General features: G+C 66.2%; 113 protein-coding genes, 3 tRNA genes and 1 pseudogene (1 of these 117 cut by a window edge). 33 read left to right on the top strand and 84 right to left on the bottom strand.

Annotated features, from left to right (window positions below; translation table 11 throughout):
- The 27 genes from rpsM to rpsJ form a co-directional block, all read right to left on the bottom strand.
- Positions 1 to 253, bottom strand: partial view of a 30S ribosomal protein S13 gene (rpsM, locus tag AC1D2F_RS02935; RefSeq protein ID WP_229992794.1) — the 5' portion only. The gene continues 122 nt to the left of window position 1, outside the view; the window shows 253 of its 375 coding nt (coding positions 1–253); the start codon lies at positions 251 to 253; its stop codon lies off the left edge, out of view.
- A 174-nt stretch (positions 254 to 427) separates the two neighbouring features.
- Positions 428 to 541 carry a 50S ribosomal protein L36 gene (gene rpmJ, locus AC1D2F_RS02940; RefSeq protein ID WP_009358722.1) on the bottom strand — a complete coding sequence of 38 codons (114 nt, stop codon included), beginning with the start codon at positions 539 to 541 and terminating at the stop codon, positions 428 to 430.
- 69 nt (positions 542 to 610) lie between these two features.
- Positions 611 to 832: a translation initiation factor IF-1 gene (gene infA, locus AC1D2F_RS02945; RefSeq protein ID WP_009358723.1), complete on the bottom strand. Its 222-nt coding sequence runs from the start codon at positions 830 to 832 to the stop codon at positions 611 to 613.
- Between the two features lie 188 nt (positions 833 to 1020).
- Positions 1021 to 1986, bottom strand: a complete 966-nt coding sequence (locus AC1D2F_RS02950) for a P1 family peptidase (protein ID WP_476966145.1) — start codon at positions 1984 to 1986, stop codon at positions 1021 to 1023.
- 187 nt (positions 1987 to 2173) lie between these two features.
- A complete protein-coding gene (gene map / locus AC1D2F_RS02955; protein ID WP_229992792.1) occupies positions 2174 to 3001 on the bottom strand; it encodes a type I methionyl aminopeptidase in 828 nt (275 codons plus the stop codon).
- Positions 3002 to 3221: 220 nt separating this feature from the next.
- Complete coding sequence (locus AC1D2F_RS02960) at positions 3222 to 3791, bottom strand: adenylate kinase (RefSeq protein ID WP_476966274.1); 570 nt, start codon at positions 3789 to 3791, stop codon at positions 3222 to 3224.
- Between the two features lie 5 nt (positions 3792 to 3796).
- Positions 3797 to 5107, bottom strand: coding sequence for a preprotein translocase subunit SecY (gene secY / locus AC1D2F_RS02965; protein ID WP_229992790.1), 1311 nt, complete (start codon positions 5105 to 5107; stop codon positions 3797 to 3799).
- 188 nt (positions 5108 to 5295) lie between these two features.
- On the bottom strand, positions 5296 to 5787 hold the full coding sequence (rplO, locus tag AC1D2F_RS02970; RefSeq protein WP_091563112.1) for a 50S ribosomal protein L15: 492 nt from the start codon (positions 5785 to 5787) through the stop codon (positions 5296 to 5298).
- Positions 5788 to 5994, bottom strand: a complete 207-nt coding sequence (gene rpmD, locus AC1D2F_RS02975; protein ID WP_018773676.1) for a 50S ribosomal protein L30 — start codon at positions 5992 to 5994, stop codon at positions 5788 to 5790.
- A 3-nt stretch (positions 5995 to 5997) separates the two neighbouring features.
- Positions 5998 to 6678 (bottom strand): 30S ribosomal protein S5, encoded by a 681-nt coding sequence (rpsE, locus tag AC1D2F_RS02980; protein ID WP_476966146.1) that lies wholly within the window; start codon positions 6676 to 6678, stop codon positions 5998 to 6000.
- 26 nt (positions 6679 to 6704) lie between these two features.
- Entirely contained in the window at positions 6705 to 7088 is a 384-nt protein-coding gene (gene rplR / locus AC1D2F_RS02985; protein ID WP_018773674.1) for a 50S ribosomal protein L18, read from the bottom strand.
- 2 nt (positions 7089 to 7090) lie between these two features.
- The gene (gene rplF, locus AC1D2F_RS02990; protein ID WP_011692797.1) at positions 7091 to 7627 is read right to left on the bottom strand and encodes a 50S ribosomal protein L6; all 537 of its coding nucleotides are present in this window, start codon (positions 7625 to 7627) and stop codon (positions 7091 to 7093) included.
- An 18-nt stretch (positions 7628 to 7645) separates the two neighbouring features.
- Positions 7646 to 8044 (bottom strand): 30S ribosomal protein S8, encoded by a 399-nt coding sequence (gene rpsH, locus AC1D2F_RS02995; RefSeq protein WP_018773673.1) that lies wholly within the window; start codon positions 8042 to 8044, stop codon positions 7646 to 7648.
- 93 nt (positions 8045 to 8137) lie between these two features.
- Complete coding sequence (gene rplE, locus AC1D2F_RS03000) at positions 8138 to 8719, bottom strand: 50S ribosomal protein L5 (RefSeq protein ID WP_091563108.1); 582 nt, start codon at positions 8717 to 8719, stop codon at positions 8138 to 8140.
- On the bottom strand, positions 8719 to 9078 hold the full coding sequence (rplX, locus tag AC1D2F_RS03005) for a 50S ribosomal protein L24 (RefSeq protein WP_024366125.1): 360 nt from the start codon (positions 9076 to 9078) through the stop codon (positions 8719 to 8721). Before rplX ends, rplE begins: the two co-directional genes overlap by 1 nt.
- A 3-nt stretch (positions 9079 to 9081) precedes the next feature.
- Positions 9082 to 9450, bottom strand: coding sequence for a 50S ribosomal protein L14 (gene rplN, locus AC1D2F_RS03010; RefSeq protein WP_003803789.1), 369 nt, complete (start codon positions 9448 to 9450; stop codon positions 9082 to 9084).
- 570 nt (positions 9451 to 10020) lie between these two features.
- Positions 10021 to 10329: a 30S ribosomal protein S17 gene (gene rpsQ, locus AC1D2F_RS03015; protein WP_051628707.1), complete on the bottom strand. Its 309-nt coding sequence runs from the start codon at positions 10327 to 10329 to the stop codon at positions 10021 to 10023.
- Entirely contained in the window at positions 10326 to 10655 is a 330-nt protein-coding gene (gene rpmC / locus AC1D2F_RS03020; RefSeq protein ID WP_066436863.1) for a 50S ribosomal protein L29, read from the bottom strand. The genes rpsQ and rpmC overlap by 4 nt, the downstream gene beginning before the upstream one ends.
- A gap of 2 nt (positions 10656 to 10657) precedes the next feature.
- Positions 10658 to 11074 carry a 50S ribosomal protein L16 gene (gene rplP / locus AC1D2F_RS03025; RefSeq protein WP_018773668.1) on the bottom strand — a complete coding sequence of 139 codons (417 nt, stop codon included), beginning with the start codon at positions 11072 to 11074 and terminating at the stop codon, positions 10658 to 10660.
- On the bottom strand, positions 11075 to 11908 hold the full coding sequence (gene rpsC / locus AC1D2F_RS03030) for a 30S ribosomal protein S3 (protein WP_476966147.1): 834 nt from the start codon (positions 11906 to 11908) through the stop codon (positions 11075 to 11077).
- On the bottom strand, positions 11909 to 12274 hold the full coding sequence (rplV, locus tag AC1D2F_RS03035; RefSeq protein ID WP_003803798.1) for a 50S ribosomal protein L22: 366 nt from the start codon (positions 12272 to 12274) through the stop codon (positions 11909 to 11911).
- 38 nt (positions 12275 to 12312) lie between these two features.
- On the bottom strand, positions 12313 to 12594 hold the full coding sequence (gene rpsS / locus AC1D2F_RS03040; RefSeq protein ID WP_018773666.1) for a 30S ribosomal protein S19: 282 nt from the start codon (positions 12592 to 12594) through the stop codon (positions 12313 to 12315).
- A 12-nt stretch (positions 12595 to 12606) separates the two neighbouring features.
- Complete coding sequence (gene rplB, locus AC1D2F_RS03045) at positions 12607 to 13446, bottom strand: 50S ribosomal protein L2 (protein ID WP_026266473.1); 840 nt, start codon at positions 13444 to 13446, stop codon at positions 12607 to 12609.
- A gap of 30 nt (positions 13447 to 13476) precedes the next feature.
- Positions 13477 to 13782 (bottom strand): 50S ribosomal protein L23, encoded by a 306-nt coding sequence (gene rplW, locus AC1D2F_RS03050; protein WP_018773664.1) that lies wholly within the window; start codon positions 13780 to 13782, stop codon positions 13477 to 13479.
- Entirely contained in the window at positions 13779 to 14399 is a 621-nt protein-coding gene (gene rplD / locus AC1D2F_RS03055) for a 50S ribosomal protein L4 (RefSeq protein ID WP_090575302.1), read from the bottom strand. The genes rplW and rplD overlap by 4 nt, the downstream gene beginning before the upstream one ends.
- 4 nt (positions 14400 to 14403) lie before the next feature.
- On the bottom strand, positions 14404 to 15054 hold the full coding sequence (rplC, locus tag AC1D2F_RS03060) for a 50S ribosomal protein L3 (protein ID WP_003803812.1): 651 nt from the start codon (positions 15052 to 15054) through the stop codon (positions 14404 to 14406).
- A 17-nt stretch (positions 15055 to 15071) separates the two neighbouring features.
- Positions 15072 to 15380, bottom strand: a complete 309-nt coding sequence (gene rpsJ, locus AC1D2F_RS03065; protein WP_003803825.1) for a 30S ribosomal protein S10 — start codon at positions 15378 to 15380, stop codon at positions 15072 to 15074.
- A 397-nt stretch (positions 15381 to 15777) separates the two neighbouring features.
- On the opposite strand from rpsJ, the gene AC1D2F_RS03070 reads away from it, so the two are divergent.
- Complete coding sequence (locus tag AC1D2F_RS03070) at positions 15778 to 17202, top strand: GH1 family beta-glucosidase (protein ID WP_476966148.1); 1425 nt, start codon at positions 15778 to 15780, stop codon at positions 17200 to 17202.
- A gap of 18 nt (positions 17203 to 17220) precedes the next feature.
- Here the strand turns inward: AC1D2F_RS03070 and AC1D2F_RS03075 are convergent, their stop codons facing one another.
- The 7 genes from AC1D2F_RS03075 to rpoB all read right to left on the bottom strand — a co-directional run bounded on the left by AC1D2F_RS03075 (position 17221) and on the right by rpoB (position 29878).
- Positions 17221 to 17346, bottom strand: coding sequence for a hypothetical protein (locus tag AC1D2F_RS03075; RefSeq protein WP_290369328.1), 126 nt, complete (start codon positions 17344 to 17346; stop codon positions 17221 to 17223).
- 144 nt (positions 17347 to 17490) lie between these two features.
- Positions 17491 to 18681, bottom strand: a complete 1191-nt coding sequence (gene tuf / locus AC1D2F_RS03080) for an elongation factor Tu (RefSeq protein WP_090575294.1) — start codon at positions 18679 to 18681, stop codon at positions 17491 to 17493.
- 251 nt (positions 18682 to 18932) lie between these two features.
- Positions 18933 to 21047 (bottom strand): elongation factor G, encoded by a 2115-nt coding sequence (gene fusA / locus AC1D2F_RS03085; protein ID WP_364745505.1) that lies wholly within the window; start codon positions 21045 to 21047, stop codon positions 18933 to 18935.
- Positions 21048 to 21116: 69 nt separating this feature from the next.
- On the bottom strand, positions 21117 to 21587 hold the full coding sequence (gene rpsG / locus AC1D2F_RS03090) for a 30S ribosomal protein S7 (RefSeq protein ID WP_011692813.1): 471 nt from the start codon (positions 21585 to 21587) through the stop codon (positions 21117 to 21119).
- 1 nt (position 21588) lies between these two features.
- Positions 21589 to 21963: a 30S ribosomal protein S12 gene (rpsL, locus tag AC1D2F_RS03095; RefSeq protein ID WP_018773658.1), complete on the bottom strand. Its 375-nt coding sequence runs from the start codon at positions 21961 to 21963 to the stop codon at positions 21589 to 21591.
- Between the two features lie 383 nt (positions 21964 to 22346).
- Positions 22347 to 26246, bottom strand: a complete 3900-nt coding sequence (locus AC1D2F_RS03100) for a DNA-directed RNA polymerase subunit beta' (protein ID WP_476966149.1) — start codon at positions 26244 to 26246, stop codon at positions 22347 to 22349.
- Between the two features lie 116 nt (positions 26247 to 26362).
- Positions 26363 to 29878 (bottom strand): DNA-directed RNA polymerase subunit beta, encoded by a 3516-nt coding sequence (rpoB, locus tag AC1D2F_RS03105; protein WP_090575285.1) that lies wholly within the window; start codon positions 29876 to 29878, stop codon positions 26363 to 26365.
- A gap of 464 nt (positions 29879 to 30342) precedes the next feature.
- Between rpoB and AC1D2F_RS03110 the strand changes: the two genes are divergently transcribed.
- Positions 30343 to 31542, top strand: coding sequence for an acetyl-CoA C-acetyltransferase (locus AC1D2F_RS03110; RefSeq protein WP_476966150.1), 1200 nt, complete (start codon positions 30343 to 30345; stop codon positions 31540 to 31542).
- A gap of 117 nt (positions 31543 to 31659) precedes the next feature.
- The gene (locus AC1D2F_RS03115) at positions 31660 to 32148 is read left to right on the top strand and encodes an aminoacyl-tRNA deacylase (RefSeq protein ID WP_229992783.1); all 489 of its coding nucleotides are present in this window, start codon (positions 31660 to 31662) and stop codon (positions 32146 to 32148) included.
- Positions 32149 to 32259: 111 nt separating this feature from the next.
- On the opposite strand, the gene AC1D2F_RS03120 is transcribed toward AC1D2F_RS03115, so the two are convergent.
- From AC1D2F_RS03120 to AC1D2F_RS03165, 10 genes are all read right to left on the bottom strand, one after another.
- Complete coding sequence (locus AC1D2F_RS03120) at positions 32260 to 34110, bottom strand: bifunctional metallophosphatase/5'-nucleotidase (RefSeq protein WP_476966151.1); 1851 nt, start codon at positions 34108 to 34110, stop codon at positions 32260 to 32262.
- A 246-nt stretch (positions 34111 to 34356) separates the two neighbouring features.
- The gene (rplL, locus tag AC1D2F_RS03125; RefSeq protein ID WP_028276543.1) at positions 34357 to 34728 is read right to left on the bottom strand and encodes a 50S ribosomal protein L7/L12; all 372 of its coding nucleotides are present in this window, start codon (positions 34726 to 34728) and stop codon (positions 34357 to 34359) included.
- A gap of 77 nt (positions 34729 to 34805) precedes the next feature.
- The gene (rplJ, locus tag AC1D2F_RS03130; protein ID WP_028276542.1) at positions 34806 to 35399 is read right to left on the bottom strand and encodes a 50S ribosomal protein L10; all 594 of its coding nucleotides are present in this window, start codon (positions 35397 to 35399) and stop codon (positions 34806 to 34808) included.
- A gap of 326 nt (positions 35400 to 35725) precedes the next feature.
- On the bottom strand, positions 35726 to 36835 hold the full coding sequence (locus AC1D2F_RS03135; RefSeq protein ID WP_229992781.1) for a GNAT family N-acetyltransferase: 1110 nt from the start codon (positions 36833 to 36835) through the stop codon (positions 35726 to 35728).
- A gap of 216 nt (positions 36836 to 37051) precedes the next feature.
- A complete protein-coding gene (locus tag AC1D2F_RS03140; protein WP_476966152.1) occupies positions 37052 to 38170 on the bottom strand; it encodes a GNAT family N-acetyltransferase in 1119 nt (372 codons plus the stop codon).
- Positions 38171 to 38403: 233 nt separating this feature from the next.
- Complete coding sequence (gene rplA / locus AC1D2F_RS03145; RefSeq protein ID WP_476966153.1) at positions 38404 to 39111, bottom strand: 50S ribosomal protein L1; 708 nt, start codon at positions 39109 to 39111, stop codon at positions 38404 to 38406.
- A gap of 141 nt (positions 39112 to 39252) precedes the next feature.
- Positions 39253 to 39684: a 50S ribosomal protein L11 gene (gene rplK, locus AC1D2F_RS03150; protein ID WP_018773647.1), complete on the bottom strand. Its 432-nt coding sequence runs from the start codon at positions 39682 to 39684 to the stop codon at positions 39253 to 39255.
- 129 nt (positions 39685 to 39813) lie between these two features.
- A complete protein-coding gene (nusG, locus tag AC1D2F_RS03155) occupies positions 39814 to 40677 on the bottom strand; it encodes a transcription termination/antitermination protein NusG (RefSeq protein ID WP_476966154.1) in 864 nt (287 codons plus the stop codon).
- A gap of 113 nt (positions 40678 to 40790) precedes the next feature.
- Positions 40791 to 41075, bottom strand: coding sequence for a preprotein translocase subunit SecE (gene secE / locus AC1D2F_RS03160; protein ID WP_229996004.1), 285 nt, complete (start codon positions 41073 to 41075; stop codon positions 40791 to 40793).
- Between the two features lie 79 nt (positions 41076 to 41154).
- A tRNA-Trp gene (locus AC1D2F_RS03165) sits at positions 41155 to 41227 on the bottom strand.
- Between the two features lie 276 nt (positions 41228 to 41503).
- On the opposite strand from AC1D2F_RS03165, the gene AC1D2F_RS03170 reads away from it, so the two are divergent.
- Complete coding sequence (locus AC1D2F_RS03170) at positions 41504 to 42721, top strand: pyridoxal phosphate-dependent aminotransferase (RefSeq protein ID WP_364745491.1); 1218 nt, start codon at positions 41504 to 41506, stop codon at positions 42719 to 42721.
- A gap of 81 nt (positions 42722 to 42802) precedes the next feature.
- Here AC1D2F_RS03170 and AC1D2F_RS03175 read toward each other — a convergent pair whose 3' ends face one another.
- Together AC1D2F_RS03175 and AC1D2F_RS03180 are read right to left on the bottom strand one after the other, a co-directional pair.
- Positions 42803 to 43435, bottom strand: a complete 633-nt coding sequence (locus AC1D2F_RS03175; RefSeq protein ID WP_229996008.1) for a LuxR C-terminal-related transcriptional regulator — start codon at positions 43433 to 43435, stop codon at positions 42803 to 42805.
- 65 nt (positions 43436 to 43500) lie between these two features.
- Positions 43501 to 44880 carry an ATP-binding protein gene (locus AC1D2F_RS03180; RefSeq protein ID WP_229996006.1) on the bottom strand — a complete coding sequence of 460 codons (1380 nt, stop codon included), beginning with the start codon at positions 44878 to 44880 and terminating at the stop codon, positions 43501 to 43503.
- A 124-nt stretch (positions 44881 to 45004) separates the two neighbouring features.
- Between AC1D2F_RS03180 and AC1D2F_RS03185 the strand changes: the two genes are divergently transcribed.
- From AC1D2F_RS03185 to AC1D2F_RS03205, 5 genes are all read left to right on the top strand, one after another.
- Positions 45005 to 46624 carry a PspC domain-containing protein gene (locus AC1D2F_RS03185; RefSeq protein WP_476966155.1) on the top strand — a complete coding sequence of 540 codons (1620 nt, stop codon included), beginning with the start codon at positions 45005 to 45007 and terminating at the stop codon, positions 46622 to 46624.
- A gap of 1 nt (position 46625) precedes the next feature.
- Positions 46626 to 46889: a hypothetical protein gene (locus tag AC1D2F_RS03190; protein WP_229995656.1), complete on the top strand. Its 264-nt coding sequence runs from the start codon at positions 46626 to 46628 to the stop codon at positions 46887 to 46889.
- 3 nt (positions 46890 to 46892) lie between these two features.
- A complete protein-coding gene (locus AC1D2F_RS03195; RefSeq protein ID WP_364745484.1) occupies positions 46893 to 47147 on the top strand; it encodes a PspC domain-containing protein in 255 nt (84 codons plus the stop codon).
- 217 nt (positions 47148 to 47364) lie between these two features.
- A complete protein-coding gene (locus AC1D2F_RS03200) occupies positions 47365 to 48390 on the top strand; it encodes a 6-phosphofructokinase (protein ID WP_229995658.1) in 1026 nt (341 codons plus the stop codon).
- A gap of 70 nt (positions 48391 to 48460) precedes the next feature.
- Entirely contained in the window at positions 48461 to 49171 is a 711-nt protein-coding gene (locus AC1D2F_RS03205; RefSeq protein WP_229995659.1) for a GNAT family N-acetyltransferase, read from the top strand.
- A gap of 17 nt (positions 49172 to 49188) precedes the next feature.
- Here AC1D2F_RS03205 and AC1D2F_RS03210 read toward each other — a convergent pair whose 3' ends face one another.
- The 7 genes from AC1D2F_RS03210 to AC1D2F_RS03240 form a co-directional block, all read right to left on the bottom strand.
- Positions 49189 to 50715 (bottom strand): MFS transporter, encoded by a 1527-nt coding sequence (locus AC1D2F_RS03210; protein ID WP_229995660.1) that lies wholly within the window; start codon positions 50713 to 50715, stop codon positions 49189 to 49191.
- A gap of 79 nt (positions 50716 to 50794) precedes the next feature.
- Positions 50795 to 51358, bottom strand: coding sequence for a PadR family transcriptional regulator (locus tag AC1D2F_RS03215; RefSeq protein WP_476966156.1), 564 nt, complete (start codon positions 51356 to 51358; stop codon positions 50795 to 50797).
- 144 nt (positions 51359 to 51502) lie between these two features.
- Positions 51503 to 51928, bottom strand: coding sequence for an ankyrin repeat domain-containing protein (locus tag AC1D2F_RS03220; protein ID WP_476966157.1), 426 nt, complete (start codon positions 51926 to 51928; stop codon positions 51503 to 51505).
- Positions 51925 to 53007, bottom strand: a complete 1083-nt coding sequence (gene ygfZ, locus AC1D2F_RS03225) for a CAF17-like 4Fe-4S cluster assembly/insertion protein YgfZ (protein WP_476966158.1) — start codon at positions 53005 to 53007, stop codon at positions 51925 to 51927. The genes AC1D2F_RS03220 and ygfZ overlap by 4 nt, the downstream gene beginning before the upstream one ends.
- An 89-nt stretch (positions 53008 to 53096) precedes the next feature.
- Positions 53097 to 53774, bottom strand: coding sequence for a flavodoxin family protein (locus AC1D2F_RS03230; RefSeq protein ID WP_476966275.1), 678 nt, complete (start codon positions 53772 to 53774; stop codon positions 53097 to 53099).
- A gap of 137 nt (positions 53775 to 53911) precedes the next feature.
- Complete coding sequence (locus AC1D2F_RS03235; protein ID WP_229995665.1) at positions 53912 to 54526, bottom strand: nitrobindin family protein; 615 nt, start codon at positions 54524 to 54526, stop codon at positions 53912 to 53914.
- Positions 54527 to 54693: 167 nt separating this feature from the next.
- Positions 54694 to 55428 carry a permease gene (locus tag AC1D2F_RS03240; protein ID WP_229995666.1) on the bottom strand — a complete coding sequence of 245 codons (735 nt, stop codon included), beginning with the start codon at positions 55426 to 55428 and terminating at the stop codon, positions 54694 to 54696.
- Positions 55429 to 55671: 243 nt separating this feature from the next.
- Here AC1D2F_RS03240 and AC1D2F_RS03245 point away from each other — a divergent pair, with 243 nt between their 5' ends.
- The 10 genes from AC1D2F_RS03245 to asd all read left to right on the top strand — a co-directional run bounded on the left by AC1D2F_RS03245 (position 55672) and on the right by asd (position 65993).
- Positions 55672 to 56370, top strand: coding sequence for a winged helix-turn-helix transcriptional regulator (locus AC1D2F_RS03245; RefSeq protein ID WP_028276526.1), 699 nt, complete (start codon positions 55672 to 55674; stop codon positions 56368 to 56370).
- Between the two features lie 287 nt (positions 56371 to 56657).
- Complete coding sequence (mshD, locus tag AC1D2F_RS03250; protein ID WP_229995667.1) at positions 56658 to 57680, top strand: mycothiol synthase; 1023 nt, start codon at positions 56658 to 56660, stop codon at positions 57678 to 57680.
- Positions 57681 to 57768: 88 nt separating this feature from the next.
- Positions 57769 to 60033, top strand: a complete 2265-nt coding sequence (locus AC1D2F_RS03255) for an RNA degradosome polyphosphate kinase (protein WP_229995668.1) — start codon at positions 57769 to 57771, stop codon at positions 60031 to 60033.
- Positions 60034 to 60044: 11 nt separating this feature from the next.
- On the top strand, positions 60045 to 61022 hold the full coding sequence (locus tag AC1D2F_RS03260) for an NUDIX hydrolase (RefSeq protein ID WP_364745476.1): 978 nt from the start codon (positions 60045 to 60047) through the stop codon (positions 61020 to 61022).
- Between the two features lie 78 nt (positions 61023 to 61100).
- Positions 61101 to 62756 (top strand): hypothetical protein, encoded by a 1656-nt coding sequence (locus AC1D2F_RS03265; protein ID WP_476966159.1) that lies wholly within the window; start codon positions 61101 to 61103, stop codon positions 62754 to 62756.
- Positions 62753 to 63157 carry a GntR family transcriptional regulator gene (locus AC1D2F_RS03270; protein WP_476966160.1) on the top strand — a complete coding sequence of 135 codons (405 nt, stop codon included), beginning with the start codon at positions 62753 to 62755 and terminating at the stop codon, positions 63155 to 63157. Before AC1D2F_RS03265 ends, AC1D2F_RS03270 begins: the two co-directional genes overlap by 4 nt.
- 33 nt (positions 63158 to 63190) lie before the next feature.
- Positions 63191 to 63994 (top strand): thymidylate synthase, encoded by an 804-nt coding sequence (locus AC1D2F_RS03275; protein WP_476966161.1) that lies wholly within the window; start codon positions 63191 to 63193, stop codon positions 63992 to 63994.
- Positions 63991 to 64584 carry a dihydrofolate reductase gene (locus AC1D2F_RS03280; protein ID WP_229996029.1) on the top strand — a complete coding sequence of 198 codons (594 nt, stop codon included), beginning with the start codon at positions 63991 to 63993 and terminating at the stop codon, positions 64582 to 64584. The genes AC1D2F_RS03275 and AC1D2F_RS03280 overlap by 4 nt, the downstream gene beginning before the upstream one ends.
- Positions 64584 to 64802 carry an NF038396 family protein gene (locus tag AC1D2F_RS03285; protein ID WP_090575192.1) on the top strand — a complete coding sequence of 73 codons (219 nt, stop codon included), beginning with the start codon at positions 64584 to 64586 and terminating at the stop codon, positions 64800 to 64802. Before AC1D2F_RS03280 ends, AC1D2F_RS03285 begins: the two co-directional genes overlap by 1 nt.
- Positions 64803 to 64856: 54 nt before the next feature.
- The gene (asd, locus tag AC1D2F_RS03290) at positions 64857 to 65993 is read left to right on the top strand and encodes an aspartate-semialdehyde dehydrogenase (protein WP_229996031.1); all 1137 of its coding nucleotides are present in this window, start codon (positions 64857 to 64859) and stop codon (positions 65991 to 65993) included.
- 17 nt (positions 65994 to 66010) lie between these two features.
- On the opposite strand, the gene AC1D2F_RS03295 is transcribed toward asd, so the two are convergent.
- Complete coding sequence (locus tag AC1D2F_RS03295; protein ID WP_476966162.1) at positions 66011 to 67117, bottom strand: winged helix DNA-binding domain-containing protein; 1107 nt, start codon at positions 67115 to 67117, stop codon at positions 66011 to 66013.
- Positions 67118 to 67206: 89 nt separating this feature from the next.
- On the opposite strand from AC1D2F_RS03295, the gene AC1D2F_RS03300 reads away from it, so the two are divergent.
- Positions 67207 to 67725, top strand: a complete 519-nt coding sequence (locus AC1D2F_RS03300) for a hypothetical protein (protein WP_476966163.1) — start codon at positions 67207 to 67209, stop codon at positions 67723 to 67725.
- Between the two features lie 27 nt (positions 67726 to 67752).
- On the opposite strand, the gene AC1D2F_RS03305 is transcribed toward AC1D2F_RS03300, so the two are convergent.
- The 4 genes from AC1D2F_RS03305 to AC1D2F_RS03320 are packed head-to-tail and all read right to left on the bottom strand — an operon-like array spanning position 67753 to position 71126.
- On the bottom strand, positions 67753 to 68820 hold the full coding sequence (locus tag AC1D2F_RS03305; protein WP_476966164.1) for a UDP-N-acetylmuramate dehydrogenase: 1068 nt from the start codon (positions 68818 to 68820) through the stop codon (positions 67753 to 67755).
- A gap of 58 nt (positions 68821 to 68878) precedes the next feature.
- The gene (locus tag AC1D2F_RS03310; protein WP_476966165.1) at positions 68879 to 70192 is read right to left on the bottom strand and encodes an MFS transporter; all 1314 of its coding nucleotides are present in this window, start codon (positions 70190 to 70192) and stop codon (positions 68879 to 68881) included.
- A gap of 14 nt (positions 70193 to 70206) precedes the next feature.
- The gene (locus AC1D2F_RS03315) at positions 70207 to 70644 is read right to left on the bottom strand and encodes a MaoC family dehydratase (protein WP_229992501.1); all 438 of its coding nucleotides are present in this window, start codon (positions 70642 to 70644) and stop codon (positions 70207 to 70209) included.
- A gap of 2 nt (positions 70645 to 70646) precedes the next feature.
- Positions 70647 to 71126, bottom strand: a complete 480-nt coding sequence (locus AC1D2F_RS03320; protein ID WP_229992500.1) for an FAS1-like dehydratase domain-containing protein — start codon at positions 71124 to 71126, stop codon at positions 70647 to 70649.
- A 188-nt stretch (positions 71127 to 71314) separates the two neighbouring features.
- On the opposite strand from AC1D2F_RS03320, the gene AC1D2F_RS03325 reads away from it, so the two are divergent.
- Both AC1D2F_RS03325 and AC1D2F_RS03330 read left to right on the top strand, forming a co-directional pair.
- Positions 71315 to 71710, top strand: coding sequence for an ArsR/SmtB family transcription factor (locus AC1D2F_RS03325; protein ID WP_476966166.1), 396 nt, complete (start codon positions 71315 to 71317; stop codon positions 71708 to 71710).
- 65 nt (positions 71711 to 71775) lie between these two features.
- On the top strand, positions 71776 to 73404 hold the full coding sequence (locus AC1D2F_RS03330) for a SulP family inorganic anion transporter (RefSeq protein ID WP_229992495.1): 1629 nt from the start codon (positions 71776 to 71778) through the stop codon (positions 73402 to 73404).
- Here AC1D2F_RS03330 and AC1D2F_RS03335 read toward each other — a convergent pair.
- The 5 genes from AC1D2F_RS03335 to AC1D2F_RS03355 form a co-directional block, all read right to left on the bottom strand.
- Entirely contained in the window at positions 73394 to 73618 is a 225-nt protein-coding gene (locus tag AC1D2F_RS03335) for a DUF3188 domain-containing protein (RefSeq protein WP_229992494.1), read from the bottom strand. The genes AC1D2F_RS03330 and AC1D2F_RS03335 overlap by 11 nt on opposite strands.
- A 128-nt stretch (positions 73619 to 73746) precedes the next feature.
- A complete protein-coding gene (locus AC1D2F_RS03340; protein ID WP_476966167.1) occupies positions 73747 to 74700 on the bottom strand; it encodes a DUF2797 domain-containing protein in 954 nt (317 codons plus the stop codon).
- 24 nt (positions 74701 to 74724) lie between these two features.
- The gene (locus AC1D2F_RS03345; protein ID WP_229992492.1) at positions 74725 to 75588 is read right to left on the bottom strand and encodes an HpcH/HpaI aldolase/citrate lyase family protein; all 864 of its coding nucleotides are present in this window, start codon (positions 75586 to 75588) and stop codon (positions 74725 to 74727) included.
- A 171-nt stretch (positions 75589 to 75759) separates the two neighbouring features.
- Positions 75760 to 76755 (bottom strand): aldo/keto reductase, encoded by a 996-nt coding sequence (locus AC1D2F_RS03350; RefSeq protein ID WP_290369318.1) that lies wholly within the window; start codon positions 76753 to 76755, stop codon positions 75760 to 75762.
- Positions 76752 to 78458, bottom strand: coding sequence for a glycoside hydrolase family 13 protein (locus AC1D2F_RS03355; protein WP_476966168.1), 1707 nt, complete (start codon positions 78456 to 78458; stop codon positions 76752 to 76754). The genes AC1D2F_RS03350 and AC1D2F_RS03355 overlap by 4 nt, the downstream gene beginning before the upstream one ends.
- A gap of 103 nt (positions 78459 to 78561) precedes the next feature.
- Here AC1D2F_RS03355 and AC1D2F_RS03360 point away from each other — a divergent pair, with 103 nt between their 5' ends.
- A complete protein-coding gene (locus tag AC1D2F_RS03360) occupies positions 78562 to 79764 on the top strand; it encodes an ROK family protein (RefSeq protein ID WP_476966169.1) in 1203 nt (400 codons plus the stop codon).
- Positions 79765 to 79767: 3 nt separating this feature from the next.
- Here the strand turns inward: AC1D2F_RS03360 and AC1D2F_RS03365 are convergent, their stop codons facing one another.
- The 3 genes and pseudogenes from AC1D2F_RS03365 to yidC all read right to left on the bottom strand — a co-directional run.
- Entirely contained in the window at positions 79768 to 81339 is a 1572-nt protein-coding gene (locus AC1D2F_RS03365; RefSeq protein WP_476966170.1) for a Na+/H+ antiporter, read from the bottom strand.
- Between the two features lie 104 nt (positions 81340 to 81443).
- The gene (locus AC1D2F_RS03370; RefSeq protein WP_229992488.1) at positions 81444 to 82097 is read right to left on the bottom strand and encodes an NAD(P)H-binding protein; all 654 of its coding nucleotides are present in this window, start codon (positions 82095 to 82097) and stop codon (positions 81444 to 81446) included.
- 20 nt (positions 82098 to 82117) lie between these two features.
- Positions 82118 to 82894 (bottom strand): annotated as a pseudogene (gene yidC, locus AC1D2F_RS03375) (membrane protein insertase YidC); the annotation flags it as partial.
- Positions 82895 to 83027: 133 nt separating this feature from the next.
- Between yidC and AC1D2F_RS03380 the strand changes: the two are divergent.
- Positions 83028 to 83618 carry a dihydrofolate reductase family protein gene (locus AC1D2F_RS03380; RefSeq protein ID WP_476966171.1) on the top strand — a complete coding sequence of 197 codons (591 nt, stop codon included), beginning with the start codon at positions 83028 to 83030 and terminating at the stop codon, positions 83616 to 83618.
- A gap of 135 nt (positions 83619 to 83753) precedes the next feature.
- Here AC1D2F_RS03380 and AC1D2F_RS03385 read toward each other — a convergent pair whose 3' ends face one another.
- Both AC1D2F_RS03385 and AC1D2F_RS03390 read right to left on the bottom strand, forming a co-directional pair.
- Positions 83754 to 85577, bottom strand: a complete 1824-nt coding sequence (locus tag AC1D2F_RS03385; protein ID WP_476966172.1) for a hypothetical protein — start codon at positions 85575 to 85577, stop codon at positions 83754 to 83756.
- A 245-nt stretch (positions 85578 to 85822) separates the two neighbouring features.
- Positions 85823 to 86101, bottom strand: a complete 279-nt coding sequence (locus AC1D2F_RS03390) for a hypothetical protein (protein WP_476966173.1) — start codon at positions 86099 to 86101, stop codon at positions 85823 to 85825.
- A gap of 147 nt (positions 86102 to 86248) precedes the next feature.
- Between AC1D2F_RS03390 and AC1D2F_RS03395 the strand changes: the two genes are divergently transcribed.
- Positions 86249 to 86338, top strand: coding sequence for a helix-turn-helix domain-containing protein (locus AC1D2F_RS03395; protein WP_476966276.1), 90 nt, complete (start codon positions 86249 to 86251; stop codon positions 86336 to 86338).
- A 171-nt stretch (positions 86339 to 86509) separates the two neighbouring features.
- Here AC1D2F_RS03395 and AC1D2F_RS03400 read toward each other — a convergent pair whose 3' ends face one another.
- The 5 genes from AC1D2F_RS03400 to AC1D2F_RS03420 form a co-directional block, all read right to left on the bottom strand.
- Positions 86510 to 87874, bottom strand: a complete 1365-nt coding sequence (locus AC1D2F_RS03400; protein WP_476966174.1) for a lipocalin-like domain-containing protein — start codon at positions 87872 to 87874, stop codon at positions 86510 to 86512.
- 1000 nt (positions 87875 to 88874) lie between these two features.
- Positions 88875 to 88948 (bottom strand) — tRNA-Met (locus AC1D2F_RS03405).
- Between the two features lie 62 nt (positions 88949 to 89010).
- Positions 89011 to 89082 (bottom strand) — tRNA-Thr (locus AC1D2F_RS03410).
- A 233-nt stretch (positions 89083 to 89315) separates the two neighbouring features.
- The gene (locus tag AC1D2F_RS03415; RefSeq protein ID WP_476966175.1) at positions 89316 to 91433 is read right to left on the bottom strand and encodes a DEAD/DEAH box helicase; all 2118 of its coding nucleotides are present in this window, start codon (positions 91431 to 91433) and stop codon (positions 89316 to 89318) included.
- A gap of 389 nt (positions 91434 to 91822) precedes the next feature.
- A complete protein-coding gene (locus AC1D2F_RS03420) occupies positions 91823 to 92476 on the bottom strand; it encodes an MOSC domain-containing protein (RefSeq protein WP_229992482.1) in 654 nt (217 codons plus the stop codon).
- A gap of 190 nt (positions 92477 to 92666) precedes the next feature.
- Between AC1D2F_RS03420 and AC1D2F_RS03425 the strand changes: the two genes are divergently transcribed.
- The 5 genes from AC1D2F_RS03425 to AC1D2F_RS03445 all read left to right on the top strand — a co-directional run bounded on the left by AC1D2F_RS03425 (position 92667) and on the right by AC1D2F_RS03445 (position 98178).
- Complete coding sequence (locus AC1D2F_RS03425) at positions 92667 to 93278, top strand: Tat pathway signal protein (protein ID WP_476966176.1); 612 nt, start codon at positions 92667 to 92669, stop codon at positions 93276 to 93278.
- Between the two features lie 2 nt (positions 93279 to 93280).
- Positions 93281 to 94501 (top strand): glutathionylspermidine synthase family protein, encoded by a 1221-nt coding sequence (locus tag AC1D2F_RS03430; RefSeq protein ID WP_476966177.1) that lies wholly within the window; start codon positions 93281 to 93283, stop codon positions 94499 to 94501.
- Complete coding sequence (locus AC1D2F_RS03435; RefSeq protein ID WP_476966178.1) at positions 94498 to 96039, top strand: APC family permease; 1542 nt, start codon at positions 94498 to 94500, stop codon at positions 96037 to 96039. The genes AC1D2F_RS03430 and AC1D2F_RS03435 overlap by 4 nt, the downstream gene beginning before the upstream one ends.
- 9 nt (positions 96040 to 96048) lie before the next feature.
- Positions 96049 to 97248: an acyl-CoA dehydrogenase family protein gene (locus AC1D2F_RS03440; RefSeq protein WP_476966179.1), complete on the top strand. Its 1200-nt coding sequence runs from the start codon at positions 96049 to 96051 to the stop codon at positions 97246 to 97248.
- Positions 97249 to 97695: 447 nt separating this feature from the next.
- Entirely contained in the window at positions 97696 to 98178 is a 483-nt protein-coding gene (locus AC1D2F_RS03445) for an Hpt domain-containing protein (protein ID WP_229992477.1), read from the top strand.
- A 69-nt stretch (positions 98179 to 98247) separates the two neighbouring features.
- Here the strand turns inward: AC1D2F_RS03445 and AC1D2F_RS03450 are convergent, their stop codons facing one another.
- The 6 genes from AC1D2F_RS03450 to AC1D2F_RS03475 all read right to left on the bottom strand — a co-directional run bounded on the left by AC1D2F_RS03450 (position 98248) and on the right by AC1D2F_RS03475 (position 105130).
- Positions 98248 to 99009, bottom strand: coding sequence for an SDR family oxidoreductase (locus AC1D2F_RS03450; protein ID WP_229992476.1), 762 nt, complete (start codon positions 99007 to 99009; stop codon positions 98248 to 98250).
- Between the two features lie 73 nt (positions 99010 to 99082).
- Positions 99083 to 100435, bottom strand: coding sequence for a glycosyltransferase 87 family protein (locus AC1D2F_RS03455; protein WP_364745419.1), 1353 nt, complete (start codon positions 100433 to 100435; stop codon positions 99083 to 99085).
- Between the two features lie 103 nt (positions 100436 to 100538).
- Complete coding sequence (locus AC1D2F_RS03460) at positions 100539 to 101906, bottom strand: MFS transporter (RefSeq protein WP_364745416.1); 1368 nt, start codon at positions 101904 to 101906, stop codon at positions 100539 to 100541.
- A complete protein-coding gene (locus tag AC1D2F_RS03465; RefSeq protein WP_364745413.1) occupies positions 101903 to 102424 on the bottom strand; it encodes a winged helix-turn-helix transcriptional regulator in 522 nt (173 codons plus the stop codon). Before AC1D2F_RS03465 ends, AC1D2F_RS03460 begins: the two co-directional genes overlap by 4 nt.
- A gap of 94 nt (positions 102425 to 102518) precedes the next feature.
- Positions 102519 to 103727 carry a cystathionine gamma-synthase gene (locus tag AC1D2F_RS03470; protein ID WP_229992472.1) on the bottom strand — a complete coding sequence of 403 codons (1209 nt, stop codon included), beginning with the start codon at positions 103725 to 103727 and terminating at the stop codon, positions 102519 to 102521.
- Between the two features lie 17 nt (positions 103728 to 103744).
- Positions 103745 to 105130: a cystathionine beta-synthase gene (locus tag AC1D2F_RS03475; RefSeq protein ID WP_476966180.1), complete on the bottom strand. Its 1386-nt coding sequence runs from the start codon at positions 105128 to 105130 to the stop codon at positions 103745 to 103747.
- 69 nt (positions 105131 to 105199) lie between these two features.
- Here AC1D2F_RS03475 and AC1D2F_RS03480 point away from each other — a divergent pair, with 69 nt between their 5' ends.
- Positions 105200 to 106393 (top strand): SLC13 family permease, encoded by a 1194-nt coding sequence (locus AC1D2F_RS03480; protein WP_229992470.1) that lies wholly within the window; start codon positions 105200 to 105202, stop codon positions 106391 to 106393.
- Between the two features lie 39 nt (positions 106394 to 106432).
- Here AC1D2F_RS03480 and AC1D2F_RS03485 read toward each other — a convergent pair whose 3' ends face one another.
- A complete protein-coding gene (locus AC1D2F_RS03485) occupies positions 106433 to 106855 on the bottom strand; it encodes a VOC family protein (protein WP_229992469.1) in 423 nt (140 codons plus the stop codon).
- Positions 106856 to 107018: 163 nt separating this feature from the next.
- Between AC1D2F_RS03485 and AC1D2F_RS03490 the strand changes: the two genes are divergently transcribed.
- Complete coding sequence (locus AC1D2F_RS03490) at positions 107019 to 107999, top strand: DNA-3-methyladenine glycosylase family protein (RefSeq protein WP_364745403.1); 981 nt, start codon at positions 107019 to 107021, stop codon at positions 107997 to 107999.
- A gap of 20 nt (positions 108000 to 108019) precedes the next feature.
- On the opposite strand, the gene AC1D2F_RS03495 is transcribed toward AC1D2F_RS03490, so the two are convergent.
- Entirely contained in the window at positions 108020 to 109696 is a 1677-nt protein-coding gene (locus AC1D2F_RS03495) for an AMP-binding protein (protein ID WP_476966181.1), read from the bottom strand.
- 111 nt (positions 109697 to 109807) lie between these two features.
- Between AC1D2F_RS03495 and AC1D2F_RS03500 the strand changes: the two genes are divergently transcribed.
- Positions 109808 to 110086, top strand: coding sequence for a putative quinol monooxygenase (locus AC1D2F_RS03500; RefSeq protein WP_364745399.1), 279 nt, complete (start codon positions 109808 to 109810; stop codon positions 110084 to 110086).
- Between the two features lie 113 nt (positions 110087 to 110199).
- Here AC1D2F_RS03500 and trxA read toward each other — a convergent pair whose 3' ends face one another.
- The 3 genes from trxA to AC1D2F_RS03515 all read right to left on the bottom strand — a co-directional run bounded on the left by trxA (position 110200) and on the right by AC1D2F_RS03515 (position 112017).
- Complete coding sequence (gene trxA / locus AC1D2F_RS03505; protein WP_229992465.1) at positions 110200 to 110613, bottom strand: thioredoxin; 414 nt, start codon at positions 110611 to 110613, stop codon at positions 110200 to 110202.
- 78 nt (positions 110614 to 110691) lie between these two features.
- Positions 110692 to 111237, bottom strand: coding sequence for an acyl-CoA thioesterase (locus tag AC1D2F_RS03510; protein ID WP_476966182.1), 546 nt, complete (start codon positions 111235 to 111237; stop codon positions 110692 to 110694).
- 51 nt (positions 111238 to 111288) lie between these two features.
- On the bottom strand, positions 111289 to 112017 hold the full coding sequence (locus tag AC1D2F_RS03515; protein ID WP_476966183.1) for a Type 1 glutamine amidotransferase-like domain-containing protein: 729 nt from the start codon (positions 112015 to 112017) through the stop codon (positions 111289 to 111291).
- Positions 112018 to 112266 lie beyond the last annotated feature (249 nt).

Genomic DNA, 112266 nt, shown 5'->3' on the forward strand with positions numbered 1-112266 from the left:
CGATTTCAACCTTGCGGCGGATATCAGCGGCCACTTCGCGGCGAAGGTCACCCTCAACCTTGTAGTTGCCTTCAATGTAGTCACGCAGCTCAACCAGCTGTGCGTCGGTCAGGTCCTTGACCCGAACGTCAGCACTGATGCCGGTGGCAGTCAGGGTTTCGTGTGCACGGGTCTTGCCCACGCCGTAGATGTAAGTAAGCGCAATTTCCAACCGCTTTTCGCGGGGAATGTCTACGCCAGCGAGACGAGCCATATTGGCAGTACTCCTTGTATAAACCGGAGGTCGTAGGCAGTACACCCGCAGTTTCACTGCGGCCCCAGCCTCCGACCGGGGGTTAGCTGTCCGGGCTCAATACGTCCCAGTTCAGCTTGTGCTGCCTTTATTTACTTGCGTGGGTTAGCAACCCAGGGTTTCCCGTGAGGGAAATTAGCCCTGGCGCTGCTTGTGGCGCGGGTTCTCGCAGATCACCATGACCCGGCCATTACGGCGGATCACTTTGCACTTTTCGCAGATCTGCTTGACGCTCGGCTTGACCTTCATGGCGTTCCTTTGCGTGTTGCAGTTGGTCAGCTGGACCGGCCCTCGGCTGTTGCTCTGGCCGCCCAGTGTTTATTTGTAGCGGTAGACGATACGACCACGTGTCAGGTCGTAAGGGCTCAGCTCCACCACTACGCGGTCCTCGGGGAGGATCCTGATGTAGTGCTGGCGCATCTTTCCAGAGATGTGTGCCAGAACGATGTGCTTGTTGGTGAGCTCAACGCGAAACATCGCGTTAGGCAGCGCCTCGGTCACAACGCCCTCGATCTCAATGACCCCGTCCTTCTTGGCCATACCCTCCGCTAACTGTTGTTGCCGCAGCCTCCCGGTTTGCACCGGTCATGACCGCGGACGTTTTTGATTGGTTGGTTGGTGCCACCCGACCACAAAAGGGCACAACGGGGCAGACAACCAACAGACAACACTACGCCATTGCGGTCCGATTGTTAAATCCAGAGTTAAATCCGCCTATCGTAGCGCACTCAGCGCCCGTACGCACCTAACGTCCCGGCCGCCGTCGTCACTGCCTCCGCCCGCGAGATCCCGTCAAGGATGGCCAGCCGGACGACGTCGGCGGCCGCGCTCTGCAGTGTAATGAGGCTGATCTGCCGGGCCGTCTGGGTGCTGCGGTCCAGCGCGACGCCGCCCGTCGCCAGGGCGAACACGGTGTCGCCGTCGGCGAGGGTGTGGCTCGGGGCCAGTGCCCGGGCCAGTCCGGCATGGGCCGCCGAGGCCGTCCGCTTGCAGTCCGCCTTGTCCAGGACGGCATCGGTGGCGACGACGACGAGGGTGGTGTTGAGCGGGGGCGGTGCTTGCGACGGCGCCGGCTCGGAGACTTGCGCGGCTTTCGCCGCAGCAGGCGAAGTGCCAAACGGGAGCCCCAGCGCATTGACTACCGCAATGGCACCAACGGTCACCCCGTTCTCCAGGGTGATGGCTGCGGTGCCTACTCCCCCTTTGTAGGTTCCCCGGCCGATTGCTGCTCCCGTGCCGGCGCCTACATTGCCGCGTTCGACGTCGTGCCCTTCCGGCTGCGCGGCGGCGGCGGCGGTCGCCGCGTAGCCCATCGCCTCGTCGGGGCGGGCGGAGAAATCACCGCCGCGGCCCAGATCGAAAATTGCGGCCGCCGGCACGATCGGAACGAGCCCGCCGGGGACGGGAAAGCCGCGGCCGTTCTCCTCGCACCAGCGCTGGGCACCGTGCGCCGCGGCGAGGCCAAAGGCGCTGCCCCCGGTGAGGACCACGGCGTCCACTCTCGAGGACAGCGTGGTGGGATCCAGCGCGTCTGTCTCATGCGTCGCGGGCCCGCCGCCCCGGACGTCGACCGAGCCCACCGTGCCCGGCGGCGGGAGGACCACCGTCACGCCGCTCAGCCAGCCGTCGCCGGATTTCTGGACATGTCCTATCCGGATCCCGGCGACGTCGGTGATCGCTCCTGTTGCTCCCATGGCTCTATTGTGCGCCCCGGTGCGGGCCACTGCCTGCATCCTTGTCAGCAAGGAAGTCCAGCTCGCAGCCGCCACGTTCCTGAGCTTTGCTGGCGACGCGCAAAATCCCTGGCGCTACCGGTATTCCGGTGTCGCCAGGGATTTTTCGTGTCTCCAGAAAACTTGCGAGTCGCCGTGTGCAACGGGCCTAGGGGATCGGGACGGGCACGACGCCGAGGGGCGCCAGTTTCGCCGCTCCCCCGTCCGGCGCCGAGAGGACCCAGATCCCCTTCTCGTGCACGGCGACGGAGTGCTCCCACTGGCAGGAGCGCTTGCCGTCAGTGGTGACAACGGTCCAGTCGTCGTCAAGGACGGCGGTGTCGATGCTCCCGCGGACCAGCATGGGCTCGATTGCGAGGCACAGCCCCGGGCGGATTTTCGGTCCGCGGTGGCTGGTGCGGTAGTTCAGCACGTCCGGGGCCATGTGCATCTCGGAGCCAATGCCGTGGCCCACGTAGTCCTCCAGGATGCCCAGCGGCTTGCCGGGAACGGAGGAGACGTAGTCGTCCACCGCGTTGCCGACGTCGCCCACGAATTTTCCGGTGGCCAGGGCTGCGATGCCTCGCCACATGGCTTCCTCGGTGACCTCGGACAGGCGCACGTCCTCGGGATCGGCGGTGCCGACAATCACGGTCCGCGCAGAATCGGAGTGCCAGCCGTCCACGATCGCGCCGCCGTCGATCGAGATGATGTCGCCGTCCTGCAGCACCCGGCCGCCGGGGATGCCGTGGACCACTTCTTCATTCACCGAGGTGCAGATCGTGGCCGGGAATCCGTGGTAGCCGAGGAAGTTGGACTTGGCGCCGGCGTCCTGGAGCACGGCGGCGAAGACCTCGTCCAGCCGGGCCGTGGTGACGCCCGGGGCCGCGGCGGCCACCGCTGCGTCCAGTGCCCGGCTCAGGACAAGCCCGGCCTCGTGCATCGTGCGCATCTGGGCGTTGGTCTTGTATTCAATGCGTGCCTGGCCGAATGCCATCTGTACCTCAATGTTTTCTCTCGCGGTCCGGTGGCGCTTCAACCCGGGCCTCCACCATGGGTCATCAACCCAAGTCTTCAAGCTCTATTCTCCCGCACCGGCACAGTGGCCAGGAACGGGCTGTTGGGCGGGCCCGCCCAACAGCGAAGGGCGCGTCCCGTACACGATGGTACGGAACACGCCCTTCTGTACTGCTTCAGTTGCAGTGCACAAGCGTGGTTCAGGCGGCCTGGGCCGACTTGATCGCTTCCATGACACGCTCGGTGACTTCGTCGATGCCGCCGATGCCGTCCACCTGGGTCAGGATGCCGCGCTCGGCATACTTGGCCACGACGGGTTCGGTCTGCTCGTGGTACAGGTCCAGCCGGTGACGGATAACGCCTTCGTTGTCGTCGCTGCGCCCGGTTTCCTTGGCACGGCCCAGGAGGCGGGTGACCAGTTCCTCGTCGTCCGCGGTGAGCTGAAGCACGACGTCGAGCTTCTGGTCGGCGACGGCGAGGATCTCATCGAGGTAATCCACCTGTGCGGTAGTGCGGGGGTAGCCGTCCAGCAGGAAGCCTGCCTCGACGTCGTCTTCGCTGAGCCGGTCGCGCACCATCTTGTTGGTGACGCTGTCCGGGACGAAGTCGCCCGCGTCCATGTACTTCTTGGCTTCGACGCCGAGCGGAGTCTCACCCTTGACGTTGGCGCGGAAGATATCTCCGGTGGAGATCGCAACGACGCCGAGGCGTTCCGAAATGCGTTCCGCCTGCGTTCCCTTGCCGGAGCCGGGAGGTCCGATAATCAACATTCTCGTCATCGCAAAAGCCCTTCGTAGTGACGTTGCTGTAGTTGCGCATCAATCTGCTTCACGGTCTCCAGACCGACGCCCACCATGATCAGGATCGAGGTGCCGCCGAACGGGAAGTTCTGGTTCGCGTTGATCAGGACAAGTGCAACCAGCGGGATCAATGCCACGAAGCCGAGGTAGAAGGCTCCGGGCAGGGTGATCCGGGATAGGACGTACTGAAGATAATCCGCGGTCGGCTTGCCGGCGCGGATGCCCGGAATGAAGCCGCCGTACTTCTTCATGTTGTCCGAGACCTCTTCGGGGTTGAATGTAATCGCAACATAGAAGTAGGTGAAAAACACAATCATGGCGAAATACAGTGCCATATAGATCGGGTGGTCGCCCTTGGTCAGGTTGTTGTTGATCCACTCAACCCAGGGCTGCATCGGCTCGCCGGCCTTCGGCTGGTTGAACTGAGAGATCAGCCCCGGCAGGTACAGCATGGATGAGGCAAAGATGACGGGCACGACGCCGGCCATGTTCACCTTGATCGGGATGTACGTGCTGGTCCCGCCGACTGTGCGGCGGCCGATCATGCGCTTGGCGTACTGCACCGGGATACGGCGCTGGGACTGCTCCACGAAGACCACGAGGGCCACGGTGAGCAGGCCGATAACCAGGACCAGGAAGAAGGTGCCGGGGCCCTGGGCCTTCCAGATCGCACCGAGCGAGCCCGGGAAGCCTGCCGCGATGGACGTGAAGATGAGCAGGGACATGCCGTTGCCGACGCCCTTCTCCGTCACGAGCTCGCCCATCCACATGATCAGGCCGGTACCGGCCGTGAGCGTGATGATGATCAGGACCGTGGTGACGATGGAGGTGTCCGGGATGATCGGCAGCTGGCAGTTAGGCAGCAGCTGGCCGGACCGTGCCAGCGACACCAGTGTCGTGGCGTTGAGAAGGCCGAGCGCGATCGTGAGGTACCGGGTGTACTGGGTCAGCTTCGACTGCCCGGATGCGCCCTCCTCATACAGCTGCTGGAAGCGGGGAATGACCACCCGGAGCAGCTGGACGATGATGCTGGCGGTGATGTAGGGCATGATGCCCAGGGCAAAGATGGATACCTGCAGCAATGCACCGCCGCTGAACAGGTTGACGAGCTGGTAGATCCCGCCCGAGGTCTGACCGTTCTGCAAGCATTGCTGGACATTCTGGTAGCTCACACCAGGCGAGGGGATGAAGGCACCCAAGCGGAAGATTGTGATGATTCCCAGCGTGAACAACAACTTGCGTCGCAGATCAGGCGTGCGAAAGGCCCGGCCAAATGCGCTAAGCAAGCGTCCTCCTGAGTAATAAGTAAAGTCGTGTGAGACAGGTCAAATAAACCCAACAACCGAGTCTAACGGGTGGATGCGCCCGGCGAACAATCGGCAGGGCCAGGAAAATGAAAAAAACTCCCGGCACCGGGGGCCTGGGCCCCTGGTGCCGGGAGTTTTCAACAACAGGCAACTGCCCCGCCGCCTCGTTAGAGGGCGGTGGTGCTTCCGCCTGCTGCGGCAATCTTTTCAGCGGCACTGGCCGAGAATGCGTGGACGGTGACGTCAACCTTGACGGTGATGTCGCCGGTGCCCAGCACCTTGACGGGCTGGTTCTTGCGAACGGCACCCTTTTCGACCAGGTTCTCCACGGTAACTGCGCCACCTTCCGGGAACAGCTCGTTGAGCTTGTCCAGGTTTACAACCTGGTACTCAACCCGGAACGGGTTCTTGAAGCCGCGCAGCTTCGGCAGGCGCATGTGCAGCGGCAGCTGGCCGCCGGCAAAGCCAGCCTTGATCTGGTAGCGGGCCTTCGTACCCTTGGTACCGCGGCCAGCGGTCTTACCCTTGGAACCTTCACCACGACCAACACGGGTCTTGGCGGTCTTGGCACCCGGGGCGGGACGCAGGTGGTGAACCTTCAGTGCGTTCTGCTTTTCAGCGGCGCCCTGTGCCTTTTCGGCGGTGTTCTTCTCTGCCATTTACTTCGCCTCCTCTACCTTTACCAGGTGCGGAACCGTGTTGAGCATCCCGACGGTCACGGCGTCGGCGGTGCGGACAACGGTGTGTCCAATCCGCTTCAGGCCGAGGGACCGCAGGGTGTCGCGCTGGTTCTGCTTGCCGCCAATGGCGGACTTGATCTGAGTGATCTCCAACTTTGCATCGGAGACAAGCACGTTCTTAGCCATGACTCAGACACCTGCCTTCTGGTTCAGGAGAGCCTTCACCATTGCCGGCGGAGCGATCTCATCGAGCGGGAGGCCGCGGCGTGCTGCCACTGCTGCCGGCTCTTCGAGGCGCTTCAGGGCATCAACGGTCGCGTGAACGATGTTGATGGCGTTGGAGGAACCGAGCGACTTGGAGAGGATGTCGTGGATGCCCACGCACTCAAGTACTGCACGGACCGGGCCGCCGGCGATAACACCGGTACCGGCGGAAGCCGGACGCAGCATGACGACGCCTGCGGCGGCCTCACCCTGAACGCGGTGCGGGATGGTGCTGCCGATGYGGGGAACGCGGAAGAAGGACTTCTTGGCCTCTTCAACGCCCTTCGCGATGGCGGCGGGAACTTCCTTGGCCTTGCCGTAGCCGACGCCGACCATGCCGTTGCCGTCACCGACGACGACGAGGGCGGTGAAGCTGAAGCGACGACCACCCTTGACGACCTTGGAAACACGGTTGATGGTTACAACGCGCTCTACGAACTGGCTCTTCTCGGCTTCGCGGCCGCCGTCACGGCCACCACGGCCGCCACGGTCGCCACGGCCCTGGCCGCGGTCGCCACGCTCGCCACGACGGGCGCCACCACGGCGGTCGTCAGTGGTAGCAGGCGCAGCGGTCTCAGTTGCCGGAGCAGCTACAGCTTCAGTCACCTGAATGTCCTTTTCGTTATTTTCGGTCACAGTGCCAGCCCACCTTCACGTGCGCCGTCAGCGACGGCGGCGATCCGGCCGTGGTACTTGTTACCACCGCGGTCGAAGACAACTGCTTCGATACCGGCAGCCTTGGCACGCTCGGCGACCAGTTCGCCAACGCGCTTGGCCTTGGCGGTCTTGTCACCGTCGAATGCACGAAGGTCGGCTTCCAGTGTGGAGGCGCTTGCCACGGTCAGGCCCTTGGTGTCATCGACAACCTGGACGAATACGTGACGTGCGGAGCGGTTGACGACCAGACGCGGGCGTACAGCCGTACCGGAGATGCGCTTGCGGATACGAAGCTGGCGGCGGCTGCGCTGGGCAGACTTGCTCTTGTTCGTACGCTTCTTGTTGATTGCGATCGCCATGGTTACTTACCAGCCTTTCCGACCTTGCGGCGGATGACTTCGCCTGCGTAACGGATGCCCTTGCCCTTGTAGGGGTCCGGCTTCCGCAGCTTGCGAATGTTGGCAGCAACCTCGCCGACCTGCTGCTTGGAGATACCTGAAACAGAGAGCTTGGTCGGGGTCTCAACTGCAAAGGTGATGCCGTTCGGTGCCGAGACGTTGACCGGGTGGCTGTAGCCCAGAGCGAACTCCAGGTCAGATCCCTTGGCCTGGACGCGGTAACCAGTACCGACAATCTCAAGCTTCTTCTCGTAGCCTGCGGTGACACCCTGGATCATGTTGGCGATCAGGGTGCGGGTCAGGCCGTGCAGCGAACGTGAGGCGCGCTCGTCGTTCGGGCGGGCGACAGTCAGGGTGCCATCTTCCAGGGAAACCTCGATCGGGCTGGCCACAGTGTGGCTCAGCTCGCCTTTGGATCCCTTGACGCTGACGACAGAGCCGTCAACCTTGACCTCAACGCCGGCAGGAACGGTGATGGGGAGACGTCCAATACGTGACATTATTCTCTTCCTTTCCCGTTACCAGACGTAAGCGAGGACTTCGCCGCCCACGCCCTTCTTGCCGGCCTGCTTGTCAGTCAAGAGGCCGGAAGAGGTGGACAGGATTGCGACACCCAGGCCACCGAGCACGTGCGGCAGGTTGGTGGACTTTGCGTAAACGCGCAGTCCCGGCTTGGAAATACGACGAACGCCAGCGATTGAACGCTCGCGGTTCGGACCGAACTTGAGCTCGAGGGTCAGCTTCTTGCCAACCTCAGCGTCTTCTTCTTTCCAGGAGGCGATGTAACCTTCAGCCTTCAGGATGTCGGCAACGCGTGCCTTGAGCTTGCTGTACGGCATGGTCACGGAGTCGTGGTATGCCGAGTTAGCGTTGCGCAGACGCGTAAGCATGTCTGCGACGGGATCTGTCATTGTCATGTGGGCTCTTGCCCTTCCTCATAACGGTTTCCGCCGTGCCGGTTGTCCCGAACAGAATTCGGATCCAGCGGGCGGACCTTTTACGTAGCTAGATTAGTCTTCGGTCTTGAACGGGAAGCCAAGCGCCTTGAGCAGCGCACGGCCTTCGTCGTCGGTCTTGGCAGTGGTCACGACGGTGATGTCCATACCGCGAACGCGGTCGATGGAATCCTGGTCGATCTCGTGGAACATAACCTGCTCGGTCAGACCGAAGGTGTAGTTGCCGTTGCCGTCGAACTGCTTGCCGCTGAGGCCACGGAAGTCACGGATACGCGGCAGAGCCAGCGTGACCAGACGGTCCAGGAATTCCCACATGCGGTCCCCACGCAGAGTTGCGTGTGCACCGATCGGCATGCCTTCGCGCAGCTTGAACTGTGCGATCGACTTGCGGGCCTTGGTTACCTGCGGCTTCTGGCCGGTGATCAGGGTCAGATCGCGGACAGCGCCGTCGATCAGCTTGGAGTCCTTGGCGGCATCTCCAACACCCATGTTCACAACGACCTTGACCAGGCGGGGAACCTGGTTGACGTTCTGGTACTTGAATTCCTCAGTCAGCGAGTTCTTGATGGAATCGGCGTACTTGGTCTTCAGACGAGGAACGATCTTGCTTGCCGGAGTCTCGAGAGTCTCAGTCATTAGATGTCCTTCCCTGAGCTCTTGGCCACGCGGACGCGCACTTCACGCTTCACGCCATCGCGCTCAACGGTCTCGGTGCGGAAACCGACGCGGGTGGGCTTCTTGGTGGACGGGTCAACCAGAGCCACGTTGGAGATGTGGATCGAAGCCTCGACGACCTCGATGCCACCGGTCTTGGTGCCGCGCTGCGACTGACCGACCTTGGTGTGCTTGGTTACGCGGTTAATGCCTTCAACCAACACGCGGTTGGTCTCCGGGAATACGCGCAGAACCTTGCCCTGCTTGCCTTTGTCGCCGCCGCGCTCAGCCTTGGCGCCAGTGATGACCTGAACGAGGTCACCCTTTTTGATCTTAGCCATGGACTAGAGCACCTCCGGAGCCAGAGAAACGATCTTCATGAACTTCTTGTCACGAAGTTCACGACCAACCGGTCCGAAGATACGGGTACCGCGGGGGTCACCGTCGTTCTTCAGGATGACGGCTGCGTTCTCGTCAAACTTGATGTAGGAACCATCCGCACGGCGGCGTTCCTTCTTGGTACGGACGATGACAGCCTTGACGACGTCGCCCTTCTTTACGTTGCCGCCCGGAATTGCGTCCTTGACGGTAGCGACGATTACGTCGCCAATGCCTGCGTAGCGACGGCCAGATCCACCGAGAACGCGAATGGTAAGGATTTCCTTAGCACCCGTGTTGTCGGCGACCTTGAGTCGCGACTCCTGCTGAATCACTATTTACTCCTTGCGTCGCGCTGGTTCTCAGACCGAAAATCTTCCTACGGAATGAGCCTTGCGGAACGGTTGATCGGGGTGTCTCTTGACCTGCCTGGATTTTGCCAGACCAGGCCTAAACGCCCGTGCCAAAAACATTTGCTTCCCAGGCGGTTCCCGACGGGTCGGGGCGCAAGGGGGCACTATGCCGTGGCACGATTGTTTACGAGGTTGATGACGGCGCGCTAAAGGCGCCATACAAACTCAAAATCTTAGCACGTTTTGGGCGTATCCCCATATCACAGCCCTGGCGCCAGCACACGTCAGCCCGCGCCCGCGGTGGCATCACACGGCGGCGCCGCGCACCACTGCACTGCATCTCCCGGCGGCGGCGTCACTCAGGACAGGCTGTGGGCCCGCCTGCCGCCGGGCACCTGCGGAAACCCGGCCGGCCGCCGTCGAAGGACTCCCCAAAGCCTGCTCCGCGTGACGGGCGACGCCGCTGGTACGACCGCCGGCAACGCGGAAGCCCCCGCTCCCCCAAAGGGGAACGAGGGCTTCTGCTGTATCACCAGGCAACAAGTGCAGGCGTTACTTGGCCTTCTCGAGGATCTCGACCAGACGCCACCGCTTGGTAGCGGAGAGCGGGCGGGTCTCGGCGAGGAGCACGAGGTCGCCGATGCCGGCGCTGTTCTCTTCGTCGTGAGCCTTGATCTTGGCGTTGCGGCGGATGACCTTGCCGTAGAGGGCGTGCTTCACGCGGTCTTCGACCTGGACAACGATGGTCTTTTCCATCTTGTCCGAGACGACGTAGCCGCGCTTCGTCTTACGGTAACCGCGCTCGTCAGCCTTGGCTGCGTCGGAAACAGTTTCCGTCACGTTCTCGTCCTTTTCACTCACTTGGCATCCTCCTCGGTTTCAACCGTTTCAGCCTTCTCGGCCTTCTTGGTTGCAGCCTTCTTGGACTTCTTCTCTTCCTTGGCTTCCACAACCGGTGCGGCAACCTCGGCACGAATGCCCAGCTCGCGCTCACGGAGAACGGTGTAGATGCGGGCGATGTCCTTCTTTACCGCGCGCAGACGACCGTGGTTCTCCAGCTGACCGGTGGCGGACTGGAAACGCAGGTTGAACAGCTCTTCCTTGGCCTTGCGGAGTTCTTCAACGAGACGCTCGTTGTCGAAACCGTCCAGCTGTGCGGATGCAAGTTCCTTGGATCCTACTGCCATTTCTACTCACCACCTTCGCGACGCACAATGCGTGCCTTCAACGGCAGCTTGTGGATTGCCAGGCGCAGGGCCTCGCGAGCTACCTCTTCACTGACACCGGAGAGTTCGAAGAGAACCCGACCCGGCTTGACGTTTGAGACCCACCATTCCGGAGAACCCTTACCGGAACCCATGCGGGTTTCGGCCGGCTTCTTCGTCAGCGGACGGTCCGGGTAAATGTTGATCCAGACCTTTCCGCCACGCTTGATGTGGCGGGTCATCGCGATACGGGCAGATTCGATCTGACGGTTCGTGACGTAGGCCGGGCTCAGAGCCTGGATGCCCCACTCACCGAAGGAGACCTGGGTGCCGCCCGTAGCAGCGCCGGAACGACCCGGGTGGTGCTGCTTACGGTGCTTGACTCGACGTGGGATAAGCATTTAAGCCTGTCCTCCTTCTACTGCCGGTGCAGCTGCTTCGACAGCCGGAGCTTCGGCGGCAGCAGGTGCTGCCTCAGCTGCGGGGCGGTCGGTACGACGGCGGCGGTCACCACGGTCGGCGCCACCCGGGCGGCCCGGGCGGTCGCCGGCACGGCCGCGGGACGGAGCAGCAGCTGCCTGCTGAGCCAGTTCCTTGGCAGTGACGTCGCCCTTGTAGATCCAGACCTTCACGCCGATGCGGCCGAAGGTGGTCTTGGCCTCGTAGAAGCCGTAGTCGATGTTCGCACGCAGGGTGTGCAGGGGCACACGGCCTTCGCGGTAGAACTCCGAGCGGGACATTTCTGCGCCGCCCAGTCGACCCGAGCAAGCGATCCGGATGCCCTTGGCACCGGYACGCTGTGCGGACTGCATGGCCTTCTTCATCGCACGGCGGAACGCCACGCGGGAAGTCAGCTGCTCTGCAACGCCCTGGGCAACAAGCTGGGCTTCCATCTCGGGGTTCTTGACCTCGAGGATGTTCAGCTGGACCTGCTTGCCCGTGAGCTTCTCAAGCTCGCCGCGGATGCGGTCTGCTTCAGCGCCGCGGCGGCCGATGACGATGCCCGGACGTGCCGTGTGGATATCCACACGGACACGGTCGCGGGTGCGCTCGATTTCGACCTTGGCGATACCGGCGCGCTCCATGCCCGTGGACATGAGCTGGCGGATACGGATGTCTTCGCGAACGAAGTCCTTGTACCGCTGGCCGGCCTTGGTGCTGTCAGCAAACCAGTGCGATACGTGATCGGTGGTGATGCCGAGTCGGAACCCGTGCGGGTTAACTTTCTGTCCCACTTAGCGAGCCTCCTCTTTCTCCGGGGTAGCGACTACCACGGTGATGTGGCTCGTGCGCTTCTTGATCTGAAATGCACGACCCTGGGCTCGCGGCTGGAACCGCTTCATGGTCGGGCCTTCATCAACAAACGCTTCGCTGATGATGAGGTCACCTTCGTCAAACGCCACGCCGTCGCGGTCCGCGAGGACCCGGGCGTTGGAGATTGCCGACTGAACTACCTTGAATACCGGCTCCGAAGCTGCCTGGGGGGCAAACTTCAGAATTGCCAGAGCCTCATTCGCTTGCTTACCACGAACAAGGTTGACGACGCGCCGGGCCTTCATAGGCGTTACGCGGATGTGACGCGCAATTGCCTTGGCTTCCATTGCTTTCCTTCTCTCGTCTTTGACGTAAGTGCAGGCGCCTAGCGGCGCTTGCCCTTACGGTCGTCCTTGACATGGCCGCGGAATGTCCGCGTGGGAGCGAATTCGCCGAGCTTGTGCCCGACCATCGACTCAGTGACAAACACGGGGATGTGCTTGCGTCCGTCGTGTACGGCGATCGTGTGGCCGAGCATGTCGGGGACGATCATCGAACGGCGGGACCAGGTCTTGATGACGTTCTTGGTGCCCTTTTCGTTTTCCCTGGCTACCTTTACAAAGAGGTGCTGGTCAACGAAAGGACCTTTTTTCAGGCTGCGTGGCATGTGTCCAGGCTCCTATCGCTTGTTCTTGCCAGTACGACGGCGACGAACAATAAGCTTGTCGCTCTCTTTGTTGGGACGGCGGGTGCGGCCTTCGCGCTTACCGTTCGGGTTGACGGGGTGACGTCCACCGGACGTCTTACCCTCGCCACCACCGTGGGGGTGGTCAACCGGGTTCATGGCGACACCACGGACAGTCGGGCGAACGCCCTTCCAGCGCATACGGCCGGCCTTGCCCCAGTTGATGTTCGACTGCTCGGCGTTGCCGACCTCGCCGACGGTTGCGCGGCAGCGCACGTCAACGTTGCGGATTTCGCCGGAAGGCAGACGCAGCTGGGCGAAACGGCCTTCCTTTGCAACGAGCTGGATCGATGCGCCGGCGGAGCGGCCCATCTTGGCGCCGCCACCCGGACGCAGTTCGACTGCGTGGATTACGGTACCGACCGGGATGTTGCGCAGCGGAAGGTTGTTGCCGGGCTTGATGTCAGCGTCGGCGCCGGCCTCTACGAAGTCGCCCTGGGACAGCTTGTTCGGGGCGATGATGTAACGCTTGGTGCCATCAACGTAGTGCAGGAGCGCGATCCGAGCCGTACGGTTCGGGTCATACTCGATTTCGGCAACGCGGGCGTTGACGCCGTCCTTGTCGTGGCGACGGAAGTCGATCAGACGGTACTGGCGCTTGTGTCCACCACCCTTGTGACGGGTCGTGATCTTACCGGAGTTGTTACGGCCACCCTTTTTCGGGAGGGGACGTACCAACGACTTTTCCGGCGTCGACCGCGTGATTTCAGTGAAGTCCGCTACGCTCGAGCCGCGACGGCCCGGGGTAGTCGGCTTGTATTTACGGATTCCCATAATTTATTTCCTCGTTAAAGTGGTCTCCGCTTATGAAAGCGGACCGCCGAAGATGTCGATAGTGCCTTCTTTGAGGCTCACAATGGCACGCTTGGTGTTCTTGCGGGTACCCCAGCCGAATTTGGTGCGCTTGCGCTTACCGGCACGGTTGATGGTGTTGATCGATTCGACCTTGACGGAGAAAATCTTCTCCACGGCCAGCTTGATCTCGGTCTTGTTCGAGCGGGGGTCCACCAGGAAGGTGTACTTGCCCTCATCGATCAGGCCGTAGCTCTTTTCCGAGACGACAGGTGCAAGCACGACGTCGCGCGGGTCTTTGATGGTGGCTGCACTCACTTGGCATCCTCCTCGTTCTTTGCAACCTTGTCAGCAACGAATGCTTCGTAGGCAGCCTTGGTGAAGACTACGTCGTCGGAAACGAGAACGTCGTAGGTGTTCAGCTGGTCTGCGTACAGAACGTGAACTTCCTCGAGGTTGCGCACGGACAGTGCAGCAACATCGTTGGCGCGCTCAATGACAACGAGCAGGTTCTTGCGCTCGGAGACTCCGCGCAGGGTCGCCAGTGCTTCCTTGGAGGACGGCTTGGAGCCGGCAACCAGGTCAGCAATGACGTGGACGCGGCCGTTGCGGGCGCGGTCCGAGAGTGCGCCGCGCAGTGCAGCAGCAATCATCTTCTTGGGGGTGCGCTGGCTGTAGTCACGCGGCGTGGGGCCGTGGACAACGCCACCACCGGTCATGTGAGGAGCACGGATGGAACCCTGACGGGCGCGGCCGGTGCCCTTCTGCTTGAACGGCTTGCGACCTGCACCGGAAACCTCGGCGCGGGTCTTGGTCTTGTGGGTACCCTGGCGAGCAGCAGCGAGCTGGGCAACGACAACCTGGTGCAGCAGCGGCACGTTGGTCTGTACGTCGAAGATCTCTGCAGGCAGGTCAACCTTGACAGTGCTAGTCATTGAACTAGGCTCCCTTCACGGCGGTGCGTACGAGTACGACCTGGCCGCGGGCGCCGGGGACGGCGCCCTTGATCAGGAGCAGCGACTTCTCGACGTCAACCGCGTGGACCGTGAGGTTCAGCGTGGTGTGACGAACGGCGCCCATGCGGCCGGCCATTTTCATGCCCTTGAAGACGCGGCTCGGGGTGGATGCGCCACCGATTGAACCGGGCTTACGGTGGTTCTTGTGGGCACCGTGGGAAGCTCCAACGCCGTGGAAGCCGTGACGCTTCATAACACCGGCGAAGCCCTTACCCTTGGTGGTGCCAACGACGTCGATCTTCTGGCCGGCTTCGAAGAGCTCTACGGAGAGCTCCTGGCCCAGCTCGTAAGAGTCAGCATCTGCAGTGCGCAGTTCTACGACGTGGCGGCGAGGCGTGACGCCTGCCTTTTCAAAGTGACCAGCCAGCGGCTTGGTGACCTTGCGGGGATCGATCTGGCCGTAGCCGATCTGAACGGCGACATAGCCATCAGTTTCTGCGTTGCGCAGCTGCGTGATGACGTTCGAGTCAGCCTGGACCACAGTGACGGGGATGAGCTTGTTGTTCTCGTCCCAGACCTGGGTCATGCCGAGCTTCGTGCCCAGCAGGCCCTTTACGTTACGGGTTGCGGTCATAGTCTCTCAGCACCTCCCTACAGCTTGATTTCGATGTTCACGTCGGCCGGCAGGTCGAGACGCATGAGCGAATCAACAGCCTTGGGCGTGGGATCGATGATGTCGATAAGACGCTTGTGCGTGCGCATTTCGAAGTGCTCGCGGCTGTCCTTGTACTTGTGCGGAGAGCGGATAACGCAGTAAACGTTCTTCTCCGTCGGCAGCGGCACGGGGCCAACTACAGTTGCGCCTGCGCGCGTGACCGTCTCAACGATCTTCCGTGCTGAAACGTCAATGACCTCGTGGTCGTATGACTTCAGCCGGATGCGGATTTTTTGTCCCGCCATGTCGCCTGACTCTCTTTCAGTAAATGCTGCTCTGTTTACTTGCCTGTTGTATGTGGCTGCCGAAGCATTTGAAGTCGTGACTACCACCCGCCGCACAAGCTGAATCCGGAAGGATCCGGGTTCCTCAACCTGCCGACGTAACCGACCCCCGCGGTCGGGCGTGTCGTACGTTTTCACACGTACGCGTCCGCAATTCCATGGGGAGTGGGTTATGTTTGGTCTCTCACTTGGACCCTGGCACCCGGCATTATCCGGATCGGGACGCGAAAGAGCGCTTGAACAACTCATCTAGTATGCCGGAATTTGCGGGCAGAAGCGAATCAGCCCCCCGCACGGGAGTGCAATCACTGCCGGTGGGCCCATTGTCCTGAATCGCCGTCGAATGGATGATTAGGGCATGACTGTGCAGGACTCTGTAGCAGTTCAGGCCCTCGCCGCACGCCTGAGCCCCGGATTCACCCTCGGCGTGGCCTCCGCGGCGTTCCAGATCGAGGGGAACCTCGCGGCCGGCGGCCGTGGGCCCTCCGGCTGGGACGCGTTCGCCGAAAAGCCGGGCAACATCCTGCACGGACACTCCCCCGCAGTGGCCTGCGACCACTACAACCGCGCGGAGGAAGACATCGCGCTCATGCGCGAGCTCGGGATCGATTCCTACCGGTTCTCGATCTCGTGGCCGCGGGTCCAGCCTGAGGGCACCGGCCGCTTCAACGCGGCGGGGCTGGACTTCTACGACCGCCTGATCGACCGGCTGCTCGCCGCCGGCATCTCGCCCATGGCCACCCTCTACCACTGGGATACGCCGCTCCCCCTGGAGCAGCGCGGCGGCTGGATGAACCGTTCGACGGCGGAACGGTTTGCCGAGTACAGCGCGGCCGCCGGCAAGAGGTTCGGCGATCGCGTGGCGCAGTGGGTGACGCTGAACGAGCCCGCCTCGGTCACCCTCAACGGCTACGCCCTGGGCGTCCACGCGCCCGGCCATGGCCTGCTCTTCGACGCCCTGCCGTCGGTGCGCCATCAGCTCCTGGGTCACGGCCTGGCGGTGCAGGCGCTGCGGGCGGCGGGCGTGTACGGCGCCGTTGGCGTCTCGAACCTGCATTCCCCCGTCCGCCCGGCGTCCGGCTCGCTAACCGACAGGCTGCTGGCCGGGGTCTTCGACCTCGTGCTGAACCGGCTCTACGCCGACCCGATCCTCCTGGGCCGTTTTCCCCGGCCGCCGCTGATCGCCCGGCCGTGGTTTCGTTCGCTGGGCAGGATCACCGACGCGGACCTGGCCACGATCCACCAGCCGCTGGATTTCTACGGCCTGAACTATTACTACCCCGTGAAGGTGGCCACGGGGGGCGGCATCGACAGCCCGGCCGCAACCGCGGCGGCGATGCTGAAAGTCCCGTTCCACATGGCCGCGTTCCCGGAGTACGAACTCACGGGATTCGGCTGGCCGGTCGCCCCGGACCATCTGGGGATTTTGCTCCGGGAACTGAAGGACAGGTACGGCGAGTCGCTGCCCCCGCTCTACATCACCGAGAGCGGGGCGAGCTTCCCCGAACCGGACCACGTCAGCGGTCCCATTCCCGACGCCGGGCGGATCAGCTACCTCGCCGCCCACCTCAGCCAGGCGGTGGAGGCCACCGCCCCCGGGGGCGTGGCCCACGACGTCGATCTGCTCGGCTACTACGTCTGGACGCTCATGGACAACTTTGAATGGGCGGCCGGTTACTCCCAGCGCTTCGGCCTGGTGCATGTGGATTTCACGACCCTCCAGCGCACGCCGAAAGACTCGTACTACTGGTACCAGGCTCTCGCGCGTGCCCGGCGGCCCTGAGTCCCGCCCGGGCCGGGCCTACTGGTTCCGGTTTGCCCGATTGATGCGCTTGGCGCGCTCGATCTCCTGTCGGAAGTGCCGCTTCGCCCAAAAGAATGCGACGACAACCGCCACGACGATCAGTAGAAAAATGAACCAGCCCATGGTGAGCTCCTTTCCCTTCCTGCAAAGGTATCAGGAACTTAAAAGGAACAGCCCCGCTGCAAGTGCAGCGGGGCTGTTCCCGATCCTCTGAACAGCTGCCAGACGGCCGGCCGATCAGTGGTCAAGCATCAGATCAGCAAGTAATTACTTGACGATCTTGGTGACGCGTCCTGAACCAACGGTGCGGCCGCCTTCGCGGATAGCGAAGCCGAGGCCCTCTTCCATTGCGATCGGCTGGATGAGCGCAACGGTCATCTCAGTGTTGTCGCCGGGCATAACCATTTCCGTGCCTTCCGGCAGGGTGATAACGCCGGTTACGTCCGTGGTGCGGAAGTAGAACTGCGGGCGGTAGTTGGAGTAGAACGGGTTGTGACGTCCGCCTTCGTCCTTGGAGAGGATGTAGACGTTAGCCTCGAAGTCGGTGTGCGGGGTGATGGAACCCGGCTTGACGACAACCTGGCCACGCTCGACATCGTCGCGCTTCAGACCGCGGAGCAGGAGGCCACAGTTCTCGCCGGCCCATGCTTCGTCGAGCTGCTTGTGGAACATCTCGATACCGGTAACCGTGGTCTTCTGGACCGGACGGATGCCGACGATCTCGACCTCGGAGTTGATGGCGAGGGTTCCACGCTCGGCKCGGCCCGTAACAACGGTGCCACGGCCGGTGATCGTGAAGACGTCTTCGATCGGCATCAGGAAGGGCTTGTCACGGTCACGTACGGGGTCCGGAACCGAGTTGTCGACAGCTTCCATGAGGTCTTCGATGGACTTGACCCACTCCGGGTCGCCTTCCAGAGCCTTCAGGCCCGAAACGCGGATGACCGGAGCTTCGTCGCCATCGAAGCCCTGCGAGCTGAGCAGCTCGCGAACTTCCATTTCGACGAGGTCGAGGAGTTCCTCGTCATCGACCATGTCAGCCTTGTTCAGCGCGACCAGCAGGTAGGGAACGCCAACCTGGCGGGCGAGCAGAACGTGCTCGCGGGTCTGAGCCATCGGGCCGTCAGTGGCGGCAACCACGAGGATTGCACCGTCCATCTGAGCAGCGCCGGTGATCATGTTCTTGATGTAGTCAGCGTGACCCGGAGCGTCTACGTGTGCGTAGTGGCGCTTCTCGGTCTGGTACTCAACGTGGGAGATGTTGATGGTAATGCCGCGCTGACGCTCTTCGGGAGCAGAGTCAATCGACGCGAAGTCACGCTTCTCGTTGAGAGTCGGGTACTTGTCGTACAGCACCTTGGAAATGGCGGCCGTCAGCGTCGTCTTACCGTGGTCAACGTGACCAATGGTACCGATGTTAACGTGCGGCTTAGTCCGCTCGAACTTTGCCTTTGCCACAGGTTCCTCCTAGAACGTTTTCAAATGACTTACCCTTCGGCCGCGCTTGTCGCGGCAGAAACTCCAGTAAGTCTACTTGGGGGGCTTTGGATTGGTGAAATTGCAGATTCAGGTACTAATGCTAGTGCCTAGAGCCTGTTCGTGCAGGCGGCCGGACTTCGGTCTGGACCGGAGCCCGGCCACTTGCACCAGATGAATCTCCGTTGGCGGAGACGCATCCGAGTTCTTGCTGCTGCGATGCGTCCTAGGGACTACTCGCCGCGGTTCTTCTGGATGATCTCGTCGGCAACTGCCTTCGGGACCTCGGCGTAGCTGTTGAACGTCATGGAGTACACAGCGCGGCCCTGGGTCTTCGAGCGCAGGTCACCGATGTAGCCGAACATGCCGGACAGCGGGACGTGTGCGCGAATAACCTTGACGCCCTGGGCATCTTCCATGGACTGCATCTGGCCACGGCGGGAGTTGAGGTCACCGATAACTTCACCCATGTATTCCTCAGGGGTGCGGACCTCGACATCCATCAGCGGTTCGAGCAGGACAGGGTTCGCCTTGCGTGCGGCTTCCTTGAAAGCCATACGGCCGGCGATCTTGAACGCCATTTCCGAGGAGTCAACATCGTGGTAAGCGCCGTCAATCAGCGTTGCCTTGATGCCGACAACCGGGTAGCCGGCCAGGACGCCGTCGTTCAGCGCATCCTGGATGCCGGCGTCAACCGACGGGATGTACTCGCGCGGAACGCGGCCACCGGTGACCTTGTTCTCGAACTCGTACAGCTCGCCTTCCGCAGTGTCCAGCGGCTCGATCGCGATCTGGATCTTTGCGAACTGGCCGGAACCACCGGTCTGCTTCTTGTGCGTGTAGTCGTGACGCTCTACAGCACGCTTGATGGTTTCGCGGTAAGCAACCTGCGGCTTGCCAACGTTCGCCTCAACCTTGAATTCGCGGCGCATGCGGTCCACCAGGATGTCCAGGTGGAGCTCGCCCATGCCGGCGATGATGGTCTGGCCGGTGTCTTCGTTGAGGGAGACCTGGAAGGTCGGGTCCTCAGCGGAGAGCTTCTGGATGGCCGTGGAGAGCTTCTCCTGGTCACCCTTCGTGTTCGGCTCGATCGCAACCGAGATCACGGGCTCCGGGAAGCTCATGGACTCGAGGACAATCTGGTTGGCCGGATCGCACAGGGTGTCACCGGTAGTGGTGTCCTTCAGGCCGATCGCTGCGTAGATGTGGCCGGCGGTAGCGCCCTCGACGGGCATTTCCTTGTTGGCGTGCATCTGGAACAGCTTGCCGATGCGCTCCTTCTTGCCCTTGGTGGAGTTGACCACCTGCGAGCCTGCTTCCACGTGACCGGAGTACACGCGGATGAAGGTGAGCTGGCCGAAGAAGGGGTGCGCGGCGATCTTGAAGGCCAGTGCGGAGAAGGGCTCTTCAGAGGAGGGCTTACGGGTAAGTTCCTTCTCTTCGTCGCGGGGATCGTGACCGATCATCGGCGGGACGTCGAGCGGGTTCGGCAGGTAGTCCACGACTGCGTCGAGCATCGGCTGGACGCCGCGGTTCTTGAATGCGGAACCACAGAAGACCGGGTACAGCTCAGAGTTGATCGTCATCTTGCGGATGCCGGCCTTGAGCTCATCGATGCTGATCTCTTCGCCTTCGAGGTACTTCTCCATGAGTTCTTCGGAGGCCTCGGCAACAGTCTCAACGAGAGTTGCGCGGTACTCTTCGGCCTTCGCCTGGAGGTCAGCCGGGATCTCGCGGATCTCGTACTTCGCACCCATGGTGACGTCACCCTTGGCGTCGCCGGGCCAGACCAGCGCGCGCATGTAGAGAAGGTCGACTACGCCGATGAAGTCGTTCTCGGCGCCGATCGGCAGCTGCATGACCAGCGGCTTGGCACCGAGKCGGCCGATGATGGTGTCGACGGTGAAGTAGAAGTCAGCGCCGAGCTTGTCCATCTTGTTGACGAAGCAGATGCGCGGAACGTTGTACTTGTCGGCCTGGCGCCAAACAGTCTCGGACTGCGGCTCCACGCCTTCCTTGCCGTCGAACACTGCGACTGCGCCGTCGAGGACGCGCAGGGAGCGCTCAACCTCGACCGTGAAGTCAACGTGGCCGGGGGTGTCGATGATGTTGATCTGGTTGTTTTCCCAGAAGCAGGTCACGGCGGCAGACGTGATGGTGATGCCGCGTTCCTTTTCCTGTTCCATCCAGTCAGTCGTCGAAGCGCCGTCGTGCGTTTCGCCGATCTTGTGGTTCACACCCGTGTAGAAGAGGATGCGCTCGGTAGTAGTGGTCTTGCCGGCATCGATGTGGGCCATGATGCCGATATTGCGGACCTTGCTAAGGTCGGTAAGCACGTCCTGTGCCACGGTGTCTCCCTTTCGGATGGACTGCACGTTCGCCGCCGGCTCAGTCGAGCCGGCGGCGTCCGGGAAGTATTACCAGCGGTAGTGTGCGAAGGCCTTGTTGGACTCGGCCATCTTGTGGGTGTCTTCGCGACGCTTCACAGCGGCACCGAGACCGTTCGAGGCATCCAGGATTTCGTTCTGGAGGCGCTCGGTCATGGTCTTTTCGCGGCGGGCCTTGGAGTAGCCAACCAGCCAGCGGAGGGCGAGGGCCGTGGAACGGCCCGGCTTGACCTCAACGGGAACCTGGTAGGTGGCGCCACCAACGCGGCGGGAGCGGACCTCAAGCGAAGGCTTGACGTTCTCCATGGCCTTCTTGAGGGCTGCAACGGGGTCGCCGCCGGACTTGGCGCGAGCACCCTCGAGTGCACCGTAAACGATGCGCTCTGCGGTGGACTTCTTGCCGTCAACCAGCACCTTGTTGATGAGCTGGGTGACCAGCGGGGAGCCGTAAACGGGATCTAGAACTAGCGGCCGCTTGGGGGCCGGACCCTTGCGAGGCATATTACTTCTTCTCCATCTTTGCGCCGTAGCGGCTGCGAGCCTGCTTACGGTTCTTGACACCCTGGGTATCGAGGGCGCCACGGACGATCTTGTAGCGGACACCCGGAAGGTCCTTCACGCGGCCGCCGCGGACGAGCACAATGGAGTGCTCCTGCAGGTTGTGGCCTACACCGGGGATGTATGCGGTGACTTCAATGCCGCCGTTGAGGCGCACGCGAGCAACCTTACGCAGAGCCGAGTTCGGCTTCTTCGGGGTCGTCGTGTAAACGCGGGTGCAAACACCGCGGCGCATCGGGCTGCCGTTAAGCGCGGGAGCCTTGGTCTTTTTGACCTTAGGCGTGCGGCCCTTGCGGACCAGCTGGTTAATCGTAGGCACTCTCGTGTTCTCCGTTTTATCCGGAGCGGCCGTTGGCGGCCGCTCTCTTGTCGCTGCGCCTCGCCGCCCGAGCTTTGAAGTTCTCTCCAGAGCAGCTGAGGCGAAGCCTTAATAGTCGGACCGCACGCCGGGGTCCAAGGACTTTCGACCTGATTTGCCCCTAGGCATGCGAAAATGTGGCATACGTTGCACAAGAACCCTGCAAACCGGAAACGTCGTCCTGGTTGAACCTTTCAGCTGCAACCGGCGCACTCATCCACTGCCACAATAACAATTAGTCTCAAGTCTAACACGGACGGCTCCCAGCCCTTAATCGGCGGGGTTTACCACTGGACAGGCCCCGCCCCCACCGAGGTGGGAACGGGGCCTGTCAGTCACTCAGTTCAGCGGAAGTCGCTGCCGAGATCGTAGTCATCCAGCGGGATGGCGTGGAACTCGGGAGCTCCGTCGCCGCCCAGCGTGTCGTAGGAGAAGTCACTGAATGCGCTGGGGCCGGTAAACAGGTTGGCCTTTGCTTCTTCAGTGGGTTCCACGGTGACCTCGGTGTAGCGCGGGAGACCCGTGCCGGCCGGGATGAGCTTACCGATGATGACGTTTTCCTTGAGGCCGAGCAGCGGATCGCTCTTGCCTTCCATGGCCGCCTGCGTCAGGACGCGGGTGGTTTCCTGGAAGGAAGCTGCGGACAGCCAGGACTCGGTCGCCAGGGACGCCTTGGTGATGCCCATGAGCTCGGGACGGCCGGAGGCCGGCGTCTTGYCCTCGGACACAACGCGGCGGTTGGCCTCTTCGAAGCGGCTGCGTTCGGCGAGCTCGCCGGGCAGCAGATCCGATTCGCCGGACTCGATGACCGTGACGCGGCGCAGCATCTGGCGGACGATAACCTCGACGTGCTTGTCGTGGATACCGATGCCCTGGCTGCGGTACACGCCCTGGACTTCGTCCACCAGGAACTTCTGCGCGGCACGGGGGCCCATGATGCGCAGCACCTGCTTGGGGTCGACCGGGCCGTTGATGAGCTTCTGGCCGACGCTGACGTGATCGCCGTCTTCGATGAGGAGACGTGAACGGCGCAGCACCGGGTAAGCGATCTCTTCGGATCCGTCATCCGGGGTGATGACCAGGCGCATCTGGCGCTCGGACTCTTCGATGGTGATGCGGCCGGCTGCTTCAGCAATCGGTGCGACACCCTTCGGAGTACGGGCTTCGAAGAGCTCCTGGATACGGGGCAGACCCTGGGTGATGTCGTCGCCGCCGCTGGCGGAAACAGCACCACCGGTGTGGAACGTACGCATGGTCAGCTGGGTGCCCGGCTCACCGATGGACTGCGCGGCAATGATGCCCACGGCCTCACCGATGTCGACGGTCTTGCCAGTGGCCAGCGAACGGCCGTAGCACAGGGCGCAGGTGCCGACGCTGGACTCACAGGTGAGTACGGAGCGGACCTTGACCTCGGTGATGCCGGCTGCGAACAGTTCGGCAATGACGACGTCGCCGCAGTCGGTGCCGGCCGCTGCCAGGACCTTGCCCTTGGAGTCGACGACGTCCACGGCCAGGGTGCGGGCGTAGGCGCTGTTCTCGACGTTCTCGTCCAGGACGAGGACGCCGTTGGCGTCGGCCACCGCGATGGCGGTCATCAGGCCGCGTTCGGTGCCGCAGTCCTCTTCGCGGACAATGACGTCCTGCGAAACGTCCACCAGACGACGGGTCAGGTAACCCGAGTTGGCGGTACGCAGGGCGGTGTCAGCCAGACCCTTACGGGCACCGTGCGTGGCGATGAAGTATTCCAGCACCGAGAGACCCTCACGGTAGGAGGACTTGATCGGACGCGGGATGATTTCACCCTTAGGGTTGGCCACCAGGCCACGGATACCCGCGATCTGACGGACCTGCATCCAGTTACCACGGGCGCCCGAGGACACCATGCGGTTGATCGTGTTCATCGGGGACAGGCTGTCACGCATCGCCTGGGCGATCTCGTTGGTTGCCTTGTTCCAGATCTCGATCAGTTCCTGGCGACGCTCGTCGTCGTCGATCAGGCCCTTGTCGTACTGGCCCTGGATCTTGGCGGCCATGGTCTCGTAACCGGCGAGGATTCGCGGCTTGTCCGTGGGCACCTCGATGTCGGAGATGGCAACGGTGACGCCGGACCGGGTGGCCCAGTAGAAACCGGCATCCTTCAGGTTGTCCAGCGTTGCCGCCGTGATCACCTTCGGGTAGCGCTCGGCGAGGTCGTTGACGATCCGGGACAGCTCGCCCTTGTCGGCAACATCCTCAACCCACGGGTAGTCCGCGGGCAGCGTCTGGTTGAAGATGACCTGGCCGAGGGAGGTCTCGACCAGTGCGGTCTGACCGGGCTCCCAGCCCTCCGGGGCTTCCCAGCCTGCGTAGGGCACGAAGCCCTCGAGGCGGATCTTGACCTTGGAGTTCAGGTGCAGCTCGTGGAGGTCGTAGGCCATGATGGCTTCCGCGACCGAGGAGAAGATCCGGCCTTCGCCAGCTGAACCGACACGCTTGGTGGTCAGGTGGTAAAGACCGATGATCATATCCTGCGACGGCAGGGTCACCGGGCGGCCGTCGGACGGCTTCAGGATGTTGTTCGAGGACAGCATCAGGATGCGGGCCTCGGCCTGGGCCTCGGGGCTCAGCGGCAGGTGAAYTGCCATCTGGTCGCCGTCGAAGTCGGCGTTGAACGCGCCACAAACCAGCGGGTGCAGCTGGATTGCCTTGCCTTCAACGAGCTGCGGCTCGAACGCCTGGATGCCGAGACGGTGCAGGGTAGGTGCACGGTTCAGCAGCACCGGGTGCTCGGTGATGATCTCTTCGAGGACGTCCCAGACCTGCGGACGGTAACGCTCCACCATGCGCTTGGCCGACTTGATGTTCTGGGCGTGGTTGAGGTCAACCAGGCGCTTCATCACGAACGGCTTGAAGAGCTCCAGGGCCATCTGCTTCGGCAGACCACACTGGTGCAGCTTCAGCTGCGGGCCGACGACGATGACCGAACGGCCGGAGTAGTCGACGCGCTTGCCAAGGAGGTTCTGGCGGAAACGGCCTTGCTTGCCCTTGAGCATGTCGCTCAGGGACTTCAGCGGACGGTTGCCCGGTCCGGTGACCGGACGGCCGCGGCGGCCGTTGTCGAAGAGGCTGTCAACAGCTTCCTGAAGCATGCGCTTCTCGTTGTTGACGATGATCTCCGGAGCACCGAGATCAAGCAGGCGCTTGAGGCGGTTGTTGCGGTTGATCACGCGGCGGTAGAGGTCGTTGAGGTCGGAGGTCGCGAAGCGGCCACCGTCCAGCTGGACCATCGGGCGCAGTTCCGGCGGGATCACCGGGACGGCGTCCAGCACCATGCCGAGCGGGCTGTTGTTGGTCGTCAGGAACGCGTTGACCACCTTGAGCCGCTTCAGGGCGCGGGTCTTGCGCTGGCCCTTGCCGTTGGCGATGATGTCGCGCAGCATGTCCGACTCGGCCTGCATGTCGAAGTTCTCAAGACGCTTCTTGATGGCCTCGGCACCCATGGAGCCTTCGAAGTACATGCCGTAACGGTCGCGCAGTTCGCGGTACAGGCCTTCGTCACCTTCGAGGTCAGCGACCTTGAGGTTCTTGAAACGGTCCCAGACCTGCTCGAGGCGCTCGATTTCGGCGTCGGCGCGCTTGCGGACGTTCGCCATCTGGCGGTCAGCGGAGTCGCGGGCCTTCTTCTTGTCGGCAGCCTTGGCGCCTTCGCCTTCGAGACGGGCGAGCTCGTTCTCAAGGTCGCGGGCGATCGTGGCGATGTCGGAGTCGCGGTTGTCGATCAGCTGCTTCTTCTCGATGTCGTGCTCAACCTGGAGGTTGGGCAGTTCTTCGTGGCGGCTGTCGGCGTCGACGCTCGTGATCATGTAGGCGGCGAAGTAGATGACCTTTTCGAGGTCCTTCGGTGCCAGGTCAAGGAGGTAGCCCAGGCGGGAGGGAACACCCTTGAAGTACCAGATGTGCGTAACGGGGGCGGCGAGCTCGATGTGGCCCATGCGCTCACGGCGGACCTTGGCGCGGGTGACCTCAACGCCACACCGCTCGCAGATGATGCCCTTGAAGCGCACGCGCTTGTACTTACCGCAGTAGCATTCCCAGTCGCGGGACGGGCCGAAGATCTTCTCGCAGAAGAGGCCGTCCTTCTCGGGCTTGAGCGTGCGGTAGTTGATGGTTTCCGGCTTCTTAACCTCGCCGTACGACCAGCCACGGATGTCTTCCGCGGTGGCGAGGCCGATCTGCATGAGGCCGAAGGAGGATTCGCTGGACATATGGTCCCTGTTCTCTCTTGTTCTCTAAATTCTGAAGTCTTGGGTTACGGGAAGAGGGAGGAGCCGGAGAAAAGCAGGTTGGGCCGGTGGGCCGCCTGCTTCTCTCCGGGCCCCTGCTAAACCTCTTCTACGGAACTGGGCTCTGCACGAGACAGATCGATGCCCAGTTCTTCCGCAGCCGTGAAGACTGCGTCATCAGAGTCACGCATTTCAATTGTGGTTCCGTCCGTGGAAAGCACTTCCACGTTCAGGCACAGCGACTGCATTTCCTTGATCAAGACCTTGAAGGACTCAGGAACGCCCGGCTCGGGGATGTTCTCGCCCTTGACGATGGCTTCGTAGACCTTCACACGACCGTGGATATCATCCGACTTGATCGTCAGCAGTTCCTGGAGCGTGTAAGCGGCGCCGTAAGCCTCGAGCGCCCACACTTCCATTTCACCGAAGCGCTGGCCACCGAACTGTGCCTTACCACCCAGCGGCTGCTGCGTGATCATGGAGTACGGGCCGGTGGAGCGGGCGTGGATCTTGTCGTCCACCAGGTGGTGGAGCTTCAGGATGTACATGTAGCCGACCGAGATCGGATCCGGGAACGGCTCGCCGGAGCGGCCGTCGAACAGACGGGTCTTGCCGGAGGAGTTGATCAGGCGGTCGCCGTCGCGGGTGACGTTGGTGGAATCGAGCAGGCCCGTGATTTCCTCTTCACGCGCACCGTCGAAGACCGGCGTCGCCACAGTGGTCTGGCCACTCTCGCGCGGCAGGTTCGGCAGCTGCTTGACCCACTCGGGCTCGCCCTCGATCTTCCAGCCGGTCTTGGCAACCCAGCCGAGGTGCGTTTCCAGCACCTGGCCGACGTTCATACGGCCCGGAACACCCAGCGGGTTCAGGACGATATCAACGGGGGTACCGTCGGCAAGGAAGGGCATGTCCTCAATCGGAAGGATCTTGGAGATAACACCCTTGTTGCCGTGACGGCCGGCGAGCTTGTCGCCGTCGGTGATCTTGCGCTTGGCAGCCACGTAAACGCGCACCAGCTGGTTAACGCCCGGGGGCAGCTCGTCGTCGTTGTCGCGGTCGAAGACGCGGACACCGATCACGGTGCCGGACTCGCCGTGCGGCACCTTCAGGGAGGTGTCGCGCACTTCGCGGGACTTCTCACCGAAAATGGCGCGCAGCAGGCGCTCTTCCGGGGTCAGTTCGGTCTCGCCCTTGGGGGTGACCTTGCCGACCAGGATGTCACCGGCTTCAACCTCGGCACCAATGTGGATGATGCCGCGCTCGTCCAGGCCTGCCAGGACTTCCTCAGACACGTTGGGGATGTCACGGGTGATTTCCTCGGCACCAAGCTTGGTGTCGCGGGCATCGATCTCGTGCTCCTCGATGTGGATGGAGGACAGGACGTCCTCGGCCACGATGCGCTGGGACAGGATGATGGCATCCTCGAAGTTGTGGCCTTCCCATGACATGAATGCCACGAGGAGGTTCTTACCGAGGGCGAGCTCGCCCTGGTCCGTTGCCGGGCCGTCAGCGATGATGCCGCCGACCTCCAGGCGCTGGCCTTCGTTCACCAGGACACGGTTGTTGTAGCAGTTGCCCTGGTTGGAGCGGGCGAACTTGTTGATGCGGTAGTTGGTTTCCGTACCGTCGTCGTTAAGCATGATGACGAGCTCAGCGGAGACCTCGGTGACCACACCGGCCTTCTTGGCGATGGTGACGTCACCGGCGTCGACAGCAGCGGCGCGCTCCATGCCGGTACCGACGAACGGTGCCTCGGAACGGACCAGCGGCACGGCCTGGCGCTGCATGTTGGCACCCATGAGTGCACGGTTGGCATCGTCATGCTCGAGGAACGGGATCAGGGCGGTAGCCACGGACACCATCTGGCGCGGGGAAACGTCCATGAACTCGACGTCGGCGGCGGGAACCAGCACGGGCTCGCCTCCACCACCGCGGGCACGGACCAGGACGGTCTCTTCCGCGAAACGCTTGTTCTCGTCGAGCGGGGCGTTGGCCTGAGCGATCAGGACCTCGGCCTCGTCGTCGGCCGTGAGGTACTTGACCTCATCGGAGACGACACCCTCGGCGACCAGGCGGTACGGGGTCTCGATGAAACCGAACGGGTTGATGCGTCCGTAGGAAGCCAGCGAACCGATCAGACCAATGTTCGGGCCTTCAGGAGTTTCGATGGGGCACATACGTCCGTAGTGGGACGGGTGCACGTCACGAACTTCCATGCCGGCACGGTCACGGGACAGACCACCCGGACCAAGCGCGGACAGGCGGCGCTTGTGGGTCAGACCCGAGAGCGGGTTGTTCTGGTCCATGAACTGGGACAGCTGGGAAGTTCCGAAGAACTCCTTGATGGCTGCCACGACGGGACGGATGTTGATCAGGGTCTGCGGCGTGATGGCCTCGACGTCCTGGGTCGTCATGCGTTCGCGGACAACGCGCTCCATACGGGACAGGCCGGTGCGGACCTGGTTCTCGATGAGCTCGCCGACGGCGCGGATGCGCCGGTTGCCGAAGTGGTCGATGTCATCGATCTCGACGCGCAGCTCGTGGTCCTGGCCGTCGCGCTTGCCCGTGAGGGTCTTCTCGCCGGCGTGCAGTGCAACCAGGAACTTGATCATGGCCACGATGTCTTCAACGTGCAGGACCGAAGCTTCCTTGTCGCCAAGGGAGCGGTCGATGCCAAGCTTGCGGTTGATCTTGTAACGGCCAACCTTGGCCAGATCGTAGCGCTTGGAGTTGAAGTACAGGTTGTCCAGCAGGGACTGGGCAGCCTCAACCGTGGGCGGCTCGCCCGGTCGCAGCTTCCGGTAGATGTCCAGCAACGCGTCTTCGCGGGTCTCGGTGGCGTCCTTCTCCAGCGTGGCGCGCATGGAGTCGTACTGGCCGAATTCCTCGAGGATCTGGCCTTCGGTCCAGCCGAGGGCCTTCAGCAGCACGGTGACGGACTGCTTGCGCTTACGGTCAAGACGGACGCCGACCTGGTCGCGCTTGTCGATTTCGAGTTCGAACCAGGCGCCGCGGGACGGGATGATCTTCGCGGTGAAGATGTCCTTGTCGCTGGTCTTGTCGGCGGTGCGCTCAAAGTAGGCGCCCGGCGAGCGGACCAGCTGGGAGACGACGACACGCTCGGTGCCGTTGACGACGAAGGTGCCCTTCTCGGTCATCAGCGGGAAGTCACCCATGAACACGGTCTGCTGCTTGATTTCGCCCGTGTTGTTGTTCATGAACTCGGCCTTGACGTACAGCGGAGCGGAGTACGTTGCGTCCCGGTCCTTGCACTCGGCCATGGTGTATTTGGGGTCAGCGAACTCCGGCTCGGAGAAGCTCAGGGACATGGTGCCCTGGAAGTCTTCGATCGGGGAGATCTCTTCGAAGATGTCGGACAGACCCGAGGAGGTGGCGACGCTGAGGTCGCCTTCTTCGACGGCCTTCGCAACGCGCGCCTGCCAGCGTTCGTTTCCGACCAGCCAGTCAAAGCTGTCGGTTTGCAGGGCGAGCAGATTCGGAACATCAAGAGGTTCGTGAATCTTTGCGAATGAGAGCCGGCGGGTTGCACCGTCGGTGCTGTCGGCATTGATAGCGGTAGCGTTGTTTACATTAGAGGTGCTCGAGGCGACCAAGAGGGATCCTTCCACAGACCTTCAGGCGTTGTCAGATCTCCCCCGTTATGCACTCTGCAGAATGACTCCGCAGCGCTACCAGTCCGGTTCCGCTATATGACCCGGGACCCGCGCTGTCCATGCTGGTGCACGTTGTAGACGGCACATTGATGGAACAGCTGTCAGGCTAAGCCCACCGCTATATGAAGGCTGAAGGTAAACAGGGAAGACGCAAATATCTACGATACGGCAAAGCAACCTACTTGTCTACCCCACTTCCGGCGGGATTGCAAGCACGAAGTTCTGCCGGGGTTTTTCTGGAGTTCTGCCGGAGTTCTGCTGGACTACTGGCGAAGTCCCGCCGGACGGCGCCCGAGACAGTGGGCGGAACCTGACCGAGACCGTGACCGGGGCCGCCGAATGGATAGGTGACGGGGCTCACGATAACGTAGACATAAGTCGAAAGTAGATCGGAAGAAAACACCATGAGCAATCCCGCGGACAACAACGATGTTGTCATCCTCGCAGCCGCCCGTACCCCCCAGGGGCGCCTGAACGGACAGCTGGCCAGCTTCACCGCCGTCGAACTCGGCACGCACGCCATCCGGGCGGCCCTTGCCGGCAGCGGCGTCAAAGCCGACCAGGTGGACAGCGTAATCATGGGCCAGGTCCTGCAGGCCGGAGCGGGCCAGAACCCGGCGCGCCAGAGCGCCATCGGCGCCGGCATCGGCTGGAACGTTCCCACGGTGACCATCAACAAGGTCTGCCTCTCCGGCCTCACCGCGGTGATCGACGCCGCCCGGATGATCCGCAGCGGCGACGCCACGGTGGTGGTCGCCGGCGGCCAGGAGTCCATGACCCGCGCACCGCACGTGCTGCCCGGTTCCCGGCAGGGCTGGGCGTACGGCACGGTCCAGGCCCTCGACGTGGCCGCGCACGACGGCCTGACCGATGCCTTCGACGGGCAGTCCATGGGACTCTCGACCGAGAGCAAGAACCTGACCCTCGGCATCGACCGGGCCTCCCAGGACGAGGTGGCGGCCCAGTCGCACCAGCGTGCCGCCCGGGCTGCCAAGGACGGCGTCTTCGACGGCGAGATCGCCCCAATGAGCGTCAAGCAGCGCAAGGGCGATCCGATCGCCGTCACCTCCGACGAGGGCATCCGGCCGGACACGACAGTCGAATCGCTGGCCGGTTTGCGAGCCGCGTTCGTCACGGACGGAACCATCACCGCGGGCAACTCCTCTCCCCTGTCCGACGGCGCCGCCGCCCTGGTGCTGGCCAGCCGGCAGTTCGCCGAGGACAACGGCCTCGAGTACCTGGCGGTGGTCGGCAAGCCGGGCCAGGTCGCCGGGCCGGACAACTCGCTGCACTCCCAGCCGTCGAACGCCATCAAGAACGCCCTGGACAAAGCCGGCTGGTCCGCCGCGGACCTGGACTTCATCGAAATCAACGAGGCTTTCGGCTCCGTCGCGGTGCAGTCCCTGAAGGACCTCAACTATCCGCTGGAGCAGTGCAACATCCATGGCGGGGCCATCGCCCTGGGCCACCCGATCGGGGCCTCGGGCGCCCGCCTGGCCCTGCACGCGGCCCACGAACTCAAACGCCGGGGCACCGGCAAGGCGGCCGTGTCCCTGTGCGGCGGCGGCGGCCAGGGCGAGGCGCTGCTGCTGTACCGCGACTGAACCGGCACCCGGCGAACCGGGAAACCGCGGAACCGGGGAAACCGGGGACACCGGGGGGACCGCGCGACACAGGGAACGAGGAACTGCCACGAGGAGCCAGGGAAAGGTTTGACGGGGATGACGGAGCAGGGAGCAACCAGCGGCGGCCGCGAGAGATTCCTGGCCGACGCCGCGGCCCGCGGCCTGGACGTCGAGATCGTGGAACGCCTCGCCGCCCGCAGCCTGGAGGAGGCGGCCGGAATCCTCGGGATCCGGCCCGCGGACATCGTGAAGTCGCTCGTGGTCAAGCACAAGGACGGCAGTTTCCTGTTCGCCCTGGTCCCGGGCGACCGTCAGATCTCCTGGCCCAAGCTGCGGGCGCTGCTGGGCGTCAACAAGCTCTCGCTGCCCGCGGCGGATACCGCCTTCGAGGCCACCGGGTACGAGCGCGGGACCATCACGCCGCTCGGCAGCACCCGCCCCTGGCCTGTCTACGCCGACCAGACCATCACGGGCCGGCGGATCTCCATGGGCGCGGGGGAACATGGCTACAGCGCGTTCGTGGACGCGGACGCCCTGACGGCGGCCCTGGGCGCTGTCGTCGCCGACATCACCGAACCAAACTAGCCCGCCCGGGTTAAAAGCAACGCGGGCTCACTCCCGGGCCCATCCCGACGGCCGGGATGGGCCCGAAGTGACCCCGCGTTTGTTGTTGCCCGCGTTGTTGTTGGAGTTGGGTTAGGCGGTGACCGTCAGTGGCGTCCCGTTGACGGTGAGCCGCCAGTTGGCCTGGCTGAACACGGCGACGTCCAGGGTTCCGCGGTCCACGACATAGTCGATGATGCGCTGCCGGATCTCCTGCTGGCTGTTCGAGAGCACCGGCGCGCTCTTCACGGCCGGGAAGTTGCCTCCGCCGCTCTGCCGGTAGTTGTTGATGGCCAAAGCGAATTCCTGCTCGGGCGCCAGCGGCCGGCCGCCGTAGCTGAGCTTGGCGATCCGGTCCCCCGCCGGCCGGGCGAGGTCGATCTCATAGTTCAGCGGCGCGTCGAGTCCGTAGACGACGTCGTAGTTGTAGTCGGGCGTGCCGTTCGGGGCCGTGGCCGTCACAGCGTTGGTGACGTCCTGGGCCCTGGCCGTCGTGGCGGTCACCGGCTTGAAGTACTGGGCGGACCACTCCAGGTAGGCCTTGACCTGCGCGCCGGTGACCTTGATGGCGAGCAGGGTGTTGTCGAAGATGTACAGTCCTGCGACATCGCGGATGGTCAGCGGTCCGGCCTTGACGTCCACAGCACGGGAGAACGCCGCCGCGATGGACAATACGGGCAGCCCTGCCGCGGGAGTGTTGGCCAGCTCGGCCTTGACGGTGCTGGCCTGGATGTAATTGATGGCGTCGATCGCGGCGGAGTCCTCCCAGCAGGCGGTGGCCGTGCTGAGCGGCGCCGTGGAAGTTCCGATGACCTCGTTGACGTAGTTCACCGTGGCCTCGTGCCCGGCCTGAACGGCCCGGACGACGGCGGGATCGGGGTCGACGGTCTTGGCGTCCAAAAGGAGCGAATGCGCCGCGGTGACGGTCCACTGCCCCTTTTCCTTGACGAGTTCGAGGTCCATGACGGAGACGCGCATGCCCCACTTGAGCGGCTCGGTCAGGAGCACCTGCTTGCCCGTGGCCTTGTTCGTGACGAAGCGCTCGGGGATCTCCAGGTGGGCGTGCCCKACCAGGATGGCGTCGATGCCCGGGACTTCCTCTGCCAGCTGGGTGGACGCGTTCTCGGGGAAGGGCAGGGCGTCACCGTAGGAGGACCCGGGAGTCGCCCCCGAATGGCTCGTGACGATTACGACGTCGGCCCCGGCCGCTTTCACCTGCGGGATGACGGTTCTGGCCTCTTCTACGATGCCGTTGAAATCGAGCTTGCCTTGGACGTTGTCCCGGTCCCAGAGTGCGCAGCCCGGAGTCACCAGGCCGACCAGGCCGACCGTCAGCCAGCCGTTGTCCGTCTTGATCCGCTTCAGGACGTAGGGGGTGAAGGCGCGCCCGCCCGACACGGCGTCGTGCACGTTGGCGCCCAACAGCGGGAAGTCCAGTTGCCGCTCCCAGGTGCGCAGGAGCCCAATGCCGTAGTTGAACTCGTGGTTGCCCAGCCCCACGGCGTCGTAGCCGATCGCGTTCATGGCCAGCGCCATGGGGTGTTTCACGGTTGCCGAGATGGGGTTGATCTTGGCGAAGTAGTAGGCCAGGGGCGTGCCCTGGATGGTGTCCCCGGCGTCGATGGTCAGGGTGCTGGCCGCGCCGCGCTCGGCCCGCATGGCGTTGATCAGGGTCGCGGCCTGGGCAATCCCGATCTTGTTCCCGCCGGCGTCGGCATAGGGGACGTTCTTGAAGTAGTCCCAGTTGAAGACGTTGTTGTGCAGATCCGTGGTGCCGAGCACCGTCAGGGTGAACTGTTTCTTGGCAGTTGCCCTGCCACTGGCTTCGCCGGGGATGGCCTGCGCCGCCGGGGCTCCGGCCAGCGCGGCGGCGGCCGCGCCGCCGCCCACGAGGGCTGCCGCAAGCATGGCGCGGCGGGAGGGGGAAGTGTTTGGGTCCGTCATTGTGGGTGAACTCCTGAACGTTGGGGGCCGGTGGGCACAAATCCAAAGTCTAGGGTCGCGCCATCAAGTGCGACAGGGGTATCAGAAAAACTTTTTTGCCGAATCCTTGGGTACCGTTCACCGGCGCCGGCTTCCGGTCCGGGGGTTTCGGGTTTCCGGTCCCGGGAACGCAGGAAACCCCGCCCACCTGAGTGGACGGGGTTTCCTTCGAGCAGTGCGGATCGCGATGGATCCGGACGGCGAGAGTTACTTGAGGGTAACGCGGGCGCCAGCTTCTTCGAGCTGAGCCTTTGCCTTCTCGGCAGCTTCCTTGGTGGCGCCTTCGAGAACAGCCTTGGGTGCGCTGTCAACCAGGTCCTTGGCTTCCTTGAGGCCCAGGGAGGTGATGGCGCGAACTTCCTTGATCACTGCGATCTTCTTGTCGCCAGCAGCTTCGAGGATGACGTCGAAGTCAGTCTTCTCTTCAGCTTCTTCTGCAGCAGCGGCGGGGCCGGCAACGGCAACAGCAGCAGCAGTTACTTCGAAGGTCTCTTCGAAGAGCTTGACGAACTCGGAGAGCTCGATGATGGTCAGTTCCTTGAAAGCTTCAATGAGCTCTTCGTTGGTGAGCTTCGCCATGGTGTGGCGTCCTTCCTATAGTGGTGCGCGGCGGCCCTGAGGCTCGCTGTCGCACCGGAGTCTTATGGAGAAGAGGACTAGTTCTCTTCGGGGGCTGCGGCTTCGGCCGGTGCTTCGGCCTCGGCTGCTGCATCTGCTGCGGGAGCTTCTTCAGCGGCGGGTGCTTCGGCTGCTGCCGGGGCACCGTTCTCTTCTTCAAGCTTGAGGCGCAGTGCGTCGATGATGCGTACAGCAGCGGCAGCAGGAGCCTTGAGGATACCTGCAACCTTAGCGAGCTGCAGCTCACGGGACTCGAGTGCTGCCAGGGCAGCAACTTCGCTGGCGTTCAGTGCCTTGCCTTCGAAGTAACCGGTCTTGATGACCAGCTGCTTGTTAGCCTTGGCAAAATCCGTCAGGCTCTTGGCAGCGGCAACTGCGTCACCCTTGATGAACGCGATTGCAGTGGGGCCGGCGAGCTGACCGTCGAATGCTTCGACACCAGCTTCCTTGGCTGCAATAGCGGTCAGGGTGTTCTTGACGACCGAGAACTTGGTTTCCTGGCCGAGAGAAACACGCAGCTGCTTGAGCTGTGCAACGGTGAGCCCACGGTATTCGGTCAGGACAGCGGCGTTCGATTCCTTGAAATCGTTAGTGATCTCAGCTACTGCTGAAACCTTGCTAGGCGTTGCCATAACCCTCCTTCCGGGGATAGTGCCGGTGTGTCCGGGTCCCCGCTCAAAAAGAGCTAAAACTAAAAAACGCCCCGCGCAGATGCACGGGGCTTGTCTCGACGCGGTCCATGACCGCGGAGCTTTGCTTCGTTCACCTGCGCCGGCCGCCCTATGTTCAGGGTCCTTCGTCCGGAAATCCACTGCGCTCTCCCGGCGCGACTGCAGAAGTGAGTCTTGCTTGGGAGAGTGGATTTCCAACAACCGACGGTCTTTGGTCCTTCAAGCTTACGGGACGCGGCGCGCCTGTTCCAAATCGGGCCTAGCGGGCAGGGTTAGGCGAACAGCCCTCAGCTGACGGCCGGGCCGAAGTTGGGGAGTTCTTTCTGCCAGAGACCCGTCACGCCCGCTGTGGTGAATCCGAGCTGCTGGTTGACCTTCAGGAGGTAGCGGTTCTCAGGGGCGTTCCAGGTGTACAGGACGCGGGCGTCCGGGAACTGTTCGCTCAGCCGTTCCATGTTGGCGACCTTGATCAGCAGCCCGAGTTTGTTGCCGCGGTGTTCCTGCAGCACCACGGTGTCGTCCTGGAAGACGACGTCCGGGCGCAGGGCAAGGACACTGATGGTGGTCAGGCCCGCGAGCGTTCCGCTGGCGATGTGCTCGACGGCGGTGACCACCGTGCGCCGGCCCTGGGCAATGGTGACCTCCTCCGCCTCCCGGAGGATGCCGCCGTCGAACACCATTTCCTGGGCATCCGGTCCCGGCACTTCGTCCTCGCCTGCCTGGTTCTCCAGGGCGGCGACGGCCTCCAGCCACCGGTCAGGGCACCGGTCCGTCCAGTGGTGCAGACGGTAGCGGCCGGCATTGGCTTCCTCGGCCTCGGCCTCAAGTTCGGCGACGAGTTTGGTGTCCAGCGGCAGTGCGCAGGAACTGAACTGTTCGATGTGCTGGAGCGTGTAGCCGGCGTGGCGGGCAAATTCCACGTCACGGCTTCCCATCGGAACAAACCCGACGCCGCTGCCGGGCACGAGCTGTTCGGCATCCGGGTCCGTCAGGGTTGATCCCGGATGGTTGGTGTCGATCAGGATGGTGTGGCGGCCCTCGTCCCGGGCGAAGTGCTCCGCGGCCTCCAGCAGATGCCTGCCCACGCCCTGGCGCCGGAATTCCGGAAGGATGTCGAGCGTGAATTCGGCGAGGTCGAGGTTGTCCACGAGCGGCAGGGCAATGTCTGCCGTCCCGACAATCACGCCGTCGATCTTGGCCACCAGGATCACCTGGCGTTCGTAGGGGTCCGCCATCTCAAGTAGCTTCTCCTGCGGCGCGTAGGCAAGGTCGTCCGTGCCCCAGGTCTGCATCCGGACCCGCCGCCCCACTTCGATGGCGGCGAGGAAATCGGCGGCATCGGGCGCGTCAAGGGAATCGGGGATCCACACCTGCTCAATCCGTACATCGTTTGCCATAGAGGGCATCATTTCAGCCGTTGTGCCACCCACCGTCGGTACGGCCCGGCTCAAACCGGGCTTTCAACCGCCAGCATATGCTGGTTTGAGCCGCTGTTCCATTGGTGACGCCGGGCAGTTTCCGCCCCGTCCGGCGCCCTGGCGCCGCAGGCGCCTGTTCACACGGTCGCCAGTTCACAGGGCCGTCAGTTCACGGTGCCGTCGCTCACGGTGCCGTCAGTTCACAGTGCCGTCACTCACGGTGCCGTCACCGGCCGCGGTCCGCTGCCACTCGCCGTCGTAGCCCGCCGGCTTGAAGCCCAGCGCGATGTTGATGCTGAGCATGTGAACGTTTTCGGCGGCGTTATAGGTCAGGACGCGCCGCACAGCCGGGTGAGCCTCCTGCAGCAGGCGCAGGTTGAGGATCTTGATAAGCATGCCGAGCCGGTGGCCGCGGTGGCCCGCCGCGACGAGGGTGTCGTCCTGGCTGGCCAACCATGGTTTGTCGGCTGTTGTCTGGAGGACGGTATAGGCGGCAAGTTCACCGGTGGCCAGGTGCCGTGCCGCGACCACCAGGGCGGACAGGCCGGCCCGACGCCAGGTGTCCTCGACGTGGCGGACCCGGGCGACGTCCCAGATCTCCGGCTCATAGCTCAGGGCACCAGCGGGGGCATCGGTGCTCATGCGCGACATCAGCACCGCGAGCTGGGCGGCAAGGTCCTCCGGGCATGAATCGGTCCAGTGCAGCAGTTCGTACTCCCCCGCCCTGGCCAGGGCGTCCCGTTCCAGGCTGTCGAGGTCCGCAACCGGCGGGATGTCGAGCGAACTAAACCGTTCGACCTGCTCCAGCCGGTAGCCGGCCAGACCGGCGAAGCGGACGCCGCGCGCGCYGGCTGGCAGCGCTCCGGTTCCCGTGGCGGGCTTGATGAGAAACGGGGCGTAGACGTCGAAGCCGGCCGGGTGCTCAGTGAAGGTCTGCAGTATGGTCCGCCCGTCGGCGGCGGCCAGCGCCTCGGCGTGCTCCAGCAGGGCCCGGCCGATCCCTGCGCCGGTGAAGGAATCCAAGACGCTTACGTGCAGGAGCGCACTGCCCAGATTCTCCTGCAATTCGCAGCGGACCCAGGATCTGGCCGCCATGCGCCCCTCGACACGGACGAAGAAGAGCCGCGTGCGGGTGTAGGCCGTGTCCCGCCAATACTGAAGGCGCGCCGCCGCGGACGAAGCCCGGTCAAGGTTGCCCCAGGTCTGCAGCTCGAGTTCGTCGCAGAGTTCCATGAATTCCAGGAACTCTGCTGCGTCAGCATCAAGGCTGGCGGGCAGGGAGAGTTGCTCGATGAGGTACGACGGCGTAGTCACCGGCACAGCCTAACCGGCAAGTCCGGCGGCTCCAAGGCTTCGGGACTTTGGGGCTTTGGGGCTTTGGGGCTTCGAGACGCCGCTGATGTCAGGGCGCCCGCTATTCAGGCGCCAAGAATGTCAGGCGCAGAGACGACGAAAAGGCCGCCCCGCGGTTGCGGGACGGCCTTTCGCTGGAAACCGGTGACGCCGGTGTTGCTGGCAGCTCCGAGGATCCGTGGATCCGGTGAGGACTAGACCTCGGTCAGGACCTTGGTGACGTTGGGGTCAACCGAGATGCCCGGGCCAAACGTGGTGGCGACGGTGGCCTTCTGGATGTAACGGCCCTTGGAAGCGGACGGCTTGAGGCGAAGGACCTCTTCCAGTGCTGCCGCGTAGTTCTCGGCCAGCTTGATGGCGTCGAACGAAACCTTGCCGATGATGAAGTGCAGGTTCGAGTGCTTGTCGACGCGGAAGTCGATCTTGCCGCCCTTGATGTCGTTGACAGCCTTCGCGACGTCAGCGGTCACGGTGCCGGTCTTCGGGTTCGGCATCAGGTTACGCGGACCCAGGACCTTACCGAGGCGGCCAACCTTGCCCATGAGGTCAGGGGTGGCAACGGCGGCGTCGAAGTCGGTCCAGCCGCCGGCGATCTTTTCGATCAGGTCATCGCAACCAACGAAGTCGGCGCCGGCTGCGATTGCAGCCTCAGCCTTGTCGCCCGTTGCGAAGACGAGGACGCGGGCGACCTTACCGGTGCCGTGGGGCAGGTTGACGGTGCCGCGGACCATCTGGTCAGCCTTGCGAGGGTCAACGCCCAGGCGGAAAGCGACCTCAACGGTGGCGTCGAACTTGGACGGGTTGGTGTCCTTGGCGAGCGTCACTGCCTCGAACGGCGCGTAGAACTTCTCCGCGTCGATCTTGGCCGCGGCTGCCTCATATGCTTTGCTGCGCTTTGCCATGCTGCTTATTTCTCCTTGTGCAGTTGTGGTCTGCGGACCGCGCTGGGCCCTGCCACAGTCGGGATTCCGAACGGTTTGTCCGTGCCGGGTTCCCAACATCTCAATGTTTAGGTGGTGCCGGTTGCCCGGCGGGGAAGGCTATTAGCCTTCGACGGTGATACCCATGGAGCGGGCGGTGCCGGCGATGATCTTCGCTGCGCCTTCGAGGCTCGTGGCGTTGAGGTCTTCCATCTTGGTGGTGGCGATCTCGTTGACCTGGGCCTGGGTCAGCTTGGCAACCTTGACGGTGTGCGGGGTAGCCGAACCCTTGGCGACGCCTGCAGCCTTTTTGATGAGCTCTGCAGCCGGCGGGGTCTTGGTGATGAACGTGAAGGAACGGTCTTCGTAGACCGTGATCTCCACGGGGATAACGTTGCCGCGCTGGGCTTCCGTCGCAGCGTTGTACGCCTTGCAGAATTCCATGATGTTGACACCGTGCTGGCCGAGCGCAGGACCGATCGGCGGGGCCGGGTTAGCGGCACCTGCCTGAATCTGCAGCTTGATGAGGCCGGTGACCTTCTTCTTGGGAGCCAATGTAGGTCCTTCTCTCAAATACGTCCTGGGGCACAGGAGCGTGCCTCAGGTTGGTGGCCGCCATGGCAAGGCGGCCTGCCGCTCCGTGGCTGCTAAGCGGGCAGCCCGGGGCGAATTCTTAGGGAAAAGCTAGATCTTGCTGACCTGGTTGAACGCCAGGGTGACCGGAGTCTCGCGTTCGAAGATGGACACCAGCACCACGAGGGTCTGGGAATCGATCTTGATCTCGGAGATCGTGGCGGGGAGGGTCTCGAACGGGCCCTCCTTGACGATGACCGACTCGCCAACCTCGAAGTCGACGTCGACCTGCGCGGCGGCGTGCTTGACCGGCTTGCCCTTCTCGGCCTGCTCCTCTTCGAAGACCGGCGCGAGCATGGAGAAGACCTCATCGAGGCGCAGCGGGACCGGGTTGTGGGCATTGCCCACGAAGCCGGTGACGCCGGGGGTGTGGCGGACGGCGCCCCAGGAAGCGTCCGTCAGGTCCATGCGGACCAGGACGTAACCGGGGATGCGGACGCGGTTGATGACCTTGCGCTGAGCGTTCTTGATCTCAACGACTTCCTCCATCGGAACCTGGATTTCGAAGATGTAATCTTCCATGTCCAGGGTCTGGATGCGGGTCTCAAGGTTGGCCTTGACGCGGTTCTCGTAGCCTGCGTAGGAGTGGATGACGTACCAGTCACCTTCCTGGCGGCGCAGCTTGGCCTTGAACTCGTCGGCGGGGTCGACGTCGGCCTTGGCGGCCGCGGCTGCCAGCGCGTCGGCGTCTTCAGCGTCGGATTCTTCAGCGTCGGATTCTTCGGCGTCGACGGCTTCGGCAACTGCTGCCTCTGCGTCTTCTTCCAAGGCTACTTCTTCTGTGGCTTCGGCCTCGTCAGTGACGTCGGATTCGGGCGCAGCAGACACAGCCTCGGACTCTTCCGCAGCTTCCACCGCGGCGCCCTGGCTCTTATCCAGCTCAGTCTCAGTTACCTCGAGCTCCTGCTCAGACACTTGGTCTCCTGCTTCCTCATTGCCTAACATGCCTATTTAAATGACTCAATTCCGCACACCCCGCGGAATCTCCGGTTTCCCGGGGCATCCACGCAGTCTGCGGACCGGTCGCCTTAGTTGTCCGTGGGGCCGCTGCCGCCGAAGACCCAGCTGACCGCGGTCCCGAAGGCCAAGTCCAGCAGGGTGACGATCACCATCATGATGGACACGAACACCAGCACCACGAGCGTGTAATTGATCAGTTCTTTACGGGTCGGTGCGACGACCTTCTTCAGTTCGCCAATGACCTGGCGGATGAAGATCGCGATGCGAGCGAAGAAGCCGGGCTTGGCGGCATTCTTGGCGGGGCGGCCTTTGGAGCTGCTGGCAGCTGTTTCGGTCACCTGGTCCTCACTCATCCTCGCAATGATCGGATACCCGGCTCTGAACTGAACCATGGTTGCTGCGCTTGTTCCGGATGACCCGGAACAGCATGCGCAGGGCAGACAGGACTCGAACCTGCAACCTGCGGTTTTGGAGACCGCTGCGCTACCAATTGCGCCACTACCCTTCGGGGAGAAAATCCGCTCCGGCCGACGCAACCCCAGGCTTCCCTGAGGCGCAGGCCATCATCGTGTTTTCAACACCGGAGAACCAGTCTACGCAACAACTGCGCCTACGTCGAACCGGCCCTCTTCCGGACCCCTGCGTGCCTTCGCAAATCAACTGACAGCCGTCAGTCATATTCGCGTTCAGGCACCCCGGGGGATCCGCTGAACAGCATAGAGTAGATTTCGTCGAATCCCACATCCAGCCTTCCAGCTGCCAGCGAAGAACGGACCCGCCCATGTCTGCTGCCCGCATTTCCCAGCGCATTTCCGCCATAGCCGAATCCGCCACTCTGGCCGTCGATGCCAAGGCGAAGGCGCTGAAGGCAGCCGGCCGCCCGGTCATCGGCTTCGGTGCCGGGGAACCCGATTTCCCGACGCCCGGCTACATTGTGCAGGCCGCCATCGAGGCCGCCAGCCAGCCGAAGTACCACCGCTACTCCCCCGCCGGCGGGCTGCCCGAGCTGAAGCAGGCCATCGCGGACAAGACCTTCCGGGATTCCGGCTACAAGGCCGAGGCATCCCAGGTGCTGGTGACCAACGGCGGCAAACAGGCCGTCTACAACACCTTCGCCACCCTCCTGGACCCGGGCGACGAGGTCATTGTTCCCACCCCGTTCTGGACCACCTACCCCGAGGCCATCCGGCTGGGCGGCGGCGTGCCGGTGGAGGTCTTCGCGGGCCCGGAGCAGGGCTACCTGGTCACCGTGGACCAGCTGGAAGCGGCCCTCACGGAGCGCACCAAGATCCTCCTCTTCGTCTCCCCCTCGAACCCCACCGGTGCCGTGTACTCGCCCGAGCAGGTCAAGGAGATCGGCCAGTGGGCAGCGTCCAAGGGCCTGTGGGTTGTCACCGACGAGATCTACGAACACCTGACCTACGACGGCGTGCCCTTCACCTCGATCGCCACCGCAGTTCCCGAGCTCGGCGACAAGGTGGTCATCCTCAACGGTGTCGCCAAGACCTATGCCATGACCGGCTGGCGCGTGGGCTGGATGATCGGGCCGGCGGACGTCATCAAGGCCGCCACCAACCTGCAGTCCCACGCGACGTCGAACGTCTCCAACATCCCCCAGGTCGCCGCCCTCGCGGCCGTCTCCGGGCCGTTGACCGCCGTCGATGAGATGAAGGTGGCATTCGACCGCCGCCGCAAGGCAATCGTCGCGGGCCTGAACGCGATTGAGGGCGTTGACTGCCCGACGCCGAAGGGCGCCTTCTACGTGTACGCGGACGTCCGCGCGCTGCTGGGCAAGGAGTTCCCGTCAGCAAACGGTCCGGTGCGGCCGGCCACCTCTGCCGAACTCGCGGCGCTGATCCTGGACGAGGTCGAGGTCGCTGTGGTTCCCGGCGAGGCGTTCGGCCCGTCCGGCTACCTGCGCCTGTCCTATGCGCTGGGCGACGACGACCTGGCCACGGGCGTCGCCCGCCTGCAGGACTTCCTCGGCAAAGCGAAGTAGCACCCCCCAACCCCCGATGCGCTATCACTTAGGGTCCTTATTCCAGTGCGATAAGGACCCTAAGTGATAGCGCATCCTTGGCTAGAGGAGGCGGCGTTCGGCGGCCCAGCGGGTCAGCTCGTGGCGGCTGGAGAGCTGGAGCTTGCGCAGCACGGCCGAGACGTGGGTTTCAACGGTCTTGATCGAGATGAACAGTTCCTTCGCCACCTCCTTGTAGCTGTAGCCGCGGGCGATCAGGCGCATCACTTCGAGCTCCCGCGCCGATAGCTTGTCCAGCTCGTCGTCGGCGATGTCCGCGGGGGCCGTTCCGAACGCGTCCAGGACGAAGCCCGCCAGCCGCGGCGAGAAGACGGCGTCGCCGCCGGCCACGCGGCGGACGGCACCGCTGATCTCCGCGCCGGAAATTGTCTTCGTGACGTAGCCGCGCGCGCCCGCCCGGATCACGGACACGACATCTTCCGCCGCGTCGGAGACGCTCAGCGCCAGGAACCGTGTGGTGCCCAGCAGCGGCGCCGAGCCGGCCAGGACCTCGCGTCCGCCACCTCCCCGGCCGCCTGGGAGGTGGACGTCAAGCAGCACGACGTCAGGCAGCTGGGCCGCGATGACGGCGATTGCCTCCTCCACGGTTCCGGCCTCCCCCGCGACGACGATGTCCGCGTCCAGGTCCGCCTTCAACCCGGAACGGAAGATGGCGTGGTCGTCCACGATCACCACCCGAACCGGGGCAGGGTTTCCTGGTGTGTGGCTTCCTGGTGACTGGTTTCCTGGTGCTGGGCTGGTCACGGCTTGGCCTCTCCGTTGGCGTGGTTGGCGGCAGCCGCCGCAGTTCCGGCAGATGCGGCGGCGGGCAGCCGGAGCCGCACTTCGGTGCCGTCCGGGCTGCTGATGATGGCGGCGGTGCCGCCGTGGCGGTTCATCCGGCCGATGATCGATTCCCGGACACCGAGCCGGTCCGGGGGGACCGAATCCGGATCGAAGCCCGGGCCCCGGTCCTTGACGAAAACTTCTGCGGCGGCGTCCGTGACTTCCAGGTACACGGACACGGCACCGCCGCCGTGCCGGGCGGCGTTGAGCATGGCCTCGCGGGCTGCCTGGACGAGGGCCTCGTGGCGTTGGGTCATGACGCAGTCCCCCACGCTGACCACTTCGACCGCGTGGCCCAGTGCGTCCTCGACCTCTGCGGCGGCGGCCGTGATGCCTTCGGACAGCTGCCCGGATTCCTTGTCGGCGTCCCGGTACAGCCAGCCCCGAAGTTCGCGCTCCTGCGCGCGGGCCAGCCGGATGACGTCGTGCTCGTTGCCGGCGCGGCGCTGGATCAGGGCGAGGGTCTGCAGCACGGAGTCATGCAGGTGGGCTGCGATCTCGGCACGCTCGGTGGCGCGCACCCGCCCCGCTCGCTCCGTTTCCAGGTCGCGCCAGAACTTCAGCCCCCAAGGCAGCAGCACCAGGGCCACGCCGCCGAGCACGGCCACCGAGGCCAGGAGGGCCAGCCAGGTCTGTTCCCAGGACCCCGAGCCGGACACCATGACCAGGACGCCGGCCACGACGAGGGCGAGCCCGGCTGCGAGGCGCGCCCAGCCGCCGGCCTGGTCCGCTTTGGTCTTGTCCACCAGCCCCGCCCGGCGGGTCTCGTCCAGTTGCATCCAGGCGATCGCCGCACCGCCCAGGATCGCCGCAACCGGGATCAGCGTGCCGAGGGGCACGTCGACGCCGAGAAGCCGGGCGATCAGAATCCCGGCGGCCAGCAACAGGCCTGCGCCCAGCAGGATCTCCTTGCCGAAGGGCATGCCCGGCACCTTGGACCACCAGGACCCCGGGGCTGGGGTCCCGGACGCGCCAAGGGTTCCGGGGCCTCCCGGAACGCCGGGGGCTGCCGGGGTGCCGGGGACTCCAAGGATGTCCGGGGAGCTGACTGCCGGAGCGATGGGCGACGCCGGGCGGCGGGCGTTGCGCCGGGCGCTTTCATCCGCCGTGGGGACCATGATCCAGAGCCAGGCGTAAAAGGCCACTCCGGCGCCGCCCGCGAGCGCAGCCACCACCATGCCGATCCTGACCATGCGCACCGGCCAGCCCAGATGGTTGGCGAGGCCCGCGCAAACGCCGGCAATCACGCGATCGCTGCTGCGGACCAGCGGCGGGCGGGCGGGCACGGTTGTCATGCATCAATCCAAGCACGGATCGGGGTTCCCCGGACGCGTTTGGGGGCCCAACCGGGGGCCACTCAGGGGCCGTTCAGGGTATTCCCCAGTAGAGCCCGGCGCCTGGAACGGGAAGGATCGAAGTATGAACCCGCACACTCCGCACCCCGATGAAGGCCAGGCCTCCGCAGACCGGCCGGCCACGGATCGACCCTCCGCAGAATTTCCGGACACAGAACGTCCAGACCCTGAACTTCCGGACTCAAAAGCTCCGGACTCAGAACTTGACACCGAGCTTCCGGACACAGAACTTCCAGGCACAGGCCAGTCCGATGCCTCTCCGGCCGGCTCCGGGCCGGCAGGAGCGCCGCCGACGGAGCCGCTGCCGACGGAGCCGCCGCCGCTTTACGCGCCGGGCGACCCGAATGGACCGCTGCCCGGCCGACAGGGGCAAAATTTCTTCGACTGGATCCGCAGCCAGGGCATCTACCGCGGACGCGACCGCTGGATCGGTGGCGTGGCCAGTGGCATAGCGCACCGACTCGGCGTCGACCCCCTGATCATTCGCGGCGTCCTGATCGTCCTGACCGTTTTCGCCGGAATTGGCGTTCTCGCCTATGGCCTGGCCTGGGCACTGCTGCCCGAGCCTGACGGCCGCATTCACGTTCAGGAGGCCGCCGCAGGGCGGTGGACGGCCGGCATGACCGGCGCCCTCATCACCTCGGTTATCGGTTTCCCCAGCCTGGGCAACGGTGTCTGGGGCTGGGACCGGTTCGGCTTTGGCGCCTTCGTCTGGACCGTCTTCTGGGTGGGCGGCGCCATCTACCTCGTCTACTACCTGACCCAACGCAATAAGATCCGGAACGGAGCCACTCCCATGCCACCGCGTTACGAGTCCAGCAGCCCGGCCGGCGCCGCGGCATTCGCGGGTAGCTCCCGCACCGGTGACGGGCAGCAGTCCACCGAAAGCTTCCCGCAGAGCGGCGGGCCGGCCTATGGCCACCCCGACGACGGCTTCGGAACCGGCCCGGTCTGGGGTCCGCCCCCGCCGTCCGGCCCCATCCCGCCCGGCCCTGTTCCCCCCGGCGGCTATGGCCCGGGATCCGGGGCCACCCCGCCCCCTCCCGCTGCGCCCCGCAACCTTGGCCCTGGCACTCCGGCTGTCCTCGTCACCGTCGGCTCCGCCCTCCTGGTGGGCGGCGGCATCAAGGCCCTCGACGCCGCCAACGTGATCGATCTCGGCGACGCCGGCAACGCGCTGGTCTGGGCCTTCGGCGCGGCCATCCTGGGTCTCGGGATCCTGTTCGTAGGGTTGCAGGGCCGGACCTCCGGAATCCTGGGCTTCTTCGCGGTCGTCGCACTGCTGATCGGCGCAATCTTCAGCGTGGTCCCGCATGGGGACCGGTTCCGCTTCCAGAACGCCGATTGGACGCCGACGAGCATTGAACAGGCCAATGGCGGCTTCGAGATCACCGGCGGCGCCGGAACCGTGGACCTGACCAAGCTGGCGCTGAATCCGCCCCTGGGCTCCGACGTCGTTGTTCCGATCGACGCGACGGCCAGCAACCTCACCGTCGTCATCCCCGCCACCGTCCCGGTCCAGGCCCAGGCGGACATGACCATGGGCAACATCCACGACGGCAACCAGGACCGCGGCGGCATCACGAAGCAGCAAAGCGACTACAACACCTCGATGCCAGGCGCCCGGCTGGTCCTGAAGATCTCCGGCACCGTCAGCAACGTGACCATCAAGGAAGGCAACTGACATGAGCAGCTATGACGACTCGCGGCCTGCCGCGGCCTGGCAGGACCCCGAGGCGGGTTCCCCCGCCCGGGTGGGCACAGTGGTCTGGGGGCTGACAGTGGTGGCATTGGCCGCGCTGATCATCATTTCCGGGCTCGGCATTGTGGCCCTCAACGGCACCTACGTCCTGATCGGCCTGATGATCGGGGCCGGGGCCGCCCTGATAGTGGGCGGACTGGTCTCGGCGCGCAGGCGTGACAATACGTCAACTACAGGGAAGTCTTGAACCATGGATAAATTCTTCGACACCATCCGGGGCTTCGGCCTGAAACGTGGTCCGCAGCGCTGGCTTGGCGGCGTCTGCGGCGGAATTGCCGCCAAACTGAATGTTGATGTGGCGTATGTCCGGATCGCCTACCTGCTCCTGAGCCTGCTCCCCGGACCGGCGTTCGTGTTCTACGTCGTGGCGTGGCTGCTCCTCCCGGACCAGCGCAACGCAATCGTCCTCGAAAGCTTCCTCTCGAAGCGTTCCTCCCGGCCCTGACCTCGATCACAGAGGCCGGCCATCACAGGCCGTCCCGGCCGGGCAACATTCGGCGCCCGGTAGTAGCGCCACACCACGAAAAGGGTGCCCCTGCCTTCACGGCGGGGGCACCCTTTTGTAACCGTTTGTGTCCTGCCCCACACGCGCCACTAGACTCTAGGTGAGCTCAGCGTGGCGCTCTGCCTGTACCCCTTCAAACCAGGATTTGAGCCGAGATATGAAAATTGGAATCCTCACCAGCGGCGGAGACTGCCCCGGCCTGAACGCCGTCATCCGTGGCGCCGTCCTCAAGGGAATCGCGGTCCACGGCCAGCAGTTCGTAGGATTCAGGGATGGCTGGCGCGGCGTTGTCGAGGGCGACATCGTGGAAATTCCCCGCACCATGGTCCGCGGCATCGCCAAGCAGGGCGGCACCATCCTCGGCACGTCCCGCACCAACCCGTTCGAGAACGGCGGCGGTCCCGAGGTCATCAAGGCCAACATGGACCGGCTCGGGATCGACGCCATCATCGCGATCGGCGGCGAAGGCACCCTGGCCGCCGCAAAGCGACTTACCGACGCCGGCCTCAAGATCGTGGGCGTGCCCAAGACGGTCGACAACGATCTAGACGCCACGGACTACACCTTCGGCTTCGACACCGCCGTGGAAATCGCCACCGAGGCAATCGACCGGCTGCGCACCACTGGAGAGTCCCACCACCGCTGCATGATTGCGGAGGTCATGGGACGGCACGTGGGTTGGATCGCCTTGCACGCGGGCATGGCCTCGGGCGCCCACGCCATCCTGATCCCCGAGCAGAAGGCCTCCATGGATCAGATCGCCGAGTGGGTGGTCTCCGCCCACGACCGTGGCCGCGCCCCGCTGCTTGTCGTCGCCGAGGGGTTTGTGCCCGAAGGCCAGGAGTCCCCGCATTCGGAGCGCGGCCTCGATACGTTTGGCCGCCCGCGCCTCGGCGGCATCGCCGAAATGCTGGCGCCCGAGTTGGAGGCACGCACCGGCATCGAGACCCGCGCCACGGTCCTTGGCCACATCCAGCGCGGCGGCGTCCCGACTGCGTTTGACCGTGTCCTGGCCACCCGCCTGGGCATGGCGGCCATCGATTCGGTGGTGGAGAAGCGCTGGGGCACGATGGTCTCGCTGCACGGCACGGACATTGTGCACGTCGGTTTCGACGCCGCGCTCGGCAACCTCAAATCCGTACCGCAGAGCCGCTATGACGAGGCCGCTGTACTCTTCGGCTAAGAGGCCTCTTCGGCTAAGAGGCCTCTTCGGCTAAGCGGTCCGTGGGCCGCGCGGTGGGTAGGGTTGATTCATGACTCTTGAGCCCGGTTCCGCTGAAATAGTCCAGCTTGCCTGGGCGCGCCGCTTGGGGTTCGACGACGGCGCCTTCGCGGCGGCCGCCGGCGTGCGGCTCACCCGGGCGGACGAGACTGCCCGGGCGGTGCAGTTCGTCCGCCTGTTCGGCAACTCCGCCCTGGTGGGCCCGCAATGGGCGCTGGACGCCGCCGTCGGGCTCTCCGACGAGGAACTGGCCCAGCACGTGACACTGCTGACCATCACCCGCGGGCACGGCGGCCACGGCTTGGGCGCAGCCGCACTCTTCTTCGCCGACGACCTCCCCCTGCAGCAGCCTTCCGAGGAGCTGACCGTCTCGCATGGGAACCCGGAAGCGATCGAACTGGAAACGTTCTGCCCGCCCGATGACGTCAACGAGGTGGGCCTCGCCGGCCTGGCACACCGCTTCACTGTCCTGCATCTGGAAGACGGCCGCCGGACCCCCGTGGCCTGCGGGGCCTACGCCGAATGGGAAGGGCTCCTGGCCCATCTTGGCGTGCTGGTTGCGCCCGAATGGCGGCGCCGCGGCCTGGGCAAGCTGGCCGCATCGATAGCCGCCCACGAGGCCCTCGCCGCCGGGCTGACGCTGCAGTGGCGTTCAGAGGTCAGCAACAAGGGTTCGCTGGCCCTGGCCCGGAGCCTGGGCTTCTCCGCGGGCGGCATCCAGACCAGCGTGCTGCTGGGCTGATCCGGATGCCCGCCAGGCTAGCCACGCTCCGCGGCGGCCTTGTCCAGGTCCGCGCCGGCAGCTGCGGCGGGGCCCGGTTCTCCCCAGCCCTGGACCGGCTTGGGTTTGGCGAAGAAGAGCGCCACGGCAGCACCGATCAGAATGACCGCCGCCGGCAGCAAGATGGATTGGCCCATCGCCGTCGAGAACCCCTCATGAAGTGCCTCGGGCAGGGCGCCGCCGAAGCCCATCGGGCTGGCCTCCGCGCCTTCTCCGGGCCGGGCGGGGAGCTCTGCCGCCAGCCGCGCCTGGATGAGCACGGCGATGGCGGCGCTGCCGAGCACGGCGCCGATCTGGCGGGTCGTGTTGTAGACGCCCGAGCCGGCTCCGGCCTGCCGCGGCGGCAGGTTGCGCGTGACGGTGGAGCTCAACGGCGCCCAAATGCCCGCATTGGCGAAGCCCAGCACTGCGCTCGGCAGCAGGAACAGCCAGATGGGGGTGTCCGGGTGCATGAGCAGGGCGTTCCAGAACAGCGCCACAGACATCAGGACCAGGCCGGTCGCTGTGATGAACTTCGGGTTGACTTTGTCAATGATCCGGCCGACCACGGGCGCGAGGCCGCCTGAGATCAGCGCCATGGGCACCATCATGAGCGCAGACTGGGTCGGGGTCAGGCCGCGGACGATCTGGTAGTAGAAGATCAGCGGCAGGCTGAACGCTGTGACGGTGAAGCCCACCGTGGTGATCGCAATGTTGGCGAGCGAGAAGTTGCGGTCCTTGAAAAGGGACAGGGGCAGCAGCGGTTCACCCTTGTTGAATTTCTGCCACAGGACAAAGACCACCAGCACGGCGATGCCGCTGATGATCAGGCCCCAGACGGTGATGGGGCCGGCGATGGTGCCCCAGTCGTACGTCTCGCCCTCCTGGATGCCGAAGACCAGGAGGAACAGGCCGAGGGCGCTGAGCAGCACGCCGGGAATATCGAACTTGTGCGGGTGGGTGGTCAGCGAGGGGACGAAACGCTGGGCGAGGATGAAGCCGGCAATCCCGACGGGGACGTTAATGAAGAAGATCCACTCCCAGCCGAGGCCGTCCACCAGCACGCCTCCGAGGATCGGGCCGACCAGGGTGGCGACGCCGGCAGTGGCGCCCCAGATGCCCATGGCCGCCCCGCGGCGGTCCGGGGGGAAGATCCGGGTAATGACGGCCATGGTCTGCGGCGTCATCATGGCCGCACCGAGGCCCTGGACCACGCGGGCCGCAATGAGGGTCTGGACGTCGCCGGAGAGGCCGCACCACAGCGATGCCATGGTGAAGACGACGAGTCCGGAGAGGTAGAGCTTCTTTGGTCCGAAGCGGTCACCGAGCCGGCCGGTAATAAGCAGCGGCACGGCATAGGCGAGCAGGTAGGCACTGGTCACCCAGATCACCGAGTTGATGTCGGTGTTCAGGCCCTCCATGATGCTCGGGTTGGCCACCGAGACGATGGTGGTGTCGATCAGGATCATGAAGAAGCCGATCACCAGGGACCAGAGTGCCGGCCATGGCCGGGCTACGTTTTCCATGGGGTTCCTTAGGGGCTGGTGTGAACGTTGGACGGGCTAAGTGTTGGGGCGGCCGGGTCCCGGCCGGGGGCGCAAGGGCTCACCACGGCAGTTCGCCGGAGCGGAGCTGGTCCTGAAGGCCGCGGATCCAGGCGATTTCGGCCTGCAGCGTGCACTGCTGGTACTGGACATCGATCCAGTACTTGCGCTCCACGCCCTTCTTCTTGAGCAGTTCCTCGCCGGAGACCAGGAAGTCGAGCTGCTCCTGCAGCACCTGGAGCCGGCGGTCGAGGAGTTCGACGACGACGCCGGCGGGCAGGTTGTAGGCCTCGGAGATGGCCAGCGGGAAGGACGGGTATTCGTTGACCGGGGCCGCGAGCATGTCCTGCAGCCACTTCGTGAACGCTTCGCGGCCGGCCGCCGAGATCGTGTACGTGGTGCGCTCCGGGCGGTTGCCTCCCCGGTCCGTTCCCGTTGCTGCGACGAGACCCTGCTCTTCGAGCCGCCCGACGGCGTGATAGAGAGTTCCCGGCCGGACCTTGACCAGGCGGTCCTCGTGCCGGGCGATCAGGAGCTGGTACATCTCGTAGGGATGCATCGGCTCTTCAACGAGCAGGGAGAGTGCGGCGACACCCAGCGGTGTCAGTGCGGTTGCCCGGGCCATGGCGCTGTCCTCTTCGGTCTAAAACTGTCCTCTTCGGTCTAGACTGCGATTAGTCCACTTAAGATTATTCCACGTGGAGTATTTGGGGGCAATCGTCCCGGATCCGCGCCGGCCGGGCCTCCAGCGGGCCCGGACCGGGTCTCGTCAGCCGAGGAGGGCCAGGATCTCCGTGCGGGCGAACATTTCCGCGGCGGCCCGCGCGGTGGGGGTGCCGGCGTCGGGGTCGGCACCGGCCTCCAACAGCTCCCGGGCGACGTCCGTGTAGCCCTTGAAGACAGCGCCGGCCAGCGGCGTCTGGCCGCGGTCATTAGGCGCGTTAACGTCGCCGCCGTGCTCCAGGATCAGCCGGACCGTGCCGGCGTGACCGTGGTAGGCCGCCAGCATGAGCAGTGAGTCGCCGGAGGCCGTGGTCAGCGTGGCCGGCGCGCCGGCGGCGAGATAGCCGCCCAGCAGCGCGGAGTTGCCCTCGCGGGCGGCGTCGAAGAGCGCGTGGGCAAGCGCCAGGGTCTCGTCGTCGGGCGCGACGCCACCTTCCAGCGGGGACGAACCCAGCGGCGACTCGCCGCTCATCGGGTGCCCCGCAGGAAGCCGGTCTGGCGGCCCACTACCTGGCCGGCGTCGGGAGCCACAATGACTTCCTGGGCCGCGGCATAGGGCTCGTCACCGTCCACCACGGTCAGGACATCGTCCGGGGCGACGGAGCGCTTGATCACGGCCAGGGCCACGGGGCCCATTTCGTAATGCTGCGCCACGGACGTCACAGTGCCCACCTTACGGTCGCCGGCACGCACCTCGCTGCCGGGCGCGGGCAGGGTGTGCTGGGAGCCGTCGAGCTGGAGGAACACGAGCCGCCGCGGCGGGTGGCCCAGGTTGTGGACGCGGGCGATCGTCTCCTGGCCCTTGTAGCAGCCCTTGGCCAGGTGCACGGCGGTGCGGAGGAGGTCGAGCTCGTGCGGGATGGTCTTGTCGTCGGTTTCCGCGCCCCACCGGGGCCGCCACGCGGCAATCCGCAGCGCTTCGGACGCCATGGTGCCGGCGAGGGCACGCTCGCCCACCGTTGCGACCAGCTCAGGCGCGGGAACAAGGTACTCGAACCACGGCCGTTCCAGTCCGGGGTGGGCGTCCTCGCCCACCACCGCGTAGGAGTAGCCGCCGGCACCGACATGCGGCCACGGGTCTTCCCAGACCTGCAGCGCCGACCATTCCGGGATGGGCTGGGTGGAGCCGAGCACGGCCCAGTCCGCGGAGACATCGGCGATCTCGACCCGGAGCATGAACTTCATCTTGTTCAGCCATTCGGCGAGCGGGCCGGCTTCGGCTCCCTCAACAATCAGCCAGGTCGTGGCGCCGTCGTCCACCACCCGGGCGTCGAACTCGATCCGGCCCTGAACGCTCAGCAACAGCAGTTCGGTGGACTGGCCCGGGGCCAGGGAAGTGAGCTGCTGGGAGGACAGGGTGTTCAGCCAGCTGAGGCGGTCCGGTCCGCTGACCGTGACCACGCCGCGGTTTGAGAGATCGACGACGGCGGTGCCTGCGGCCAGCGCCCGCTGCTCCCGAAGCGGCTCGCCGTAGTGGGCGGCGACGCCGGCGTCGGCACCGCTGGCCTCAACCGCGGCCGGGCGCGACAACAGGGGGCTTTTGATAGTCATATTGAAAGGAACGTCCTTAGCTCTGCGCGTATTCCGGCCCCGGCATCCAGTGCCGGCCGGCCTTTGTCGGACCGTGGGGCCGGCCGGCCCTAGCGGTATTCCGGATTTTCAAAGTCGAAGCGGGTGCCCGCTTTCCAGGCGTCGGGGAGGTTTCCGTAGGCGGGAATGCCGCCGGAGTCCTTGAGCATCCGGGCCAGGTGCAGCATGTTCCAGGTCATGAAGGTGGTGTTGCGGTTGGTGAAATCGCTGTCCGGACCCCCGGACCCCTCGTCGAGATAGCTCGGCCCGGGACCCACGGGGCCGATCCATCCGGCGTCGGCCTGCGGCGGGATGGTGAAGCCGACGTGCTGGAGGCTGTACAGGACGTTCATGGCGCAATGCTTGATCCCGTCCTCATTGCCGGTGATGAGGCAGCCGCCCACCTTGGGATAGTAAGCCCACTGGCCCTTCGCGTTCAGCTGCCCGGAGTGGGCATAGAGGCGCTCGATGAGCTTCTTGGTCTGCGAGGAGTTGTCCCCCAGCCAGATGGGCCCGGCGACGACGACGATGTCGGCTTCCTGGACGGCCGGGTAGATTTCCGGCCATTCATCGGTGGCCCAGCCGTGGTCGCGCATGTCCGGGTAGACGCCGCTGGCGATGTCGTGGTCCACCGTGCGGATCACGCGGGTGGTGACGCCCTGCTTTTCCATGATCCGGCGGCTGACCTCGATCAGGCCCTGGGTGTTGGACACGTCCGGGGACTTCTTGAGGGTGCCGTTGAAGTACACGGCCTTGAGGTCGGCGTAGCTGGTGCTACCAGGGGCTTGGCTGGGGGCTGAGCTGGTGACTGTGTTGCTGACTTCGTCGGTCACGGCGTTTCTCCTAGGTCGATGCTGACAACGGAAAAATCAGTGAGACCGCGCCTTTAGCCTACTTTGGCGAGGATGGCCGATGCGTGGGCTTCCAGGCCGCCCCCGGACGCCGAATCCTTGCCGGTGGCCACGTCCCAGCGCCACAGCAGGTTCCCTTCCACGAGTCCGAAGATCCGGGTGGCCGCCGTGTACTCCTTGGAGTGGCTGCCGCGCATCACCATGTCGGTGCTGAGCTGGATCTGGGGTCCCTTGATCTGACCGTAGTACAGCTCCGAGATCCCGCCGGGGTGGGCAATGGAGACCGAGATGTCGAAGCCGCCGTCGCTGTTGCGCAGGGCCTCCACCTCGTCGGCGCTCCTGAGCACGGGGACGATGTCCGCCGGGATCAGGCCGGGGCCGCCGTCCTCCTCGCGCTGCTTGCGCTCGAGGGCCCAGAAGCCGGTCTCGACGGTCAGGGGACGCAGCTTGGTGCCCTCGTCGTCCGTCAGCCAGCTCTCGGCACGGTACTGCAGGTACGGCAGGCCGTTGTGCGTAAACGACACGTGCTGCAGGAAGTGCTCGGAGTCCTCGTCCCCGGCCCCCAACCGGCCGCTGCCCTCCCACTCACCAATGAGCCAGGACAGCGGAACGATTTCGGGGGTCAGATCAGTAGGGATTTCAATCGGCACAGCATCTACCTCTGGAAGCTACGGGGTCTGGAACGTGTTACTTCTGGCCTTTGAAGAGGCGGTACACGACAAAGCCGGCAAACCACGCCATGGACAGGCTGGCCACGCCAAGCAGGACAAGGAAAAAGATCTCATATGCAAGTACGGACATGATGCCATCCTAACCCTTAGTAGATGAGTAGTTTGTCTATGAAGTAGGCCAGGGAACCGACCGCCGACACCGGCCCCAGCCCCATGCCCACGGCCGCCAAAACGTTCAGGCTCTCACCGCTGAGGATGACGAGGCGGCGGAAACTCACCAGCACCGCCCCCACTACGACGCCGGCGAGGGCGGCCGGAAGCACGGCAATGTCGGAGAACACGAGGCCGGCGAGCGGCCCGGCGAGCCCCGCGCTGACGATGCCCAGCGGCGCAACGATCCGGTCAGGCAAACGGATCAGCCCCGCCATCAGGGCGATGGCTGCACTGACGGCGGCCACGAGGATCATTTCGCGGACTCCGTTGAAGCGCGAGCTCGCAATCCAGCCGGCGCCCAGGCAGGACAGCAGGACACCCGCGCAGGAGCCCAGGGTGGATTCGAGGCGCTGGGCCTGCCCGGTGCCCCGAATCAGCTGCATGACGAAGATGGCCATGACCCCGACCGCCATGAACGACGGCGTCCAGTCCAGGAAGCCGGGAGCCGGAAGATAGGTTGCGGCCACCGCCGACCCCACACCTGGCAGGCCAATCAAGGCTGCGAGGGTCTTCTTGGCGGGGATGCCGAGAAAGTAGGGCCAGCCGATGCCGATGCCGGCCGCGAAGAGGGCCGCGACGGCCAGGAGGACCTCGGGCGAGGAATAGGCGCCGGCAACAATGGCCGCCAGGCCGGCCAGGCCAATGATCCCGACGCTCCACGGCTTCACGGTCTACTCGCCATCGGCAGACCCACCATGGCCGTATCTTCGCTCACTGCGGACCCCAATTCGACTCGGCTCAATTTCAACGGGCCGCGGGCCCTGACGGTTCAATCCTGCCTTATATGAACGATTTGTGTCGCAAAAGCAGTGGGCGGAGGTGACGGGACCATGGCCGGAATGGGGCCTTTAGGTATACTCGGGATCAGCAACAAGACGCCCAACGATGCGCGGACACCCCTTGGAGGAACAATGTCGCACATCCTGCTATTGACGAACAGCACCGGAACATCCGTGGACGTCCTGCCTGCTCTGGAACTGCTGAACCACCGGGTGCATATCCTGCCGGCCGAGCCCACCGCACTGCTCGAGACCGACCCCTGCGACATCGTCCTGCTGGATGCCCGCAAGGACCTGGTCGGCGCACGTTCCCTCACCCAGCTGCTCAAGGCCACCGGCCTCAGCGCCCCCTTGATGCTCATCCTCACCGAAGGCGGCATGGCCGCCGTCTCCTCGGCGTGGGCCGTCGACGACATCCTCCTGGAATCCGCGGGCCCGGCAGAAGTCGAAGCCAGGATCCGCCTCGGCGTCGCGCGCGCCGTTCCGGAGAAGGAGGACGTGCCGACCGAAATCCGGGCCGCCGGCGTCGTAATTGACGAGGCCAGCTACACCGCACGGGTCAACGGCGCCGCGCTCAACCTGACCTTCAAGGAATTTGAACTGCTGAAATACCTCGCCCAGCACCCCGGCCGGGTCTTCACCCGCCAGCAGCTGCTGACCGAAGTCTGGGGCTACGACTACTACGGCGGCACCCGCACCGTGGACGTCCACGTCCGGCGGCTGCGCGCCAAACTGGGCGCCGACCACGAGAACCTGATCAGCACCGTCCGCAACGTCGGCTACCGCCTGACCCTGGTCCGCCAGCCCGAGGACGAACTCACCGAGGCCTGAGCACCAAGGCCGCCCGAACCCAGCAGCACTGAAACCCAAATAGCACTAAACACAGAAGGCCCCGGACTCTGGAGTCCGGGGCCTTCGTGGTGCACCAATCCATCGGCGCAAATACTCTCAGTAAATATTCTCAGTGGAGGACATACGGGTCGAACGTATCGAGGCCACCCCAGCGGTGGATCCCCCTCGCATCTGGCTCAACGCCGGACGAGATAACGACTATACGCCGCCGTCCGGAGTTCAACAAAATCGGCCGCTGACAGCCATGCACCCGATAGCCTTGCACCATGAGCCCTGCGCACCCGGAAAACTGGCCCGTACTTGCCGTCAAAGGAACCGTGGGCGGCAGGCTGCTGCGGGACGTCGCCGCCCTGGTCGCCGCGGCGGAGGAGTCCGACGGCAATCCGCCGCTGTCCGAACAGACCCTTGTCACGCTGCGCGCCGCCGACGCGGGCGAGCATTCGGTATTGGCCCTGGCCCTCTACGCCCCGGACGACAAGTTGGATCCCGCGACGGCGCAGGACCTCGCCGGCGTCGCCGTCGTCATCGAGGAGCCCGACGGCACAGGGGTCCTTGAGATTGCCGTCCACCCCAGCTACCGCAACCAGGGCGTGGGCGACCGCCTGGTGAGCGAACTTAAAAGCGTCCGCGGCTTTACAGGCCTGAAAGCCTGGTCCCACGGAAACCACGAGGCCGCGGCGGACCTCGCGGCCCGCTACGGCTACGGCGCCGTCCGCGAGTTGTGGAAGATGCGGCTGATGACGGCGGCAGCGGCATTGCCGGAGGTCCAACTCCCGGAGGGCGTACAGCTCCGCACTTTCGTGGCGGGCCGGGACGAGGACGCCTGGCTGGCCGCAAACAAGGCCGCCTTCGCCCACCACCCGGAACAGGGCAACATGACGCGCGCCGATCTGGACGCCCGGATGGCCGAACCCTGGTTTGATCCTGCGGGTTTCCTGCTGGCCGTGGACCCGGCGGACCGGCTCCTGGGGTTCCATTGGACCAAGGTGCACCCCCGGCACGGCGATCACCCCGCGATCGGCGAGGTCTACGTGGTGGGCGTGACCCCGGATGCCCAGGGCGCCGGGCTGGGCAAGGTCCTCACGGTCGCCGGCATCAGGCACCTGCAGGACCTCGGGCTCCGCGCCGTGATGCTCTACGTCGATGCCGACAACGCGCCCGCCGTCGCCCTCTACCGCCGCCTCGGATTCACGCGCTGGGATGTCGATGTCATGTACGCGCCGCTGGCGCAGCAGCAACCACCGGCCGTGACTCCCGCGCCGGACGGCGTTAGTCAAGTCGGCGGATGACCACCGCGGCCGGGCCGAAATCTGGGGTCATCCGGCCATGATTGCTTGTAAGGTTGAAGCTACATCGCGCCAGCATTGAGGAGACCCCATGCCACGGGATACTGCCCGGACATCCACGTCTGAACCAGCTACGTCGGAAAAGGGGGCGCGTCCGGTACGAGCCCGCTTTGGCTCCTCCGAAGTGCCGGCCTCACGCGCCACCCAGGACCGGATCGACATTCCGGAGTTCGCGCCGAACCTGGAACCTGAAGGCGACATCCGCCCGGACCGGTTCCTGGACCGTGAGCTGAGCTGGCTATCCTTCAACGCCAGGGTCCTGGAACTGGCCGAGGACCCCAACCTGTACCTGCTGGAGCGGGTCAGCTTCCTGTCCATCTTCGCCTCCAACCTGGACGAGTTCTTCATGGTCCGGGTGGCCGGCCTGAAGCGACGGATCGCCACAGGCCTCGCGGTCCCCTCCCCCGCCGGGCTGAGCCCCATGCAGGTGTTGGAGCAGATCGGCGAGGAGGCCCACCGGCTCCAGCAGCGCCACGCCCGCGTCTACGCCGAGCAGATCCGTCCCGCCCTGGCGTACGAGCACATCCACCTCATGCACTGGGAGGAACTCGACTCGCAGGCCAAGGACCAGCTCAGCGCCATGTTCGCGGAAAAGGTCTTCCCGATCCTGACGCCGCTGGCCGTGGATCCGGCGCACCCGTTCCCCTACATTTCCGGGCTGTCCCTGAACCTCGCCGTGGTGGTCCGCAACCCGGTCAGCGACAAGGAACTCTTCGCCCGTGTCAAGGTCCCGGACCAGCTCCCCCGCCTGATCTCCATCGACGGCGCCCGCGCCGGCTCCGTCCCAGGGCGTGTGGCCCGGTTCATCGCGCTCGAAGAAGTCATCGCCGTGCACCTGGACCAGCTGTTCGCCGGCATGGAGGTCCTGGAGCACCACACTTTCCGCGTGACCCGCAACGAGGACGTCGAGGTCGAAGAGGACGACGCCGAGAACCTCCTGCAGGCGTTGGAGAAGGAACTCCTGCGCCGCCGGTTCGGCCCGCCGGTCCGGCTGGAGGTCACCAACGACATCAACCCGAACATCCGTGCCCTGCTGATCCGCGAGCTCGGCGTCGAGGAATCCGAGGTCTACTCCGTTCCGGCACCGCTGGACCTGCGCGGGCTCTCGGTGATTGCCGGGATCGACCGGGCAGACCTGCACTACCCCAAGCACGTCCCGCACACCTCGCGGTACCTCAACGAATCGGAAACCTCCAAGGCGGCCAACGTCTTTGCCGCCATGCGGCGACGGGACATCCTCCTGCACCACCCGTATGATTCCTTCTCCACGTCCGTCCAGGCGTTCCTGGAACAGGCGGCCGCGGACCCCAAAGTCCAGGCCATCAAGCAGACCCTGTACCGCACCTCCGGGGACTCCCCGATTGTCGATGCACTGATCGACGCCGCTGAGGCCGGCAAGCAGGTCCTGGCCCTCGTGGAGATCAAGGCCCGCTTCGACGAGCAGGCCAACATCTCCTGGGCCCGGAAACTGGAACAGGCCGGGGTCCATGTGGTGTACGGCATCGTGGGCCTCAAGACCCACTGCAAGCTCTCCCTCGTGGTCCGCCAGGAAGTGGACGGCCTGCGCCGCTACTGCCACATCGGCACCGGCAACTACCACCCGCGCACGGCCCGCTACTACGAGGACCTGGGCCTGCTGACGGCGAACGAACAGGTCGGCGAAGACCTTTCGAAGCTGTTCAACCAGCTCTCCGGCTACGCACCGAAGTCCACGTTCAAGAGGCTGCTCGTAGCGCCGCGCTCGGTGCGGTCCGGTCTGATCGACAGGATCGAAACCGAGATCAGGAACGCCCGGGCCGGCATCGCCGCCCGCGTCCAGATCAAGGTCAATTCGATGGTGGACGAGGCCATCATCGATTCCCTGTACCGCGCGTCCCAGGCCGGGGTGCAGGTGGACGTCATTGTCCGCGGCATCTGCTCCCTGCGGCCCGGCGTTCCCGGCCTGAGCGAGAACATCACGGTCCGCTCCGTGCTGGGCCGTTTCCTGGAGCACTCCCGCGTCTTCGCCTTCGCCAATGCCGGCGACCCGGTGGTCTACATCGGCTCTGCCGACATGATGCACCGCAACCTCGACCGCCGGGTGGAGGCCCTGGTACAGCTGACCAGCGGCGACGACACGAGCTATGTCCTGGACCTGCTCAACCGCTACATGGTGCCCGAAACCGCCAGCTGGCACTTGGACAAGCAGGGCGAATGGACCCGCCACCACCTGGCAGAAGACGGCGAGAACCTCAAGGACGTCCAGTCCTGGCTGCTCGCTTCCCGCTCCCGCCAGCGCTCGACCAGCCTGCGGTAGGGACCGTGAGTGTGAGCAGCGATGAACTGGTTGAGGACCAGGCCGACCAGCCCGGCGAAGAGGTTGCCGTCACGGCGGCAGGCGCCATCCCGTGGCGCCTCAATTCGGCAACCAAGGACCAGCTCGAGGTCCTGCTGATTCACCGCCCGCGGTATGACGACTGGTCCTGGCCGAAGGGCAAGATCGACCCGGGCGAGACCATCCCGGAGTGCGCCGTCCGCGAGGTGGAGGAGGAGATCGGGCTCATCGCGCCCCTGGGGATCCCGCTTCCGCCCATCCACTACCATGTGCCGGCCGGGCTGAAGGTGGTCCACTACTGGGCGGTCGACGTCGACGGCGCTGCCTTGTTGCCGGACGGCACTGAAGTCGACAGCGTCATGTGGTGCCCGCCCGAGAAAGCCGCCCGCCTCCTGAGCAACCCGGGCGACATCGAACCACTCCAGCACCTCGTGAACGCCCACGACCGCGGGGAACTGGAGACCTGGCCGCTGCTGATCGTGCGCCATGCGAAGGCCAAGCCCCGATCTTCGTGGTCCAAGGCCGAGGGTGACCGCCCGCTGGCTGCTACCGGCATGCGGCAGGCGCAGTCGGTGGGGCGGCTCCTGCAGGCGTGGAAGCCCGGGCGGATCGTTTCAAGCCCCTGGCGGCGGTGCGTGGCCACCATCGCCCCGTACGCAAAGGCGGCCGACGCCAAGGTAAAGCTCAACGAGGCCCTCACCGAGCACCGGCACGGCCGCAGCCCGCAGAAGACGGCCGCCGTCGTCGAGGCGCTGTTCGACAAGCAGCGCGCCGTGGCTGTGTGTACGCACCGCCCGGCCCTGCCGACCGTCCTGAAGCAACTCGCAAAGCACATGAACTCCCGCCTCCGGGATCTGCTGCCGTCCTCGGACCCGTTTCTGGCGCCGGGCGAGATCATCGTGTGCCACGTGGCGCACCATAGCAAGAACAAAATAGTTGCGGTGGAGCGGTTTAAGCCGTTCGACGACTGAGGTCGTTGACCCCCGGGGCCCCCACCCCTAGTTTGTATCAATAGCTTGGTACATTACTGCTGAATCTTGGGGGATTCCATGCCGGCCCTGTTCTACCTGCCGCCGATGCTGCTGCTCGGCCCGGCGATCGCAGCACTGCTCGTCTATGCCGTGCTGCGATGGGTGATCTGGGCCCCCGGGGCCGGAACCTCGCCGCAGAGCGTGTCGGAGCACGGGCTGTGGGTGGGTGTGATCGGCTGGCTGGCGAGCTCGCTCCAGGGCGCCATGACTCTAGGCATCATCCCCGCCAATCCGTCAGCGGCCGTCTCCTTGGTGAGCGCCGAGTCGATCGTCCCGGCCCTGGCGTGGCCGGTCCTGGGCTGCCTGGCCGTGCACGCCTTGGGCCAGGTCAGCTACCCGGGACCGCGGCGAATGCGGCGGGAGGCCATGCTGTCTGTGCGGCGTATCAAGGACTTCCTGCCCCGCAGGCTGGCATTGACCACGGCCGCGATCTTCGTCTCGGCCGCCGCGGCCATCGCCCGGGTTGCCACGCTGCCCGGATTCGCGGCCGTGGCCCCCACCACGGTCAGCGACGGTCAGTACAACTATTACAACGGCGGAGGCGACGGCCGCATCCCCGGACCGGAAGCGGCCGCCTGGCTCGGCGGCGCCCTGCTGGTGCTGGCCGCCGGGACGTGGCTGGTTTTGTGGCTGATCGCCCGCCGCCGCCAACTGGAGTCCCTCGACCCGGCGGACAACGCTTTGCTGCGGACCATCGCGATGAACCGGCTGCTGCGCACAGTGTCCACGGTGACTGCCGGGCTGACAGTCATCGCGGGGAACTTCGCGTCCCGTCCCGATCCCGCCCACGGGATGACGTCGTGGACGAACTTCGCCGGCCTCGCGGCAACCGTGGTCCTCCTCGTCATGTGGTGGTGGCGGCCCCCGCGGCTCGCGGCCGCCAGGCTGGGCGTCCGGAACCGACCGGAATCAGGGCTCGCCACCGGCCGCCAACACCCGACCGCCAGACTGGTCTCCTCCCTCGGGGCGCTGCTGGGGCTGGCGGCCGCTGTGCCGCTGGTCGCCGGCGCCTTCCTTTCCCAGCTCCTCATGGCTGCCGCCAGCTACGGTTTTGCAGGCTTCGTGACGCTGACGGCCACTTCCGTACTGCTGGTCATTGCCGCCGGCGAGTTCCTGTTGCAGCGCAACTACGGAAGTCCCGAAGCGCCGCGCGGCTGGCCCCGGCAACCGGCCAGCCCCGCCCTGCTGACCACGGCTGTCCTGGCGCTCCTCGTATTCCTTACCGTCCTGGGCGTCACGGCGGCGGGGCAGGCGCGCCTCGCCGAAGGACCGGGCTGGGTTCCGGCCGGGCTGCTGATGGCCGGGGCCTGCGCTGCCTCCCTGCCGGCGTTCCTCACCGTCTGGTTCCGCCAGGGCGTCCGCGACGCCCCGCGCGGCCTGGACGCCGCCCTGCGCGCCATCACCCTCCACCGTGTCGTGCGGACCCTCGCGGCCGCCCTCACCGCCCAGGCCGCAGTCCTGCTGCTGACCCAGAGCCAGGCGTGGGCGGCCGTGTTCGGGCCGGACGCGTTCGGTGCAGCCGTCGATCCGGCCGCCGGATCGTGGTGGCCGGCAACCCTGGCCGGCTCTGCGCTGGGCGCCGCTGCCATAGTCATCGCCGTCATCCCTGTCCGAACGCCGGCCCGGGCACCGTCCGCTCCAGCTCCGCGGCCGGACAAGGAGCCCGCCACGTGAGCGTGGGGATCTCCGTTAACCTGCGGTCGCCGGTTCCCCCCTTCGAACAGATCCGGGCGCAGATCACCTCCCTCATCACAGTCGGGACCCTGGCACCGGGAACCCGGCTGCCGACAGTCCGCAGCCTTGCGTCGGACCTGGGCCTGGCCGCCGGCACCGTCGCGCGGGCGTACAAGGAACTCGAACTGGCCGGACTGATCGAAACGCGGCGGCGCAACGGCACGGTGGTCGCGGGGACGGCTGCCCTGCCGGCTCCCGCGGGCACCCAAGGGCAAGGCGCGGCCCCCGCGGCCGTGATCGCCGCCGTCGACCGCTATATTGCGGAAGGCCGCAGTGCCGGGCTGGACGACGCCGCCCTGCTGGAGATCCTCCGCGCTAAGCTCAGCCAGCAAGACAAATAAGGAGAGAAAGCCAGTTCTCAGTAGACTGGAACCGTGAGCATCCCAACGCCCTATGAAGACCTCCTGCGCGACGTCCTCGAGCACGGCACGCACAAATCAGACCGTACCGGAACCGGCACCCTCAGCGTTTTTGGTCGCCAACTCCGCTTTGACCTGAGCAAGAGCTTCCCGCTCATCACCACCAAGCGGGTGCACTTCAAGTCCGTGGCGGTGGAGCTGCTCTGGTTCCTCCGCGGCGACACGAACGTCAAATGGATGCAGGACCAGGGCGTCACCATCTGGGACGAATGGGCCGACGCCGACGGCGAACTCGGCCCCGTTTACGGCGTCCAGTGGCGTTCCTGGCCCACGCCCGACGGCGGCCACATCGACCAGATCGCCGAACTCATCGAGAACCTGAAGTCCAACCCGGACTCGCGCCGGCACATCGTCTCGGCCTGGAACGTCTCCGAACTCAAGGACATGGCGCTGCCCCCGTGCCACGCGTTCTTCCAGTTCTATGTGGCCGACGGCAAGCTCTCCTGCCAGCTCTACCAGCGCTCGGCGGACACCTTCCTGGGCGTGCCGTTCAACATCGCGTCCTACGCCCTGCTGACCCTCATGGTTGCGCAGCAGACCGGCCTGGAACCGGGCGAATTCGTCTGGACCGGCGGGGATGTCCACATCTATGACAACCACATGGACCAGGTCCTCAAGCAGCTCGCCCGCGAGCCCTACGACTACCCCCAACTGAACATCACCCGCAAGCCGGACTCCATCTTCGACTACACCCTCGAGGACTTCGAGGTGGTCGGCTACCAGCACCACCCGACGATTAAGGCCCCGATAGCCGTATGAGCAACGAAGCCACCCCGGGCGTGCAGCCCGGCGATTTCACTGAGCAACTCCGCGCGTCCACCACTGGCCTGGGGCTGGTCTGGGCCCAGACCAGCACCGGGGTCATCGGCCAGGCCGGCGCCATGCCGTGGCACCTGCCCGAGGACATGAGGCACTTCAGCAGCCTCACCTCCGGGCACCCGGTCATCATGGGCCGCAAGACTTGGGAGTCGTTCCCGGACAAGTACCGCCCGCTGCCCGCCCGGACAAACATTGTCATCACCCGCCAGGCCGCCTGGCGGGACACCCCCGGCGCGGAAGGCGCCGTCGCGGTCGCGTCGCTCGACGACGCTTTGCTCGAATCCCAGTTCGTGCCCGGCCATGAGACGGTCTGGATCATTGGCGGCGGCGAGATCTTTGCGCAGGCGCTGGACCTTGCCGACGTCGCCGTCGTCACCACAATCGACACCAACGCCGAAGGGGATACCTTCGCTCCCGACCTCGGCTACGACTGGACCGCCTCCGCCAGCCTCCCCGCCAACGGCTGGCTGACCTCGGCCAACGGCACCCGCTACCGGATCACGCTGTGGCGCCGGACGGAGGCCAAGTAATGCTGCGCAAGCCCGAGACACTCTTTGTCCTGGGGTACATGCTCCTGCCCCTGCTCGCGCTGCTCTCGGCCATCGTGGGGCTCACCATGATCCTGGGCGGCAACAAGATCCTCGGGGCGATCGTGCTGGTGGTGGTGACCCAGGTCTTCACGTTCGGGGCGGTCTTTGCGCTGCGCCGGCGCAAGGCGGCGCTGCTGGAAGAGCCGCGCGGCGAATAGATCCCGTGACGTAACCGACTGCGCCAGGCGGGCGGTGAAGTCTAAACTGGGCCCATGACTACAGCAGCTACCCCGTCCGTCGGCCTGGTCGGTTGGCGTGGCATGGTCGGTTCCGTCCTGATGCAGCGCATGCAGGACGAGGGCGACTTCGCCACCATCAACCCCGTCTTCTTCTCCACCTCGAACGCGGGCGGCGCCGCCCCGGCCATTGCCGGCGCTGGCGCGGCCGGCAAGCTCGAGGACGCATTCGACCTCGAGACGCTGGCGAAGCTGCCCATTATTGTCACCGCCCAGGGCGGGGACTACACCAAGCAGGTCCACGGCGAGCTCCGCGGCCGCGGCTGGGACGGCCTCTGGATCGATGCCGCCTCCACGCTGCGCATGAATGAGGACTCCATCATCGTGTTGGACCCCATCAACCGGGACGTCATCGACGCCGGCCTCTCCGGCGGGGTGAAGGACTACATCGGCGGCAACTGCACCGTGTCCTGCATGCTGATGGGACTGGGCGGGCTGTTCAAGAACGACCTCGTCGAGTGGGGCACGTCCATGACGTACCAGGCGGCCTCCGGCGGCGGGGCACGCCACATGCGTGAGCTGCTGAGCCAGTTCGGCAGCCTCAACGCCGAGGTGAGCACTGAACTGGACGACCCGGCGTCGGCGATCCTGGAGATCGACCGGAAGGTCCTGGCGCACCAGCGCTCCGGCATCGACGCCACCCAGTTCGGCGTCCCGCTGGCCGGTTCCCTGATCCCCTGGATCGACGCGGACCTCGGCAACGGCCAGTCCAAAGAGGAATGGAAGGCCGGGGTGGAGACGAACAAGATCCTTGGCACCTCCGCCGGGAACCGGATCATCATGGACGGCCTCTGCGTCCGGATCGGTGCGATGCGCTCGCACTCCCAGGCCCTGACACTGAAGCTGCGCGAAGACCTCTCGGTGGCCGAGATCGAGAAACTCGTGGACGCGGACAACCAGTGGGCCCGCGTGGTGCCGAACACCAAGGAAGCCTCGATGGCCGATCTCACGCCCGTGGCGGCATCCGGCACCCTGGACATTCCGGTGGGCCGCATCCGCAAGCTGGAGATGGGCCCGGAGTACATCAGCGCGTTCACGGTGGGCGACCAGCTGCTCTGGGGCGCCGCCGAGCCGCTGCGGCGCATGCTCCGCATCGCCACCGGAAACCTTTAGGGATTCCAGGCGCCCGTTCAGGCACCAAGGAATCTGCGGTACTTCGCGGCCTGCAGCTCAAAGGACTTTTGAGCGGCAGGCCGCAGCCCGTTAACAGCATCGAAGGGTTCGGGCACGACGCCGGCGCCCCGGCCGCCCGGCGGCCCCGCCCAGGTGCCGATCACCGTGCCGCCCGCCACAATGGTCTTCTTGAACATGCCGTTGCCGCCGGGGACGATCTTGTCAGCGTGCTCCGGCGCCAGCACCACGGACCGGTCCGCGTAGCCGAGCAGGAATTCATCAAACCCCGGCAGCGCCAGCACGGTGCGCTGCCCCGGCACGCCGTCGTCCAGCAGCGCGGCCGTTGCCGGCGCGAGCCAGTAGCTGGTCCCCGCGAACTCCAGCTCCACCAGGCGGTCCTTGACGCGGGCCAGGGCCGCGCGGGTTTCCGTCAGGGGGATGCCGGACCACCAGGAAAAATCACGTTCCGTTGCGGGGCCGTGGCTGCGCAGGTAGCGCAGCAGCCACTCGGCGATGCCATCCGGGCGGTCCAGGGTCCGCGACTCGGTGATCCAGTCGCCGAACGCCACCACCAGCTGCTGGTTTCCTGCCAGCGGACCCTGCACCAGCAATCCCCGCTGGCACAGGATCCCCAGCAGATGGATGCCGCGCTGGCCCGCGGTGGACTGGCCCGCCCGTTCGAAGGCCTGGAACAATTCCGCCCGGCTGGCTGCTCCTGCGGAGACCAGCCGCAACGCGGACCCCGCAGCTGCGTCCACATCCGCGTCACCGATGCCGAGGTCCCGGTGACGCCCGGCCATGCCACGGATCAGCCTCTCCGAGGTAATGGCCAGCATCCATTTCAAATCCTCGGGTGCCAGCACGTGCAAGGTGCCGCGCATGGGCCAGGAACGGACGATCTCCGCCCGGTCCAGCGCCCCGCGGACGTCATCGACGCGGGAACCGGGCACCCGCTGGCCGACGGCCCAGAGCACGGCCTGCAGGTCCTGGGCCTGCATTGCCGTCATCGCGCGGACGGCTTCCGGGACGGACTGGAACCCTGGTCCCAGCAGTCCCTGCGCGGCCAGCCGCAGCCTGCCCATGATCCCGGGGCTGAGCCGACCGGTGCCCGTCACCGCTGCCATGGGTCTATGGTAGGTCGCCTGCGCCGGCTGTCGGGCTGTTGCCCGGCTCTTCCCAGCCGCCGTCCAGCGGACCTCTTTAGCCTTGATGCATGACTATGAGTGAGGTGTGGCCGCTGCTGCGGCCCCTGTGCCGGAAGCTGGCCCTGCTGGGCTGGGCCTCCAGCGCCGCCGGCATGGCTGCCGGGCTCGCCGTCGCGATCGCCAGCGGCACCCGGCTTTCGCCCATGATGAGCACCCTGCAGCTGGTGGCAGGGCTGTGCATGGCAGTGTCCGTGGGCAGCTTCGTCACGGCCGCTGCGCTGCAGCCGCGGGCACGGTCTCAGGCACGGACGCCGGTAGGCATGAAGAGCGGCAGCATTGCCCCGCGGGGCCGGGAGCTCCAGTTCGACTACGCCAGCGAATTTCCGGCCACCGTACAGGCCTTCCTGCTCGGCTCCCTGGCGTTTCTCGCCGGCGCCGTGGCGTTTGCGTGCGCCGGACTGGTGCTGCAAAGCGGGCCCAGCGTTCAGTCCGTGGCGTTCTGCCAGGTCTTCCTGCTCGGGGCCGCGGCCTCCGGTTTCACCTTCATGCTCTTCAGCAAGGTGGCCCCCCGCCACACGGACCGGTAGGCGGCCCGGCCTTCCTGCAGAGCAACCTTAGAGAGCGACGCCGATCAGCAGCGGTTCCGGGTGCAGTTCAATGCCGAAACGTTCGACGACGCCGTGGCGCACCTCGCGCGCAACAGCCAGCATGTCGGCCGCGCTCGCCCCGCCCCGGTTGGTGATGGCGAGTGTGTGCTTGGTGGACAGCGAGGCCCGGCCACCCGAGACGCTGTCCGGGTCCAGCCCGAAGCCCTTGACGAACCCGGCCTGATCGATCAGCCAGGCCGCCGAAAGCTTGGTCAGCCCATCCGCACCGGCCGGGTAACGCGGGGCCTCCTGCGGCAGCCGTGCCGCGATGTCTTCGGACACGATCGGGTTCGTGAAAAAGGACCCCGTGGAGTAGGTGTCACGGTCGTTCGCATCCCAGACCATGCCCTTGGACGCCCGGAGCCGCAGCACTTCGCGCCGCACGTCGTTGGAGTAGGCCCGCCGGCCCTGCTCGACGCCGAGCGCCCGGGCGAGTTCGGCGTAGCGGACCGGGGCGCTCATCCGGCCGAGCGGGAGCTGGAATTCCACGGTGAGCACCACAAAGCGCGGCGATCCGTTGACGGTGGTCCGCTTCAGGATGGAGTCACGGTAGCCGAATTTGAGTTCGGAATTCGTGAAGGTCTTCACCGCGTTGCGTTCCCGGTCCCAGGTCCGTACCGCGGCGATCGTCTGCGAGACGTCGGACCCGTAGGCGCCGACGTTCTGCACGGGAGTCGCGCCCGTGGCGCCGGGGATGCCGGAGAGCGCCTCGACGCCGGACCAGGCATGCTTCACGGCGTGGTCAACGAAGGCGTCCCAGTTGTGGCCGGCCTGGACCACCACCGCCACGCCGCCGCAGGAGTCCTCGGCGTTGACGGTGAACCCTTCCGAGGCGATCTTGAGCACCGTACCGGGGAACCCGTCGTCGGACACCAGCAGGTTGGAGCCGCCGCCGATGATCAGCAAGGGCTGGCCGGCGGCGTCCGCCGTGCGCACGGCGTCGATGATGCCGGCCTCGCTGCGGGCTTCGATGTAGCTGCCGGCGGGGCCGCCGACGGCGGACGTGGTTAGGGCGGAGAGCTGGATCTGGGTCACCTGACCAGCCTAGCCGGGATCATCCGTTGGCCCCTAAGCGGGTGCTAGCTGTACTTAGCTAGCCAGCCCGTGCCGGCATGGGGAGTTTGCGCGCCACCGGGGAGAGCAGGAAGCTCACGATCAGCATCACCATGACGGCAAGCAGGGAGTGGAGAATCCCGACGTGCTCGGCCAGCAGGCCCAGCAGCGGCGGCCCGCACAGGAAGGCTCCGTAGCCGATCGTGGACACCACGGACACCCGGGCAGCGGCCTTGACGGGATCGTCGGCCGCGGCGGACATGCCCACCGGGAAACCGAGCGAGGCTCCGAGTCCCCAGATGGCCAAGGCCACGTAGGCCAGCCACGGCGCGGGGGCGAAGACGAACAAGCCGAGGCCCAGCACCGCGAGCGCGGCGCACCAGCGCATCACCGGGACCCGGCCGAAGCGGTCAAGGACCAGGGTGCCGGCGAAGCGGCCGATGGTCATGAAGGTGACGAACAGCCCGTAGCCTGCGGCTCCGGCGGCGTCGGTCTGGCCGTGGCCGTCTGACAATGCCAGGGCCACCCAGTCCCCCGCCGCCCCTTCGGCGAGGGCCAGCCCAAGGACCAGCACGCCCAGGAGCAGAGTGCGCCGGTCACGCCAGGCCTGCGCGATCTGGCGTTTGTTGTCCAGCGGCTGCTCCGGGACGGCGTCCGTCTGCCGGACGATCGGGATGGGCCCGGTGGAGGGATCCTCGAACGTATCTGTCCCGGATACCTTGAAGGGGCGCTCCCCCTCGACCGGCGTGATGTCCGCCCGGAACCACGCCGCAGCGGTGGTCACCGAGCCGGCCACCAGCAGGCCCACCGCGGCCAGGTGCCAGAAGACGGGGATCCCGGCGGCGGCTGCCCAGGCACCCAGCCCGGCTCCAGCCACCGTGCCCAGGCTGAAGGAGCCGTGCAGCCGGGGCATGATGTGCCGCCGGACCGCGCGTTCCACCGCGGCGCCTTCGACGTTCGACGCGGTGTTCCAGCTGGCGGTGCCCAGCCCGATGATCGCCAGTCCGGCGGCGACCGCCACCGGACTGGCGAGCACGGAGGTGCCGAAGCCTGCCAGCATCAGCCCGAAGCCCACCATGATGCTGCCGATCCGGATGGTGAGCTTGGAGCCGAGGCGAAGGACAATCAGGCCCGATGCGGACACGGACAGGAAGGACCCCGCCGTCATGCAGAGCAGGAGCAGCCCGACGGTGCCCGGAGTCAGGTCCAGGCCGTCGCGGATGGCCGGCAGCCGGGACACCCACGTGGAAAACGCGATTCCGCTCGCTCCGTAGGCCACCACCACAGCGTTGCGCCAGTGCGTGATCTCGGCGGCCGGGACGAAGACATCCTTGGTCACAGCAGTCCGATTCACTGCAATGCCATGGGCTAGGCCAGCCTGACTACGGCCTGGGCCTTGACGAGGACCTTTTGGGCGGACGAGAGGACCGTGAGGTCGACGCGGGCGGTGCCGGCGTCGGCGTCGAGCGCTCCGATGGCCCCGCTGACCTCGATCACGGCACCGGCCTCCGGCGTCCCCGTGGTGTCGGCGACCGGCACCGGCTTGGTGAAGCGGGTCTGGAAGTCGACGACGGCGGCGGGGTCGCCGGCCCAGTCAGTGACGAGCTGGACAGCGGCGCCCATGGTAAACATGCCGTGGGCGATCACGCCGGGCAGGCCGACGCCCGTGGCGAAAGCCTCGTTCCAGTGGATCGGATTGAAGTCACCGGAGGCGCCTGCGTACTTGACGAGATCGGTACGGGTGACGGTAATGCTGCGGCTGCCGATGTCCTGGCCGACGGTGAGTTCTGCGATGTTGACGCTCATGGCTACTGTCCCTCTCCGCGGACCAGGATGGACGAGGTGGTGGTGGCGACCGGCTCCCGGACGCCGGCGGCATCGGCGGCATCGCCGGGGGCCAGGGCGAAGATTTCCGAGCGGGTGGTGATCATGGCTCCGCCGCCCATGGCGCGGACGCCGTCGACGTGCAGTTCGGCGACCAGCCGGTCGCCTGCGATGATCGGGCGGTGGTGGGTGAACCGCTGGTCGGCGTGGACCACGCGGGAGAAGTCGATCCCGGAATCCGGGTCCTCGATCAGCTGCGCGTCAGCGCGCTGCGCGACGATGATGGCGAAGGTCGGCGGCGCCACGAGGTCGCTGTGCCCCAGGGCCTTGGCGGCATCGACGTCGAAGTGGGCCGCGTGCGTGGCCTTGACCGCGCGCGCGAACTCGCGGATCTTCTCGCGGCCGACGTCATACACCTCTGCGGCAGGGTAGCTGCGGCCCTGCAGGTCCGGATTGATAGTCATGGTTCCAGCCTATCGCCACGCCCGGGACCGTCCGGCTTCGTGACAGGGTGCGCGCCGGGATCGGACGGGTATTGACGGGAGGGTATTGACTCGCGCGATATGATGAAAACATCAATCCATCAATCCAGACAGCGGCGCTGTCCCGCCGGGCCGCGCCACGAACGGATGCGAGAAGGTGTCCTCCTGCCATGATCTCCGCCGCGCAGACCCCGTTGTACGAAATCAAGGCCAACCTGTTCAAGGCCCTGGCCCACCCGGCCCGGATCCGGATCCTCGAGCTTCTGGCCGCGGCACCGGACACTGCGGCGCCGGTCAGTTACCTGCTCGCCGAGACGGGACTGGAGCCCTCGCATCTGTCCCAGCATCTGGGGACGCTGCGCCGGCACGGCGTGGTGACGTCGGTCCGGACGGCGAATGTGGTGACCTACCGGCTGGCTCATCCCAAGATCAAGGAGCTTCTCGCGATCGCCCGGGTCTTCCTGCTGGACACCCTGGCCGGTTCCACCGAACAGCTCCGGATAGCGCAGGAGCTGCCGGCAGGCCACCTCGACGACACTGGCCATCTAGACAACACAGCGCCGTGAGCGCGGACCCGGCATCAAGTCCGGTCGGGACACCCGACACGCTCCGGAGACGCCTTACCCGGTTTGTGCCCTCCCGGCGCGACTACGGACTCTTGCGGTCCGCCTGGAAGACGGACCTGTTCGCCGGAATCACAGTAGGCATTGTGGCCCTCCCCCTGGCCCTGGCCTTCGGGGTGAGCTCCGGCGTCGGGGCGGAGGCCGGACTCATCACCGCGGTGGTGGCCGGACTGGTCGCCGCCGTCATGGGCGGATCCAACGTCCAGGTCTCCGGCCCCACCGGCGCCATGGTGGTGGTCCTGGCCCCGGTGGTCGCCGCCCACGGCGTCGGCAGCGTTGCGCTGGTCTCGGTGCTGGCCGGACTGCTCGTCATGGTCCTGGGAGTGAGCGGACTGGGCCGCGCCGTCGCGTTCATCCCTTGGCCGGTCGTGGAGGGTTTCACGCTCGGCATCGCCGCCATCATCTTCCTCCAGCAGGTGCCCCTGGCCACGGGCACCGCGGGAACGCCCGGCCACAACACCCTCCTGGCGGCCATCGAGAGTGCGTCACAAGCAACCATGCCAACCGTGCTGCAGACGCTCGCTGTGGTGGCGGGCGTCGCGGCCCTGATGTACCTGCTGCCCAGGCTCAACAAGTCCCTGCCTGCGAGCCTGATCGCCGTATTGCTCACCACCGTGGCGGCAGAGCTGCTGGCGCTGGACATACCCCGGATCGGCGCACTTCCGCACTCCCTGCCGGCGCCCTCCATGCCCTCTGTGGATCCGGCCGCACTGGGCGGCCTGCTGATGCCTGCCGTCTCCATCGCGACGCTCGCCGCCATTGAATCTTTGCTCTCGGCCCGGGTGGCCGCCGGCATGGTGGGGCCGGACGGCCGTCCGTCCGGCCCGTACAGCCCGGACCGGGAACTCACCGGCCAGGGGCTGGCCTCGATCGCCGCCGGATTCTTCGGCGGCATGCCCGCCACGGGCGCGATCGCCCGGACGGCCGTGAACGTCCGTTCCGGCGCCAAGACCAGGCTCTCCGCGGTAGTGCACGCCCTGGTGCTGCTGGCCATCATCTATTTGGCGGCCGGACTCGTCGGACGGATCCCGCTGGCGGCGCTGGCCGGCATCCTCATGGTCACGGCCACACGCATGGTCTCGCGGCACACGGTGACCGCGATCCTCCGGTCCACCCGGGCCGACGCGGCGGTGTTCGTGATCACGGCCCTCATCACCGTCGCCTTCGACCTCATTGTGGCAATCCAGATCGGACTCGCCGCGGCAGCCGTGTTCACGCTGCGGGCATTCGCGTCCCTGAGCGGAGTCCGGCGCGAGGACATCCCCGGGCCGACGGTTCCGGGAGACGAGCACATCGCCATTTTCCGGCTGGACGGGGCCATGTTCTTCGGCGCCGCGGAGCGGGTCCTGCAGGAGATCAGCCAGGTCAAGGACGTCCAGGTGGCCATCATCCGGCTGTCGCAGCTGCGGATGCTGGACGCCACGGGCGCCCACGCGCTCGTCGAGGTGATTTCGGCGCTGGAACTGCGCGGCGTCACGGTCCTGCTGAAGGGTGTCCAGCCGCAGCATCTGGAGCTCGTGACCAATGTGGGGGTCATCCGCTCACTGCGGCATCACAAGCACCTGTTCACGTCCCTTCCGGACGCTGTGGAGCATGCCCGGAGCCATGTGGTGCGGAACGCGGCTGCTAGCGTTTGAGGTTCTTCCGGATTGCCTGGCCGCGGACCACAAGCCCGGCAATGTGCAGGATCAGGCCCAGCCCAATCACCGCCAGCGAGGCGAGGGCAAGGGCCTGGTTGCCGGTACTGTTGCCGACCACACTGAGGGTGATGCCGAGGGCGATCAGGCCCATGGCACTGAAGACGAGCACCTTGTAGGCGGTTGACGCGGTGGCCCAGAATTCGTTCAGCACCGTGCCAGTCTACCGGGGCGCGCCGGCGCCGCCGCGATCCGCAAAATTCCTGGCGACACTCAGAATGCCTGGCGACGCGGGAATACGGGCGCGTCCGGTAATTTGCGCGTCGCGGGGCAATTTCAGCGTCAGAACAATGTTTCCTGCACGGCCGGGACGTCCGAGCCGTGGTCCCCGAGTTCGATCATCCGGGCCTTGAGCTGCCCCAGGTTCACCACGAATTCCAGTTCGCCGCCATCCAGCGCCGCCAGCGCAATGCTGCCGCTCAGCGAATCGACCCKGAACCCGTGCGTTCCGGTCCCCAGGTCGTGGGGGTAGGCATGCCGGGCGGCCGGGGCGCAGGCGTTGGCAGAGAGCTCCGGCCGGACCCACCGCTCATCCACCACTTCAAAGCCCTCCCGGCCGGCACCGGCGAGCAATGTCCGGACCACCCCTGCCAGCCGCCCGTTCACGGCATCGAGTTCGACGGCGGCTGCCGGTGCCACGAGCGCAGCCGCTTTGGCGGCGGCGCGGACCTGCTGCGGCAGCCCGGCGTCGCGCGTGATCATGTCCTCAAGGATGCGTACCACGCGGCCGTCCCCGGCTCGGGCGACGTACCGGGCGACCACAGCGCCCTGCTCGGCGAGCCGGTTCCATTTGCGCGGGTGGGACGCGGTGCCGACCTTGCTGGCCCCGTTGGCGAAGGTGGCGACGTAGAGCCAGTGCGGCTGCATCAGGTACGCGCGCAGGCCCGGCGGGACCCTGCCGCCGCGGTGGAAGTCGTGGATAAGCCGGGAGTCGTCCAGCACGAAGCACCGTTCGCACTGGCTGCCCTTGGTGGCGGCAGCCCGGGCGGGGCAGAGGACGTGGTCCCGGTCCGCCGGGCCGTGGACCACGTGACGCCCGAGGCAGTGCTTCCCGTTGGCGGCGAGCCGGAAACCGAGCCGGGTGCCGGCGTCGAGCGCCAGTTCGGTGAGGGTGCCGTCAGGGTCCTGCAGGCGCATCACCGGGAGCCCTCCGCCGGGCTGTCCAGGTCCGGGCGCGGGAACCGGCGCCGGACCATCCCAAAAGACCCCGTGAACCAGATAGCGGGTATCGGTCACGGGGGCTCCTTGAGTGGTGTGTGGCTACAGAGCCGGCTGCACGCCAAAGGCTACCGCGAGCTTCATGATCTTCTCGGCGCGGCCCAGGCGCGGCAGGTCGGAGCCGTCGCGGATGACGCGGCCGCTGGCCTCGAAGTCGGCCATGAAGTCCGTGGCCCACGCGACGTCGGACGGCGTGGGGCTGATGACCTCGTTGATGACCGGCGTCTGGTCGATCGCGAGGCAGAGCTTCCCGGTCATCCCCATCATCACGGTGATGCCGGTCTGTTCGCGCAGGATCGGGTGATTCGTGCCGACGGTGGGGCCGTCGATGGGGCCGGGCAGGTTGCCGACGCGGCTGGCCACCACCAGCTTGGCGCGGGGGTAGGCCATGGCTTCGGCGGTGGCCGCCATGCCGGTGTCGCGGCGGAAGTCGCCCGAGCCGAAGGCCAGGCGGAAGGCGCCCTGGGCCTTCGCGATGTTGTTGGCTTCCTCGATGCCGACGGCGGACTCGACCAGGGGGATGACCGGGGTCTTGCCGTCCATCCGGTGGAAGCTCTCCGTGACCTGGTCGGCCGATTCGGTTTTGGCCAGCATGATGCCCAGCAGGCCGGGAGTGCCGCGCAGCCCGGCAAGGTCGTCGGCCCAGAACGGGCTGGTGGCGTCGTTGATCCGGACCCACGCGCTGCCGCCGGCGGTCAGCCAGTTCACGACGTTGGCGCGGGCGATGTCCTTCTGGGAGGGGTCCACCGCGTCTTCGATGTCGAGGATGATGGCATCGGCCCGGGAGACGGCGGACTGGTCGAAGAGATCGGTCTTCATCGCGTTCACCAGCAGCCAGGAGCGGGCGATGTCGGCCGGGATGTTGCGCTGGGGCCGAAGTGATTCGGCGGTGGTGGTAGAAGTCATGCATCTACGCTAGCCGCCCGGGGGCACTTGCCGCTAAGCGATCCGGCCCTCAGGGGCGACCATTACGACCAAAATCATGTCCCTGCCCAACCAGCTGGCAGCAGAAGCCGTTTTCAGGACTCCAAACGGCCTCGCCTGCCAGCTAGTCGGGGTGGGTTACGGCGGGACTGGCTAGGGGATGTTGCTTCCCCTGGCCGCGATCCAGAGGCCGTACCACTCGGCGCGGGTCATCGCCTCGGCGGCCTCGGCGGCACCGGCGCAGGCGAGGATCCTGTCCGGGTTGGCGGTGCCGATCACGGGCGCAATCCCGGCTGGGTGCTTCATGAGCCAGCCCAGCACGATCGCCTCCCCCGTGGTCCCCTTCGCGGCGGCCAGGGCGGCCACACGGGCGCTGGTGGCCTCCTCTGCCGGCGTCGGCACGGCCGCCGGCGCACCGGTGTACAGGCCGCGGGCCAGCGACCCGTATGCCTGCAGCCGGATGCCGTTCCGGACGCAATGCTCCACGGTGCCGTGCGGGAAGCTGTAGTCCGTGCCCTCAGCGTGGTTGACCAGCACCGTGCTTTCGAGCCAGGCCCGCTTCAGCAGGCTCATTTCGAGCTGGTTGCCCACCACGGGCACCTCGAGCCGGTCCTGCAGCATCTCGATCTGCGGGCCCGACATGTTGGACACGCCCACTGCCCGCACTTTGCCCTCGGCCATGAGCTGCCCGACGGCGGATGCCACCTCCGCCGGATCCATCAGGGGATCGGGGCGGTGCAGCATGAGCACGTCGACGTAGTCCGTGCGGAGCCGGGCCAGGCTTTCGTTGACCCGCGCCAGGATGCCGTCCCGGCTGAGGTCGTAGTAGGCCTCCAGGCCCTGCTCGCCCAGCCGGATGCCGCATTTGGTCTGCAGCCGGATCTTCTCCCGCAGCCCGGGGGTCCGGGCCAGGACCTCGCCGAAGACGGCTTCGGCTTTGCCCTTGGTGTAGATGTCCGCGTGGTCAAAGAGCGTGATGCCCGCGCTCATGGCGGCGTCGACGGCGGCGGCCGCCTCGTCCACGTGCGCGGACGAGTACGGTTCCGCCGACCAGTTCCCGCCCAGGCCCATGCAGCCGTAGACGAGTTCCTGGGGAAGGTTCCCGTCGAGGGCGGCCGCGCCGGACGAATCCTTCGGTGCGGGCCTCACCGCAGCCAGACGGTGGTGTTGGCCGGCAGCTGTCCATCTTCCAGCGGGCCGCTGCTGACCAGCACCTCGCCGGCAGGCAGGTCAACCGGTGCGTCGCCGAAGTTGGTCACCGTCTGCCAGCCGCCGGGACGGCTGAAGCGCAGGACGTCGGCGCTGCCGGCTTCCTGCCATTGCAGTTCCTCCGAGGTCTGCAGTTCGCGGCGCAGCTTCAGGGCCTTGCGGTAGAGCTCGAGGGTGGAACCTTCCACGCCGTCCTGGGCTACCACGGCGTAGCGGCCGAACCAGGCCGGCTGGGGCAGGTGCGCCCCGCCGGCGCCGAAGCCGAACGAAGTGCCCTCCGGAGCCCACGGCAGCGGCACGCGGCAGCCGTCGCGGCCGATCTCTACGCCCTTGTTCCGGAAAAAGGTGGGGTCCTGACGCTCGGTGTCGGGGATCTCGGTGACTTCCTGCAGGCCCAGTTCCTCGCCCTGGTACAGGTAGGCCGAACCCGGCAGGGCCAGCATCAGCAAGGTGGCGGCGCGGGCCCGGCGCAGGCCGAGTTCGACGTCGAGCTCTTCGACAGGGGCGCCGGCCAGCAGCCAGCCCTTGCCGTCCTGGCCCTGGGCGTGCTTGCCGCCGCCCTGGGGTAGGCCGTAGCGGGTGGCGTGGCGGACGACGTCGTGGTTGGAGAAGACCCAGGTGGAGGAGGCCCCGGATTCCGTGGCCTCGGCGAGGTTCCGGGCGATGATTTCGCGGAACTCGCCGGCGTCGAAGTCGGCCTGCAGGAGGTCGAAGTTGAACGCCTGGCCCAGGCCCTCCGGGCTGGCGTAGCGGGCGCGGCGGGTGGCGTGCACCCAGGCCTCGGCGACGGCCGTACGCGGCGGGTTGTACTCGTTGAACACCTCGCGCCATTCGGCGTAGATCTCGTGGACTTCGTCGCGGTCCCAGAACGGGTGCGAGCCGTCCGGGAATCCGTCCGTGCCCGTGTTGGCGGCGCTGAGCTCCACCTTGGAGATCAGGGGCTCGGTGAGGTCCTTGGTCAGCGCGTGGGCGACGTCGACGCGGAAGCCGTCCACGCCGCGGTCGGACCAGAAACGGAGTGTCTTGAGGAAGTCGTCACGGATTTCGCGGTTGGCCCAGTTCAGGTCCGGCTGTTCCTTGGCGAAGATGTGCATGTACCACTGGCCGGGTGTGCCGTCGGGCTCGGTGATGCGCTCCCAGGCGGGGCCGCCGAAGACGGACTCCCAGTCCGAGGGCGGGAGCTCGCCGTTTTCGCCGAGGCCGTCGCGGAAGATGTAGCGTTCGCGGGCGGCGGATCCGCGCGGGGAGGCCAAGGCCTCCTGGAACCATTCGTGCCGGTTCGAGGAGTGGTTGGGGACGATGTCGGCGATCAGCTTGATGCCGGCGGCGTGCAGCGCGGCGGACATCTCGTCGAAGTCCGCCAGGGTGCCGAGCTTGGGGTCCACGTCGCGGTAGTGGTCGACGTCGTAGCCGCCGTCGGCAAGCGCCGAGGGGTAGAACGGGGAGAGCCAGACGGCGTCGATCCCGAGTTCCTTCAGGTACGGCACCTTGGCGGTGATGCCCTTGATATCGCCCAGGCCGTCACCGTTGGAATCGGAAAAGCTCCGCGGGTAGATCTGGTACACCGATGCCTGGCGCCACCAGTTGGGGTCGGCGGCGAGGTCGGAACCGGACAGGGTTGCCAGCGTGGCGGTGTTGGTCAAAGGAGATTCCTTCGGGTCTGGGAGGGCTTCTGGTAATTTAGATACAAGCTAAATATATTGCCTGAACAATTATGGGTCCGGGGACAGAAGAGGTCAAGAAGTGATGCCGCACGCAGCCGCCGCCACGCCGCAACTGCTGCGCCGTGTCAACGCCCAGGCCGTGCTGCGCCACATCCGCGGCGCCGACGTTGCCACCGGAACCGAGCTCATGGCCCTGACCGGGCTCACCCGGGCCTCGGTGATTGCCGTCTGCGAGGACCTGATCGGCCGGGGCTGGATCGTGGAGCTGGACCAGCCCCGCAATGAACCCCATGCTGGCTGGGGCGTGCCCCCAGTTCCGCGAAAGGGCCGCCCTGCCCGGCGCTTTGCCTTCAACCGGGAGGCGGGCTTCGTGCTGGGCCTCGACATTGGCGCCGCGACCACCACCGCCGCCGTGGCCGACCTCCGCGGCAGGGTGATCGGCCGCTCCAGCGGGAGCTTCCGCGCGGCGGACATCCCCGCCCTTGAGCGGATCGGCGTCGTCGATCTCGCCTGCCGCCAGGCGCTGGAAGCAGCGGGAGCAGACCCGGGCAGGGTTCTGGCCGTCGGCGCCGGGATCGCCGCACCGGTGGACCGGGACGGCAACGTCCTCGTGACGCAGCGGTTTTGGAGCCTGTTCGACGTCGGGCTCCGCTCAGCGCTGAAGGAGCTGCACGGCTGGACCGTGCTCCTGGAAAACGACGCCAATCTGGCCGCGCTCGGTGAGCGCTGGCGCGGGTCCGGCGTGGGCGTGGACGATCTGGTGGTGCTTTTGGCGGGCGAACGGCTGGGCGCCGGAGTGATGGAGTCCGGGCGCCTGCTCCACGGCCGCGGCGGGGCCGCCGGCGAGATGGGCTATCTGGACATGGTGGAGGGCGTTGGCTCCAGCGACGGCATCGCGGCCCTGGTGAGGCAGTGGTCCGCGGCAGACGGTGGGCCATCCGCGGGCGGTCCGGCCAGCGCGCCGCGCGTCTTCGCGGACGCGGCCGCCGGGGACGCGGCGGCGCTGGCAATCCTGGACCGGATTTCGGAGCGCATGGCGCGCGTCATCGCCTCGATCGCGAGCCTGATCAACCCCGAGCAGGTGGTGATCGGCGGTGCCGTCGCCGAGTCCGCCGGCGTGCTCCTGCCGGGCATCACAGCGCTGCTCCCCCGCTTCACCGCGACTCCCCCGCGAGTGACGGTCTCGCCTCTGGGCGACGCGATCGTCACGGCAGGCGCGGTCCGGCATGCCCTGGACTACGTCGAGGCGAATGCCCTGGAGCTGGCCCTGCCCGCGCCGGCCTGATCCTTAGTCCGGCATGATCATGGTGCGCAGGTCCAGCTGCCGCAACACCCGGTCTGCGACTTCCGGGTCCATGCCCGGTTCGTTCCGGGCCGCCACGACTTCCTGGCGGGCCGCGTCGAGGGCGATTGTCTGCACGGCAATCGCCAGTTCGCGGCCGCGTTGGCGCTGCTCCCCCGCGCTTTCATTCTTTAGGCTCCCGTCCAGCAGCTCGGCATGCAGCCGGGTCATTTTCTCCTTCACCAGCGCCACCTTCTCCGCCGGCAGTTCCTTCATCAGCTCGTTGTCCTTGAGCGCGGCGATCGCTGCCTGTTGCGCTCGGCGGGCCAGCACGCGGGCGGCGTCGCGTTCTTCCGAGCCGTCCTCGGACGCTTTCAGGACCCGCATGAGCCACGGCAGCGTCAGCCCGGGCAGCACCAGGGTGGCCAGCAGGACCGCGCAGGCGATCACCAGCAGCTCGCTCCGGGCCGGGAACGGCGCGCCGTCCGCAATCGTCAGCGGAAGGGCCAGCGCCAGCGCCAGGGTGGCCAGGCCGCGCATGCCGCACCAGGTCAGGATCAGCACGTCCTTGGCCGAGGTAGGGCGCAGGACGTCCTTCCTGGCCCTGGACAATCCGGACATCATGGCCAACCAGGCGAAACGGGCGGCGAACACGAGGACGCACACAACCGCCGCCGTCCCGATCATGCCGAAAACGGCGCTGCCTTCCTCATGGATGACCTGCCGTATTTCCAGCCCCACCAGCCCAAATGCCAGGCCGGTGATCAGCAGTTCCACGACGTCCCAGAACGCGGCGCGGGTGACTCTCTCCGCGGCGTCCCCGGGCCTGGAGTGGCGCTGGATTTCCAGGGCGGTGACGACGACGGCGATCACCCCGGAGGCGTGCAGCTCCTCGGCCAGGATGTAGGCGGCAAACGGCACCACGAGGGTGACGGCGCTGCGGGCCACCATGAAGGTCACGAGGCGGGTGATCAGGCTCGTGAACCAGCCCACGCCGATCCCCACGACCACCGCGATCGCGGCTCCGAGGACAAACTGGGGGACGACGTCGGAGGCGATCTTGGTGCCGGCTACGGCGGCGGCCACGGCTGCCTGGAAGATGACGATGGCGGCGGCGTCGTTGAAGAGGCCCTCGCTCTGGAGCACATTGATGAGCCGCCGCGGCATATGGACTCGGCTGGCGATGGAGTCCACGGCCACGGGATCGGGCGGAGCCACCATGGCGCCCAGGGCGATCGCGGCCGGAATGCCGATGCCCGGGATCATGAGCCAGGCCGCGCCGGCCACCACCGCCGTCGAGACCACAACGAGTGCGACGGCGAGCATGAGCAAGGTGCGCCAGCGGACCCGGAAAACGGCCCAGGAACTGCGCTGGGCCGTCGCGAAGAGCAGCGGCGGCAGGAAGATGGGCAGGATCAGCTCGGGCGAGATCTGGATCTCCGGGAAGCCGGGGATGAACGTCAGGGCGACGGCCAGGAGCAGCATCAGCACGGGGTAGGGCAGCTTCAGCCGGTCGCCCAGGCCCACGGCCCCCACTGTGGCCAGCAGGAGTCCAACGATAAGTGCCAACTGGTCCATGTGCCCGCTTTCCCCGGAGGCGGGCCGGGGGAATCCCGGGTGGATGCACGGGCCGCCCCCACTACCCTATCGAGGTCAGCGGTGCCGGGCTTCCGGTGCCGGGCCTATGGTTGCAGGGCTGCCGCGAGCGGGAGGGTGCCGTCCCGGAACTCGATGGTGCGCCCGATCGTGCCGGGCAGCCCGAGGACCGCCGCCGCCACCAGGGCGACGTTGGCGCGGGCGGTTGCGGTGCCGTCCGACGTATCGGCGGGGTCGACGTCGATCATCCCGTTGCCGGGTCCGGCCGTCAGCGTGCCGGGCCCCAGAATGGTCCAGTCAAGGCCTGAGCCGCGCAGGTAGGCATCCGCCGCGGCCTTGGCCTCGGCGTAGGCGAAGAAGCCGTTGTCGGCGGGGACCCCGTGGTCCGGCCCGGCGCCGAAGTAGGAGACCATGACGTACCTGCTGACACCGGCTTCGGCAGCGGCGTCCATCGAACGGATCGCGGCGTCCCGGTCCACGGCGTAGGTCCGTTCGGGGCTGCCGCCGCCGGCCCCGGCAGAGAACACCAGGGCGTCGTGGTTCCGCAGGGCATCGGCGATCTGCGCCGTCGTCGCGTTCTCCACGTCCAGAAGCGTCGGCGTGGCCCCGGTGGCCGCGACGTCGGCCGCATGGTCCGGGTTGCGGATGAAGGAGGTGACCTCCTGCCCGTCCGCCGTCAGGATCCTGGACAGTTCCAAAGCCACCTTGCCGTGGCCGCCGATGATTGCGATTCGCGTCATGGACCCATTCTGTCCCACCTGATGGCGAACTGCTGCCCCATGGTCCAGAGGTTGGTGGTGGTCCAGTAGATCAGGACGCCGATGGGGAACACGATGCCGCCCAGGCCGAAGACGATCGGCAGGCCGTACAGAAGCACCTTTTGCTGGCGCAGGAAGGGGCTCTCCAGGGCCTCGTCGGACAAGGTCCTGGCCATGATCTTCTTCTGCGCGATGAACTGCGCGGCCGTCATGGCCAGGATCATCACGATGGAAAGGACCCACACCGAAAGTTGGCTGGTGCCGCTGCCGTGCAGCAGGGATGCGGACAGCGGGGCGCCGAAAATGGTGGACTGGTCGAACTGATTGACCTGCTCGGCGCTCATGGCACCGATTCCTTCGCCCTGGCCGGCCGCGGTGCTGACGCCGGAGAGCACCTGGAACAGCGCGAAGAAAAAGGGCAGCTGAATCAGCATGGGCAGGCAGGCCGAGAACGGGTTGGTGCCGTGCTTCTTGTACAGGGCCATCTGTTCCTGGGCCATGGCCTGGCGGGACAGCGGATCGGTCTTGCCCTTGTACTTCTCCTGCAGCTTCCTCAGGTCCGGCTGCAGCAGTCCCATGCGCTGCTGGGCATTGACCTGCTTGAGAAACACAGGGACCAGGGCGGCACGGATGACCAGCACCAGCCCGATGATGGACAGGGTCCACGTCCAGCCACTGGCCGCCGGCAGGCCGATGGCGCTGAGTCCGTCATGGAAGCCCGCCAACATGGCCGAGACCAGCCATCTGAACGGGCCCATGATGGTACCGAAGAAGTCCACTGGTATCCCCAACCGTCAGGTGCTGCAAAACTACGGTGAAACGGGCGGCTTGTCACGGGCTCAAGCTGCGTGAGGGCATGAGACCGGGAAACTCAGCCGGACCCGAACCGCCGGGTGGTGGCATGATGGGCGCATGAGCCAAGTCACATGCGATCTGACTATCTCCCTCGACGGATTCGTCGCCGGCCCGAACCAAAGCCTGGCGGACCCCCTGGGCGAGGGCGGAGAGCTCCTGCACAGGTGGCAGTTCGAGGAACCCGAGTCCAACGCAGCCGAGCGCGAAGGCATCCTCGCGGCAGGCGCCTACATCATGGGACGGAACATGTTCGCAGGCCCTGGGGCCTGGGACGAGGGATGGCGGGGATGGTGGGGTGAGGATCCGCCCTATCACGCACCCGTGTTCGTGCTCACCCATCATGCACGCGAGACCCTGGAGATGCAGGGCGGCACCACGTTCAACTTCGTGACCGATGGGATCGAATCGGCGCTGGCCCAGGCGCGGAAGGCCGCCGGCAGCAAGGATGTGGCCATTGCCGGAGGAGCGCAGACCGTCCGCGAATACCTTTCGGCGGGGCTGATCGACGAGCTGCGGCTCCACATCTCGCCCATCCTCCTGGGCGCGGGCGAGCGGCTTCTGGACGGCGTCGCGAACCTCAAGCTTGAGCCGACGGAAGTAAGCGGTACCCGCCTCGTCACCCACGTGCGTTATCGGGTAATCCGCTGACAAGCTGACCGGGGAAACCAAGAGGCGGCGTTCGGAAAACTCAATCCCATGGAGACAGAAAGACCCCCGGAATCTCAAGGATTCCGGGGGTCTCGGTTCATCCGCAGGAGGCATCCCAGGCGTCAGCGGCCTGTGTCATTGTGCGATGCGCGCCGCGCTGGTCCGGGAGACGGTGGTGTAGCCGAACCGGGAGCCCGTGACGCGGACGGTGAGCTTGGTGCCCTTGTCGGCGGTCCGGACCTTGTAGGTGGATGCATAGGCGTCAGAGATGACGACGCCGTTGCGGAGCCAGCGGTACGTGAAGGCAGTGCCCCAGCTCCAGGTTCCCCGCTTCACGGTCAGGACATTCCCGGCCGTGAGGGTGCCGACAATCGTCGGCGTGGCCGAAATCAGGGGCAGACCCGCCACCCTCGCCGAAGCGTTGATCGTCTGGTACATGCCGCCCGGCACAGTCGGGAACACGCTGGCCGAGAGCTTCGTGCCGGCGTCGGCCTTCGTCAGGACGTAACTCCAGCCGTAGGCCCCGGCGATCTGGACGCCGTCGCGCAGCCACATTACGTCCGAAGTGATCCCCGCCCGGTCATACCAGGGGTCGGGAGTCACGGTCACCTTCGACCCGACGGTCAGGGTTCCGGTAATGGCCCGTGTCGACTCACGCGCGGTCACGGGCTTGGGTGCGGTGACTTTTACCCGGGCGGTGGTGTAGCCGGGGGCGGACGCAGTCACGAGGACGGTGAGGGTCTTGCCAACTTGGGACCCGTCCGGGGTGAAGCTCGGGCCGGTGGCCGCTACCGTCCCGTCCGGAGCGAACCAGTTGTAGGTGACCTTCAGCTTGTCGGAGGGCACGGACCAGGTCCCGGCCGACACCTTCATCACAGAGCCGGTCACGGCGTCCCCGGTCACGACCGGCTTGGTGACATTCGTCAGCTGCTTCAGCTCCACCCCGGCGGCGGCCGGCACGGCGACCGCGTTGGAGTAGATTTTGGTGTCGTACCAAGAAGGGTCGGTCATCAGGACCAGGGTGTGGCCCTGGTCCTTGGCCGTGATCTTGTAGGTCAGCGCGGTGGCTCCGGAGATCGGGACGCCGTCGCGCAGCCACTGGTAGGTGTGCGCCCGGTTGTCGCCAGACCAGGGAACATCATCAGCGGCAGTGAGGACGTCCCCCAGGCCGGTGCCGCCGGTGACCACGGCGCCGGGGGCTGGGTCGAAGTCAGAAACCTTTCGCGGTACAGAGGTCCCGGTGGCCGGCATAAACCCGGGAGCGTGGCCGGTGACCCTGACGCTGAGCAGCCCCGTCGAACCCCTCGGGTCGAACACATGCGCGGTGGCACCCGGGATGGGCGTGCCGTCGCGAAGCCACTGGTACTGGCGGTAGACGACCGGAGCGTCCCGAAAACCCGCCCCTGCGTACACGAGGCGGCTGGGCCTATCCGGGTGGGTGTCATACGTACCGATACCAATGTCCCCCGCAATGAGAGACTGGACGGCGCCGCCGGCGGTCGTGACGGGGGCGGTTTTGGTGGACTGCAGGGTCGTATTTGCATAGCTCGGGGCTACCGCCGTGGTCTTGACCCGGATGCCCTTGCCGAGGTCCGCCTCGGTAAGCCGGTAGGTGGTGCCGGTGGCGCCCAGCACGGGCACGTCGTTGCGCAGCCACTGATGCGTCAGCGTGGCGTCCGCGGGATCCCAGTCACCGTCAACAACGGTCAGGGTTCTGCCGACCTGGAGGGCCCCGCCGATGCCGGGCCGCGGACCGGCGACGGCGCCGCTGACCAGCACCGGATAGGCCGATCCGTTTTCGGCCGTGCAGTATTTGACGAAGTCGACGACCGGGCCGCAGGAATCGAGGTTCGGCGGGATGACCCACTCATGGGAGGCCTGCGCCGGAACGGCGAGGCCGGCAAGCGAGAGCGCGGCGAGTGCCCCGGCGATACCGAGGCGGATGGTCTTCTTGTTCAATTGTTCCCCCAGTCTTTGAGCCGGCTCCCGGCTCCCCCGTCGCCGAGCATAGTATCCAGACACGTTTTGGGCAATGTTTGCGCAGGTCAGGGCGCCGGGATCTCGTTATCACGCGATTTGGGTCACGCGGCATTGCTGGCACAGCGGATACTCCTGCAGGAACGGAGCCAGCCTCTCCTGCAGGGCCTTGAAATCCCATCCGTACATATACAGCGCTGTTTCCTGAGGTCGTTGCCAGTGACTGCTCACGATCCCCAACCCTCCAGCAATCGACCGCATTCTTCGTAGACATGATTGGAGTCGCAGTCCCGATACACATCGTCTGGAAGGTCGGTGCCGTTGAGGTAGAGGGCCAATCCTTCATGTGCGCCGAAATCGATTCGACGGTCTTGGTCTGACACGTACAGGGTGGAACCCTTGGGCGCGAGCATTGTGGCAAGGGTTTCGGATACGGCATCGACCGTCACATCGGACAGTTCGTCAATTTCGATATCGCACTCAGTAACCTCACCGTTGGCCGCCATCTGGGTTCCCCCGCCAACGACGAGGATTCCGAACGAGGCCTGCTCCGGGAACGCACCAATGTTGGGCTTGCAGCGGCGCGTGCACGCGGCCGCAACGGAGGCCGACCCACACTATTGGACAGCGCCAAGGTCAGCAGGGCGAAGCAGTTGCACGCGGCTGGCGTCAGGAGCCCCCGAGAGACCGCGGACGCGGTAGGCGTCTCGGTTGCTACGCTGTACCGCTACCTAGCCAAGTGAAGCCCTGACAAGAGAAAGCCCCCGGTTTATGCCGGGGGCTTTCTCGTACACGGGCAACGGTGTCGGTGAAGTAGCATGCCCGTGGGCCGCAGGCGCACCATCCGACCCGCCGCCTGCCAACGAGGCCAGGACCCCATCGGGACGCGCACGTGAGCGAGGCGGCCGGAGCCGCTACCCGGGAACTGCACCCTCGTACAGGGTGAGCTGGTTGCCCTGCTCCGCGAAAGCGTGGCCGACAATCGGCCCGTCGACCGAGCCGGTACGGACCCACATCGCAGCTTCGACAAAGCTATATGGATTGGTCCCGTAGGGCGGGTAGCCCCAGGGCATCTCGTAGTTGTCGAAGACGTTCGTGAGGTACCAGGTCCCGAAGGTGCTGGTCAGTTGCACCTGAGTGGCGATGTTGCGCCCGCTCACCGGTGATTTCCAGGTCTTCAACGCTTTCCACTCCGCGTTGTTCCCCACGTGGAAGGTAAGGCTGCCGTCCGGTGTCCCATTGGGCGTCCCAAACGAGTTGCGGCCGATCTCCAGAATCGGTTGGAGGGGAGCCGATCCGTTGGGCGCGCCGTACCACTGGCGCCAAGTGAAAACGGTGCCATCGTTGAACGTCAGCGCCCCCCAGGTATATGCAGTCGTCCACGGCTCCTTCCCGGAGTTGTAGTTCCCCCACTGGTGCTCAAACCAGATCGTGCCGGTGAGATGGCGGGTCTTACCGCCGATGGTGACGGTGCCCTTGCTCTTCGAAATCGGACCGGTGTAGTAGTACGACAGGGAGTACAGGTTGGCCGGATCCAGGTTCTGCCCGTTCCAGGGGATGTTCTGATTCTCAAAGCCGGCAAGCCCGACCGGCATGTAGCCGTACGGTGACTGGGCCGTGTTCTCCATGTCCATGGCGAGGGGTGAGTTCCCGTTGTTTGCGGCAACACCCGTGAATTGGAAGCGCCACGTGTCAGGCTCGGCACGGTACACCGTGGTGAATTCCACGTTCTCGCCTTTGGCGTTGTACTGGAAGTCGTCCGGCGAGGTCGAGTCCGGCGGCCGTGTCGCCTGCAATGAGCCAACAGCAGTCGGCTGGTGCGACCAGATCAACTCCTGCTTGGCGAAGTCCCCGAACGAGAAGCTGACGCCTTGCTGCCACAGCGAGGGCCCTCCGGGCGCACTCGGGTTGTTCGTGATGTTGTAGAAAACGCCGAACTCTTCCCCGGTGTCGTCATCGGTGAAGAAGCCGGTCCAGTAGTGCCACTCCTGGACCTGGCCGCTGTCGAAGATTCCGCCCGTGTGCCATTTGTGGTCCTGCGGCAAGAGGTACAGGGCATGGCCGCTGACTTCCTGGAACGGGCCAGGCTCCCCGGGGGCGGCCGCGCTTTCCGGAGGAGCGACGCGGGCCCCCAACAGACCCGCCGTGGCGGCCATGGCCAGACCCGATTCCAAGACCCTACGGCGGTTGATTCCTGTTCCTGACGCGCGGGCGACGTCCGCACTTTCACCATCGCGCTCGGTCACCGGGCGATGTTTCTGCTCTTGGGTCTCATACATAGCTAAACCTCCTGGTGGACCCCCACTGGCCTTCGTTGTCTGAGGCCGACTAATCGAGGATCCGTCGCGGGTCTGCGGCGCTGGGTGGCCGATTCGAACGCCGCGCATCAAACGCCCCATACGAGAGAATGCTGATCCGGCCATCCGGTTCGAGCATTTCCAGCGGGGCTTGGTGCGGCCACCGAAGGGTGGCCGCCGTTCACCATTCCGTCCCGGCTTGGGATTGTGGTCAACCTCGGGATGAGCACTCAGGAATCCAAGCCTCAATCCTGCTTGGTGCGGCCGGGACCGGTGCGGCCACGCTCGCAACCGTCACGTGAGGGTTCGCCCCGACCACAGTCAATCCAGTAACACTTGCGGCGGCGCGCGGGCCGATGCTTCGTGATTCACGTCGACCTCGGCTTCGCCACGCTTCCACATGGCAATCTCCCGGGAAACCGTCAGCTCGAAGTCTGCTCGGATCCCTTCGTCCAGCATTACCCCGGATGACATTGCAGGGCAAGACCCGCAAATTCCGAATGGACCAGTTCAGCACAGATCAGGCGTCTCCGACCCGGGGAGCTCATCAGCCCGGTGCGTGCTCGGGTACCGGGGGACGGAGGCATTTTGCGGTATCTGGCCGACTTTGACCGCGCCTTCGGGGTCGTCCTGGAGGACGGACGGGTCCCCGCATGACCGATGCGAAGGAAACCGCCGGGCAGATCGCCCGCCCAAAGTTGTATTACGCAGCCAGTCGCCCGTGACATGCCAACTCAGCCTTCCAATAGACAAGCCCGACGCTCACAGGGGGGGCAGCCCCGTCCACAGGCCACGGTGGACCCCAGTGCCGCTCCACATAATTGTTGGCCCGCCCTTGAACCCGTCCGGAGTATCCATTTTGTATCCATCGGGGAGAGAAGTTGGTGGTTTTCTGGGGAAAGGGAGAGACCTCTATAACCGGCAGACCCTCCCGAAACAGAAAAACCCCCGGAATCTCAAAGGATTCCGGGGGTCTTGCCTGTAGCGGTGGGGAGGCTCGATCTCCCGACCTCACGATTATGAGTCGTGCGCTCTAACCAACTGAGCTACACCGCCATAAATGAGGAAAACCTGCGCTAAGCCGGTCAAAAACCGCCTTGACACAGGCCCTCATCCAGAGCCCCCCACCGGAATCGATCCGGTGACCTCGTTCTTACCAAGAACGCGCTCTACCACTGAGCTAGGGGGGCAACGAGTAAATACTCTACCGGAAGATTCGCTCACCAACAAATCGGCGGCCGGACGGCGTCGGACGGGCCGAAACCGGCGGAAATCCGGGCTCCCAGCACGGTCCTGGGAGCCTAAAACGGCACCCCGGACCCGCCGGCCGCCTCGGCTGTGACGAAGCGAACACGGGGCGGAATGCTTAAAGCAAGAACGGGCCGGCTCAGGGAGCCGGCCCGTTCTCAGATAGTGCTAGTGGTTACCACTTGTTGCGGGGCTTGAAGCCGCCTTCGGTGCGGGGCTTGCGGGTGTCGGCGCCGAAGCTGCGCTGCTCGGAACGCTCGCTGAAGGAGCGGCCGCCACGGTCAGCGGAGGACCGCTCGCCGTCGCCCTTGCGGAATTCGCGCTTGAAGCCGCCGTTGCCCTTGAAGTTGCCGCTGCCGCCGGAGTAGCCGCCACGGTCCCCGCCGCGGTCGCCGCCGCGGTTGCCCTGGTAGGAGCCGCGGTCCCCGGAGGGCTTGCGGCCGTTGTCGAGCTCGAGGTGGATCAGCTCGCCGCCGATCCGGGTGCGGGACAGGGCCTTCAGCTGATCGGCGCTGAGGTCCGCCGGGAGCTCCACGAGGGAGTGATCCGAGCGGATGTCGATGCCGCCGATCTGGGCCGAGGAGATGCCGCCTTCATTGGCAATGGCGCCAACGATGGAACCCGGCATGACGCGCTGGCGGCGTCCGACGGCGATCCGGTAGGTGGCGTTGCCCTCGGTCAGGGTGCGGGTCGGGCCGCGTGAGCCGAAGCCGTCCTTGGAGCGCTCGCGCTTCTGGAACTCGGGCGCTGCCGGCAGTTCCTTGACCAGGAGCGGCTGTCCGCCCTGGGCCATGACGGCCAGTGCGGCGGCGATCTCCGAGGCCGGCACGTTGTGCTCTTCCTCGTAGGAGGAGATAAGGTCGCGGAACGCGGCGACGTCCTCGGACTCGAGGGTCTCCGTGATGCGCTCGGCGAACTTGCCCAGGCGCAGCGTGTTGACGGTCTCGGCCGTGGGCAGGTGCATCTGCTCCACCGGCTGGCGGGTCGCCTTCTCGATGGAACGCAGCAGGTACTTCTCGCGCGGCGTCATGAACAGGATCGCGTCGCCGGAACGGCCTGCGCGTCCGGTGCGGCCGATGCGGTGGACGTAGGACTCGGTGTCGTGCGGGATGTCGTAGTTGACCACGTGGCTGACGCGCTCGACGTCCAGGCCGCGGGCGGCGACGTCGGTGGCGACAAGGATGTCGATCTTGCCGTCGCGCAGGGCCTCGACCGTGCGCTCACGCTGCTGCTGCGGGATGTCGCCGTTGATGGCGGCGGCCTGGAAGCCGCGGGAGCGCAGCTTGTCGGCGAGGTCCTCGGTGGCCATCTTGGTCCGCACGAAGGCGATGACGCCCTCGAACTCTTCGACCTCGAGGATGCGGGTCAGCGCGTCGAGCTTGTGCGGGCCCATGACCTGCAGGTAGCGCTGGCGGGTGTTGGCGCCCGTGGTGGTCTTGGACTTGACCTGCACCTCGGCCGGGTTGTTCAGGTACTGCTTGGAGAGCCGGCGGATCTGGCTCGGCATCGTGGCGGAGAACAGCGCAACCTGGCGGCCCGCGGGGGTCTGCTGGAAGATCTGCTCCACGTCTTCGGCGAAGCCCATGCGGAGCATCTCGTCGGCCTCATCCAGCACGAGGTACTGGAGTTCGGACAGGTCGAGGGAACCCTTGGAGATGTGGTCGATGACACGGCCGGGGGTACCGACGACAACCTGGGCGCCGCGGCGCAGGCCGGCGAGCTGGGGGCCGTAGGCGGAGCCGCCGTACACCGGGAGGACGGTGAAGTCGTCGATGTGCTTGGCGTAGGAGGTGAAGGCCTCGGCAACCTGGAGGGCGAGCTCGCGGGTGGGAGCCAGCACCAGGGCCTGGGTCTTGCGGGAGGGGCCGTTGAGGTCGTGGAGCTCGGCCAGACGGGACAGCGCCGGTACTGCGAAAGCTGCAGTCTTACCGGTGCCGGTCTGGGCCAGGCCCACGACGTCGCGGCCTTCGAGCAGCAGCGGGATGGTTGCTGCCTGGATCGGGGACGGCTTCTCGTAGCCGACGTCCTGCAGGGCGGCGAGGACGCGGCCGTCGATGCCGAGGTCTACGAACTTGACGCCTTCTTCCTCGGCGTCCTCGTCCTTGGCCGGGGCGGAAGTGGCCTCGGTCTTGGTGTCAGCCTGCGGGGCAGCCTCGGCGGCCGGTGCTACAAAGTTCGCAGGAGCCTCGGTGAATTCCGGGGCGGAGCCGGCTGCGGGTGCAGCCGTTTCAGAAGTCTCGACGTCGCTCTGAACGGTTTCGGTGTCGACGGAGTTGTTCTGATTTTCGGGCATAGGTGAAATTTCCTCATCCATAGGGGCCAAGCGGCACAACCCGAGGTGAGCGGAGCCGCAGTACGCGTGACACGAATTGCCGGGCGTACGTTGACCGGCGGGTCACATAGAAGTCCGGCGCTTTCGCAATCCCGTGGCAGGACTTCCCGCTGCATCTCTTGGCTGCTATCCCAGCAGTCTGTACAGCGTTTTCTTTTGCCGGCTCTCCCTATGAAAATGCCCGCATCACATTTGCGGGCCCCAACACTTGCCAGTCCTGCCTCAAGAATTGGGCAGGAATAAGGGATTTCCGGAGTGGGGGATATTTCAAGTGTAGGGCATGGATCAGAACAGTGGAAATTGAGAGGCCGACGGCGGACGGTGAGCTTGCGCACACCGGCGCACCAGTCCTAGACCCCGAGGCGGCGCTGCAGCTGCTCGAAGCCCTGGTGGTACTCGGGCTGCAGGCGGATCTGGCCGTCGGCGTCGGCGTCGCGCAGGGCCTCCATGTCCTCCAGGGTGGGATCGGTGAACCACTTGGCGATCGTCACCCCGTGCGCGGGGACAAAGAGCCGGTGGATGTGGTTCCCGGCTTCGATGTTGCCGGTCCGGACCACCCGGAGGTAGGTGCCCACCCGGCCCGCCTCGGTGAACCGCTTGACCCAGTGCGGCTCGCCCATCCGGCGCTGGAAGGTGGCGCAGGGGATGCGCGGGGAGGTGACCTCCACCTCGACGTCCAGTCCGATCTTCCAGCGTTCGCCGATCACGGCGTTGGAGGCGTTGAGGCCCGTGATCCGCAGGTTTTCGCCGAAGGTGCCCGGCGGCAGGTCCCGCCCGAGCTCGCCGGCCCAGTAGTCGGCGTCGTCCTGCGAATACGCGTAGAGTGCCTGGTCCTCGCCGCCGTGATGGATCCTGCTGGCCTGGACATCACCGCGCAGGCCGAGCTTGTGGACCCGCACCGGACCGTCCACGGGGCGCTTGTCGATCGCGGTGACCCCGACGCTGCCGGGATCATCGAGCAGCTGGTGAACCCTGCAGACAGCAAGCACAGATGCGGTTTCCATGGCACCAGTGTAGGCCTGCGCACGGCCGGGCACCGGACTCGGCTCGGGCACGCTGGCCCGGCCGGCACCGCAGACACGTGGAGCCCATCCATCGTCCGGGATCCGGAGGCCGGTTAGGCTGGCGTCGGGAAACGCACGCAAGCCTTCCGCGGGACAAACACGTCCCGCGGCCATACGTGAGGGGACGCATTTGGGCCGCAACGACGAGCACCCGGATAAGCACCCGGATAAGCAACGGCAGGACCGGAAGCAGCCTCCGTGGCAGGTTCCACAGCCCGAGCTGCGGCCCGAGCTGCAGAACCAGTCCGGCCAGCCCGCGCCGCCGGGGCTTCCGGCAGACACCGCTGCCCCCGGCGCCGTCTTTGACCCCTTCGCCCGGGAACGCGAGCGCGAACTGGCGAGCGCGGCCGCGCGGAGGAAACGCTCGCAGCGCCGCACCGTCGTCGTCGGGCTGGGCGTCACGGCGCTCCTGGCCGGCACTATCACCGCCATGGTGGCCAGCAACGAGGACGAGGCCGACTACGCCCAGGTGTGTTTCAACGACGGCCCCGGCGAGCGCGTCGAGGACGCCCAGTGCAATAACAGCAGCACAGACGGCCGCAGCTCCGGCGTCTATGCCTGGTACTTCTACTCCCGCGGCGCCAGCGTGCCCGGGGTGGGCCAGAACCGGTCAGGCTACCCCAGCTACAGCAGGACTGTTCCCACCGGGGCCAAGGCGTCCACGGGATACAGCCGCACGGGCGGCACGGTCAGCAGGGGCGGCTTTGGCGGCAGCGCCAAGGGCGGAAGCACGGGAGGCTAGGGATGATACGACTGGGATCCGTGCCGAGGCCGGACTGGAAAGAGCACATCGAATCACAAGGCCTCGTCTTCTCCACCACCGCCCTGCCCGACGGCACGAACGTCGAGTACTGGCACGAGGGCGCCTACTACGAATTCACCATGGACGAAGTGGAGACTCTCGAACAGACGGCGGAGGACATGCACCGCATGTGCCTCGAGGCCGCAAAGTTCCTGGCCACCGGCGCCATGGGCGGGATCGGGATCGGGCCGCAGGCACTGGAGCTCGCGGCCGAATCGCTGCAGGCCGGCGATGTGGACGTCTACGGCCGCTTCGACTTCGTCTACGACGGCCGGGGTGGGCCGGCCAAGATGCTCGAATACAACGCCGACACCCCTACCGGGCTCATCGAGGCAGCCGTCGCCCAGTGGTTTTGGCTGCAGGACGTCTTTCCCGAAAAAGACCAGTGGAACGGCATCCATGAAGCCCTCATCAGGCAGTGGAAGAGAGTGCAGTACCGCACCGGCATGAGCACGCTCCACATCGCCCATTCCGAGGAGGAACAATCCGGCGAGGACTGGATCACGGCAGCCTATATGCGGGACGTCGCGGGCCAGGCCGGCTGGACCACGATCGGGATCAACATGTCCGACATCGGCTGGGACCCGAACCTCAACCGCTTCGTGGACCTGGACAACTTCATGATCAGCACCATGTTCAAGCTCTACCCCTGGGAACTGATGATGAAGGAGCCGTTCGGGCACCGGCTGCTCCAGCGCGCCCACAATCCGCGCTGGGTGGAGCCCGCCTGGAAGATGCTCCTGTCCAACAAGGCCCTGCTCGCGGCGCTGTGGCACCTGTACCCGGACCACCCCAACCTGCTACCGGCCTATCTCGACGGCCCCGGACCGCTCAAGGAGTGGGTGGCCAAGCCGCTGCACGGCCGCGAGGGGGACAACATCAAGATCCACGCCGCCGGCATCGACCTGGAACAGCCCGGCAACTATGGCCGGGAAGGCTGGTGTTACCAGCAGTTCCACGCCCTTCCCGATTTCGACGGCAACCGCCCGGTGCTCGGGCTCTGGGTGGTCGACGGCGAATCAGTCGGCTGTGGCATCCGCGAATCGGACGGGCCCATCACGGACTACTTCTGCCGCTTCGTTCCCAACACAATTGACGCGCCGGCCCCGCCGGTTCCGACCTCGAACCGGGCCCACTCCAGCAAGGCAGGTATCGCCCTATGAGCACCGAGACGACGACGGCCGGCGGCCACGGGGCCCCCGCGGCAGTTCCCGCCAAGGGGCTGCGGTCCGGGATCCTGGATCTCGGAGACTCCGTAATGCTGGGGTTGGCCTCCACCGCGCCGGTCTATTCGCTCGCGGCGACCCTGGGCCTGATCGTGGCGGTCAACGGCAATTACACTCCATTGATCCTGCTGCTGGGCTTCGTGCCCGTGCTCTTCATCGCTTTCGCCTTCCGTGAGCTCAACAGCGCCATGCCGGACTGCGGGACCACTTTCATCTGGGCCCGCCGGGCCTTCGGTCCATGGGCCGGCTGGCTCGGCGGGTGGGGCGTTGCCCTGGCCGGCGTCGTGGTCCTGGCCAACCTCGCACAGGTCGCCGGGCAGTACCTGTGGCTGCTGATCGGCGACGGTTCCCTGGCCGGGAACAGCCTGGTGGTCACCGCCACCGGCGTTCTGTTCATCGCGTTCATGACCCTGGTGAATTACCGCGGCATACGCCTCGGGGAACATATCCAGCGGGTCCTGACCTACGTGCAGTACCTCTCGCTGGGCATCTTCGCCGTGGCGATTATCGTCAGGATCACGGGCGGAGTTCCCGGCGCGGCCGCAACCGGTCAGTCCTTCGATCTTGAGTGGTTCAACCCCGCCGGCGCCTTCGCCGATCCCGGCGCGGTGGTGCATGGTGCCCTGCTGGCACTGTTCATCTACTGGGGCTGGGACACCTGCCTCGCGGTGAACGAGGAGACCGAGAACCCCGGCACCACCCCCGGCCGCGGCGCCGTCATTTCGGCGCTTGTCCTCGTCGTAATCTACGTCTCCGTAGCCCTCCTGGTGATGATGTACGCCACGGTGGACACGGACGGGATCGGGCTGGGCAACGAGGCCAACCAGAACGACGTCTTCCTCGCCATGAAGGACGTGGTGCTGGGCCCCTGGGGCTGGCTGATCGTCGTCGCCGTCCTGGCATCGGTGCTGTCCTCGACCCAGACCACCATCCTCCCTACCGCCCGCGGTACATTGTCCATGGGCGTGCACGGCGCCTTGCCTCCCAGGTTCGGCGAGGTCCACCCGCGCAACCAGACGCCGGGATATTCCACCCAGGTCATGGGCGCCGCGGCCGTTGCCTACTACGTCCTGATGAGCCTGGTGAGCGAGAACCTGCTCGCCGACTCGATCAGTTCAATCAGCTTGTTCATCGCTTTCTATTACGCCCTGACCGGCTTTGCCTGCGTCTGGTACTTCCGCGCGACCCTGCGCGGCTCGGCCCGGAACTTCTGGTTCCGCGGCGTCATGCCCCTGCTCGGCGCTTTCATGCTGACTGCGGCATTCTTCGTCTCGGCGGTGCAGATGTGGGATCCGGACTACGGTGATACGCAGATCTTCGGCGTCGGCGGGGCTTTCGTCAGCGGCGTGCTGCTCCTGGTACTGGGCGTGGCGCTGGCCGCCGTCTGCCGTTTCGCGCCGTCCACGCGGGGCTATTTCCTGCAGCACCAGCCCGCCGCGGCACGGACTCAGCCCGAGAGTACGGTGCGGCCGTAGGATGCTGGCATGAGCAACGAAGCTGGCATTCCCCACGATTCCGACGTTTCCGATGTCCTGGCGATCGATTCCCTGCTGAGCGCGGAGGAGCGCACCGTGCGCGAGCGCGTCCGCGATTTCACGAACCAGCGGATCCGTCCCGATATCGCCGGCTGGTACGAGGACGCCGTGTTCCCCCTGGACCTCGCCCCGGAACTTGGCGAGCTCGGCGTGCTTGGCATGCACCTGGAGGGCTACGGCTGCCCCGGCCGCTCCGCCGTCGAATATGGCCTCGCGGCCATGGAACTCGAGGCCGGTGATTCCGGCGTCCGCACGTTCGTCTCGGTGCAGGGCTCCCTCGCCATGACAGCCATCCACAAGTGGGGCTCCGAGGACCAAAAGCAGGAGTGGCTCCCCCGGATGGCCGCCGGCGAGCTGATCGGCGCGTTTGCCCTAACCGAGCCCACAGCCGGATCCGATCCGGCATCCATGACCACCTTTGCCCGCCCCGACGGGACCGGCAGCGACGCCGGCTGGATCCTGGACGGCGCCAAACGCTGGATCGGGCTCGCGTCCGTCGCGGATGTGCTGGTGGTGTGGGCCATGACCGACGACGGCGTGCGCGGATTCCTCGTCCCGGCCGGCACCGCGGGCGTCACCGCGACGCCGATCGGGCAGAAGCTTTCGATGCGCGCCTCCATCCAGTGCGACATCACGTTCGACGCCGTCCGGCTGGGCCCGGAGGCGCTGCTGCCGGCGGCGCGGGGGCTGCGGGGCCCCTTCTCCTGCCTCAACGAGGCCCGGTACGGGATCGCGTGGGGTGCGATGGGCGCCGCCCGGGATTCCTACGCGGCCGCCCTGGCCTATGCCCAGGAGCGGCTGCAGTTCGGCAAGCCGCTGGCCGGATACCAGCTGACGCAGGAGAAGCTCGTGAACATGCTCCTGGAAATCCAGAAGGGCACCCTGCTGGCCCTGCACCTGGGCCGGCTCAAGGACGCCGGCAGGCTGCGTCCGGAGCAAATCTCGCTCGGCAAGCTGAACAACGTGCGGGAAGCGATCGCTATTGCCCGGGAGGCGCGCACCATCCTGGGCGGCAACGGCATCACGCTGGACCATTCCCCGCTGCGGCACGCCGCCAACCTGGAATCCGTCCGCACCTACGAGGGGACCGACGAGGTCCACACCCTGATCCTGGGCCAGCACATCACGGGTCTGCCCGCCTTCCGCTGAGCCCGAGGGGGCCCGCGCCCGCAGGGTTCCTTGACCGGGGGCCCACACCGGCTGGGCCCCGGCCTGAGCTTGCGAAGGCTGGGAGCCGGTGGGGACTTGCGAGGTTAGGGTGCGGGTGGGGAGGCATTTCACGGCAGTGTTTGCCGCAAACACTGCCGTGAAATGCCATCTCGGCGAGGTTCCGGAAGAAGTTCCGGGGCGGGCTCAGGCGGAGAAGCCGCCGTCGGCGGGCAAGCCATCCGGCGACGAAGAACTGGACCGTGCGGCCGCCTGGATCCCGCGAAGACGATCCCTGTGGTGCGATACGTATGAAACCAGTGATACAAGTGGTGACTGCTGAGTTTCCGCGTAGCCAGCACTCGTGTTCTCCCTGGGGCGCATTCGTAGAGTGGTGCCATCGCAACCGATCCGACGGGTCGGCACAGGATACCGGGTGAGGGGGACATCATGGGTCTCAGGGCCAAGTCAGGCGCGTGGACGCTCGGCGTCTTTCCGGCACGTCACGCCGCGAGCAGGGCGGACGTGAACGACCAGGATTTTTCCAGCGCTGACCAGGGACCCCGCAAGTACCGTGCCCGCATCGCCACGGCACGCGTTCTGGACAGCAACCGACTTCAAGAGAGCGCAGGAACACCCCAATCCTGGAGGTTCCACGACTTCGTCAGTACATCCCAGCTCATGCTTCCCCACCGGGTCGAAAAGGTCCACCGAGCCTTGACCGTCGGGGACTGGGAGGAGGCGCGCCTCGCCGCCCATAGTCTGTCCTGGTCCGCATCCATGGCCGGTGCCTGCCGGCTCCAACTCATAGCCGAGCTCATTGATGCCGACCTCCAGTCCGGGCGCAACGCCCGTGCACGCGAGACGGCCTGCCTCCTCCAAAGCGCCGCCACCGAACTGGCAACAGCCCTCGCCCTGCTGACCGCCGACTGACCGGATCCGGGGCGACCGTCGGATGCCCGCATCAGCGTCCGCTGACGCGCCAGGCTGCCGGGTCCAGGCTCAGGCGGAGAAGCCGCCGTCGGCCTTGACCAGCTGCCCGGACATCCAGCGACCCTCGGGCGAGAGCAGGAACGCGACGGTGCCGGCCACGTCTGCCGGGGTGCCCAGCCGGCCGCCGGGCTGCCGCCGGGCCAGGTCGTCACGGAGCGGCTCGTCCATCCAGCCGGTGTCCACCGGTCCCGGGTTGAGTACGTTGGAGCTGATCCCGAGCGGGCCAAGTTCCCGGGCCGCTGCGATCACGATCCGGTCCAGGGCGCCCTTTGATGCCCCGTAGGGCAGGTTGAACGCGGTGTGGTCACTGGTCAGCGCCACGATGGCCCCGCCGTCGGGACCGGCCTGCCGGGCGAAGGCGGCAATCAGCTGCCAGCTGGCCCGGGTGTTGACCGCGAAGTGCCGGTCGAAGCTCGCCAGGGACGTGTCCAGGATGCCGGAGTCCACGGATTCGGCATGGCTGAGCACCAGTGCCTGCAGGGTTCCGGCCTCGGTCGCAGCGGCGGCCATCAGCCGGTCCACGGCGTCCGGGTCCTGGAAATCCGCGGGCAGAGCCACGACGGCGGCGCCGATCGCCTGCAGCTCAGCGGTGAGGCGTTCGACGTCGTCCGGCTGGACTCCCCACGGCATCCGGGCGTCGTAGTCCTGCCAGTACGTCAGTACGAGGTCCCAGCCATCCGCGGCGAGGCGGCGCGCGATGCCGGCGCCGATTCCGGCGAGCCGGCCGGCGCCGGTGACGAGGGCAGTCTTACGGGGTGACGAAGAGCTCATGCCGAACAGCCTAGCGGCGGCCGGAGGTGCAGCACCTGCTAGATCCCGCCTTCCGAAGGTCCCCGGGCGGCAGCTACGAGGAGACCGCGGAGGCCCGGAGGTCCCGTCCGGCGGCGGGCACGGCATCAAAATCGAGCCCCGGTGCCACCGAATCCCGCCGCAGGGCTACAAGCCAGCACACCAGCATGGCCACGGCGCAGAAGACGCCGGCACTGGAGGCCATGATCCACAGGCCGGGCGTCTGGACATCGAGGTTTTCCGCGCCCAGGGCTGTGCCAATGGTCTTGGGCGAGAACAGGAACACGATGATCGAGATGCCCAGCACGCCGCCCATGGTCCAGCGCATTCCGGCGTAGCGTCGGGGAGTTTCCCGCAGGGTCCAGGCGAACGCCGGAAAGACGGCCGCGACCCACACCCAGTGGTGGGACCACGAGACCGGGCTGATCAGCAGCATGGTGAGGGCCGTCGCCGACACGGCCACGACGCGGGAGCCCTGATCGCTGGCGGCCTTGATCACTGCGGCGCCGACGGCCACAACCATCAGGCTCAGCACCAGCCACGGCACCGTGACGTGCGCCTCCGGGACACCGAAGTGCAGCAGGGCACCTTTGAGGGACAGGTTGTCCACATAGCCCGCTCCCCCCATCCGGGACGTGTCCGGCAGCATCTGGAGCCAGAACTGCAGGGATTCGGCGGGACGCAGCAGCCAGCCGGCCAGCACGGTGGCGGTGAAGCCGGCGGCCATATTGCCCAGTCCGCGCCAGTCCCTGCGGACCAGGTAGTACAGCCCGAAGACCAGCGGCGTCAGCTTGATGCCGGCGGCGACGCCCACCAGGAAGCCGCTGCCGGGGAAGCCGCGGGTCCAGCGATGGTTGCGGGCCAGCAGGTCCACCGCGATCAGGCCCATCAGCAGCGCGTTGATTTGGCCGAACACCAGGGTCTCGCGCCAGGGACCCAGGTTCAGCACCGCCAGGACCAGGACGGCGGCGGCCCAGCCGTTGCCCGGAATCCGGAAGGTGGCTCGCCAGGAGGCTTTCGCGTTCCAGTACCGGACCGCGCGGACCGCGGTCAGGATCGCCACCCCGGCGCCGGCGGCGTTGAACAGGGTCAGCGCTGCCGCCTGCGGCAGCCGGGCCAAAAGGCTGAAGAGGATGGCGGCGAACGGCGGGTAGGTAAACATGAGCGTCGGTCCACCGGCCCAGTCCACGTTGCCCGCATACAGGTCTGAAGGCGCCTCGCCGGCGTCGTTGAGGATTTTGCCGCCGTACCAGTACACGCTGAAGTCCAGACCCTGCTTGGCCCAGGCACCGAGCGAGATCCAGATGAAGTAGCCCACCGCGGCGATGGCCAGGATGACAGAGAGCCGGAGCAGCTGCCGGGCGGGTGAGCGCCGCGCCGGGCTGCGGTCTGAATCGGGCACTGACATGAATTCCCCCATCGGGCTGCTGGTGTAGACGCTGGCCGTTTGGGCGGTTCCGTCCAGGGCGGCGCAAACGCGCCCTCGCTGTCGGGCCAGTCTACAGACCCAGCTACGCCGGCACCGGGACGGACTCCAGCTTCCGGGCGTCCTTGCGGATGGTGGCGCTGATGACGGCGGCGATGGTGCACATGGCGGCGGCGGCGAACCAGGCGTAGGTGTACTGGCCGGTGGCGTCGCGGACCGCCCCGGCCGCCAGGGCCGCGGCGGCCGCGCCGAGCTGGTGGGCCGCGAACACCCAGCCGAACACGACGCTCCCGTCGGCGCCGAACACCTGGCGGCAAATGGCGGCCGTCGGCGGCACCGTGGCGACCCAGTCCAGGCCGTAGATGACCACGAACACGATCATGCTGGGCTGGACGGTGGCGCTGAGCAGCAGCGGCAGGACCAGCAGCCCGATCCCGCGGAACTGGTAGTACACGGCGAGCAGGATCCGCGGGTTGAAGCGGTCCGTGAGCCAGCCGGAGGCGATGGTGCCGATGATGTCGAAGAGGCCGACGACGGCGAGCAGGCCCGCCGCGGTGGTTTCGGGCATGCCGTGGTCATGGGCGGAGGGGATGAAGTGGGTGCCGATCAGCCCGTTGGTGGTCGCGCCGCAGATCGCGAAGCCGGCCACGAGGGCCCAGAAGGTACGCACCTTGCTGGCCCGTTTGAGGACCTGCAGGGCCCGGACCGCGGCGTTCCGGCGGGGCTCCGCCGCTGCCGCCGGCCCGGGCGCTGCCTGCCCGGCCGGCCCGGTCGAGTCGGTCGATTCTGGCCCTGTGACGGCGCCGGCGGCCAGCGGCGTCGCCCCGTAGGGCAGCACGCCGACCTCGGCCGGTGAGTTCTTCAGGAACTTCAGCACGAGCGGCACCACGGCCAGCGCGCCGGCACCGATGAGGAGCGAGGCCTGCCGCCAGCCCGGGTCCTGGGCCAGGAGCGCGATGAAGGGCAGGAACACGAGTTGTCCGGCGGCACTGCCGGCGGTGAGGATGCCGATGACCAGGCCGCGGCTCTTGGCGAACCAGGTGTTGGCGATGGTGGCGGCGAAGACAAGCGCCATGGACCCGGTGCCGAGCCCGATCAGCAGCCCCCAGGTCAGCAGGATCTGCCAGGACTGGGTCACGAAGACCGTCAGGGCGCTGCCGGCGCCGATTAGCACCAGGGCCACGGCCGTGACGGCGCGGATGCCGAAGCGTTCCATCAGGGCTGCCGCGAACGGCGCCGTGAGCCCGAAGAGCACGAGGTTGATGCTGACCGCGGCCGAGAGCACGGTGGTGGACCAGCCGAACTCGTTCTGCAGCGGCACCATCAGCACCCCCGGCGCTGCCCGGAACCCGGCGGCGCCGACCAGCGCGAGGAAAGCCACGGCGGCAACAGTCCACGCCGGGTGGATGCGGCGCCGGACCGGCGCGGGGGTCATGGTTTCAGGGGCGCTCATGCGGCGGTTCCGTTCTGGTCAGGGGTCGCGGTGCCGGACGTGGCCAGGGGCACGGGGTCCGCGGTACGGGAGAGGCTGTGCCAGCTCGTGTTGGTGGCCGTCAGCGGTTCCCCGCAGGCCGTACACGTGTCCGCCGAGGAGGTCCTCTCCCCGCAGCCGGTGTGGATGACGAACATGTGCGCCTGCCCGGAAGGCGCCGGGAGGTGCTTTTCGGCCCAGATCACGACGGCGTTGAGCACCGGGAGGGCGTCCTCGCCCTTGGCGGTCAGGACGTATTCCTTGCGGGTGCGGCCGCCGTCGTCATAGGGCCGCCGGGTGAGGAGCCCGGCCTCCACGAGCCCGGCGAGCCGCTTGGTGAGGACGGAATCGGCCGCCCCGAGCCGGGCCTTCATGGCTTCGAAGCGGCCGTTGCCGAAGAACACCTCGCGCAGGACCAGCATGCTCCAGGGGTCGCCGAGGATGTCGAGGCCGCGGGCCATGCTGCAGGTCCGCTGGGACCAGTCGGATCGGAGTGCCATGCGGCCACCCTAGCTGACTCTCTTAGAGAAAGCTAGGGTGGCCGCGTTCGGCGCACCGGACTGACGCCTGCGCGGCGGTCAGCTAGGGGTGCAGTTAGCTGCCGGCGTCCAGGGAGGACAGCGCGGCGTCAAGGTCGGCGATCAGGTCCTCGACGTCCTCAATGCCGCAGGAGAGCCGGATCAGGTTGACCGGAACCGCCAGTTCGGTGCCCTTGACCGAGGCGTGCGTCATTTCCGAGGGGTAGTTCATCAGCGATTCGATCCCGCCCAGGGACTCGGCCAGGGTGAAGACGGAGGTCGATTCGGCCACCTTGCGTGCCGCGGCCTCGCCGCCCTTGAACTGCACGGAGATCATGCCGCCGAATTTCTTCATCTGCTTCTTGGCCAGCTCGTGACCCGGGTGGGAGGGCAGGCCCGGGTACAGCACGGCTTCGACCTCGGGGCGCTCCAGCAGCCATTCGGCCACGGCCTGGGCGTTGTCGCTGTGCCGGTCCATGCGCACGCCGAGGGTTTTCAGGCCGCGCGTGGTGAGGAAGGCGTCCATCGGCCCGGACACGGCACCGACGGCGAACTGGACGAAGCCGATCTTCTCGGCCAGCTCGGGGTCGTTGACCACGATCGCGCCGCCGACGACGTCCGAGTGGCCGCCGATGTACTTGGTGGTGGAGTGCACCACGATGTCGGCGCCGAGGGCGAGCGGGGTCTGCAGGTACGGCGAGGCAAAGGTGTTGTCCACCACGAGGAGCGCGCCGGCGTCGTGCGCCACCTTGGCGAGCGCCTCAATGTCGGTGATCTTCATCATCGGGTTCGACGGCGTCTCCACCCACACCAGGCGGGTCTTGCCGCCGCCGTCGGCCGTGCCTCCGGCTGCTACGGCGGACGCGACGGCGTCGAGGTCGGACATGTCCACCGGGGTGTTGCCGATGCCCCACTCCCCCAGGACCCGGCTGATGAGCCGGTAGGTTCCGCCGTAGGCGTCGTTGCCGAGCACAATGTGGTCACCGGGGCGGGTGAGGGCGCGGATCATCGAGTCCTCGGCGGCCAGGCCCGAGCTAAAGGAGAACGCGGCGCTCCCGCCTTCCAGCGCGGCCAGCTGCTCCTGCAGCGAGTCACGGGTGGGGTTGGTGCCCCGGCCGTATTCGTAGCCGTCCCGCAGCCCGCCGATGCCGTCCTGGGCATAGGTCGACGAGAAGTGCACGGGGGGCACCACCGCCCCGGTGCGGGGCTCAAACGCCTGTCCGGCGTGGATGGCACGGGTGTTGAAGCCCGGGATTTTCGAGGAAGAGCTTTCAGGCACAGACATGGGACTCCTTGAACTGGTCAGTTGCTGAGGTACGCGAGGAGGTCGTGGCGGGTCAGGATCCCCACCGGAGCGCCGACAAACGTCACCATGAGGGTGTCAGCGTCGGAGAGGAGTTCGCGGGCGGTCGAAATCGATTCGAGCGAGCCGATCACGGGGAGGCGGGCCTCCATGTGTTCGGAGATTTTGTCCGAGAGTTTTGCCTCGCCGCGGAAGAGCTTGGCCGTCRGGGTGCGCTCGTCCACGGCACCAAGGACCTCGCCCATGACGACGGGCGGTTCCTGGGACAGGACGGGGATGTGCGAGACGCCGTACTCGTTCATGATGTTGATGACATCGCGGACGGACTCGTTCGGGTGGATGTGGACGAGGTCCGGGAGTTCACCGGTTTTGGCTTTGAGGATCTCGCCCACCGAGGCCTCGTCCCCGCTGGCCAGGAAGCCGTAGGAGCGCATCCACTGGTCGTTGAAGATCTTCGCCAGGTAGCCGCGGCCGGAGTCCGGCAGGATGACCACGACGACGGCTTCCGCCGGGAGGTCCTTGGCGACCTCCATCGCGGCCACGACGGCCATGCCCGAGGACCCGCCCACCAGCAGCCCTTCCTCGCGCGCCAGCCGGCGCGTCATCGCGAAGGAATCGGCGTCGCTGACGGCAATGACGTCGTCCGGGACGGACTTGTCATAGTTGGCCGGCCACATGTCCTCCCCGACGCCTTCGACGAAGTACGGGCGGCCCGTGCCGCCGGAGTACACCGAGCCTGCGGGATCCGCGCCGATGATCTTCACGACGCCGCCCTCGGCCCCGGGCCGCCCGGCGGAAACTTCCTTGAGGTACCGGCCGGTGCCCGTGATCGTGCCCCCGGTGCCGGCGCCGATCACGCAGTGCGTGATGCGGCCGTCGGTGTCATGCCAGATCTCAGGGCCGGTGGTCTCATAGTGGCTGGCCGGTGCGGCCGGGTTGGAGAACTGGTCCGGCTTGTAGGCTCCCGGGATTTCGGTGACGAGCCGGTCCGAGACGCCGTAGTAGCTTTGCGGGCTTTCCGGCGGGACGGCGGTGGGCGTGACCACCACTTCGGCGCCGTAGGCCTGGAGCACGGCCCGCTTGTCCTCGCCGACCTTGTCCGGCACCACGAAGATGCAGCGGTAGCCCTTCTGCTGCGCCACCAGCGCCAGGCCAACGCCGGTGTTGCCCGAGGTGGGTTCCACAATGGTGCCGCCGGGCAGGAGCTTGCCCGTTCGTTCGGCCTCCGCGATCATCTTCGCCGCGATGCGGTCCTTGATCGAACCGCCGGGGTTCAGGTATTCGAGCTTTACCAGGATGGTGGCTGCGATGCCATCGGTCACGTGGTTGAGTTTGACGAGCGGCGTATGGCCGATGAGGTCCAGAACGGACTGGGCGTACTTCATAGGTACAAAGCTACCGTCTCCGGCGAGGATGCACCTCGGCGCGGCGACGCCTCCAGCAGGTGCGAGGATATGGCGGTGAAGAGGATCGCCCGGCTGAAGAAGCTCAGGAGCTACGCGCTGCCCGCGGGCATGCTGCTGGCGGGGTGCGCGGCGCTGGCCACCGGGCTGTTGCCGGTCCCCGCTTTTCAGGAGCTGGCGGCAAGGACCGTGCCCGTGCTGGCGTTCGTGGTGGCGATGTCCCTGGTCACGGAGCTGGTGGATGAGGCCGGGCTCTTCCGCGTGGTCACGGAGCGGCTGGCCGCCCTGGGCCGCGGCCGGGTCCTGTTGCTGTGGTTCCTCGTCATCGCACTCGCCACCGTTTCCACGGTGTTCTTGTCGCTGGATACGACGGCGGTGCTGGTGACTCCCGTCGTCGTGCTGCTGGCAATCCACGCCCGCATTCCGCCGCTGCCGTTCGCGCTGACCACAGTGTGGCTGGCGAACACGGCCTCGCTGCTGCTGCCGGTCTCCAACCTGACCAACCTGCTGGCGCAGGACCGGCTCAAGCTCAGCCCCGCCGCGTTCGCTTCGCTGGTGTGGGCCCCGGCCCTGGTGGGCATCCTCGTGCCGCTGGTGCTGCTGTGGCTTCCGTTCCGGAAGGATCTGCGCGGCAAGTACGGACCGCAGCCGGTCCATAGGGTGCGGGACCGGGTGCTGCTGTACGCGGCATCCGGGGTCATGGTGGTCCTGCTTCCGGCGCTGGTCTCCGGGGTTCCGGTGCAGATCCCGGCGCTCGCGGCAGCCGCGGCCCTGCTCCTGCTGTTCCTCTGGCGGCGGCGCTCCGCCCTGCGCTGGTCCATGGTTCCTTGGCGCCCGCTCATGCTCACGTCCGGACTTTTCATGGTGGTGGAGGCCCTGCACGCCAACGGGCTCACCCGGTTCCTGTCTGGGATCGCCGGCACGGGCGAGAGCCTGCCGGCGCTCCTGCAGCTCGCCGGCCTGGGTGCGGGGGCAGCCAACGCCGTGAACAACCTGCCCGCCTATTTGGCCCTGGAACCGGTGGGCGGCTCCCCGGCCCGGCTGGCGGCCCTGCTGATCGGTGTGAACCTGGGCCCGCTGGTGACCCCGTGGGCTTCCCTGGCCACGCTGCTGTGGCACGAGCGGCTCCGTGCCCTCAACGTGGAGATCCGCTGGGGAGGCTTCGCCGTGGCCGGTGTGGCGGCCGTCGTCCTCACGGTCCCGTTGGCGGTCGTGGCACTGTGGCTCACGACGGGGATGCACTGAATTGGATGTACTTCAGTGCCAGCGCGCCCGTCGGCGGCGTCAGGCGCCGATGTCATCCGCCGCTGCGCCGGCGCCGCCCTCACGCGGGGCGCTCTGCCACAGACCGACCACATTGCCTTCGGTGTCCCGGAAGTAGGCGGCCCAGCCCATAGTGCCGACTTCCTGCCGTGGGGAGACAGTGCTGCCGCCCAAGGAGTTGATCTTCTCCAGCGCCGCGTCAATGTCATCAACGTCCACGGTGACCACCGGGGACGTGAGGTCTCCCTCACGGTGGAACATGCCGCCGTTGATGGAGCCCGCAACGGAGGGCATGCCCGTTGCATCCGTCGGCGTCGTCTTGATCATGGAGTAACTCATCTCCGGCACGGAGCTGACCTCCCAGCCAAACGCCGAACTGTAGAACTCCCGTGCGCGGCCCTCGTCGTCTGCGGGGATTTCAAAATGTACAACTCCACCAGCCATCACACTCTCCCAAGAACAAGGATTCGGGCCACGAGGCAGGCGTGGACGCTCCACGCCCCAGCCGGATCTTAGTCCCGCCAGCGCTGGAGGTTTAGGGCCCTACGGCCCATGCTCCGCACAGGCAGATACGGCCGCTGTCAGGGGGACATGGGAACATGTTCGAATGACCGTTGCAGACGTCCCCGCAGGCATTGCCGCCGCGGCGGACGCCTCACTGCGGTGGCGCCCGGGCGGCCCGTTCGACTTGATGCAAACCATCGGCACGCTCCTGCGCGGCCACGGCGACCCGTCCATCCGCACCGCCCCGGACGGGGTCTGGCTCGCGTTCACCACCCCGCACGGTCCGGCCACGCTGCGCCTGGCAACCGCCGGGCCGCGGGCGGACCCGGCAGTGGACGCGCAGGCCTGGGGCCCCGGAGCGGTGGACGCCGTCGCCTCCGTTCCGCGCATGCTCGGGAGCGAGGACGACTGGTCCGGCTTCGACGAGCCCGCGTTCCACGCCACGCTCCCGCGCATGGTGGTTGAAGCCCGACGCCGGAACCTCGCGATCCGGCTGCCTGCAACCGGCCGGATGATCGACTCACTGGTGCCGACCATCCTGGAGCAGAAGGTCACGGTCATCGAGGCCCGCCGCGGCTACCGCTACCTGATGTACCGCTTCGGGACGGCGGCACCGGGTGCCGGCACGGTGGCTCCCGCCAATCTGCTGGTCCAGCCGACGGCCGCGCAGTGGCTGCACATTCCGTCCTGGGAATGGCACAAGGCCGGCGTGGGCCCGCAGCGTTCGGCAACCATCATGCGGGCGCTGCGTTCCGCCGTCGCGCTTGAACGGCTCGCCGCGCTGCCCGCTGCCGAGGCAGGGGCCAAGCTGCAGACCCTTCCCGGAATCGGGGTGTGGACGGCGGCGGAGGTGGTGCAGCGCACGCACGGCTGCCCGGATTCAATCGCGGTGGGCGATTACCACCTCGCGGCCTACGTGGGCGCCGCCCTGACCGGCCGACGCACCGACGATGCCGGCATGCTCAGGCTGTTGGCCCCTTGGGCAGGGCACCGGCAGCGTGTGGTCCGGATGATCGGACTGAGCGGCTTCCGGAAACCGACCTTCGGCCCGCGCATGACCATCCAGGACCACCGCGGCCACTGACCCCCCACCCCGAGTTGCTGTCAGAGGCCCAGCCGGGCCGCGGCCTCCTGGCGCATGTCCAGCTTGCGGATCTTGCCGGAGACTGTCATCGGGAAGCTCTCGCGGACGTCCACGTAGCGCGGAATCTTGTAGTGCGCGAGCTTGCCGTGGCAGAACTCGGCCAGGCTGGCGGCGTCCATCGGAGCGGCCCCGGGCTTCAGGATGACGCAGGCCATCAGTTCCTCGCCGTACTTGGCGTCCGGGACGCCGATCACCTGCACGTCCTGGATGTCCGGGTGGGTGTAGAGGAATTCCTCGATTTCGCGCGGATAGATGTTCTCACCGCCACGGATCACCATGTCCTTGATCCGGCCTTCAATCACGATGTAGCCGTCCGCGTCCATCCGGGCGAGGTCCCCGGTATGCATCCAGCCGTCGGCGTCGATCGCCTCGGCCGTCTTGTCCGGCTGGTTCCAGTACCCCCGCATCACGGCGTAGCCGCGCGTACAGAGTTCACCGATCCCGCCGCGCTCCAGCACTTCTCCCGTCACCGGGTCCACAATCCGGCTCTCCAGGTACGGCATGGTCCGGCCCACGGTCTCGGTCCGCTGGGCCATGGTGTCCACGCTCCGCGTCATTGTGGACACTGGCGAGGTCTCCGTCATGCCGTAGCAAATGGCGACGTCTGTCATGTTCATTTCGGTAATGACCCGGTTCATCACCTCGATCGGGCACAGCGATCCGGCCATCACGCCCGTGCGCAGTGTCGCGAGGTCGTAGGAGGCGAACTCCGGCAGGGCGAGCTCGGCGATGAACATAGTCGGCACCCCGTACAGCGAGGTTCCGCCGAAGTCCTGCACGGCCTCCAGCGCCGAGGCCGGCGTGAACGCCCGGCCGGGGATGATGGTGGCGGCGCCGTGGCTGAGGGCCGCCAGGTTGCCGATCACCATGCCGAAGCAGTGATAGAAGGGCACCGGGATCACTACGCGGTCGTGTTCTGTGTAGCCCAGCTGCTCGCCGATCGAGTAGCCGTTGTTGAGGATGTTGTGGTGCGTCAGCGTGGCGCCCTTCGGGAAACCGGTGGTGCCCGAGGTGTACTGCAGGTTGATGGGATCGTGCGGGTCCAGTTCCGCCATGCGCGCCTTCAGGGCGGAATGCCCGACGTCGTCAGCCCGCTTGAGCAACTCGGCGTACGTGCGCTCCGCGTCGTTTTCGGGTTCGCCCGCAGTCAGCCCGGCCAGGCCGGCATCCGGAAGGAAGACCAGCTCGCGCAAGTCCGGGCACGCCGCCAGCGCCTGCCGCGCCATCCCGGTGTAGCCGCTGTTCCGGTCCGACGGCGCGGAGACCAGCATCCGCATGCTGTTCTGCTTGACCACGAACTCGAGCTCGTGGCTGCGGTAGGCGGGGTTGACGTTGACCAGGATCGCCCCGATCTTCGCGGTGGCGTACTGCAGGATGGTCCATTCGGCGCAGTTGGGGCTCCAGATGCCGATCCGCTCGCCCTTCCCGACGCCCAGGGCGAGGAGCGCACGAGCCAGGCGGTCGACGTCGTCGTTCAACTTGGAATAGCTCCACCGCCGGGCCTCTTCGCCGGGCACCGCGGCCGCCTCGATCAGGGCGTCGTGGTACGGGAACCGCGCCGCAATCCGTTCGAAATTCGCGCCAATGGTGTCCTCGAGCAGCGGAACGTCAGTGTCCCCGGCTGTGTAAGCAAGCATGATGAGACGCTACCAACTGACCGGAGGCAAAAGAAGAGCAAAGCTTGGAAGTCCTATGAAAACTTGGGTCATCTTCCGGTGCCGGCGCGGCGGCCCGGTAGGGTAATTGCCATGAGTGCACCCGTTGATCTTCAGGCCATTTTCATTCCCAACGACGGCGAATTCTTCCGCGTGAAGCTCGCCCTGGAAATCGCGATTGACGAGGTGGTCAACGAGCCCGGCTGTATCCGGTACGAGCTCACCGAGGCCAGCGAGGACAAGCTCGTGCTGACCGAACGGTGGGCCAGCCAGGCGGACCTGGACAAGCACTCCAAGGGCACGGCCGTCCAGGACCTGAACGAGTCCCTCAGCGCGCTGCTGGCCGAGCCGGTCAAGCTGGAAATGCTCTAGGCACCCGCCCCTCAACAACGCCAAAATGCAGGGTCACTCCGCGCCCATCCTTGAAGGATCCATGGGCGCGGAGTGGCCCCGCATTGCTTTTAGCCGAGGAATTAAGCCGGGGGTCAGGACTCCGGAATCTGGGTCCCGTCCTGGTTGGCCGCCGCGGCGGCGGCCTCTGCCTGCGAACGGGCCACGTGGGCGTGGACTTCTTCCATGTCCAGGGCCTTGACGGCGTCGACCACCTGCTCGAGCTGCTGCGCGTTCAGGGCGCCAGGCTGCGAGAACACCAGGACCTTTTCGCGGAAGGCCATCAGCGTGGGGATCGACGTGATGCCGGCCTCGGCAGCGAGCTGCTGCTCGGCTTCAGTGTCGACCTTGGAGAAGACGACGTCCGGGTGCTTCTCGGAGATCGCTGAGTATGTGGGGCCAAACTGCTTGCACGGGCCGCACCATTCGGCCCAGAAATCGACGAGGACAATGTCGTTATCCTCGACTGTCGATGCGAACTGTTCACCTGTGATGTCTACGGTAGCCATGAGTCAACGGTACGGGAGCCGGCATGGATTGTCCCCGGCATTTCGCTGTTGGCACATCCGGGCAGGCCGGCCCGGATGCTACGCCCAGGCGTGCGGGGCCGGACGCCTGGCGCCGGGCAGGGCGTTGGTTTCACGCCATTCGTGGATCCACTCGGGCAGCTCCAGATCCGCCGGCGGAGCGCCGAATTCGCGGATGATTTCCTCCTGGCTGACGGGTTTGCCCTTGCTGAGAAGCCGGGTGGCGATGTAGGCGCGCGCGTAAACCTCGCCGTCCACCACCATCCGCTGCTCGAAGTAGATGGCCTTCGAGTCGAGGCCGATGATCCTGGATTCGATGGTGTATTTCTGCCAGAGCTGCAGCGAACGGCGGAAGGCGATGGTCTCCCCCGCCGCCACCGGGGTCCAGCCCCGGCGGCGCATCTTTTTCCAGGTTCCGCTGCGGGCCATGAGATCGAAGCGCCCGAGGTCCATGAGCGAGAAGTACATGCCGTTGTTGACGTGCATGGCGATGTCGATATCCGTGGGCAGGACCCGCAGCGGCAGCGTGGAGTTGCCCCAGATGCTCAGGGGTGAGCGGCGCGAGGACGTGAACAGCAGCAGGAGGGTCCGGAATAGGAGGTRCATGACTCAATGTTACCCGTGAGTAACAAACGTGCCAAGGGGCGGGCTCCGGGCCTAATGTTGCGCGGTCAGGACCGAGACTGTGGCCTTGGTGCCAACACCGCGAATCGTCCAGCAGTTCCCAGTGCCGATTACCTCCAACGATTCCAGGTCCCTGTGGTGCAGGACCAGGGCAGTGTTCTCATCCACGGCCGCCGCACGGTCCACGAGGCCTTTCGCCACCGCGCCAACCGCCCGGCTTAGAGTTCCGGCCTGCGCGGCGTGGACGTCGACCGCGAAAGGCACCAGTCCAAGTCCGTCGCGGATTTCCAGTTCCTCGAGTCCCTCAGACCATTCGACCGGGCAGATTTCTGTGCCCCGGATTCGGTAGCCGCCGACAATCGCCCGCGCCGGCGCCACCATCGCCCCGGCGGAGAACCCCATATACGGCACGCCCTCCGAGACCATTCGACGGATGGCCTCCGCGGACGGCCGCAGGCCATCCAGGTATCCCGGCGTCGGGCCGCCCCCGACGACGATCCCGTCGACGTCGTCAAACGCGGCAGGATCCGCCTCCTTGTTGAAGTGGAGAAGGACCGGGAGCACCTCGCAGACGACTCGGGATTCCAGCGGCTTCAGATAGGCGGGCAAAAAGTATTCCGAACTGCCCTCGTGGTCAAAGAGAACCACGGCGATGCGAGGAACCCTGCCAGGCGCCCGGTGCCGGACTTCCTTGACGAACCGGTCGAAGACGGCAGGAGTGGTCACGGTGTCGGGGCCGCCGCCGACGAGCAAGATGGTCATGGCTTCAAGGTACCCGGATCCGGGGCAATCGCGATGGGCCAGGCGCATCTGAACCAGCCTCGGCCGACACCGCACTTGCTCGCCGCCCACCCTGCGGATCGGGGCGAGGCGGGCGGCATCGCCGGCTTCCGTCGGTGCGCGGACAGAACGGAGCCGACCGCCGGGGCGGCTCCGACGACCTGAACGATTGACCGGCCCGGACTGCGAGGAACATAATCGGAATCGGTACTAGCTTCACCACACGACTGC

The sequence above is a fragment of the Arthrobacter sp. P1_B3 genome (assembly GCF_056406615.1).

Bases quoted from the DNA above. Each gene is read 5' to 3' on its own strand.
- AC1D2F_RS03370 (WP_229992488.1), bottom strand. From the start codon at position 82,097: ATGACGCGAATCGCAATCATCGGCGGCCACGGCAAGGTGGCTTTGGAA.
- AC1D2F_RS03210 (WP_229995660.1), bottom strand. From the start codon at position 50,715: ATGGAAAACGTAGCCCGGCCATGGCCGGCACTCTGGTCCCTGGTGATC.
- map (WP_229992792.1), bottom strand. From the start codon at position 3,001: ATGGCATTCGGCCAGGCACGCATTGAATACAAGACCAACGCCCAGATG.
- rplX (WP_024366125.1), bottom strand. From the start codon at position 9,078: ATGGCTAAGATCAAAAAGGGTGACCTCGTTCAGGTCATCACTGGCGCC.
- AC1D2F_RS03325 (WP_476966166.1), top strand. From the start codon at position 71,315: ATGATCTCCGCCGCGCAGACCCCGTTGTACGAAATCAAGGCCAACCTG.
- rplO (WP_091563112.1), bottom strand. From the start codon at position 5,787: ATGGCAGAGAAGAACACCGCCGAAAAGGCACAGGGCGCCGCTGAAAAG.
- trxA (WP_229992465.1), bottom strand. From the start codon at position 110,613: ATGGCTACCGTAGACATCACAGGTGAACAGTTCGCATCGACAGTCGAG.
- AC1D2F_RS03300 (WP_476966163.1), top strand. From the start codon at position 67,207: ATGACTATGAGTGAGGTGTGGCCGCTGCTGCGGCCCCTGTGCCGGAAG.
- rplJ (WP_028276542.1), bottom strand. From the start codon at position 35,399: ATGGCAACGCCTAGCAAGGTTTCAGCAGTAGCTGAGATCACTAACGAT.
- AC1D2F_RS03255 (WP_229995668.1), top strand. From the start codon at position 57,769: ATGCCACGGGATACTGCCCGGACATCCACGTCTGAACCAGCTACGTCG.
- rplF (WP_011692797.1), bottom strand. From the start codon at position 7,627: ATGTCACGTATTGGACGTCTCCCCATCACCGTTCCTGCCGGCGTTGAG.
- AC1D2F_RS03190 (WP_229995656.1), top strand. From the start codon at position 46,626: ATGAGCAGCTATGACGACTCGCGGCCTGCCGCGGCCTGGCAGGACCCC.
- rplD (WP_090575302.1), bottom strand. From the start codon at position 14,399: ATGACTAGCACTGTCAAGGTTGACCTGCCTGCAGAGATCTTCGACGTA.
- rpmD (WP_018773676.1), bottom strand. From the start codon at position 5,994: ATGGCTAAGAACGTGCTTGTCTCCGATGCAAAGTTGGAGATCACTCAG.
- AC1D2F_RS03485 (WP_229992469.1), bottom strand. From the start codon at position 106,855: ATGGCTGGTGGAGTTGTACATTTTGAAATCCCCGCAGACGACGAGGGC.
- AC1D2F_RS03465 (WP_364745413.1), bottom strand. From the start codon at position 102,424: ATGGCACTCCGATCCGACTGGTCCCAGCGGACCTGCAGCATGGCCCGC.
- ygfZ (WP_476966158.1), bottom strand. From the start codon at position 53,007: ATGACTATCAAAAGCCCCCTGTTGTCGCGCCCGGCCGCGGTTGAGGCC.
- rpmJ (WP_009358722.1), bottom strand. From the start codon at position 541: ATGAAGGTCAAGCCGAGCGTCAAGCAGATCTGCGAAAAGTGCAAAGTG.
- AC1D2F_RS03115 (WP_229992783.1), top strand. From the start codon at position 31,660: ATGACGGAGCAGGGAGCAACCAGCGGCGGCCGCGAGAGATTCCTGGCC.
- AC1D2F_RS03460 (WP_364745416.1), bottom strand. From the start codon at position 101,906: ATGAGCGCCCCTGAAACCATGACCCCCGCGCCGGTCCGGCGCCGCATC.
- asd (WP_229996031.1), top strand. From the start codon at position 64,857: ATGACTACAGCAGCTACCCCGTCCGTCGGCCTGGTCGGTTGGCGTGGC.
- rplR (WP_018773674.1), bottom strand. From the start codon at position 7,088: ATGGCGATCGCAATCAACAAGAAGCGTACGAACAAGAGCAAGTCTGCC.
- AC1D2F_RS03205 (WP_229995659.1), top strand. From the start codon at position 48,461: ATGACTCTTGAGCCCGGTTCCGCTGAAATAGTCCAGCTTGCCTGGGCG.
- rplE (WP_091563108.1), bottom strand. From the start codon at position 8,719: ATGACTGAGACTCTCGAGACTCCGGCAAGCAAGATCGTTCCTCGTCTG.
- AC1D2F_RS03200 (WP_229995658.1), top strand. From the start codon at position 47,365: ATGAAAATTGGAATCCTCACCAGCGGCGGAGACTGCCCCGGCCTGAAC.
- AC1D2F_RS03515 (WP_476966183.1), bottom strand. From the start codon at position 112,017: ATGACCATCTTGCTCGTCGGCGGCGGCCCCGACACCGTGACCACTCCT.
- AC1D2F_RS03185 (WP_476966155.1), top strand. From the start codon at position 45,005: ATGAACCCGCACACTCCGCACCCCGATGAAGGCCAGGCCTCCGCAGAC.
- AC1D2F_RS03495 (WP_476966181.1), bottom strand. From the start codon at position 109,696: ATGCTTGCTTACACAGCCGGGGACACTGACGTTCCGCTGCTCGAGGAC.
- AC1D2F_RS03415 (WP_476966175.1), bottom strand. From the start codon at position 91,433: ATGCCCGAAAATCAGAACAACTCCGTCGACACCGAAACCGTTCAGAGC.
- AC1D2F_RS03180 (WP_229996006.1), bottom strand. From the start codon at position 44,880: ATGACAACCGTGCCCGCCCGCCCGCCGCTGGTCCGCAGCAGCGATCGC.
- AC1D2F_RS03280 (WP_229996029.1), top strand. From the start codon at position 63,991: ATGAGCAACGAAGCCACCCCGGGCGTGCAGCCCGGCGATTTCACTGAG.
- AC1D2F_RS03445 (WP_229992477.1), top strand. From the start codon at position 97,696: ATGGGTCTCAGGGCCAAGTCAGGCGCGTGGACGCTCGGCGTCTTTCCG.
- AC1D2F_RS03470 (WP_229992472.1), bottom strand. From the start codon at position 103,727: ATGTCTGTGCCTGAAAGCTCTTCCTCGAAAATCCCGGGCTTCAACACC.
- AC1D2F_RS03400 (WP_476966174.1), bottom strand. From the start codon at position 87,874: ATGTATGAGACCCAAGAGCAGAAACATCGCCCGGTGACCGAGCGCGAT.
- rplL (WP_028276543.1), bottom strand. From the start codon at position 34,728: ATGGCGAAGCTCACCAACGAAGAGCTCATTGAAGCTTTCAAGGAACTG.
- AC1D2F_RS03265 (WP_476966159.1), top strand. From the start codon at position 61,101: ATGCCGGCCCTGTTCTACCTGCCGCCGATGCTGCTGCTCGGCCCGGCG.
- AC1D2F_RS03440 (WP_476966179.1), top strand. From the start codon at position 96,049: ATGAGCAACGAAGCTGGCATTCCCCACGATTCCGACGTTTCCGATGTC.
- AC1D2F_RS03480 (WP_229992470.1), top strand. From the start codon at position 105,200: ATGGCGGTGAAGAGGATCGCCCGGCTGAAGAAGCTCAGGAGCTACGCG.
- infA (WP_009358723.1), bottom strand. From the start codon at position 832: ATGGCCAAGAAGGACGGGGTCATTGAGATCGAGGGCGTTGTGACCGAG.
- AC1D2F_RS03135 (WP_229992781.1), bottom strand. From the start codon at position 36,835: ATGGCAAACGATGTACGGATTGAGCAGGTGTGGATCCCCGATTCCCTT.
- AC1D2F_RS03075 (WP_290369328.1), bottom strand. From the start codon at position 17,346: ATGGGCTGGTTCATTTTTCTACTGATCGTCGTGGCGGTTGTCGTCGCA.
- AC1D2F_RS03390 (WP_476966173.1), bottom strand. From the start codon at position 86,101: ATGGCGGCCAACGGTGAGGTTACTGAGTGCGATATCGAAATTGACGAA.
- AC1D2F_RS03195 (WP_364745484.1), top strand. From the start codon at position 46,893: ATGGATAAATTCTTCGACACCATCCGGGGCTTCGGCCTGAAACGTGGT.
- AC1D2F_RS03500 (WP_364745399.1), top strand. From the start codon at position 109,808: ATGAGTGCACCCGTTGATCTTCAGGCCATTTTCATTCCCAACGACGGC.
- AC1D2F_RS03380 (WP_476966171.1), top strand. From the start codon at position 83,028: ATGAGCCAAGTCACATGCGATCTGACTATCTCCCTCGACGGATTCGTC.
- rplP (WP_018773668.1), bottom strand. From the start codon at position 11,074: ATGCTTATCCCACGTCGAGTCAAGCACCGTAAGCAGCACCACCCGGGT.
- rplA (WP_476966153.1), bottom strand. From the start codon at position 39,111: ATGGCAAAGCGCAGCAAAGCATATGAGGCAGCCGCGGCCAAGATCGAC.
- AC1D2F_RS02960 (WP_476966274.1), bottom strand. From the start codon at position 3,791: ATGTTGATTATCGGACCTCCCGGCTCCGGCAAGGGAACGCAGGCGGAA.
- AC1D2F_RS03365 (WP_476966170.1), bottom strand. From the start codon at position 81,339: ATGGACCAGTTGGCACTTATCGTTGGACTCCTGCTGGCCACAGTGGGG.
- AC1D2F_RS03110 (WP_476966150.1), top strand. From the start codon at position 30,343: ATGAGCAATCCCGCGGACAACAACGATGTTGTCATCCTCGCAGCCGCC.
- rpsG (WP_011692813.1), bottom strand. From the start codon at position 21,587: ATGCCTCGCAAGGGTCCGGCCCCCAAGCGGCCGCTAGTTCTAGATCCC.
- AC1D2F_RS03430 (WP_476966177.1), top strand. From the start codon at position 93,281: ATGATACGACTGGGATCCGTGCCGAGGCCGGACTGGAAAGAGCACATC.
- AC1D2F_RS03455 (WP_364745419.1), bottom strand. From the start codon at position 100,435: ATGTCAGTGCCCGATTCAGACCGCAGCCCGGCGCGGCGCTCACCCGCC.
- AC1D2F_RS03245 (WP_028276526.1), top strand. From the start codon at position 55,672: ATGTCGCACATCCTGCTATTGACGAACAGCACCGGAACATCCGTGGAC.
- AC1D2F_RS03215 (WP_476966156.1), bottom strand. From the start codon at position 51,358: ATGGCCCGGGCAACCGCACTGACACCGCTGGGTGTCGCCGCACTCTCC.
- AC1D2F_RS03170 (WP_364745491.1), top strand. From the start codon at position 41,504: ATGTCTGCTGCCCGCATTTCCCAGCGCATTTCCGCCATAGCCGAATCC.
- AC1D2F_RS03435 (WP_476966178.1), top strand. From the start codon at position 94,498: ATGAGCACCGAGACGACGACGGCCGGCGGCCACGGGGCCCCCGCGGCA.
- rplC (WP_003803812.1), bottom strand. From the start codon at position 15,054: ATGACCGCAACCCGTAACGTAAAGGGCCTGCTGGGCACGAAGCTCGGC.
- secE (WP_229996004.1), bottom strand. From the start codon at position 41,075: ATGAGTGAGGACCAGGTGACCGAAACAGCTGCCAGCAGCTCCAAAGGC.
- rpmC (WP_066436863.1), bottom strand. From the start codon at position 10,655: ATGGCAGTAGGATCCAAGGAACTTGCATCCGCACAGCTGGACGGTTTC.
- AC1D2F_RS03360 (WP_476966169.1), top strand. From the start codon at position 78,562: ATGCCGCACGCAGCCGCCGCCACGCCGCAACTGCTGCGCCGTGTCAAC.
- rpsJ (WP_003803825.1), bottom strand. From the start codon at position 15,380: ATGGCGGGACAAAAAATCCGCATCCGGCTGAAGTCATACGACCACGAG.
- AC1D2F_RS03320 (WP_229992500.1), bottom strand. From the start codon at position 71,126: ATGACTATCAATCCGGACCTGCAGGGCCGCAGCTACCCTGCCGCAGAG.
- rplB (WP_026266473.1), bottom strand. From the start codon at position 13,446: ATGGGAATCCGTAAATACAAGCCGACTACCCCGGGCCGTCGCGGCTCG.
- AC1D2F_RS03220 (WP_476966157.1), bottom strand. From the start codon at position 51,928: ATGAGCGGCGAGTCGCCGCTGGGTTCGTCCCCGCTGGAAGGTGGCGTC.
- AC1D2F_RS03315 (WP_229992501.1), bottom strand. From the start codon at position 70,644: ATGAGCGTCAACATCGCAGAACTCACCGTCGGCCAGGACATCGGCAGC.
- AC1D2F_RS03420 (WP_229992482.1), bottom strand. From the start codon at position 92,476: ATGGAAACCGCATCTGTGCTTGCTGTCTGCAGGGTTCACCAGCTGCTC.
- rpsH (WP_018773673.1), bottom strand. From the start codon at position 8,044: ATGACAATGACAGATCCCGTCGCAGACATGCTTACGCGTCTGCGCAAC.
- AC1D2F_RS03295 (WP_476966162.1), bottom strand. From the start codon at position 67,117: ATGGCAGCGGTGACGGGCACCGGTCGGCTCAGCCCCGGGATCATGGGC.
- mshD (WP_229995667.1), top strand. From the start codon at position 56,658: ATGAGCCCTGCGCACCCGGAAAACTGGCCCGTACTTGCCGTCAAAGGA.
- AC1D2F_RS03345 (WP_229992492.1), bottom strand. From the start codon at position 75,588: ATGACTTCTACCACCACCGCCGAATCACTTCGGCCCCAGCGCAACATC.
- rplV (WP_003803798.1), bottom strand. From the start codon at position 12,274: ATGGAAGCCAAGGCAATTGCGCGTCACATCCGCGTAACGCCTATGAAG.
- AC1D2F_RS03450 (WP_229992476.1), bottom strand. From the start codon at position 99,009: ATGAGCTCTTCGTCACCCCGTAAGACTGCCCTCGTCACCGGCGCCGGC.
- AC1D2F_RS03490 (WP_364745403.1), top strand. From the start codon at position 107,019: ATGACCGTTGCAGACGTCCCCGCAGGCATTGCCGCCGCGGCGGACGCC.
- rpsS (WP_018773666.1), bottom strand. From the start codon at position 12,594: ATGCCACGCAGCCTGAAAAAAGGTCCTTTCGTTGACCAGCACCTCTTT.
- AC1D2F_RS03285 (WP_090575192.1), top strand. From the start codon at position 64,584: ATGCTGCGCAAGCCCGAGACACTCTTTGTCCTGGGGTACATGCTCCTG.
- AC1D2F_RS03070 (WP_476966148.1), top strand. From the start codon at position 15,778: ATGACTGTGCAGGACTCTGTAGCAGTTCAGGCCCTCGCCGCACGCCTG.
- AC1D2F_RS02950 (WP_476966145.1), bottom strand. From the start codon at position 1,986: ATGGGAGCAACAGGAGCGATCACCGACGTCGCCGGGATCCGGATAGGA.